This is a genomic window from Telluria mixta (assembly GCF_029223865.1).
Taxonomy (GTDB): domain Bacteria; phylum Pseudomonadota; class Gammaproteobacteria; order Burkholderiales; family Burkholderiaceae_D; genus Telluria; species Telluria mixta.
Genome location: NZ_CP119520.1, coordinates 6,515,628 through 6,627,141, shown reverse-complemented (window position 1 = coordinate 6,627,141; position 111,514 = coordinate 6,515,628). Strand labels below are relative to the sequence as shown.

Sequence of the window (111,514 nt, the reverse complement as noted above, 5' to 3'; positions counted from 1 at the left end):
ATTCCAGCCGTAGTTGAGACCGCCGGCGCCGGCGTCGCTGATATCGACTTCCTCGCGCTGCGCCTGGCCGACGTCGGCAATGTAGAGGAGGTTGCCGTCGAAACTGAACCGCCACGGGTTGCGCAGACCGAGTGCCCAGATCTCGTTGCGTCGCGAGCTCATGCCGTTGTACGGATTGGATGCCGGAATCTCGTAGCTTCTCGTCGCCGTCGCGTTACGCACGTCCAAGCGCAGCAGTTTGCCCAGCAAGGACAGCGGGTTCTGGGCGTTGCCGCGTGGATCGCCGGCACCACCGCCGTCGCCGGTGGACAAGTACAGCATGTCGTCCGGACCGAAGGCCAGCTGGCCGCCATAATGGTTGGTGAAGTCCGGATGTGGAATCTGCAAAACCGTCAGCTGCGAAGCAGGGTCCAGTACGTTCCTGTCGGACCCGACCGTGTAGCGTTCGAGCGTGATGACGTTGTCGCGCGCGACATAGACGATATACACCCGGCCATTGCTGGCGAACTGGGGATCGAACGCGATCGACAGCAAGCCACCTTCGCCCGCGGTACTCGTGCGGCTGCTGACGTCCAGGAACGGCGTGGCGCGCAATGCGCCGTTTTCCATGACCAGGACACGGCCCGTTCGATCGACGATGAATAGGCGTGTATCCCCCGGTGGTGCGCTCAGGTAGACGGCATTGTCGACCTGGGCGACCTCGGACAGCGCCAGGAGACCGCCAGCGGCAGGCGGCGGCTGCGGCACCGGTGCCACGGGCGTATTGACGACACCACCTGGGCCGCCGGCGCCGCTACCGCCACCCCCACCGCAGGAAGCCAGAAAACATAGGGCGATCAACACGCCGGCGCGTCGTCGAATGATCCGCATGCGACCTCCAAGTGTCGACAGCATGGTTGTACAGCCGCTCGTGCGTCTGAATGTCCGTACATAAGAGTGTACTGGAACCATGTTTTCGGCGTGTCACGATTGGCAGTAGCCTATCACGCGATTACATGTCTTGGCCTAGTGGATTGTGGGACGCCTATGATCGATGCCGGTCTGTTGCCAAGGGCCGGAACCAACCCGGAGCGGACATATTTAAATAGGCTTTTTGGCTGCGAAAGCTTGGTGCATCTGCCCACGCATTTGCAGGATCTTTGACGCGGCTGTGGCAAGGGCGTCATCCTCGATTACGAAGGCCATTAGTCGACCAGTCTCATCAAAAATTGCCGACGAGATGATTGCTGAGGGCAAGTCAGCGGTCTAGGGGAATGCCGTTCTTCGTTAATTCTTGAATAACATCTTCGTCTTTGATTTCGTTCTCCTGCTATGTCTGTTTTTGGCTGGCCGCCGCCGTTTAATGTACGGCAGTAACCGACCCGAAGCGGACCTCCGTGATTCTATAAACGAAGCGCATGGGCTCAGTTGGAAAACTTGCGGCGATCAAGCCTTGCACCAGCGACTTGTCGCCGAATCGTACGTGACCTTGCCGCTTCGTCGGAGAGCTTGTAACCGTTCATTGATCGTTGTATCTGCTGACCTCAGCGGGAAGAGGGAGCGACATACGCCGACGACGGGCGCGCCCGACGCAGTCCATGCGCCCAATGCGTAGACCCCTATTCAAGCGCACCCGTCAAGCACCAACGCAGACCGTTTTATTTGCGAGCAGCCGCCCACGTGAACCTCACCCCATCGCTCCCATCCGGCACCGGCCCCGGACTATCCGCACGCACCGCATGCGTCACCGGATCCATGCGCACGAAGCGGTTCGTCACGAGCGACATCAGCACCAGTTCCCCGGTCGGCGTCTCGATCCACTGGAAGCTCTCCGCCTTGCCGGGTTTCCCCTTGCGCAGGCCCACGCCGCCCTTGGCATCGACGCTGACCCAGGCCGCGCCGGACTGCAGCGCGACACGTCCGAGCCCCATGTCCTTCACCAGGTACGAAGCCATCTTGCGGCCGGACTTGAATTCCGCGAACTGGACCCGCTGCCCGACCGGAATCGCGCGCATCAGTCCGTGCGGATTCGGCTGGTAGACGTCGATGCTGTCGAAGTCCGCGTGCCCGCCCGTTTTGCCGGCCTGGTTGTAGTTGAAGAGGGCATAGCGCACGCCCTGGAAGGTCTTCAGCTGGAACACCATCGTGAACGGCTCGCCGATGGGCGCGAAGTCCTTGCCGTCGACGGACCACGAGAAGCGCGCCTGCTCGGTGAGGAAGTCGCAATCGGCGCGCAGCTGGATGCGCGTGGCGCCGGCCGGCAGCGGCACGCGCACGGTGCGGTCGCTGATCTGATCGTACAGTGCCACTTGCAGGCCGGTCGCCGTCTTTTCCACGCCCAGCGTCGCATACGGGAGGTTCAGCAGGGCGAGGCCGGCCACGTCGCCGGCCGCGAGGCCGGACGCATCCAGCGTCACCGTCGGCGACGAGCGCGGGCCGATGGCGCGCTGCGTCAGGCTGTTACGCGCCTGCCAGAACGATGTCGCGGGCAGCGCGTGCAGGCGCAGGAAGCCGGGGCGCTCCGTCAGCGACCACTGGCCGTCGACCGGCACGTGGTTCCACTGCCAGAGCGGCTGCAACGTCGTGGCCGAGAAATCGTCGCTGCGGGCGTACGGCACGGTGATCGGGGAGGGCGTCGCCGTCTTCGGCTTGACCCAAGTACGCGGATTGCGTCCCAGGTTGCCGGGCAGGCCGAAGTACGGCCAACCATCCTTCCAGGTGATCGGCGAAAGGCTGAGCAGGCGGCCGACCGAATTGAAGTCCATCATCGAGAAGCCCCACCATTCGCCCGCCGGCGTCAGCACGATGCCGCCCTGGTGCAGCGAGTTGGCGTTGCGGGCCGACGGGTCGGGCGGCTCGATCGCGGTCGGCGTCTTGTTGTCCTTCAGGCGGTAGCCCTTGGCCATGCCGAAGTCTTCATCCTTGCTGATGGCCTGGTTCACTTCGTACGGGCCGTCCACCTTGTCCGCGCGCGCGGCGGGCATGCGGAAGCCGCCCGCATAGTTGGCGGAGAGGATGTAGTACTTGCCCTGGATCTTGTAGATGTGCGCGCCTTCGCCCATGCCGGCGTCCTGCGCGAACAGGATTTTCTCGGTGCCGGGCACGATGTCCGTCAGGTCGTCCGTCAGCTGGGCGATGCGCATGCGCTGGTGGTCCCACACGACCCACGCCTTGCCGTCGTCGTCGAACAGCACGGACAGGTCGTGCAGGCTGCGCTTCATCTCGCGGTGCGTCCAGGGGCCGCGCGGATCGGTGGCGCTGAAGATCTGCGTGGCGCGGCCGTTCACGTTGGTGAAGATGTAGAACGTGCCGTTCCGGTAGCGCAGGCTCGGGGCCCAGATGCCCTGGCCGTAGATGCTCTTGCCGTCTTCCAGGCGGTACGCCGGACCGAAGTCCAGCTTGTCGACGGCATAGCTCAGGAATTCCCAGTTCACCAGGTCGCGCGAGCGCAGGACCGGCAGGCCGGGCATCGCGTGCATCGTCGTGCCGGTGAGGTAGAACCAGTCGCCCACGCGGATCATGTCCGGGTCCGAGAACTCGTCGTAGAACAGCGGGTTCGTGAACGTGCCGTTGCCGTTGTCCGCCGTCCAGGTGGCGGTCGACAGGCCGGTGGCGGGGCGCGGTTCTTCCTGCGCCTGTGCGCTCACGCAGGCGAGGGCGGCGCAGAGGGCGAGGACCGTCGCTTTGATGCGCGGCGGGCGGAGGTAGTGTGCGGTCATGTGGGATCCGGTGGATTCAGGGCATCCGGCAATGTAGGGCATGCATGGTAGCGCTGTCAAAACCGCATCGCCGTGCCGACGGCCGCCGGACACCGTCACACCGTCGACGCCAAGTCCTTGTTATTGCTGGCTTTTCATCGATCACCGATGGGTCATTCTGCAACTAACCGACATGCGCGATACCGAACCCGATATCGGTCTCCAGGAAAATATCATCGCTTTCCTGGCCGCTCCCGCACGGGTGGTCAGTGCTGGCCAGGGACGGGCGGCTGTTGCGCGACCGATTGCAGGGGCGCGGGTGGTGCCCCGGCCGTCATGCCCTCCGGCAGCGGCGCACGCACGGGCCGGCTGTGCATGTTGGTGGAGGAGAGCACGTTGTCCGTCGTGCCCGGCGCGGCGTCCCATACGGGGGCGGCGATCCCCTCGAACACGGTCTTCAGTTGCTGGCCCCAGCTGTTGCGCAGCAGCTGGAAATACTGGTTGTGTTCGTCGATGGTGACGAAACGCGTGACGGCCAGGCTGCCGTCCTCGTACACGAGCAGGTCGAGCGGCAGGCCGACGGAGATGTTCGAGCGCAGGGTCGAATCCATCGAGATCAGCGCGCACTTGGCCGCGTCGTCCAGCGACGTGCGCGGCGTGACGACGCGGTCGATGATCGGCTTGCCGTATTTCGCCTCGCCGATCTGGAAATAGGGATTCTCCTCGTGCGACTCGATGAAGTTGCCGGCCGAGTAGACGTAGAACAGGCGGCAGCGCTCGCCCCGGATCTGGCCGCCGAACACGATGCTGATGTTGAAGTCGACGCCGTGTTCGGCCAGCCGCGCCGACTCCTGCCGGTAGACCGCGCGGACCGCCTCGCCGACGATGCGCGCGGCCTCGTACATGTCCGGGACGGTCCAGATCGTGGCGCCGCTCTCGCTGACCCAGGCCGACACGGTCTGGCGCACGGCCTGCGAGATCGACAGGTTCCCCGCGGTCATCATGACCATCATCCGGTCGCCCGGGTTTTCGAACACGGAGAGCTTGCGGAAGGTGCCGACCTGGTCGACACCGGCGTTCGTGCGCGAATCGGCGAGGAACACGAGGCCGGCATCGAGGCGCATGCCCACACAGTAAGTCATCGGCGAAATCCGTTCTGGTCGAGGAAAGCGGTCATTCTACACGGGGACGATCTGCGCCTCGACCCGCATGACTTCGTCGCCGCCGCCGCGCCGCATGCCACGCACGGGGGCGGCCGATTCGTAGTCGCGGCCGATCGCGAGGCGGCAGTACCCGTCCGTCATGAGGCGGTTGTGCGTCACGTCGATACTGACCCAGCCCGTGAAGTCGGCATCCTCGGCCCAGGCGTCCACCCAGGCGTGGCTGGCCGCGTGGCCCGACGATCCCGGGTCGATGTAGCCGGACACGTAGCGCGCCGGTACCCCGTGCGCATGGCAGCAGGCGAGGAACACATGGGCATGGTCCTGGCAGACGCCGGCCCCCAGCAGCATCGCCTCGGCGGCGGCGGTGTCCACGTGGGTGGCACCAGTCTGGTACGCGACCGCACCGTGGATGTGCGCGGCCAGCCGCAGCAGGTCGGCCGTGGTCACCGGCGTCCCCCGGGCGGGCAGGCAGGCCGCCGCGACGTCGGCGAGCGCCGTCGTCGGCTGCGTCAGCCGGGTCGGGACCGTGAAGATCAGCGGCGGCAGGCTGTCGTGGGCCTGCAGGCGGCCGCCGGGCAGCGGCGCCGTCGCGACGATGCCTTCGACGAGGATGCGCACGGCGGTGTGCGGCGCGGTCAAGGTCAGCATGTGCGAGGCGTTGCCGTACGCGTCCACGTAGGCGGCGCAATGGCCGGGTGTCGCGATGTGCCAGGACAGCACCTGCTGTTGCGGCTCGGCGCGCGGCGTCAGGTGCAGCTGCTCGATGCTGTAGGCCTGCGGTTGCGAATAGCGGTACAGGGTTTCGTGGCGGATGGACAGGTGCATGTCAGGCTCCCAGGGGGACGAGGAAATCGCGGCTGATGCCGTTGCCGAGCGCGTAGATGTTTTCCATGAAGGCCCCCAGGGTCTCGTCGACGCCGGCGGCGAGCACGTCCTCGATGCGCGCGAATTGCAGCTCGGCGTGCATCTTCCCCGCCAGCCGCTCCGTGCCGGCGGAGACGTCGTTGCGCACGGCCTTGAGGTTCGCGACCACCTGCTCCATGCAGGCGAGCAGGGAGCGCGGCATGTCGGCGCGCAGCATCAGGAGCTCGGCCACGCGCGCCGGCGTGATCGAATCGCGGTAGACCTTGCGGTAGATTTCGAAACCCGCCACGGAGCGCAGCAGCGCCGCCCAGTAATAGAACTCGCGCTGCGTGAGCACGTCGTGCGTGGCGCCGGCACCGGCGCCGTGGTACTTCACGTCCAGCAGGCGCGCCGTGTTGTCGGCCCGCTCCAGGAACGTGCCGAGGCGGATGAACACGAGCGCTTCGTCGTCGAGCATCGTGCCGAGCGTGACGCCGCGCGCCAGGTGGCAGCGCAGCTTCACCCAGTCGAAGAATTCGCCGGGGTCGGCATCGAGGTTCGCACCGAGCCGGTCGCGCAGCTCGATCCATGTCGCGTTCTGCGTTTCCCACACTTCCGTCGTGAGCACGCCGCGCACGGCCCGGGCGTTCTCGCGCGCCGCCGTCAGGCACGCCACGATCGACGACGGGTTGGCCGGATCGCTCACCATGAAGGCCAGGACGTTCTTCGCGTCGAGCGTGCCGTAGGCGGCGTCGAACGCGCCCTGCAGCTCGGAGATGCCGAGGATGGCGCGCCACGCCTGTTCCGTGTCGACGGCGGACTGCGGCAGCATGGCGGTCTGCACGGCCACGTCGAGCATGCGCGCCGTGTTCTCGGCGCGCTCGGTGTAGCGCGCCATCCAGTACAAGTGGTCTGCGGTGCGGCTCAGCATCATTCCTCCAGTATCCAGGTGTCCTTGGTGCCGCCGCCCTGCGACGAGTTCACCACCAGCGATCCCTCGCGCAGCGCCACCCGGGTCAGGCCGCCCGGCACCATCGAGATGGTCTTGCCCGACAGGACGAACGGGCGCAGGTCGATGTGGCGCGGTGCGATGCCGCTTTCCACGTAGGTCGGGCACGCCGACAGGGCCAAGGTCGGCTGGGCGATGTAGCCGTCCGGGCGGGCGACGAGGCGGCGCCGGAAATCGTCGATCTCCTGCTTCGAGGCCGCGGGCCCGATCAGCATCCCGTAGCCGCCGGCGCCGTGGACTTCCTTGACGACCAGCCGGTCGAGGTGGTCCAGCGTGTAGGCGAGATCTTCCGGCCGCCGGCACTGCCAGGTCGGCACGTTGTGCAGCAGCGGTTCTTCCGACAGGTAGAAGCGGATCATGTCCGGCACGTACGGGTAGATGGACTTGTCGTCGGCGACGCCGGTGCCGATGGCGTTCGCCAGGGTGACGCGGCCGGCGCGGTACACGGAGAGGAGTCCCGGCACGCCCAGCGTGGAGTCGGCGCGGAAGGCCAGGGGATCGAGGTAATCGTCATCGAGGCGGCGGTAGATCACGTCCACCCGGCGCGGCCCGCGGATCGTGCGCATGTAGACGGCGTTGGCGTCCACGAACAGGTCCTTGCCCTCGACGAGCTCGACGCCCATCTGCTGCGCGAGGAAGGCGTGCTCGAAGTAGGCCGAGTTGTAGGTTCCCGGTGTCATGACGACGACGGTCGGGTCGAGCACCCCGGCCGGCGCGACGGAGCGCAGGTTCTCCAGCAGCATGTCGGGGTAGTGTTCGACGGGCGCGATGCGGTGGCGCGCGAACAGTTCCGGGAACAGGCGCATCATCATCTTGCGGTCTTCCAGCATGTACGACACGCCGGACGGCACGCGCAGGTTGTCTTCCAGGACGTAGAACTCGCCCTCGCCGGCGCGCACGATGTCGACGCCCGCGATGTGCGCATAGATGTCGGACGCGACGCTGATGCCCTGCATCTCCGGGCGGTACTGCGCGTTCTGGTAGATCTGCTGTGCCGGGATGATGCCGGCGCGGACGATGTCCTGGTCGTGGTAGATGTCGTGCACGAACATGTTCAGCGCCTTGATGCGCTGCGCGAGGCCCGCCTGCAGCTTCGCCCACTCGTGCGCCGGTATGATGCGCGGGATCGTGTCGAACGGGATCAGGCGCTCGGTGCCGGCGCCGTCGCCGTACACGGCGAACGTGATCCCGACGCGGCGGAACGTGAGGTCCGCCTCGGCGCGCTTGCGTTCGATCCGCTCGGGCGGCTGGTGCCTGAGCCAGTCGTCGAATGCGCGATAGTGTTCACGCACGGCACCCGCGCCGTCCGCCGTCATCTCGTTGAAAAAGTCTGTCATGGCCGCCTTCCGTGATGTCGACACAAAACTCGTATCAAGAAGCGTGCCAGCGGAATACGGCCCACGCTGCCCGATTCCGGTGCAGGCGGTCCAGCCTTGACATTGCCGGCCCGCACAGTAAGATCGCAGGATTCACCCAGCCGTACATACGATGACACCCGTCTACGCTTCGCCCCTCGTCCTGTTCGTCGCCTTCCCGGGCATGGGCCTGCTCGACCTCACCGGGCCGCAATCCGTATTCTGGTGCGCCGGCAAGCGGATGGCGGAGCGGGGCCTCGCGCCCTACGAGCGGCATACCGTCAGCGTGGACGGCGGTCTCGTGACGACGGCGGAAGGCGTCGCCCTCGACACGCTGCCGGCCGCGCAGTTCGCCGGACGCGCCATCGACACGATCCTCGTGCCCGGCGCGCCCGGGATTACCGCCGTGCTGGCGGACGTGGGCTCGACGGTCGACTGGGTCGCCGGCGCCGCGCCCCGCGCCCGCCGAGTCACGTCCGTGTGCACGGGCGCGTTCCTGCTGGCGCAGGCGGGCCTGCTGGACGGCCGCCGCGTGGCAACGCACTGGAACATGGCGGACGTGCTGGAACAACGGTTCCCGGCGCTGGACGTCGACCGCGAAGCGATCTTCGTACGCCAGGATCCCGTATGGACGTCGGCCGGCGTCACGGCCGGCATCGACCTCGCGCTGGCCCTCGTGGAAGCCGATTGCGGACGCGCGCTCGCGATGGACGTCGCGCGCGAACTGGTCGTGTTCATGAAGCGCGCCGGCGGCCAGGCGCAGCACAGCGAACTGCTGCGCGCGCAGACGCGCGACGACGCGGCATTCGACGCGCTGCACGGCTGGATCCTCGACAACCTGCACGACAGCGGCCTCACCGTGGAACGCCTGGCCGCACAGGCCCACATGAGCGCCCGCAACTTCGCCCGCGTGTACAAGGACAGGACGGGCAGCTCTCCAGGCAAGGCGCTGGAACAGTTCCGGATGGGCGCAGCCCGGCGCATGCTCGAACAGTCGGAAGCGAACCTCGCCCAGATCGCCCGCCAGTGCGGCTTCGGCGACGAGGACCGGATGTACAGCGCCTTCCGGCGCAACCTGGGCGAGACGCCGTCGGCCTACCGCAAGCGGCTGGCGGGGGCCTGAGCCTGCAGCCAGCTGCCGATGCGGATGGCGCCGAGGCGCGCCTGACCATGCGGCACCAGCGTGTCTTCCTTCAGCTCCGCGCCGAAATAGCGCGCGTGGACGTCGGCGCGCACCGTGCGCGTGTCGCCCTTGGCCGCGAGATAGTCGCGCACGAGGTCGGACAGGCGGAAGCGGTCCGGCCCCGCGATCTCGACGATGCCGTTCACTGGCGCACCGAGGACGACGTCCGCCATCGCCGCCGCCACGTCGTCCGAGGCGATGGGCTGGATGAATGCGGGCGACAGGGCGATCGTGTCGTCCTGGCCCGCCGACGCCGCGATCCCTCCCAGGAATTCGAAGAACTGCGTCGAATGCACGATGGTGTAGGGCAGGCCGGACGCGCGAATGAGCTCTTCCTGCGCGATCTTGGCGCGGAAGTAGCCGCTGTCCGCGAGACGCTGCGTGCCGACGACGGACAAGGCCACGTGGTGCTTCACGCCCGCCTTGCGTGCCGCGGAGAGGAGATTGCGGCCGGACGTCGTGAAGAACTCGAGGACGGCGTCGTCCGCGAACGACGGCGAATTCGCCACGTCCACGACGACGTCGCAGCCTTCCAGCGCCGCGTCCAGGCCTTCGCCCGTCAGCGTGTTCACGCCCGAGTTGGGGGATGCGGCCAGCGCTACATGGCCGCGTGCTTGCAGCAGGGTCACGAGCTTGCTGCCGATGAGGCCCGTGCCGCCGATGACTACGATCTTCATGAGTGTCTCCTTGTCAGGCGAGGTTCGCGCGGTCCAGGCCGAAGTCCTTGTCGTACGAACCGGGCACGGTTTTAAAAGCGACGTTGATGCGGTTCCACGCATTGATCGTCATGATCTCGTAGGTGAGATCCGTCAGTTCCTGCTCCGTGAGCTGGGTGCGCACGCGTTCGTAGATCTCGTCCGGCACGCCTTGCGGCGACAGCGTCGTCAGCGCTTCCGTCCACGCCAGCGCGGCCCGCTCGCGCGGCGCGAACAGGGTCGATTCGCGCCACGCGGCCAGGTGGTGCAGGCGCAGCGGGCGCTCGCCGTGGATGGTGGCCTGCTTCACGTGCATGTCGATGCAGAAGCCGCAGCCGTTGATCTGCGACGCGCGGATGGCGACGAGGTCGCGGACGCTTTCCTCGATGCTGCCGTCGTTGATCAGGGTGCCCAGTTCGACGAGCTTCTTGAAAAGGGCCGGGGCCTGCTTGAGGTAGTTGATACGCTGGGTCATCTCGTTCTCCTTGGTGGTTGTGGTACGAACCGAGTGTAGACAGTGCCCCGCGCGGCCGGTAGGCGGCTGGCCGGCCGCACGGTGGTGCCAGAAACGCACCAATGAGCGCACCAATGAGCGCACCGATCAGCGCGACAGGCGCACGCCGGCGACGACGAGCAGCAGCGCGGGACCGAGGCGCCACCAGCCGCCCGCGGCCACGGCGCCCGTGACGGCCAGCGCGAGCGTGGACAGCACGGGCGTGAGGTAGGACAGCGACCCGATCGTCGCCGCGCGGCCCGTGCGCATGGCGCGGTCCCACAGGACGAACGAGAGGCCGAGCGGCCCGATGCCGATGGCCGCCATGCCCGCAAGCTCGGTCGCGGACGGCCGGTATGGCGTTTCGAACAGCACGTGCGCGCCCAGCGCGAGGAGGCCGGCCCCTAGGCAGAAGCCGCCCGTTGCCCACGACGAATACGCGGGCAGGCGGGCCGGCACGAGCGAATACACGGCCCACGTGAACGCGGCGAGCACGGCGAGCGCGTAACCTGCGAAATGCGTGACGGTGAGCGCGGACGGCGCGATGACGAGCGCCCCGCCCGCGAAGGAAATGACGCACCCGGCCAGCTGGCGCGGCCGCAACGGCGCAACGCGCGGGGCCAGCACGACGATCAGCAGGGGCCACAGATAATTCAGCAGATTCGCCTCGGCGATGGGCGCGAGCCTGAACGCGGCCACGAGGCTCGCGTGGTACAGGAACAGGCTAGCGACGCCGAAGCCCAGGATGGCGGCCGGCACGCGCCACTCTCTCCACCGGTGCACGGACGCGAGGCCGCCGCAGCACAGCGCCACGCCCGTCAGCAGCAGCGGCGGCGCGTCGCCGGCCAGGCGCACGAGGGTCGCGAACAGGGCCCACAGCAGGATGGCGCCGAGCGCGCACGCCCAGGCGGTGCGGCTCATGACCGGCCTCCGCTCGCCAGGTCGGCATCGTCGAGTCCGAGGGCGCGGATGCGTTGCGAGATGTCGTCGACGAAGACGCGCACGCGCATCGGCATGTGGTGCCGGCTCAGGTAGCACAGGAAGTGACCACGGTCGTCCGGCGCGTATTCCGGCATGCAGGCGACGAGGCGGCCGGCGCGCAGGTGCTCGCGGATCTGGTAGCCGGCCATCTGCGCGATGCCGTCGCCGTCGAGGACAGCCTGCAGCACGAGGTCGGCGTCGTTGAAGCAGAGCCACCCTTGCGGCGTGTGCTTGCGCACGGCGCCGTCCACCTTGAACTCCCAGTCGAACAGCCGGCCGGACGCGAAGCGGAAGTTGACGCAGCTGTGTCCCGCCAGTTCGTCGGGCGTGCGCGGCAGGCCGTGCTTGTGCGCGTACGCGGGCGACGCGCACACGAGCATGCGCATGGGGATGAGCTTCTTGGCGACGATCTGGCTGTCTTCCATGCGGCCGTTGCGGAAGGCGACGTCGATCCGGTCGGACGTGAAGTCGGTAGGGCGGTCGTCGAGGATCAGGTCCAACGAGATGTCCGGATAGCGCGCATGAAAATCCTTCAGCAGCGGCGCGACGATCTTGCGCCCGAAGCCCACGGTGGACGAGATGCGCAGGTGGCCGCGCGGGATGCCCGTACGGAGTTCGCGTATCTCGTCGAGCGCCTGGAAGATGCGGTCGACGCCGGGCCGGCAGCCGTCGAAGAAGCGCTGGCCCTCGGCCGTGAGCGCCGTGCTGCGCGTCGTGCGCAGGAACAGCCGCGTGTCGAGCTGGGTCTCCAGTTTCAGCACGCTGCGGCTGACGGCGGAGCGGCCGATGCCGAGCCGCTCGGCCGCGCGGGCGAAGCTGCCTTCGTGGACGACGGCCATGAACGCGACCACCCCCGCATACGTCGTGGCGAAGCTGGAGGCCAGCGCGTCGTTGCAGTCGGGGCTGGGAAGAATGGAGGTGAGGCTGCGGGGCACGGCTGTCCTGTCGGTACGTAAGTACGTCGATGGTAGGCCTGCTGACTGTCATCGGCAATGACAAGAATCCCGGATTTCCTGCCAACGCCCAACGCGCCGATTGGTGTTTTTGCGGCACCGCCTTGCGTCCCTGCGGGCGCCTGTTGCGGGACGGGCGTCCTCTCTACACTGGCGTTTTCACGCACAATGAGGACCGATCATGTTCCGATTCATTCCCATCGCCCTGGCCGCCTGCGCCACGCTCGCCCACGCGGCCCCGCCCGAACCCGTCGTCAGGACGCTGATGAACCAGGCGCTGTCCGACGCGCCGGGCAAGGAAGTCATGATGCTCACCGTCGACTATGCCCCCGGCGCGGCCGACCCGGTGCACCGCCACGACGCGCACGGCTTCGTCTACGTGCTCGAAGGGAGTATCGTCATGGGCGTGGAGGGCGGCAAGGAAAAGACGCTGCACGCCGGCGAGACCTTTTATGAAGGGCCGCGCGACGTGCACACGGTCGGCCGTAACGCGAGCAGGACGAAGCCGGCGCGCTTCGTCGTGTTCCTGCTGAAGGACAAGGACAAGCCGGCGCTCATCCCCGTGGGGCAGCACTGACCGCGGCGAGCAGCTGCGCCATGTCGACGGGCTTCACGAGCCGCACGTCGAAGCCCGCGTCCAGCGCCTGGTCGCCGTCGTGTTCCTGGCCCCAGCCCGTCACGGCGACGAGCCGCACGGCCGCACCCCATGGCTGTTCGCGCACCCAGCGCGCGACCTCGTAGCCGTTCGCGCCCGGCATGCCGATGTCCAGCACCATGACGTCCGGCAGGTAGCGCTCCGCGAGGGCCATGGCGGCGAGGCCGTCGTACGCCGTGTGGATCGTGTGGCCCTCGGCCTCCAGCAGCAGCGCCAGCAGATTGGCCGCGTCGGCATTGTCGTCGGCGAGCAGTACGCGCAGCGTGCGGGTGCCGTCGTCCGGTGCCGTCGCGTCGCCTGGCGCGTCCGCACCGGATTGCGCGAGAAAGGGCAGTATCACGCGGATGCGCGTGCCCTGGCCCGCGCCCGCGCTCACCGCGCGTACGGTGCCGCCGTGCAGGCCGACGAGCGAGCGCACGACCGCGAGGCCGATGCCCAGGCCGGGCGTGCCGCCGTGGGCCTTCGTCTCGCCCTGGGAAAACATCTCGAACACGTCGTCCAGCCGGTGCGGCGCGATGCCGATGCCATTGTCGGCGACCTCGATGACGGCGTCCATGCCGTCGCGTTCCACGCGCACCTCGATGGCGCCCGGGGCCGGCGTGAACTTGGCGGCATTCACGAGCAGGTTGGCGACGACCTGCGTGAGGCGGACCTCGTCGCCGACGACGGTCACCGGTTCCGCCGGCAGCGACAGCCGCAGGTCGTGGCTCTTGCCCTCGAACGAGGATTGGGCGTTCTCGCACGCGAGTTCGACGATACGGCGCACGTCGAGCGGCACCCGTTCGAGCTCGATGCGGTTGTGGGCGATCCGGCTCAGGTCCAGCAGATCGTCCAGCATCTTCGCCATGTGGCCGATCTGGCGGTCGATCACGTCGGTGGCGCGGGCGCGGATGGCCGCATTGTCCGGCGCCTGGCGCAGCAGGGCGATCGAATAGCGCGCGGCGCCCAGCGGATTGCGCAGCTCGTGCGCGAGGATCGACAGGAATTCGTTCTTCTGGCGGTCCGCCTGTTCCAGCTGTTCGGTCTTGCGTTCCAGGTTCTGGCGCGTCTCGATGTCGGCCGTGACCTCGCGCGCCGTGCCGATCACCATGGACGGCTTGCCGTCCGCGCCGCGCTGCACGCGCGCGCTGGACGCAATCCAGCGCGTGGCACCATCGGCACCGCGGAAGCGGTATTGCATCCGGTAGTCGCCGGTCCCCGCGAACGCGGCCTTCCACGCCTCGATCACGCGGGGCCGGTCCTCGTCGTGGATGTCGGCGAGCCACGCGTCCACGGTCGCCGGCGCATGGCCCGGCGGCTGGCCCAGCATCGGCCCGAGATCGCCGGAGGCGACGATCGTGCGGTCGCGCGGATCGAACTGCCATGTCGCCATGCCGGCCGATTGCAGCGCGATCTCCAGGCGCGCCTGCGCCTGTTCGGCCCGCGCGCGCTGGGCCACGTTGTCGAGGCAGGCGCGCACCGCGTAGCCGATGCGCGGGTAGTGCTTGGGCGTCTTGGTGATGTAGTCGTCGAGGCCTTCCTTCATGGCCTCGACGGCGATCTCCTCGTTGCCGCTCGCCGTGAACATGATCACGGGACGGGATGGGAAGCGCCGCTTCAGTTCGCGCAGCACCGTGATCCCGTCCGTGAAGCGCAGGCGGTAGTCCGTGATGGCGATGTCGAAGCGGCCCTCGTCGAGTGCCGCGGCCAGGGTCTCCGGGCTGCCGGCTTCACTGATGGCGACGTCGGGAAAATGCCGCCTCAGCTCGCGCGCGACGAGTGCCCGGTCGTCCGGGCTGTCGTCGACGAGGAGGGCGGCGAAGCTCATGGCGTGTCCGGCGGCGCGGGCAGGTCGACCGCGAACGTGGCGCCGCTGCCGGGCGCCGACTCCACGGCCACGCGGCCCCCCATCCGTTCGACGCCTTTCTTGACGATCGCGAGGCCGATGCCCGTGCCCGGGTATTCCTCTTCGCTGTGCAGGCGTTCGAACACGTTGAAGATGCGCGCCTGGGCCGCCGGCGCGATGCCGATGCCGTCGTCGGCGACCGTGACGCGCACCATCGATCCGGCCACGCTTGCCGCGATGCGCACGACGGGCGCTTCGCCGGGCCGCACGAACTTGACGGCGTTCGACACGAGGTTCGTCAGCGCCTGCACGACCGTCTGGCGGTGCGCGCGCACGGTCAGGTCGTCCGGCACCTCGATGTGCAGCCGCGCCTTCGATTGCGTGATCTCGGCGTGCAGCGCGGCCGTCACTTCGTGCAGCGCTTCGTTGACGGCGACGTTTTCGGTGGCGATCTCCGTGCGCGACAGGCGCGCGAATTCCAGCAGGTCGGAGACCATCGTGTCGACCTTGTGCGCGACGGCTTCGATGCGGTCGATGTACAGGCCGGCCTTGTCGAGGTGGCCCTCGGCGAAATCCTGCTTGAGGACGTTGGCATAGCCCTGGATCGTGCGCAGCGGCTCGCGCATGTCGTGCGAGACCGAGAAGCCGAACGTCTCCAGCGCCTCGTTCGCTTCCTGCAGCTGGCGCGTGCGCGTGGCGATGCGCTGTTCCAGGTCGGCGTTCAGGCGCAGGTTTTCCAGTTCCGCACGGCGCAGCGACGTCACGTCGTCGACGATGCCGTCGACCGCGTCGTGTCCGTTCACGCGCACGCGCACGAGCTTGACCTTGAAGGCGCGGCCGCCCATGTCGAGATCGCCCGCGTCCAGCTGCAGGTCGGCCGCATCCAGCGTCGCCCTCAGTTCCGGGATGTGCCGGCGGACGTCCTCGATCAGCGGATGGTGCGCCGCCTTCGTGAATTCGCCGGACGCGAGGCCCAGCATGCTCCAGAATGCGCGGTTGCCTTCCACGATCTCGCCTTCGAGCGAGATACGGAAGACGCCGACCTGGATGTTTTCGAGCAGCGACGCGAGCCGCGTCTCACTGCGGATGGCGCGCGAGCGGATCTCGGTGCGGTCGAGGCAGGTGCGCACGGCCACCGGCAGGCGCGCGTAGTGGCGCGGACTCTTGATGACGTAGTCGTCCAGGCCGTGCTTCATGGCCTCCACGGCGATCTCCTGCGTGCCCGTCGCGGTGAACATGATGACGGACAGTTGCGGGTCGTGTGCCTTGATCAGCTTGAGCACGTCCAGGCCCGTTGTCCAGCGCATCTGGTAATCGGTGATGACGAGGTCGAACGGAAAGCCGGCCTCGGCCACCTGTTCGAAGCCGGCGCGGTCGCCCACTTCCGTCGACTGGCACCCTGGAAAATGGCGTTCGAGTTCGCGGCGGGCGAGCAGGCGATCGTCGGGATTGTCGTCGAGGAGGAGGAAGCGCAGGGACATGGCGAGGTCGGGGAGGAGACTTGACGTGGTGCAAGCATTCCTATTGTAGCCGTAATGACGGGCCGCGTCAGGCCACCGGCGGCGCATCGGCGGGCGCCGCGGCCGGCAGCGGCTGCGGACGCGGACGTTGCAGGCACAGCCGGAATACGGTGCCGGCCGAAGCCGGTTCGACGCGGATCGTGCCGCCCAGCCGTTCGACGCCCTTCTTGACGATCGCTAGGCCGATGCCGGTGCCCTGGTACTGCTCTTCGCCGTGCAGGCGCTCGAACACGTCGAACACGCGCTCGCGCTTGTCTTCCGGGATGCCGATGCCGTTGTCCGCGATGCGCACCCAGGCCGCGTCGGCGGTGAGGTCCGCATCGATGCGCACGTGCGGCGTCACGCCCGGCGCCACGAATTTGATCGCATTGCCGATGAGATTATCGAAGACCTGTACGAGGACCGCTTCGTTGCCGAGCACAGTGGGCAGCGGGGAGGCGGCGTCGACCCGGGCGCCGGCGGCCGCGATCTGCGTCTCCATGCCGCCCAGCGCGAGCTGCACGACGCGGTCCAGTTCGACGGGTTGCAGGCGCAGCTCCGCGCGCGACAGCTGGCTGTAGGCGAGCAGGTCCGTCACGAGCCGGTCCATGTGCTGGCTGACGGCGAGGATGCGGCGCACGAACCGTTCGCCCGTGGCGCTCAGCGTGGCCGCCTCGTCTTCCAGCAGCGCCGCCGCGTAGCCCTGTACGTTGCGCAGCGGCGCGCGCAGGTCGTGCGCGATCGTGTGGGCGAACGCGCGCAATTCGATGTTGGCCTCCGCCAACTGCTCCGTGCGGTCCTGGATACGCTGTTCGAGCAGCGTATTGGCGTCGCCGAGTTCGCGCTGGACGCGCTTCAGCTCCGTCACGTCCAGCATGCTCATCACGGCGCCGCGCACCTCGCCGTCGACGAGAAGGGGCTGACAGTTCAGCAGCCAGAACCGCATCCGCTCCGGTTGTGCGGGGCTGCTGCCGGCGATCGGGATGCCGGTGACCGGCTGCTTCTCGCGCAGCGCGGCCCGCAGCGCCGCAGCCAGCGCGTCGTCGTCGGCGCTCGAGCGCGCGATGCGGAACACGGTCGTCAGCAACTGATCGCGGGCTTCTCCCTCTTCGCAGCCGAGCAATTGTTCCGCCACTCTGTTCATGAACCGCACGCGGCCGAACACGTCGACGGCGATCACGGCCTCGCCGATGCTGCGCAGCGTGGCATCGAGGTTCGCCCGCTGGGCCGCGAGGAAGTCGGCATCGCGGCGCGCCATCGCCCGGACGAAGAACAGCAGGGCGACCGACAGCACCGACACCGCGACGGCGGCCGCGACCGTGCGCGCGCGGTCGGTGCCCGCGGCGGCGTCGCGCAGCATGAGCAGGCGCTCTTCCTCGGCCTGCAACGCGGCGATGCGCATCGCGATCGTCTGCCGCAACGCCCGCTCGTCCTCCCTGCTGGGATAGGCCAGGCCGCGCTCCATGCCGGTACGCAGGTTGCGCACGTAGTCGTCCAGCAGGCCCCGCAGGTCGGCCAGCGTGCGCTGCTGGGTGGCGTTGTCGCTGGTCAGTTGCTTCAGGGTGTTGAGTTCGCGGGGCAGGGCGGTCAGCCGCTCCTGGAAATCGGCATCGTCGCGGCGGCTGTATTCGAGCCGCAGCGATTTCTGCAGCGCATCGGCCTCGTTGATCAGGCTTTGCGTGCCCTGGACGTGCTGCAGCACTTCGTGCGTATGGCTGACCCGGCGCCACGATTCGGCCGTGCGCTGGATGCCGACGGCGAGCGTGGAAATGCCCGCGAGCAGCACGGCGATGCTGATGGCCGCTGCGATATTGACGTACCGATTTGTCCTTTGGATGAGCATTGTGTCGGCGCCGAACTTATTTTTTAACTATTCTACCCATGTGGGGTGGATTGCGGGCTCGGCGACGCGTGCGCCCTGTGATTCCGTGCCGCGATCCCCATCTGCCGGGCATGCGAACCCTGCTGCGCAGCCTCCTCATCGCCATCGTCCTGCTCGCCGCCGAGGGCATCCTGCGCCCATGGCTGGACGACGTCGCGTACGCCATCCGCCTCGGTGCGCTGCCCGCGCCGGCTGCGCTGCCGGTGCCCGTGGCGGGCGTGAAGCCGGCGCAGCTGGCCGATACGTGGGGCGGTGCGCGCAGCGGCGGGCGCAGGCACGAAGGCATCGACATCTTCGCGAAACGGGGCACGCCCGTGCGGTCGAGCACGGAGGGCATCGTGCTGCGCGTGGGCACCAACCGCCTGGGCGGGCAGGTCGTCTGGGTGCTGGGCCCAGGCGGCCAGCGGCACTACTATGCTCACCTGGACCGCTACGGCGACGTGCGCGCGGGCATGCGCGTGCGGGCAGGCGCCGTCCTCGGCTACGTCGGCAACACGGGCAATGCCGCGTCCACGCCGCCGCACCTGCATTACGGCATCTACACGGCGTCCGGCGCCATCAATCCGTATCCGCTGCTGAAGGCTGTATCGGCATAGTCCTACACGCGCACGGCTGCTCGATGACACGCGCCGCGCACGCACTACAATCACGTAAACAGTAGGTAAACCAGAGTTTCAAGCCATGGATACTGCAGTCGTCAACAGCATGCCCGTCCAGAACGTCGGCGAACAGCTGCGCCGGGACACCGTGTTGTGGCGCTATCTCGATGCGGCCAAGCTGTTCGACTTCTTCGAGAATTCCACGCTGTTCTTTTGCCGCGCCGACCATTTCAGCGACAAGTTCGAAGGGGCGTTCACGCCGTCGCTGCGCGCCCAGATCAGCGAGGCGCACGCGCGCGGCGAGATCGACTACGACTACGAACAGTTCAAGCGGCGCATGCGCGAATCCGTCTTCATCAATTGCTGGCACCGCAACCAGGACGACAGCGCGGCCATGTGGGCGTTGTACGGCAAGTCGGAATGCGCGGTGGCGCTGACGACGACGGTCGGACAACTCGCCGACATCGTCGAGGGAATCGCCGAGCACAGGATCTCGATCGCGCGCGTGGAATACGTGAAGCACTGGAGCGACCCGAAGCTGGACGTCTCGCCCGACTACACGCGCATCTTCGCCTACAAGACCAAGGCCTACGAATACGAGAAGGAGGTGCGGGTGATCATCGACCGCACCCGTGGGCCGGCGGGACCGGACCTGCGCCAGCCCGGCATCGTCGTGCCCATCGACGCGGACCGGCTGTTGCGCAGCATCGTCATCTCGCCGGACGCGCCGCCGTGGTTCGAGAACCTCGTGCGGCAGTCGGCGCGGCGCTATGGCATCCGCGTGCCCGTCCGGCGGTCGAAGCTGGCCACCGATCCGATCTGACTATTGACAGTCTGTCCAGCGATCTGTCGCATCTTCGCCCACTTTCGTCAATTTGCATTGCAATTCCCGGTTGGCGTATTTATTGTTGCCGTACGGATATTAAATGCTCTTGCAAGCAATGACGGAGAACATCATGGGTTTACAACGCCGCCTGGAGCATCTTCTGCTCTGGCATAAATTTGCGATTCTGAGCGTGGTCGGCATCATCGTCGCCGCCATCCCGGCCTCGCTCTACCTGAAAGAATCGGGCACGGCGCTCGCCGCCCTCGAGCTGGAGGCGCAGGCACGTACGCCGGTCGCCACGATCCTCCATACCATTCAGACCACCCAGCAGCACCGGGGACTGGCGGCGCTGGTGGTCGGCGGCGTCGCGGCATCGATCCCGAAGCGCGAAGAGAAGCAGCGCGAGGCGGATGCCAATTACGCGAAGATGTCGGCGCTCGTCGCCGGTCTCCATGACCCGCGCATCGACCAGGCGTGGGCCGAGGCGAAGCGCGATTGGGAAACGCTGCGGGAACGCGTGGCCGCAGGGACGATCACGGTGCCCCAAAGCTATGAGGCACACACGGCGCTGGTGCCCAAGCTGCTCGACGTCGAGGACCGGGTGGCCGACCACTATGGCCTGAACCTGGACCCGGACGTCGATTCCTACCAGCTGATCCAGGCCATCTATTACCAGTTGCCGTACCTGACCGAGGAACTCGGCAAGATGCGCGCGAAGGGCGCGGGCCTGCTGGCCACGGGACGTGCCAGCGCGGAAGACCGGCTCGCCCTGTCCGCGATCGTGGCGCGGGTCGGCGACCGGCTGCACCAGACGACGCGCCAGTTCGACAAGGCGGCGCGTGCCAATCCGGCCCTCGTCGCGCCGCTGGAAGGCCCGATGCGCGACATGCGCGAGCAGGCGCAGCAGACCATGCGCCTGGCCACGGAGCAGATCGTCAAGGCCGAGACACTCACGTATTCGGGGCCGGAGTATGTCCGGCTCACGACAGCTGCCATCGACGCGGAATATGCAGTGGCCGGCAAGGCCACGGTCCAGTTCAATGCGCTGCTCGATGCGAGGATCTCCGCCCTCCAGCGCACCCGGCTGGGCATGCTGACGGCCGTCGCCGGGCTGTTCGCGTTCGGCGGCCTGATGCTGTACGTGATCGCACGCTCGGTGACGCAGCCGTTGAACAACGCCGTCGAGATCGCGGAGCGGGTGGCGGCCGGCGACCTGACGGCGGCCATCGAGTCCGGCGGGCGCAACGAAACGGCGCGGCTGCTGGCATCGCTGGGACGCATGAACGACAACCTGCGCGGGATCGTGATCGAAGTGCGGGGCAGCATCCACACGATCGGCGAGGCGACCCGCGACATCGCGACAGGGAATGCGGACCTGTCGTCGCGCACCGAATCGCAGGCGTCGAGCCTGGAAGAGACGGCGGCGTCGATGGAACAGATCACGTCGACCGTCCGGCAGAACGCCGACAACGCGGCGCAGGCCAACCAGGTCGCGCGCCAGGCCTCGGACGTGGCCCGGAAGGGCGGCGCGGTCGTTACCGACGTGGTGGCGACGATGGAGGCGATCAACGACAGCGCCCGCAAGATCGTCGACATCATCGGCGTCATCGACGGCATCGCCTTCCAGACCAATATCCTCGCGCTGAATGCCGCCGTCGAGGCGGCGCGGGCGGGCGAGCAGGGACGCGGTTTCGCGGTCGTCGCGGGCGAGGTGCGCAACCTGGCCCAGCGCAGCGCGGCGGCGGCGAAGGAAATCAAGCAGCTGATCGGCGAAAGCGTGGAACGGGTCGAGGCGGGCAACCGTCTGGCGGTTCAGGCGGGAGCATCGATGGGCGACATCCTGGCCAGCGTGCAGCACGTGTCCGGGATCGTGTCGGAGATCGTCACGGCGTCGCGCGAGCAGGCGGCGGGCATCCACCAGGTCAATGACGCGATCGCGCATCTGGACGGGACCACGCAGGAGAATTCCGCGCTCGTCGAACAGGCCGCGGCGGCGGCCGCGAGTCTGGATGAGCAGGCACGCAATCTGGCGCGGACCGTGAGTGTGTTCAGGACCGGGGACGACCGGGTGCTCCGCCTGGCGGCATAAAAAAGGCTGTGTTCGCGCTAGTTATGTGAACTGAAACCCGTTGTAGAGGTCTCACGTATCGTCGAGTTAACTCATGAGGAGTGACGATGCGCAGCCTGACGTTCGACGAGTTGTTCGCCATGCTCTCGGCGGTCGCTTTGTCGGCAGGTGACCTGGCCCGGCTACGGGAATGGATCGCCAGCATCGCGCATCCGGCCGAGTGCATTGCCCTCATCGAGCAGGCGGCGGCAGGACGGCCGTGTCCGCACTGCGGATGCGCCCGCAAACACCGCTGCGGCCAGGCGAGCGGACTGCAGCGCTTCCGCTGCCTCCACTGCGGGCGCAGCCATAATGCATTGACGCGGACACCACTGGCAAGGTTGCGTAAGAAAGAGTGCTGGCTGCCCTATCTGCAATGCGTGCTCGAATCGCGCACGGTCCGCGATGCCGCCCAGGTCGTTCGCGTGCATCGCACCACCAGCTTCCGGTGGCGCCACCGGTTCGTGCCCGGCGCGATGCGCGACCGGCCAACGACGCTGTCGGCCATCGTCGAAGCAGACGAGACATATCGCCTGGAATCGCAGAAGGGTTCGCGCAGCCTGACGCGGCGGCCGAGGAAGCGCGGCGGTGTGGCGAAGCGGCGCGGCATCCATCGGGAGCACGACTGCCTGCTCGTCGCGCGGGACCGTAGTGGACAGACACTCGATTTCCATACGGGGCGGGGCCAGGTGACGGTGGAGCAATTACATCAATGCCTCAAGCCCGTGCTACCCACCGATGTGTTGTTGATCAGTGACGGCGCCGCGTCGTATTGCCGCTTCGCCGCACAGGCTGGCATCACGCATGAGGCCGTCAACGTGCAGGCGGGGGAACGGGCCCGCGGCGCGATCCATATCCAGAATGTAAATAGCTGGCACAGCCGCTTCAAAAGCTGGCTGGTGCGGTTCCGAGGCGTCGCCAGCCGCTACCTGATCAATTATTCGGGATGGCAGCGCTTATTGGATGCGCGTCGGCTGACGACGCCTGCCCACCTTTTATGCGCTGCGGTCCAGCTCGATCAGGTCGGCGGGTTATTGAATTAACGCGAACACAGCCATAAAAAAAGCCGGGCACGCAGCCCGGCTTGAAATGACGGCCTGGATCTCAGGCCGCGCGGTGAGAGACGTTTGCGTCATTGGCGGCCGGCGCGTGCTTGACGCTGTCGCTGCCGCCGCCCATGCCGTCGTCGTGGTGGAACGGCGCGAACCACGTGGCGAGGAACGATGGGATCGTGGCGATCATGACGGCGACGAAATAGCTGACGTAGCCCAGGTATTCCTGCAGCAGGCCGCTGATCGCGCCCGTGACCAGCATGCACAGGCCCATCAGCGCGGTGCCGAACGCGTAGTGCGTGGTCGTGTACTTGCCCGGCGCGAGCTGCTGCATCAGGTAGATCATGTAGCCCACGGAGCCGAAGCCGTAGAAGAATTTTTCGACGACGACGCCGGCCGTGATCGTCCACCTGCTGGTCGGCAGCGCCATCGCCATCGCCAGGAACGTCACGTTCGGAATGTTGACGGCGCAGCACAGCGTGAACAGCGTGCGTTTCAGGCCGCGCTTCGCGACGAACATGCCGCCCAGCAGGGAGCCGACGAGCACCGCGATCAGGCCGTACGTGCCGTAGATGATGCCCAGCTGCTCGTTCGACATGCCGAGGCCGCCTTTCGCGGCCGAATCGACCATGAAGAACGGGCCGATCTTTTCGAGCATGCCGATACTGACGCGGAACAGGAACGCGAAGGCGATCATGGTCCACACGTCGCGCTTCTGGAAGAACGTGACGAACGAATCCAGCAGGATCACGGCGGCGCCGCGCACGCTTGTCGGTGTGTTTTCCGCGCGCGCGCCGTCCGGCATCACGCGCGCATGCCAGGCGGCCATCACGATGATGATGGCGGCGACGATGAAGAAGATCACCCGCCAGGCGTCCATCCAGTCCGGGCCGAACACCTTCGGGTCGTGGTGGAACACGTCCGTGTGCAGCCGGCCGCTCAGGTAGACGAGGAAGCCGGAGGCGACGATCGGCCCGACGTTCCACGACAGGCTCTGCACGCCGCAGTACAGCGCCTGCGTGCGCGTGTCGAGCGAGGTAACGTACACGCCGTCGCTGGCGATGTCCTGCGTCGCGCCGATGAACGACATGAGGACGAACGACGCCAGCATCAGCCCCATCCAGTCGGGCAGGCCCATCGCCAGCCCGACGCCGGCGAAGCCCAGCGCGATGAGCACCTGCATCAGCAGGACGAAGAATTTCTTCGTCCGGTACATCTCGACGAATGGTGCGAACAGCGGCTTCACCGTGTAGGCGAGGCCCAGGATGCTCGAATACGCGGCGGCACGCGTATTGTCCATGCCGATGTTCTTGAACATGATGGCGGTGACGCTCGTCAGCATGACGTAGCCCATCGCCATCGTGAAGTACCCGGTGGGTACCCACAGCAGGGGGTGGCGGATGCGGTCAGGCGTGCGCATGATGGCCCGCCGTGACGGAATCGATCGGGGCGCGCTGCGCCGCGGCGCGGGCGTCGACGAGCTGCTGGTCCAGCATCGCGGCGGCGCCGGCCAGGGCGGGGTAGGGCGCATGGATCACGTACACCGGGATCTGCCGGCAGAAGTCGGTGAAGCGGCCTTTGTTCTCGAAGCGGGCGCGGAACGAGGACTTCGCGAAGAACTCGCCGAGGCGCGGCACGACGCCGCCGCCGATGTAGATGCCGCCGCGTGCGCACAGCGTCACGGCCACGTTCGCGGCCATCGTGCCCAGTGCGCCGCAGAAGACGTCCAGCACTTCCGCGCACAGCTTGTCGCCGGCCAGGCCGCGCTCGACCACCTGCGCCGGTTCGAGGGCATCACCCTGGACGCCGTCGATGGCGCACAACGCCTCGTGGATCGTCGCCAGGCCCGGACCCGAGATCAGGCGCTCGGCCGACACGTGGTCCCACTTCGTCCAGCAGTACGCGAGGATCGCCTGTTCGCGCGCATTCGACGGCGAGAACGCGACGTGGCCGCCTTCGCTGGGCAGCACCTTCCAGCGGCCGGCGTCGGGAATGACGCCGCCGACACCGAGGCCGGTACCGGCGCCCACGAGGCCGATCACGGCGTCCGGGCTCACGCGGGTGCCGCCGACCTGTTCGAGGTCCGCGTCCGCCAGGCTGGGCACCGACATCGACAGCGCGGCGAAGTCGTTCACGACGAGCAGCGTGTCGAGGCCGAGGTCGCGGCGCGCGGCGTCGATCGAGAACTGCCAGTGGTGGTTCGTCATCTTGATGAAATCGCCCTCGACCGGATTGGCGATCGCGATCACGGCATGACGCAGTTCGCGCGCGGCGCCGGGATGGCCGGCCAGGTAGGCGCGCACGGCATCCGTGAACGTGGCGTGGGCTGCGCAGGACAGCGTCGCGATTTCCTCGATGCGGCCGGGGCCGCGCTGCAGCGCGAAGCGGGCGTTCGTGCCGCCGATGTCGGCCAGCAGGCGGGCGCCGCCGAAAAGTACGTCATCCATGGTGTCCCTCATGTCTTCCTCGGTCTCCTGTTTTTCTCACCTCGACCCCCGGCGGGGTCAGGCTGCGCGCAATGCGGCGCGCTGTCCGGCGATGAAGTCGCGGTACCACAGGGCGCTGGCCTTCGGGGTGCGCTCCTGGGTCGCGTAGTCGACATACACGATGCCGAACCGCTTCGCATAGCCGGAATTCCATTCAAAATTGTCCATCAGGCTCCACAGGAAGTAGCCGCGCACGTCGACGCCCGCGTCCATCGCGGCCTTCAGGGCCTCGAGGTGGGTGCGGACGTATTCCACGCGCTGGGTGTCGTTGACCTGGCCGCCTTCGATGGTGTCGACCGCGGCCATGCCGTTTTCCGTAATGTACACCGGCGGCAGGTCCGGGTACTCCTGTTTCAGCTGCACGAGCAGGTCCGTCAGGCCCTGCGGGTAGATTTCCCAGCCCATGTCCGTGAAGCCCAGGCCGCCTTCCGGCTTCCTCGGCGGGACTTCGGCGCTCATCACTTCGCGGCGGTAGTAGTTCACGCCCAGGAAGTCGATCGGCTGGGCGATGATGTCGAAGTCGCCCGCGTGCACGTCAGGGGCGTTGGCGCCGTGCGCTTCCAGCGACAGGGCCGGGTAGCGGCGCTTGAAGATCGGGTCCATGAACCACGCGATCGAATTGGCCCATTCCAGTGCGGCCAGGCGGCGGTCGGCTTCCGTGTCCGTGGCCGGTTCCGCGGTCCACTGGTTCAGCACGATGCCGAGCTGGCACGACGGCTTCACGGCGCGCATCGACTGCATGGCGAGGCCGTGCGACAGCAGCAGGTGGTGCGAGACCTGGATCGCCTGTTTTTTATCGGCGACGCCGGGCGCGAACTGGCCGTTGCCGTAGCCGAGGTTCGCCGTGCACCACGGCTCGTTGTGCGTGGCGATGCTGGCCACGCGGTTGCCGAAGCGGCGCGCCACTTCGGCCGCGTAGTCGGCGAAGCGGTGGGCGGTGTCGCGCGACATCCAGCCGCCGTCGTCCTGCAGGCCCTGCGGCAGGTCCCAGTGGTACAGCGTGATGTGCGCGACGATGCCTTTTTCGTCCAGCGCGTCCAGCAGGCGCGTGTAGAAATCGAAGCCCGCTTCATTCCATGTGCCCTTGCCGGTCGGCTGCACGCGCGCCCACGCCATCGAGAAGCGGTAGGCGTTCACGCCCAGCGACGCCATCATCGCCACGTCGTCGCGGTAACGGTTGTAGTGGTCGCAGGCGACGTCGCCGTTGCTGCCGTCGATGATGTTGGCGGGATCGTGCGAGAACGTATCCCAGATCGAAGGGCCCTTGCCGTCGGCGTCAAAGGCGCCTTCGATCTGGAAGGCGCTGGTGGCGACGCCCCACGTGAAGTTGGAAGGAAAACGGATGGAGTCGGTCATGATGCGCGGTTGTAGTCGTTATGAAATGAACTTTTGAAATCGATTTCATCGTACATGCGCCATTGGCCGGGTGTCAATTACATTTTTTACTTGGAAGCATCAACGCCACATGTCAAAGCGGCATGTCTGGTGTATATTCACGAGCTTCGCGGCAACCGCCGTGTCAAGATGCAGGCCGAAACGCATGAAAAAGGATTCCAGCAGCTCGCCGATGGTCACGGTCCACGAGGTCGCCCGCGTGGCGGGCGTGTCCGCGGCGACGGTCTCGCGCTTCCTGAACGGCACCGCCAAGGTGTCGGAGGAAAAGCGCCAGGCCATCGAAAGCGTCATCGAAAAGCTCAATTACAAGCCGAACGTGCTGGCCCAGAACCTCAAGACGGGCAGCTCGCGCACCATCGGCGTCCTGACGCAGTCGCTCGTGTCGGGCTACTTCGCCGACGCGATGGCCGGCATCGACGAGGCCCTGCAGGGCACGGGCTACGCGCCGCTGATCGTGTCGGGCCACTGGCATGCGGACGAGGAGGCGGAGCGCATCGAGCTCCTGATCGCGCGCCGCGTGGACGGTCTGGTGATCCTGAGCGGTAAATTGAAGGATGCGCAGATCCTGAAACTGTCGCAGCGCGTGCCCATCGTCGCCTTCGGCCGCGACCTGAGCGCGCCGCGCGCGTACGGCTTCTGCCTCGACAATTACTGGGGCGCGTGCGAAGCGGTGGGCTACCTGATCGACCAGGGCCACCGCAACATCGCGTTCATCACCGGCCCGTCCGACCACCAGGATGCCTTGGCCCGCCTGGCCGGCTACCGCGATACCTTGGCCAAGCACGGCATCAAGGAACAGCAGCAACTGATCGTCGGCGGCGACTTCCAGGAATCGAGCGGCCTGCTGGCCGTCGAACGCCTGCTGGAATCCGGCCAGCGCTTTTCCGCGATCTTCTGCGCGAACGACCTGACCGCCTACGGCGCGCGCCTGGCGTTGTACCGGCGCGGCATCCGCGTGCCGGAAGACATCTCCGTCATCGGGTTCGACGACCTGCACAGCTCGATGTACACGACGCCGCCGCTGACCACCGTGCGCCAGCCGCTGTTCGACGTCGGCAAGTGCCTGGGCCGCGCGATCGTCAAGATGATCGGGCACGAGACGCTCGACATCGAGGTGCCGCAGCTGAACCTCGTCGTGCGCGAGTCCGTCAAGCGCGTCGACTGAACACCGGGGTCAGAGCCCGATTTTTGGCAATTTCCTAAATCGGGGCTCTGACCCCGGTTTGCGCTTTATTAAGCCGCGAAGCCGCCGTCTACTGCCAGATCCGACCCCGTCACGAAACTCGCCTCGGGGCTCGCCAGCCACGCCACCATCGATGCGACTTCTTCCGGCCGGCCGTGGCGCGGCAGGGCCATGAAGCCGTGCAGCGATTTGCCGAAGTCGGTGTCGGCCGGATTCATGTCCGTGTCGACGGGGCCCGGCAGCACGTTGTTCACGGTGATGCCGCGCGGGCCCAGGTCGCGCGCCAGACCTTTTACCAGACCCGTCAGGGCCGACTTGCTCATCGCGTAGACCGCGCCGCCGGCGAACGGCATGCGCAGCGCGTTCGTGCTGCCGATGTTGATGATGCGGCCACCGTCCGGCAGGTGGCGCGCGGCGGCCTGGGCGGCGGCGAACACGGCGCGTACGTTGACGGCGATCGTCTTGTCGAAATCGGCGATGGAGAATTCGGTCACGTGGCCGCCGAGGAAGACGCCCGCGTTGTTGACGACGATGTCCAGCCGGCCGAATTTGGCGGCGGCGGTGTCGATGGCTGCGGCCAGCGCCTGCGGATCGGCCACGTCGGCGCGCAGGGCGAGGGCGCGGCCGCCGGCGGCTTCGATGCGGCCGGCCAGTGCCTGCGCGGCGGCGTCCGACGACTGGTACGTGAAGGCGACGGCGGCGCCGTCGGCGGCGAGACGCTCCACGATGGCCGCGCCGATGCCGCGCGAACCGCCGGTGACGAAGGCGACTTTCTCTTTCAGATTCGTGTTTGCCATGATGCTCTCCATTCGGTTGGGGTGGTTGATGTGTGCAGTATCATTCCAACTCCCGGTTCAAACTAGCCGGTCAAAACGCACAAGACTTTCAACCATCAGTTAAAGGTGGGCCCATGGAGCATCTGGATTCCTTCATCTACAGCGCCGAGGACGGCGGCTTTTCCGCAGCCGCGCGCCGCTTGGGCATGACGCCGGCCGGTGTCAGCAAGAACGTGGCGCGGCTCGAGGCGAACCTGGGCGTGCGCCTGTTCCGGCGCAGCACGCGCAAGCTGAGCCTGACGGAAGAGGGCGAGCAATTGCTGCGCGAAGTGGCCGAGCCGTGGCACCGCATCCAGGACGCGATGGCCGTCGTGCGCCAGGGCGCCAACCACGCCGTCGGGCCGCTGAGGGTGGCGATGGCGCCGGCCGTCGGGCGCATGCATTTCGTGCCGATGCTGGCGGAGTTCCGCCGCCGCTATCCCGAGGTGCTGCCCGACCTGCACTTCGATAACCGGCAAGTCGACCTGATCGCGGAAGGGTTCGATGTCGCGATCGGCGGCGGTGTCGAGCTGCCGCAGGGCGTCGTCGCGCGCGAGCTGGCGCGGGTGCGCATCCTGCTCGCGGCGTCACCCGAGTACCTGGCCCGGCGCGGCACGCCCACGCACCCGGACGACCTGGCCGCGCACGACGGCATCGCGCGCCGCTCCATCCGCACGGGCCGGCTGCAGACGCTCACCCTGCGCGACGAAGCGGGCAAGGTGGCGCCGTACGATCCACGGCCCGTCGCGGTGCTGGACGATCCGGAAGCGATGGCGCATGCGGCCGCCGCCGGTCTCGGCGTCGCGCTGCTGCCCGCGCCGCACGCGGGGCCGCTGCTGGCGGACGGGCGCCTCGTACGCATCCTGCCGGACTGGTATGCGGAGACGGGGCCGCTGTTCCTCTACTATTCGAACCGGCGGCTGCTGCCCGCGAAGACGCGTGTGTTCGTTGATTTCGTCGTCGAGCGCTTCCGCGAACAGGGGCTGGCCGCGCACTTTGCCGGATGAGCTCTGTCACGGAACTGACATCTGTCCTTAATACAATGTACGATTGCCAATCACCAGCAACCCGACAGAAAGAACGACCGCATGAGACCGTCCTGGCTGAAGATTTCGCTCACCCTGATGACCTGTTCCGCGCTGTGGCTGCCCGCGTCGGCCCCTGCGGCGGGCGCCGGGACGCCGGCCGCGGACAAGCCGGCGGCATCCGGCCAGACCGCCGCGCAGGTAAAGCCGCCGAAGCTCGTCGTCGTGATGGTCATCGACGGCCTGCCGGCCGAGCAGGTGCAGCGCTACCGCGACCAGTTCGGCCCCGGCGGCCTGCGCCGGCTGCTGGAGCAGGGCGCGTCGTTCACGGATGCGCACCAGGCGCACGGGATCACGGTGACGGCCATCGGCCACTCGGCCGTGCTGACGGGCGCGTATCCGTACCGGCACGGCATCATTGGCAACAACTGGATCGATGAGAATGGTAAGCAGGTCTATTGCACCGAGGACACCAGTTACCACTATATCGATGAAGAGACGGACCCGCACGACGGCACGTCGCCCGCGAACCTGCGCGTGGACACGCTCGGCGACCAGCTGCGCTATGCCACCGGCAACCGCAGCAAGGTCGTGACCGTGTCCGGCAAGGACCGCGGCGCCATCCTGCTGGCGGGAAAGACGGGCACCGCCTACATGTACATGGACCAGACGGGCGACTTTGCCAGCAGCACCTATTACATGGACAAGCATCCGGCCTGGGTCGAGCGCTTCCGCGCCGCGAAGCCGCAGGACCGCTATTACGCCAAGTCGTGGAAGCCGCTGCTGGACGACAAGGCCTACGCGGACGACGCGCCGTACCCGGAAGCGACGACGGCCAACCCGAACCGTTTTCCGTTCACGTTCTACAGCGAGAGCGGCAAGCCGGCCGCCGACTACTATGGCCGCCTGAAAACGAGTCCGGCGGTGGACGAGCTGACCCTGGAATTCGCCGAAGCGGCCGTCGACGGCGAGCAGCTGGGCCGCAATCCGACGGGCGCGACGGACCTGCTGGGCGTCAGCCTGTCCGGCCACGATTACGTGAATCACGCGTATGGCCCCGAGAGCCGCATGTCGCATGACCACCTGCAGCAGGTCGACCGCAAGATCGCCGAGTTCTTCGCGTTCCTCGACAGGCGCGTGGGCCTGGACAACGTGCTCGTCGTGCTGACGGCCGACCACGGCTTCGCCAACACGGCCGAATTCGCGCGCACGCAGCATGCGGACGCGTTGCGCGTGAATCCGAAGACGCTGCTCGAGAACCTGAACGCCGCGCTGGCCGAACGCTTCGGCGGCGCGAAACTGGTCAAGACGTCGCTGCTGCCCGACATTCACCTGGACGACGACGCCATCGCGCGCCGCGGCCTGGCCCGTGCCGACGTGGAAAACGCCGCCGTGCACTACCTGCGGGCGCAGCCGGGCATCTCGGAGGTGTTCACGCGCACGCAGCTGGAGCAGGGCGTCGCGTCCAAATCCCGTCTGGGCACGTTGATGCAGCGGGCGTGGAACAGCCAGCTGTCCGGCGACCTGCTGGTCGTCACGACGCCGTACACGATCTTCGGCAGCGGCTCGTCCGGCGCGAGCCACGGGACGCCGTGGCAGTACGACACGTCCGTGCCCCTGCTGATCATGGGCAAACGCTGGATCCGGCCGGGCGAACAGGCCGGCTATGCGGAAGTCGTCGACATCGCCTCGACCCTGGCGCAGATCCTGCACGTGCGCCGTCCGGCGGGCGCGGAGGGGCGCGTGCTGAAGGAGGCGCTGCGTTGATGGCGCCGGCAGACGTGACGAACAGCGTAACGGGAGACGGTGGAGCGCCGGGGGCCGCTATACTGCCGTCAACGCCACTCAATGCGAGCCCATCCATGTACGCTGCAGTCGACCTCGGCTCCAACTCGTTCCGCCTGCACATCGGCGAGCCGATCGCGGGCCAGATCCACATCGTGCGCACCGCGCGCGACCCGATCCGTCTCGCGGCAGGCCTCGGCCCGGACAATGCCCTGTCCGAGGCAGCGGTCGAGACGGCGCTGCGCACCCTGCGCGACTTCAGCGGCATCCTGCGCCAGTTCCGGCTGGACGCGGTGCGCGTCGTCGCCACCAACACGATGCGCGTGGCCAGCAATGCCGAGGCCATATTGCCGCGCCTGGAAGAGGCGATCGGCTATCCGATCGAGATCATCTCCGGCGAGGAAGAGGGGCGCCTGATCTACATGGGCGTCGCGCGCGCGCTGGGCCGGCGCACGGAACGGCGGCTCGTGATCGACATCGGCGGCGGCTCGACGGAAGTTATCGCGGCGCATGGCGACGACATCGACATCGTCGAATCGTTCAGCATCGGCACGCATCCGCAGAGCGCCACGTATTTCCAGGGCGGCCACATCAGCGCGGACGCGTTCGAGACGGCCGTCAACGCGGCGCGCGCCCAGTTCGAGGACCTGGCCGACCAGTATCGCCAGCATGGCTGGGATGCCGTTTACGGCTCGTCCGGCACCATGCGCGCGATTAACGAGGTCATCGTGCGCAACCGGATCGGCGACGGCACGATGTCGCTGGCGAGCCTGCTCGCGCTGCGCGACAAGCTCATCGAACTCGGTCACGTCGACGCATTCGACCTGCCGGGCGTGAAGCGCGAGCGCGTGATCGTGATGACGGGCGGCCTGTCGATCCTGATCGGCGTGATGCAGGAGCTGGGGGTGCCCGCCATGACAGCGATTAATGCCGGCCTGCGCCTGGGGGTGCTGTCCGACCTGGAACTGCGCGCCAACCGCCACGACCGCCGCGACCTGGCCATCCAGGACTGCATGCGCCGCTTCGGCGTCGACGCGCAGCGCGCCGCGCGCACGGCATCCATCGCGAAGACCCTGTTCGACAAGCTGGCGCCGCAGGACGAAGCCGTCGTCCACCATCTGCTGCGCAGCGCCATGCTGCACGAGGTCGGGCAGGCCGTCTCGCACACGGGGGCGCACAAGCACGCGGCCTACATCGTCGAACACGCCGACCTGCCGGGTTTCACCGCGCGCGAGCAGCGGTTGATGAGCCTCATCGTGCTGGGCCAGAAGGGCAATCTGCGCAAGGTGCGGGAAGTGCTGGGCGTGCCCGACCTGGCCAAGGCCGTGCTGGCGCTGCGCCTCGCGGCCGTGTTCATGCACGCGCGCGTGGACGGCGACGTCGATGCCGTGCGCCTGCGCATGAAGGGCCGCATCGATATCGAGACGCCGCGCGGCTGGCTGCGCCAGCACCCGACGGTCGCGGCGTGGTTCGAGAAAGAGGCGGCCGCGTGGGGCGACGTCGGCGTGCCGTTCAACGTGACCACCTGATCCCGTCAGCCGTACAGGTCGTGCCGCACGCCGTGCTCGTAATGCGCGTCGAGCTGGGCGGCCGCCACGGCATCGGCGGTACGGCCCTGCGCCGCGGCGTTCAGCGCCTCGACCATCTGCCCCGGTGTGGGCAGTGTTGCCCGGTCGAGGTGGCGCTCGGGCCGCCACAAACCGGCACGGTTGACGGCTTTCCCGCAGTGAAACAGGACTTCGTCGATGGTGACGACGATGGCCGTCTTCGGCCGCTTGCCGCCTTCGGCAAAGCGCGCCAGCAGCGCGTCGTCCGTCGTGGCGCGGGCGCGGCCGTTGATGCGCATGAAGATCTCGAGGCCGGGAAAAAGAAACAGCATGCCGGCGCGCTCGTCGCGCTCCAGGTTGCGCAGCGATTCGATGCGGTTGTTGCCGGGCCAGTCGGCGAACGCGACGTGATGGTCGTCGAGCGCGTGCACGAAGCCGGGCGGGCCGCCGCGCGGCGATGCGTCCAGGCCGCGCTCACTGCCGGTGGCGAGGCAGAAGAACGTGGCAACGCGCAGGTAGTCGCGGTGGAAATCGATCAACCGGTCGAGCACGGCCTTCTGGATGCGTTCGGCCGGCGGGTCGTACAACGTGTCGAGGTCGGGACGGGACATGACGGACTCCTGGGTCGTGGATGATCGGGCCAGTGTAGGTCCGGCGGTGCGCCCGCCTGTACAATTCCGCAGCCAATCCATATCGATTCGACGCCATGGCCGACCTGACTCTCGATCCCGCCCTCACCAACCGGTCCGACGGCCCGGTCATCATCGTGGCGGCCGGCAGCCAGGAAACGGTGCGCAGCTCGGGCGCGCACAGCCACTGCCGCGGCCAGCTGTTCGGGTCGACGCGCGGGCTGATCACGATCGGGGTGGACGAGGGCGTGTGGGTCGTGCCGACGACGCACGCCATCTGGGTGCCGCCGCACCGCGTGCATTGGGCGCGCTCGCACGGGCCGTTCCAGGGCTTTGCCGTCTACGTGGCCGAACCCGATTGCGCAGTGCTCCCTGCCGCGCCGTGCAGCATCCGCATGTCGGGCCTGCTGCGCGAGGCGATGCTGCGCGCCGCGCGTTGGCCGGCGGGGCCGCTGGATGCGCGCGGCGAGCGGCTGGCCGGCGTCATCCTGGACGAGATCGCGACGTCGCCCGTCGACGCGCTGGGCCTGCCGCTGCCGCGCGACGCGCGCCTGCTGCGCATTGCCCGCGCGCTCGCCGACGACCCGGCCGACGACCGCACCCTCGAGGACTGGGCCCGCTGGGCCGCCATCGGCGCCCGTTCGCTGAGCCGGCATTTCGTGGCCGAGACGGGTTTTACCTTCACCGCGTGGCGCCAGCGTGCGCGGCTGTTGCGGGCGCTCGAAATGCTGGCGGACGACGTGCCCGTCACGCGCATCGCGCTCGACCTCGGCTACTCGACGCCGAGCACCTTCATCGACCTGTTCCGCCGCACATTCGGCGCGACGCCGGCCGCGTACCGGCAGCGCTTCGTGGCCGCCTGACTCTCCTTGCAATCTTCGTCGCGGAGGCGATACTGGAAGTCCGATCATCGACTTTTCAGGGAGAGGATCATGAACGAGCAAGCCAACATCAGCCTGCTCAAACAGGCGTACGACGCCTATGGCAGGGGCGACATCCAGAGCCTGCTTGGCATGGTTGCGCAGGACGTCGACTGGGAACTGCCCGAGATCGAGGGCGTCCCGTTCACCGGCAAACGGCATGGCGTGTCCCAGGTGGCCGAGTTCTTCCGTATCCTGGCCGAATGCCAGGAGCCGCGCGAATTCAAGCCGGACCGCTTCATCGCCCAGGATGACCAGGTGGTCGTGCTGGGGCACGGCACGTTCGCAGTCAAGGCCACCGGCGCCGAGTTCAGCGGCGACTGGTGCCACATCTTCCGGGTCGCCGGCGGCAAGATCGCCAGCTTCAAGGAATACGACGATACCCACCAGGCCGCGCAGGCCTATCGGCCGCGGGGCGCAGGCGCGGGTATGGGGGCGCCACAGCCTTCCGTTCATTGACGTTCTGCTATCATGAGGGGCATGAAAATTGTCCCTCTCGAAGGCCGCCACGTGCGGCTCGAACCGTTCGACGAGACGCTCCGCGAACCCGTGCGGCGCGCGCTCGATTGCGATCCCGACGCGTGGCGCCTGTTCGCGATCAACGGGCAGGGTGAGGGCTTCGACGGCTTTTGGGACAGTCTCAACGCCCAGGTGGCGCAGGGTGGCTGGATCGCCTACGCCGTTCGTAGCGTCGCGACCGGCGCCGTGGTCGGTACCACCAGCTTCCTGAACATCAAGCCCACACGCCAGACCGTGGAGATCGGCGGCACGTTCCTCCATCCGGACGCACGCTCCACGCTCGTCAACGCGGAAGCGAAATACCTGATGCTGGCGCATGCGTTCGGGAGCGGCATGCGCCGCGTGGAGCTGCTGACGGACGCGCGCAATCTGCGCAGCCAGGCCGCCATCGCGAAACTGGGCGCCGTGCGCGAGGGCGTGCTGCGGCGCGAAAGAGTCACGTGGACGGGCCAGGTGCGCGACAGCGTGCTGTTCGCGATCACCGACCTCGATTGGCCGGACGTGCGGGCGCGCCTGGAGCGGAGGCTCGGCGTCCATTCTCTCGAGAGCGCGTGAACGTCGTCGAAAATCGGCTGGAAAGGAACGTGCTGCGAACTAAGCGGCTTCCGGTGCAGGCGGGGCCCATGGCACAGCGATGCCGTTCAGTCGACTGAACGGCATTTGAGGTCGATCGACCACCAGTCGGGCATGGCCAGGCGCGCATTTTGCCAGGGGGGTGACGGTCGAGTATGTCGACAGGTCGCTTTCCTGTAAAAGTGCTGCATGTCAGCGCTGCGCGAAAAACGCCGACGGCGAACAGCCGAACGTCTTCCTGAACATGTGCGAAAAGGCCGACTGGCTCGTATAGCCCAGTTCGTCCGCCACGCGCGACAAGGGCATCCCGCGCGCGATCAGCGGCGCCGCGTGCGCGAGGCGCACCTGCTGGCGCCATTCGGTGAAACTCATCCCCAGTTCGCGCTCGAACAGGCGCGCCAGCGTGCGTTCCGATGCGCCGACCTGGCGCGCCCAGTCGGCCAGCGTGTGCGTGGCGCCGGGGTCGTCGAGCAGGCGTTCGCACAGGCTTTGCAGGCGCTTGTCGCGCGGCAGCGGCACGCGGATCGGCAGCGCGGGCGAGCGCGCCAGTTCGTCCAGCATCAGTTCGGACAAGAGCGTCGCGCGCGGCGACGGTTCCAGTTGCGGCAGTTGTTCCAGTGCGAGGATCAGTTCGCGCAGCAGGGTGGACACCTCCAGCACGCGGCACGCCTCGCCAGGGAAGGGCGAGCGCGCGGCGTGGATGCGCACCGGGCGCAGGCGCACCGGTTCGAGCACCGTCACTTCGTGCACGACGCCGGGCGCCGTCCAGATCGCGCGCGACGGCGGCACGATCCAGCTGCTGCCGGCGGCCGTCAGGCGGATCACGCCTTCGCGCGCATAGGTCAGCTGGCCGAAGGTGTGCGTGTGCGGCGCGACGTTGTCGGACGCCTCCAGGTCGCGCGCCGTCAAGGTGACGGGCCGCGCCGGCGTCGGGTCGAAGCAGTCCGGGAACGGCTGCGTATGGTGTACGACGGGGATGCTCACGGATGTCCGATTCTCGATAGAAGTTGTCCTGCTATCGTAAATCAGTCGTGGACGTTTTGCCTACACTGGCGTTTTCACCTGGAGTAGATATGTCACAAGACAGCACCCTGCGCGCCGACGCGCGCGTGATCGCCCTGGTGGGCCTGGCCCACGGCACGTCGCATTTCTATCACCTGATCCTGGCCGCGCTGTTCCCCTGGCTGAAGCCCGCCTTCGGCCTCAGTTATGCGGAACTGGGCCTGCTGCTGACGGCGTTCTTCGTCGTCTCGGGCATCGGCCAGGCGCTGGCCGGCTTCGTCGTCGACAAGGTCGGCGCCCGCAGCGTGCTGTTCTTCGGCATGGCGATGCTGGGCGTCTCCGCCCTCGTGCTGTCGGTGGCCGGCAGCTACGCGGCGCTGATGGTGGGCGCGCTGCTGGCCGGCGTCGGCAACAGCATTTTTCACCCCGCCGACTATACGCTGCTGAACCAGCGCGTCTCGCGCGCCAGGCTGGCGCACGGCTTCTCGGTGCACGGCATCAGCGGCAACATCGGCTGGGCCGCGGCGCCGTTGTTCATGACGACGGTGGCGGTGTTCTCGAGCTGGCGCATGGCGCTGGCATCCGCCGCGATCCTGCCGTTCGCCGTGCTGGCCATCCTGGTCCTGAATCGGGCGCGCCTAGCCCCGGAAGCGAAGCCGGCCTCCGCACCGGCCGCCGCGAGCGGAGAAGGGACGCTGTCGTTCCTGCGCCTGCGGGCCGTGTGGATGTGCTTCGGCTTCTTCTTCCTGACGGCGGTGTCGCTGGGCGGCATCCAGGCCTTTTCCTCGATCGGCCTGATGCAGCTGTACGGCATCTCGCGCGAACTGGCGACGGGTTCGTACACGGCGTACATGCTGGCGTCCGCGGGCGGCATGCTGCTGGGCGGGTTCGTCGGTGCCGGGCGGCAGGACTACGACCGCACGGTCGCCATCGCCTTCGCCGTGGCCGCCGCGCTGGCCCTGCTGCTGGGACTGGCCGTCGTGCCGGGCTGGCTCGCGTTGCCGCTGATGGCGCTCGTCGGCTTCTTCTCGGGCATCGCGGGACCGTCGCGCGACCTGATGATCCGCGCGGCCGCGCCGAAGAATGCGACGGGGCGGGTGTATGGTGTCGTCTATTCGGGGCTGGATTCCGGGCTGTCCGTCGGGCCTGCCATGTTCGGGCTCGTGATGGACGCGGGGCATCCGGGATGGCTGTTTGCGGGGATTGCGCTGTTCCAGGCGCTGGCGATCGTCACGGCGGTGGGCGTGGGGGGCGGAACGCGCAGTGCCCGGTTGCAGAATGCGTGAGGTGGAGATGGCGTTTTCAGCGCGGGCATTTTCTCCAGTGGGTGTCGTGCCCGTCAATTCCGACGTCGAGTCGGTCGACTATCGCGATGGCGCATTGGTCATCGTTCTTGCAGGTGCGATGGATCCGGACCGGACAGTGCATGGGCTGACGGTGACATTCAGGGACGTGACGGGTTTTCGCCTGCTCGACGAATTCGACCTGGCGCGTTACTGGTTGTCCGACGGTTTCCCGCGCGGCAGCTTTGTCATGGAGGTGACCGCCGGCGGCTGGTCGGCGGAAGAAGACGCGCTCCAGGGGCTGGAGAAAAACCGGCGCGAGTGGCTCGTCGCTTCCGGTAACGCATCCGTCAGCGTGTTTTGCGCGACGGCGCCGACGCTTGTCGGCACGATGCGGAAGTTTACGGCGGACTAGAGCATTGCCCGATTCTGCGAAATCGACCGGTTGAATTCGAGCCAACTATTGCCGAGCTCCGTGATCCTGTAGTCGTTACCGACACGCTGCAAGAACATGTTCGATTCCAGCCAGATCCGGATTTCCTCGCTCATCATGGGCGCATCCGGGCCGCATTGAATACTGTTGAGCGCACGCACGCAGGCAAAATGCTTGAGCGCCTGCCGGCCTTTCGCAGTGATCACAGGCTTGCCGTCGTCATCCAGCCGGATCAGGGCAAACCGTTGCAATTCGACGGGACACTCGGCGAGCGCCATCCTGTGCATGCCGGTATCCGCTTCGAAGCGAAGACGGTGCAGGATCGCCATCGCTGCCGCGTCGAGCGTGACAGGTCCGTCGTCGTCAGTTGTCGTTGCATGTGGCTCCGCGGGCGCAGACGGCGCTTCACGACGTCGCTGCGCGCGGCGTTCCTCGGGAATGGCCAGCACACGCTCGACCAACTCCTCGTCGAGGCCGTTGCGCAAGAGGAGATTTTTCGCTGCGGCGTTGCCGAAACTGCGCCGCATGGCGAACATGGTGCGCAGGATTTTTGCGGTGACGCCATCGGTACGTCGATCTCCCAAGCGCCGATCAGGATGAGTAACGAGAGCCATGGTAGCCAAAAGACGTTTCGATGATTAATAATAACAAAAAATCATCGAAATCGGCGGCTCAGGCTGTCACCGCAGCTTTCCGACGATATCCGGGCCCACCGCCAGCCTGACGAACGGCGCCGGATCCTCTTCGCCCTTGCTGGCAATCCAGAACACGCTGGCCTTGCGGATCTTCCAGTCCTGCGCCGTCCCCGAAAAGATCAGCGACGCGACCTGGCCGAGCAGCGGCTGGTGCCCGACCACGACGACCGTATGCCTGTTGTCCGGCCAGCCGGCCGCTTCCAGGATGCGTTCCGCCGACGAATCCGTGTTCAGCGCTTCCACGGTGATGAACTTGCGGCCCAGCGCCTGCGCTGTCTGCACGCAGCGCGCGGCCGGGCTGGACAGGATGCGGCAGTGCGACGGCAGCTGGCGGTCGAGCCACGCGCCCACGCGCGACGCATGGCGCGCGCCCTTGGCCGTCAGCTCGCGCAACTGGTCGCCCTCGCGGTCGGGGACGTGCGGCTCAGCCTCGGCGTGGCGCCACAGGATCAGTTCCATGGTCGTTTTCCTTGTTATGTGCATGGGCGGTGCTCTGCGCGCCCAGCGTGTCCATCAAAAACTGCTGCGCGCTGAAGGCCGCCTGGCTGCCGCGTGACTTGCGGCGCTTGTAGCGGCCGTCGCTGCCCAGTTCCCAGGCGTTGACGTTGTCCTTCAAATAGACCTGCAGGCCCTCGCGCAGTACACGTTTCTTGAGCGCCGGCGAGCGGATGGGGAACGCGACTTCGACCCGGCGGAACAGGTTGCGGTTCATCCAGTCCGCGCTGCCCAGGTAGATGTCGTTCTTGAGATTGTTGCGGAAGTAGTAGACGCGCGTGTGCTCGAGGAAGCGGCCGACGATCGAGCGCACCCGGATATTCTCGGACAGCCCCGCCACGCCGGGCCGCAGCGAGCACGCGCCGCGCACGATCAGGTCGATGCGCACGCCGTCGGCCGACGCCTCGTACAGCGCGCGGATGACGGATTCGTCGGTCAGCGAATTCATCTTCGCGATGATGCGCGCCGGCTTGCCTTCGCGCGCGATCGCCGCTTCCTGCCGGATCGCCTTGACGATTTCCTTCTGCAGCGTGAACGGCGCCAGCCACATCGCCGACAGCTGCGTGGGCCGCGTCATGCTCGTGAGGTGGATGAACACCTCGTTGACGTCGGCCGTGAGCTCGTCGTCCGACGTGAGCAGTCCGAAGTCCGTGTAGAAGCGCGCCGTCGTCGGGTTGTAGTTGCCGGTGCCGAGGTGGGCGTAGCGGCGCAGGCCGTCCGGCTCGCGGCGCAGCACGAGCGCCATCTTCGCGTGCGTCTTGAGGCCCACGACGCCGTACACGACCTGGGCGCCGGCTTCTTCCAGCCGCTCGGCCCAGTTGATGTTGGCCTCTTCGTCGAAGCGTGCCATCAGTTCGACGATGACGGTGACTTCCTTGCCGCGCAGCGCCGCGTTGATCAGGGCTTCCATCAGCTCGGAATTCGAGCCGGCGCGGTAGATCGTCTGCTTGATCGCGACGACGTTCGGATCGGCCGCGGCGCAGCGCACGAATTCGATCACGGGCTGGAACGACTGGTACGGATGGTGCAGCAGGATGTCCTGCTTGCGCAGTACGGAGAACGTGTCGTGCGCGTTCACGAGCTTGGCGGGGAAGCCGGGAGAATAGGGCGTGAACTTGAGGTCCGGCCGGGCGTTGCTGTTGGCGATTTCGAGCAGGCGGCCCATGTTGACGGGACCGTCCACGGTGAACAGGCGCGAGCGGTCGATCGAGAACTGGTCGAGCAGGAAGTCGGCGAGATGTTTGGGACAGCCGCGCGCCACTTCCAGCCGCACCGCGAAGCCGTAGTTGCGGCTATGGAGTTCGCTCTGCAGTGCCTGGCGCAGGTTTTTGACTTCTTCCTCGTCGACCCACAGGTCGCTGTTGCGGGTGACGCGGAACTGCGAGTACGACACCACTTCGCGGCCCGTGAACAGGTCGGCCATGTGGGCCTGGATCACGGACGTAAGCAGGCAGTACGACGCCCCCGGCTTGTCCGACAGTTCGTCCGGCAGGCGGATCAGCCGCGGCAGCACGCGCGGCGCCTTCATGATCGCGATGCCGGTGCCGCGCCCGAACGCATCCTTGCCGGCCAGTTCGACGATGAAGTTCAGGCTCTTGTTGATCACGCGCGGGAACGGGTGCGCCGGGTCGAGGCCGACGGGCGTGAGGAGCGGGCGCACTTCCTTGTCGAAGTACTGCTTGACCCACGCCTTCTGCGCCGCGTTGCGGTCGGAGCGGCGCAGCAGGTGGATGCCGTTTGCGGACAGCTGCGGCAGGATCTGGTCGTTCAGCAGCGCATACTGGCGCCCGATGATCTGGCGGCATTCGTCGGCGGCGCCGTCCAGGTCGGCCTGGCCGGGATCGGGCCCGCCGTGTGCCTGGTGCTGGGCGAGCAGGCTGGCGACGCGGACCTCGAAGAATTCGTCGAGGTTGCTGGAGACGATGGTCAGGAAGCGCAGGCGTTCGAGCAGCGGGACGGACGGATCTTCCGCCTGTTCGAGCACGCGGCGATTGAATTCGAGCAGCGAGAGTTCGCGGTTGAGGAACAGGTGTGGGCTATCGGGCGGAAGCGCGGCAAGTGCCTCGTCCGTTTTTAACTTCATATCCATTTTTCGGGAATATTTCACTCGTGACAACGGAGTGTAGAAGCCGATTATGACAACATTGTGACAGAGAACGCTCTGCAGCGGCGCCCCGTCACAATTGATAGCCCGTTATTGCGCGTCGAATGTAAAACCGGAGGGATAACGGTGATAGCCGTCGAAGTCGGATTTCCCGACCGGGACGCCGGCCTGGCGCGCGATCGCATACACCATCGCATAGTGAAAAAAGAAGTTGGGTACGGCGTACATCTGGTAATACTCCGGGCCGGGCAGCGCCAGCTCCGCGAACCCGGCCGTCGTGTGGACGTTCACCGTGTCCATGCCGGCGAAATCCGCATCGGGTATCGCCGCTAGGTACGCCATCGTCCGTTCGAGTTCCGCGTAGATGCCCGCGAACGTGTCTTCCTCGGTGCGGAACGAGACGATCTCGCGGCGCGCCAGCGGGCAGGTGGCGCGCAGGGTGAAGCCGATCGCGACCCGGGCCTGCTGCAGCAGCGGGAACATGTCCGGATGCAGCCGGTGTTCCGCGACGCCGCCGCCGTGCGCCTCGGCCAGCTTCAGGATGGCCTCCAGCCGGCGCAGGTAGTGCAGGAAGAGCCGGGTCGGCGTCACCGTCATACGACCGTCTCGCGCACGCGCCGCAGGTCGTCGCGCGGCGGCCGTCCGAACATGCGGCTGTACTCGCGCGTAAACTGCGACGGGCTTTCGTAGCCGACCTGGTAGGCGACGGCCGCCACGTCGCAGCTGGCGGCCGCGAGCCGGGCCCGCGCCTCGTGCAGGCGGATCTGCTTCTGGTATTGCAGGGGACTCAGCGACGTGAAGTCCTTGAAATGGCGGAACAGCGACGACGCACTCATGCCGCTCACGGCTTCCAGCTGCTGCGTCGAGACGGGTTCCGCGTAGTGCTGCTGCAGCCAGCGGATCGCGCGGCCGATGCGCGACGCGCGGCTGTCCGCCAGGCCCACCTCGCGCAGCATCGGGCCGTGCGGGCCGGAGAGCAGGCGCCACAGGATCTCCTTTTCCAGCAGCGGCCGCAGGATGCGGACGTCGTCCGGATGGTCGAGCAGGGTGACGAGGCGCCCGACGGCGTCCAGCAGCTGGTGCGAGGCCGCATGCACGGCCATCGGCGTGGCGTCCGGCAGCGCCTCGGCTTCCGCTTCGACGATCAGGCCCGCGATCTCGGCCGGGCGCAGGGTGAGTGCGATGCCGAGGTAGGGTTCGTCCTCGCTGGCATGGGTCACCTGGCCGGTCGAGGGCATCGTCAGCGAGACGATCACGCAGTCGCCGGGGCCGTATTCGTAGGTGCGCCCGCCGATGGTCGAGCGCTTGCGGCCCTGCAGGATCAGGGCGAACATCGGCTCTTCGATGCCGCTCATCGGCAGGGTCGGCGCCGTGACCGAACGCACCCGCAGCCCGGGCACGATGCAGTCCGGGCCCGTGCCGGCGTGGCGCATGGCGAGGTGGCGGAGGTCGTGGAGAGTCATCATGGTGTCGTTCGATCGTCAAGGAGGCGCATGTCATTACGCGACAATGATCGTAACATGTTCGACGCTACCAAGACACATATGTATATCTATGGCTGTCCGGCCGGAACCCGGCCCGCGAGGCGGCGCCACCACGGTGGCCGCGCCGGGCGCTCGTACGCCTGGTCGGCGGGCACGGTGAGCGCGACCACCGTGCCGCCGCCCGCACCGGGTCCGATGTCGAGGTGCGCGCCGATGGCCGCCGCACGTTCGCGCATGCCCGCGAGGCCCCAGTGGCCGGGACGGGCGGCCTCGCGGATGCCGCGGCCGTCGTCGCGCACCCGCAGTTCGAACGCGTGCTCGCCGTAGACCACCTCCAGCACGACCTCGTTCGCATGCGCGTGGCGGAACGCGTTCTGCAGCGCCTCGCGGGCGATGAAACACGTTTCCTGGGCGACGTCGCGGCACAGCGTGCGGCGCTGGCCCTCCACGCGCACGTCGAAGCGCACGCCGAACTGCTCGCCGAGAATATGGCCCAGCGGGACGACCGCGCCGACGAGGTCCTCGGCCGGCGCTGCCGCGCCGCGCAGCGCCGTCAGTTCGTCGCGGCCTTCGCGCAGGGCGTTTCTCGCCTGTTCGAGCGTGCGGTCGATGAGGGGCCGGTCGGGACAGTCCCGCGGCAGCCGGTCGCGCGCGTGCTCGAACAGCATCAGCAGGGCCTGCACGGATTGCATCAGCGTGTCGTGCAAGGTGCGCGCGATGCGTTCGCGTTCGCCCGCGCGCTCCTGCAGCAGGCGGCGCAGCTGCAAGGTCACCCGGCGCAGGCGCAGGCGGTACAGCAGCCAGGCGCCCAGCGCGAGGAGGGCGGCGCACAGCGCCTTGAACGGCGCGCCCTGCACGAACGTGGGCGCGATCGTGACGTCGAGCGCGGCGCCCGCCGGGTTTCACACGCCGTCCTCGTTGGCGGCGCTGACGATGAAGCGGTAGCTGCCCGGTCCCAGGCGCGTGTAATAGGCGGTGCGGCGCGGGCCGGCGTCGCGCCAGTCGTCGTCCACGCCTTCCAGGCGGTAGCGGAAGCGCACCCGTTCCGGCATCGTGAAGCTGGGTGCGGTGTACGCGATCTGCAGGTCTTGCGTGCCTGCCGGCAGGGTCAAGGGGCCCGTCGCATCGAGACTGCGTCCGCCGGCGGACACGCTTAGGACATGCACGGGCGGCGCCATCCCGTTGCGCGGCAGGCGCGCCGGATCGATCCACGCGGCGCCGTCGGTGCCGTGCAGCCACAGGCGGCCGTCGGGCGTCTCCAGCAGGCTCGATTGCCCCGAGCGGAACTGCGCGATGCCGGGGTAGCCGTCGGTCGCGTCGAACAAATCGTAGGTGGCGATGGTGCCGGCCGGCGCCTTCAGGAACGCGCGCCACTGCGCGGCCGGGATGCGGACGAGGCCGCGGCTGCCGTTCAGCCACAGGTCGCCGTCGGCGCGCAGCAGCATGCCCGTAATGCCGGCCAGCGCCTGCGGATCGGCGAGGCGGACCGGGACGAAGCGGCCGGCGGACAGCATCGACAAACCCTTGTCGCCGGCCACTAGTGTTACGCCGCCGGCATCGTAAACGCGGGCCACGACGCCGACGCCCAGGCCGTCCGCGCTGCCGTAGCGCCTCACCTGCCCCTCGCGCAGGCTCACCACGGTGCTGTCGCGGTAGCCGAACCACACCGTGCCGTCGGCACCGCGCGCCATGCAGATGGGTTCCGGGTCCGGAACGCCATACTCGTGCGCGGGATGCCAGCGGTCGCCGGTCCACCGGTACAGCTTGTCGTACGCGAACCCGGCCCACAGGCCGCGGCCGTCGTCCAGCATCGTGCGGACGCCCGCATCCATCGCGGCTTGCGGCACGCCATCCGGGAACGGGATGCGGGTACGGCCGCTGCCCTTGCGGCGTTCGATGTATCCCGCGCGCGACAGGAGCAGGGCGCCGTCGACCGCGGTGGCAAGTCCCTGCACGTCGCGCTCCGGCTGGTCCTCGGGGCCGGCCGCACCGTAGACCCACAGGCGCGGCTGGCGCGTGCTCTCGGCCCGGGCCCACAGGCGGCCGCCGTCGTCCACCGCGAGGGCCGCATACGAATACCCCGCCGGGAGACCCATCGACACGATGCGGTCGCGCCGGAAACGGTCGACGCCGCGCCGCGTGCCGAGCCAGACATTGCCTTCGCGGTCCTCGAACATCGTCATCGCATCGCCGCTGACCAGGCTCGCGGGCGCGTGTTCGCCAGGGTCGGTCCGCGGGTACCAGACGCCGGTACGCGCCAGCGCGTCCGGAGACATCCGGTAGAGTCCGATGCCGGCATGCCACAGGTTGCCGTCGCGGTCGAAGATGGCATCGAACGAGTACGACGTCGTCCACCAGTCGCGCGGCTTCGGCGGCGTGGCGAGGCGTTCCGGCAGGCGCGTCACGCGGTCCAGGTACCACAGCCAAAGGTGCCCGTCGCGGTCGGGCATGACGTTGAAATGCTGACCTGTCAGGCCGCTCGGCACGAAGCGGTCGACACCGGGATCGCGATAAAACAGCGCGTTCTCGGTATTCACCCACAACCGACCCGTCGGATCGCGGCGCAAGCCTTCCGACCTCCCGTCCAGTCCCCAGTCGGCACCGATCTTGTGCCAGCGGCTGCCGTCCAGCATGAACAGGCCCTTGCTCGTCGCGGCCCAGGTGCGCCCGCGCTCGTCCGCCACGATCGAATACACCGTGCCGGGCTCGTAGCCGTCGGCCTCCGAATAATGGCGCAGCCGGCCGTCGCGGACCACCGACATGCCCGCATAGCGGTACCCGATCCACAGCGACCCGTCGGGAAACGCGCGCACCGTCGCGATCACGTTGGACAGCAGGGGCTGCCCGCCCAGCGAGCGGATGTGCTCGAAGCGCACGCCGTCGAAGCGGTACAGGCCGGACGGCGTGGCGAACCACATGAAGCCGTCGCGGTCCTGCGTCATTTCCCACACGTCGCCCGGCATGCCGTCCTTGCTCGTCCAAGCGTCGTGGTGCAGCTGGGAGATCGAGAGCGTGGGGTCGAGCGCGTGCGCGCTGCCGGACAACAGGACGAGAGTGAAGGCGATGGCGGAGCGGAACATTCGTCGGATTGTAAAGCACGCGGCAACTGCGCGCCTATACGAACGGATACTGGCGATGCGCAGGGCGGGGGACTACCATGACTTCGTAGGTGCACCACCGCTTATCCACCAATCCCTCTCAGAGGATCATCCCATGAGCAATCCAAAACTCGAAGTGCTGACGCCGCAGAACAGCCAGATCATCTTCATCGATCACCAGCCGCAGATGGCATTCGGCGTGCAGTCCATCGACCGCCAGGTCCTGAAGAACAACACCGTCGGCCTCGCCAAGGCCGCCCGCACGTTCAACATCCCGACGACCATCACCACCGTCGAGACGCAAGGCTTCTCGGGCTACACCTACCCGGAACTGCTGGACGTGTTCCCGAACCAGCCCATCCTCGAGCGCACCTCGATGAACTCGTGGGACGACCAGAAAGTGCGCGACGCGCTGGCTGCCAACGGCCGCAAGAAGATCGTCGTCGCCGGCCTGTGGACGGAAGTCTGCAACACCACCTTCGCCCTGTGCGCGATGCTGGAAGGCGGCTACGAGATCTACATGGTCGCGGACGCCTCGGGCGGCACGACCAAGGAAGCTCACGACTACGCCATGCAGCGCATGATCCAGGCCGGCGTCGTGCCGGTGACCTGGCAGCAGGTGCTGCTGGAGTGGCAGCGGGACTGGGCGCACAAGGACACCTATGACGCCGTGACCGGCATCGCCAAGGAGCACTCGGGCGCGTACGGCATGGGCATCGACTACGCGTACACGATGGTGCACAAGGCACCGCAGCGCGGCACCACCAGCCACGAAACGCTGGCGCCGGTACCAGCACGCTGATTTTTTGCGTGCGCCGGCCAACCCGGCATGCGCATCCGCGGCCCCGCGCCTATCCGGTCCGGGGCCGCTCCCGCCATTCATCCACAGGGGGATGTATGAAGTTCTACCTGGTTTCCTTGGCAGTCGGCCTGCTGGTCGGCTGCATCTACGCATTGCTGCAGGTCCGTTCTCCGGCGCCGCCCGCGATCGCGCTGATCGGCCTGTTCGGCATGCTCGTGGGCGAGCAGGCCGTGCCCATCGCCAAGCGCCTGATCTCCGGCGAGCCCGTCACCATTTCCTGGTTTCGCAGCGAGTGCGTGAGCAGCATCAGCGGCGTGACGCCGCCGCCCGCACCGACGACGGACAACAAGGCCGGCCATGATCGCGCAGCCTGACGGCAGCCAGACCGTGCTGGTGGTCGACGACGACGACACCGTCCGCACCGGCATGCTCGGCCTGCTGCGCGCGGCCGGCTACGCGGCCGAAGGCTTCTGCAGCGCGGCCGCCGCGCTCGATGGCTGCGACCCCGTGCGCGCCCATTGCGCCGTGCTCGACATCCACATCGGCATACCGGACGGCTTCGCGCTGCGCGAAAGCCTGCGCGCGCTGGCGCCGAGCCTGCCCGTCATCTTCATTACGGGCGACGACGATCCGGCGCTCGTCCAGCGCGCGGGCAGCGTCGGCGCGCTGACGCTGCTGCTCAAGCCGGTCGACGCCGACTGCCTGCTGGCGCTGATCGATTCGATCCCGGTGCCGCCGGACGCCATCCAGTGATGGCCGCGCCTCCGCACAACCCGGTATTTTCCGCTATGCTTGCGTCTGCAACAGACGAGGAGGCAGGCATGGGCGAGCGGATGGTGATGGTGGTGGACGACGATGCGAACGTGCGTTCCGGCCTCGAACACCTGCTCGAGGCGGAGGGGTACGACGTGCGCGCGTTCGCCGACGCCGCCGACTTCCTCGTGCAGCCGGCACCGCCCGTGCCGGCCTGCCTGATCCTCGACATGCAGATGCCGCAGCTGGACGGCATGAGCGTGCTGCAGCACATGGCAGAGCGCCACCTGGCGCTCCCCGTCATCTTCCTGACCGGCCACGGCACGATCCCGCTGTCCGTGGCCGCGATGAAGGCCGGCGCCAACGAATTCCTCACCAAGCCCGTCGATCCGGACGCGCTGCTGGCCGCCGTCGACGAGGCGCTGGCCAGCGATGCGAGCCGCATCGCGCAGCGCAGCGAAGTCGACGAACTGGCGCGCCGCCACGCTCAGCTCACGCCGCGCGAGCGCGAGGTGTTCGGGCTCGCCATCGGCGGGTTGTTGAACAAGCAGATCGCGGACGAGATGGGCATCAGCGAGATCATGGCCAAGGTCCACAAGCGCAACCTGATGCAGAAGATGCAGACGCGCACGCTGGCCGAACTGGTGCGCATGGCCGAGAAGCTCGGCATCGAGAGCGTGCGCAGCCGTTGAGGCTACCGGGTCACGGGGACCGCGACGATTTTGCCGTCCGGGTCGAGCTCGAACGTCACCCGGGCATCCTTGAAGAACAGCTTCCAGAAGATCGATTTCTTCACATAGTCCACGGTGCCATAACCGTCGGGCGCTTCGACATCCTTGATGCCGTATTTTTCCATGACGCCGACCGTGGCGGTCCACCATTCCGTATCGTAGTGGACGGGCTGGGACCCGAGCAGGACGAGCGCGCCGTCGAACGCGATCTCCTTGAAATACGCGGTCTCCAGCTCGCGCTGTTCGGCGACCGACCAGTAGCGCCTGAGGTTCGCAACGGCGAACTTCGCGTAGGGATCGGCGTCGGGCGGCATCGCTTGCGCGGCCTGCCTGCGCAACTCGTCGATGATTTCGGTGAATTCCCATGCCTGCGTGCCGCCATGCCACATCACGAGGCTGTCCCGCGCGATGATCTTTTTCCTGCCGGCGGTGAACACATAATTCGCGCAGGCGGAAGCGCAGTAGAACGTGACCCGGACGTCGGCGTTCTTCTGCCGCACCCACCTGCCCAGCTTGATGCCGGCGCCGAGGATGCCGCCGGGCGAGAAAATGGACAGCAGCGTGACCGGTTTGTCGTCGTTCAGCCGGATGAACTCGTCGACCGATTTCATCGTCAACGGGCCAGCGAAACGGACCTCGTCGGCGAACGCCGGCGCCGCCGCGAGGTACGAGACGACGGCGCAGATCGCGATGCGCCGGAACGGAATCAACATGTGCTGGCCTGTCGTGGATATCGATAACATATCCGATTCTACCGAACGTGGCAGGGCAGAGGCTCACACATTGTCACGTGATCCGGCGCGCGGCCGGATCACGTTCACACATCAACCCTTGATGAAGGCGAGGATGTCGGCGTTGATGACGTCCGCGTGCGTGGTCGGCATCCCGTGCGGGAAGCCTTTATAGGTCTTCAGCGTGCCGTTCGGGAGCAGCTTGGCGGACAGCACGCCGGAGTCGGCGTACGGCACGATCTGGTCGTCGTCGCCGTGCTGGACCAGGACGGGCAGGGTGATCTTCTTGAGGTCCGCCGTGAAGTCGGTCTGCGAGAACGCGACCACGCCATCATAATGGGCCTTGGCGCCGCCCATCATGCCCTGGCGCCACCAGTTCTGGATGATGCCTTCCTGCGGCTTCACGCCCGGACGGTTGAAGCCGTAGAACGGGCCGGACGGCAGGTCGCGGTAGAACTGCGCGCGGTTCGTCGCCACCTGCTGCTGGATGCCGTCGAACACGTCCTTCGGCAGGCCGCCCGGGTTGGCGGCGGTCTTGACCATGATCGGCGGCACGGCCGCGATCAGCACGGCTTTCGATGCGCGCGACTGGCCGTGGCGCGCCAGGTAGCGCACGACTTCGCCGCCGCCCGTCGAGTGGCCGACGTGGATCGCGCCTTTCAGGTCCAGGTGCTGGACGACGGCCGCGAGGTCGTCGGCGTAGTGGTCCATGTCGTGGCCGGAGCCGACCTGCGTGGAACGGCCGTGGCCGCGGCGGTCGTGCGCGATCACGCGGAAACCGCGCTGCACGAAGTACATCATCTGCGAATCCCAGTCGTCCGAGCTCAGCGGCCAGCCGTGCGAGAACACGATCGGCGTGCCGCTGCCCCAGTCCTTGTAGAAGATGTCGACGCCGTCCTTCGTGCGCACGAAGCTCGACGTCATGCGGGCGGCGCCGCCTTTCGGTTCCGTCGCGGCCTGGGCCGATCCGGCGACAGCCATCATGGCCAGGGGCAGCGCGGCGGCGCCGCCCAGCATGCTGCGGCGCTTGGCGTTCATATCGTTCATATCGTTCATATCGTTTTCCCTTCTCGTTTGGATGTTGTTGTGATGAACCGATGTTCAGGTACTACGATGCCCGATGCGAGCGGTAAAAACCACTCGCCGGAATGTAGGGATCACGCGGCTGCAGGTGCCGCTTCGAGGGCCGGCCAGTCCAGCAGCACGAGCCACGCGAGCAGCGCGAGCGCGGGCAGGAAGCACCAGAACCCGACCGCCATCCACGCCATGCCGCCCGCGATGCAGCCGAGCGCGAACGCGAGCACGGGCCAGAAGAACTTCACGAAGCGCGCCTTGACGGCCGGTGTGGCGCGGCCCGTGGCCAGGTCCGTCATGTCGATCAGCAGTTCCGTCACGTTGCCGGTCATGACCGTGGTCGGCGCGATGCGGCCCAGCTGCAGCTTGCCGACGGCGTTCTGCACGCCCATCGCGGCCGTGCCCAGCATGCCGGTCACGAGGACGAGCGGCGCTTCGGGACCGGCCAGCGGTGACGCGGCGAGGCCCGCGATCGTGAACAGCGCCAGCAGTACGAACTGCATGCCCAGCAGCGGACGGGCCGGATTGTGGCCGAGGCGCGCGCAGCGCACGTCCATCAGGCGCGCCACGACGACGCCGGCCGCGAACGCGGGAATCGCGAGGAATTTCAGCGGCAGCACGCCGGCGTGCGACGGCCGTGCGAGCTCGCTGCCGATGAGGACGAAGTTGCCCGTCACGTGCGCCGTGAACAGGCCGAACAGGCCGACGAATGCCGACGTGTCGATGTAGCCGGCCAGCAGGCCGAGGCCGACGCCGAGCGTCAGGTCGCCGGGTTTCATGGATAGATGCATACGGGCCTCCTCAGAACGCAAAGCAGCTGCAGCCGAACGCGCCCCAGAACGCGCTGAAATCCGACACCGGCACGTCCGACTTGCGGGCGCGGTCGTGCGCATGCGCGTGCACGGAACAGGCGCCGCGGCACTGGTGGGGCAGTTTCGCGGCAACCGCTTGCTGGGCGGGGCGGTAATGGCCCGGCACCTTCGCGACGGGCGACCACTCGGGCAGCACGGGAATGGCCGGCGGAGCCAGCTTGTCGAACGGACCCTGGCCGTACACGATGCGCCCGCCCACGACGGTCAGCACGGATTCGATGGCCTTGATGGCTTCCTCGTCCACGCGGAAGTAGTCGGCGGACAGCACCGCGAGGTCGGCCAGCATGCCTGCCTGGATGCGGCCTTTCTGACCCTGCTCGCTGGAGAACCAGGCGCTGCCCGCGGTCCACAATTCGAGCGCCGTGTGGCGGTCGAGACGCGAGCCGGCATCGTACAGGCGCAGGCCGCCGACGGTGCGGCCGGAGACGAGCCAGTACAACGCCGTCCACGGGTTGTAGCTCGCCACGCGGGTCGCGTCCGTGCCGGCGCCGACGGGCACGCCCGCATCCAGCATGCGCTTGATCGGCGGCGTCGATTCGGCCGCCTTGGCGCCGTAGCGGTCGACGAAGTATTCGCCCTGGAAGGCCATGCGGTGCTGGATCGCGATGCCGCCGCCCAGCGCTTTGACGCGCTCGATGTTGCGCGGGGTGATGGTCTCGGCGTGGTCGAACATCCAGCGCAGGCCATTGAACGGGATCTCGCGGTCGACCTTCTCGAACACGTCCAGCATGCGCGAGATGGATTCGTCGTACGTCGCGTGCAGGCGGAACGGCCAGCGGCTCGACACGAGGTGGCGCACGACCTGTTCCAGTTCCGCTTCCATGCCGGCCGGCAGGTCCGGGCGCGGTTCCAGGAAGTCTTCGAAGTCGGCGGCGGAAAACACGAGCATCTCGCCCGCGCCGTTGTGGCGGTACCAGTCGCTGCCCTGGCCCGGCGTCACCATCTCCGTCCACTTCTTGAAATCGTCGAGCTCCTTGCCCTTGTTCTGCGTGAACAGGTTGTAGGCGATGCGGATGGTCAGCTGGTCTTGCGCGGCCAATTGTTCGACGACCTGGTAATCCTCGGGATAATTCTGGAAACCGCCGCCCGCGTCGATGGCGCTCGTGAGACCGAGGCGGTTCAGTTCGCGCATGAAGTGGCGCGTCGAATTGATCTGCTGTTCGAGCGGCAGCTTCGGACCCTTGGCCAGCGTGGCGTACAGGATCATCGCGTTGGGGCGCGCGATCAGCATGCCGGTCGGGTTGCCGGCGGCGTCGCGCACGATCTCTCCGCCCGGCGGGTTCGGCGTCGTCTTGTCGTAGCCGACGGCGCGCAGCGCGGCGCGGTTGAGCAGGGCGCGGTCGTACAGGTGCAGCACGAACACGGGCGTGTCGGGTGCGGCCGCGTTGAGTTCCTCGAGGGTCGGCATGCGCTGTTCCGCGAACTGGAATTCGTTCCAGCCGCCGACCACGCGTACCCATTGCGGGTTCGGGGTGCGGTCAGCCTGCTCCTTCAGCATGCGCAGCGCATCGGCCAGCGACGGCACGCCTTCCCAGCGCAGTTCGAGGTTGTAATTCAGGCCGCCGCGGATCAGGTGCAGGTGCGAGTCGTTCAGGCCCGGGATGACGGTGTGGCCGTCCAGGTCGATCACGCGGGTCGCGTCGCCGCGGTGGCGCATGACGTCGGCGGCGGCCCCGACGGCGACGAAGCGGCCGTCGGCGATGGCGACCGCGTCCGCCTGCGGGTTGGTGCGGTCCAGTGTGTGGAAGCGGCCGTTGGTGAGGATCAGGTCGGCGATGGCAGGTGGTTTCATGGTTTCCTCCAGAATGTAAATATATTACTGCGCGCGGCTGTACTGCAGCGGCGACTGGCCCGTGCTGCGGCGGAAGCTGCGGCAGAAATGGCTCTGGTCGGCGAAATGCAACAGCATGGCGATCTCGCACACGCTGTGGCGGCGGTCCAGCAGCAGCCGGCGCGCGTGCTCGAGACGCCGGCGCATCAGGTAGCGCATGGGCGGGTCGCCCGTCGTGGCGCGGAACAGGCGCGAAAAATAGTGGCGCGACAGCCCGGCGTGACCGGCGAGGTCCGCCAGCGTGAGCGGCTCGGTCAGGTGGTCGTCGATGTAGCGGCAGACGCGCGCCACGTTGGCGGCGGGCGGGGTGTCATGCATGGTTGCGGCTTTCGGTGGAAGGCGTGATGCCGGCCGCGCTGCGCACGGGCAGCACGACCCGGAACAGCGCACCGTGCGGCTCGGCGGCTGTGCATTCGATGCGGCCGCCATGCGCTTCGACGATGGCGCGACTGATCGACAGGCCGACGCCGGTGCCGTGCGGCTTGGTCGAATACAGGGCGTCGAAGATGCGTTCGCGGTCGGCGGCGGCGATGCCGGGGCCGTTGTCGCGCACGCGCAGCTCGACGAGCGCAGGGCCGGCCGGCACGGATTCCAGCACGATGCGGCGCGGCCGGTCGCTGACGCCGGCCAGGGCCTCGATCGCGTTGAGCAGCAGGTTGATGAGCACCTGCTGGATCTGGGCGCGGCTTGCGTGGATCTGGCGTTCCGGCAGCAGCAGACGGGTTTCCAGATGCACGTTCTGGCGCACCATCAGCGCGCGCAGCAGTTGCGCCACTTCGCCGACCGCCGTGTCGAGTGCGAACATGCTGGCCGCTTCGCCCTCGCGCCGCGCCAGGCCGCGCACGCTGCGCACGATGTCGCCCGCCTGTCTGCCGCATGCGCTGATCTGTTCCAGCGCTTCCAGCGCACGCGTCGTGTCGGGCTGGCCGCGGCGCAGCCAGCGTCGGGCGGCGGCCGCGTGCAGCAGGATCGCGGCCAGCGGCTGGTTGACCTCGTGCGCGATCGTGATGCCGAGTTCTCCGACCGTGCCCGCGCGGGCGGCGCGCGTCTGCTGGTCGTGGTCGGGCGTGGCGGGCGTGGCGTCCCAAGCCTGCATCAGGTCGCGTACGCGGCCGTGGGCGCCCCAGTCGCGCCAGGTGTCCAGCGCGAGCTTGCGGTAGCCCGGCAGCGCGCCGGCGAGGCCGCCGCGGGCGCACAGGCCGGCGGCGCCTTCCCAGGCCAGCGCGGCGATCCACGCCTGGCCGACCGTCTGCGCCTGGGCGGCCGCACGTTCGTAGGCGGTCAGCGCCCGGCCCGCACCGGCCGCATCCTGTTCAGCCGCTTGCGCGAGCAGCGCCATCGCGCCGGCCACGTCGGGCGCGCGCCGGGCCCACGCCTGCAGCGCGCGGCGGTGCGCGCGCAGGGCGGCCGTGGTACCGGGTACATGCTCCACGCGCGCCAGCGTCAATGCGCCGAACAGGTGGTAAGTCAGCAGCTCGCACGGCGGCGTGACCGGCGTGACGAGCTGGCGGGCGGCGGCCAGTGCCGCGCGGGCCGCGCCCGTTTCGCCACGCAGCCACGCCGCCTGCAGGCAGCCGAGCCAGCACCCGAACTGCATGGCATCCGCGGGCACCGCCGGCACGTACGGCGTGCGCGGGCCGTCGGCCAGTGCGCGGTACAGCGCGAGGCGGCTGTCCAGCTGGCTGGTGGCGACGGAAACGTTGCCAAACGGGACCGACTGACGGACGGCGTCGGCATAATGCAGCAGTTCGGCCAACGGCGCGCCGCACAGCAGGCGCACGCCTGTCCACAGGACGGCGTTGCGGGCCACGGTATCGGGACGGCCGGCCTCCAGGCGGCAGGCTTCGGCCTGCAGCAGCGCCGCTTCGCGCAGCGGTGCGCAGCGCGAGAGCACGAGGGTGGCGTGGGCGCGCAGCACGGCGCCGGCGACGGCGCGCGCATCGTCATGGCGGGCGCGGACGGCGCAGGCTTCGGCCAGCCGCATGGCGCGGCGGCCGCCGTGAAAGCGTTCGAGGGCGACGGCCGCCAGCAGGACGGCGGCCAGCAGCGTCGCATCGCACGGGCCGTCCAGCAGGGCGCGGCGGATTTCCGCTTCGATCAGCGCGCCGGGCAGGCGGCCGGCGTTGAACGCATCCTGCAGCGCGTCTGCCAGCGCGGGGTGGGCGGTCAGCAGGGGGACGTCGGTCAGCGTGGGCATGCCGGCGTCGCACAGCAGGTGCCACGCGCGCCGGCAGGCGTCGATCTGGGGCTCGGACGCCGCAGCGCCGGCGTCGGGCGGGGCACAAGCAGGGTCGGTAGGTACGGTCGTTCGATTCATCTGCGCGCTCAAGAATGCCGCCGGCGGGAGTTGGGCCGGGGCGGAACCAGTATCGCGGCCTTGTAGGACAATCCCCTCATACGAAAGGATGATCGATGCGGGTATTGACGCAGAGGGGTGCATGGCGTGGGTAAGCATCGCGGTCTCAGGCGGGGAAGGGCCGCCCGAGCAGCGGCAGGTCGTGGCGGCGCGCGCCGGTGGCGTCGGCCAGCGCGTTCGCGAGCGCGGCCGCCATCGGGCCCTGCGCGGCCTCCGCCACACCCAAAAAGGGTAGACCGGGCTGGTCCAGCAGGTCGACGTCGATGCGTTCCGGAACGCCGGAAAAGCGCAGGATCGGATACGTGCTCCAGTCCATGCTGGCGATGCCGTCCGGGCCGTAGCGCAACTGCTCGTGCAGGGTCCAGCTGGCCGCCTGGATGATGCCGCCTTCCAGCTGGTTGCGCGCGCCGTCCGGATTCACGACCTGGCCGCAGTCGGCTGCGCAGGCCACGCGGACGATGCGCACGGTGTTCTTGTCCTTGTCGACGGCCAGTTCCAGCGCGATCGCTACGTAGGCCATGATGTTCTTGTACTGGCCGAAGCCGAAACCGTAGCCGTGCCCCGGCGCCGGTTTCGTCTTGCCCCAGCCGAAGCGCGCGGCCGCCTTCTCGATCACGGCGCGGGCGCGCGGTTCCTCGGCCAGATGGTCGAGGCGCAGGCGCACCGGGTCGACGCCGGCCAGCTTCGCCAGCTGGTCCATCGTCCCCTCGATCGTCGTGATGTTGATGTGCGCCCCGAGCGAGCGCATCGCGGAGCTGCGCAGCGGCGTCACGGGGAGAAAATGGTTCACGACGCGCGCGTTCGGGATGGCGTACAGCGGCAGCGCGTTGCGGTCGCCGCCGCCTTCCGGCATCGGCATCGGCTGTGATGGCGACGGCGCGATCGGTTTGGAAAGCAGCCATGCGGGGACCAGCTTCCCGGCATTGCCGGGGCGTTCGTTGTGCGACCCGCTCCACAGTGCGTAGTCCCAGTGCGAGATGCGGCCCTGGCCGTCGAGCGCGGCGCGCACGGTCGTCACCATCGCGGGTGCGTACGGCTCCCACAGGTTTTCCTGGTCGCGCATCAGCTGCACGCGCACGGGTACGCCGGGTACGGCGCGGGCCAGCAGCGCAGCGTCCGCCGCCACGTCGTCGGCGCCGTTCTGGCCGTAGCAGCCGGACCCCTCCGTGTGGATGCAGCGGACCTTATCGAGCGGCATGCCGGTCAGCTCCGCCAGCGCGGCGCGCAGCGGGTACACGCCCTGCGTGTGCGTCCAGACCGTCAGCATGTCCCCGTCCAGCCGGGCGACGGCGCACGACGGCCCGATCGAGCCGTGCATCACGTACTGCTTCGTGTAGCGGGCAGACACGCCCGGGCCGGCGGCCGGCTGGTCGACGTGGCCGCGGTCGAGGATCTTGATGTGCTGCGCCGGCAGCTGCTGCAGGGTCGCGTGGATGGCGTCCGCTTGCGGCATTGGCGTGCCGCCTTGCCATTGAGCGTTCGCCGCCAGCGCATTCATCGCCAGGATCGCGCGCCATTCGTCGTCCGCCAGCACGGCCAGGTAGTCGCCGTCGCGCACCACCCGGCGCACGCCGGGCAGGCGTCGGACGGCGTCGAGATCCGCGCGCACGAGCTTCGCACCGGGACGCGGCGGCCGCACGACGCGGGCGTGCAGCATGCCGGGCAGGCGCATGTCCTGCACGTAGGCCGCGCCGCCCGTGACTTTCGCCGGGATGTCGAAGCGGGCCAGTGGCTTGCCGATCAGGCGGTAGCGCGCGGGCGGGCGCAGCGGCGACGTCTCGCTGGCCGCGCGGTGCAGGCCCGCGGCATCCAGACCGCGCAGCGCCTCGCCGTAATGCATGCTGCGGCCATCCGGGGCGACCGCGCGGCCCGCGCGCAGCGTGACCGTCTCCGGCCCCACCCGCCACTGCGCCGCCGCGCCCTGGCGCAGCAATGCCGCCACCTGGCTTGACGCATGCAGCAGCGCGCTGCCGCTGTCGGCCATGGTGTGGCTGCCGGCCGTGAAACCTTCGTTGGGCGTGCGCGCCGTATCGCCCTGCACGAACTCGATGTCGCCCGGCTGCAGTTCCAGTTGTTCGAGTGCGACCTGCGCGAGCGCCGTGCGCACGCCGGTGCCCAGTTCAACCTTGCCGCTGAAGACCGTGACCTTGCCGTCCGGCGCCACGCGGATCCACGCGTCCAGGAACGGCGTGCGTTGCAGGCTGCCCGCGAGTTTCGGATTGGCGACCGGCGGCACGCCCATGCCATTGAATTCGGCGCGCGCGGCGCGCGGCAGCAGCGCGAACGCGAGGACGAGGGCGCCCCCTTCGAGGAAGGCGCGGCGGCCGTGATTCACGCCGCTCATGCCGGTTCTCCGGCCGCGGCGCGGATGGCCGCGAGGATGCGGTGGTGCGTGCCGCAGCGGCACAGATTCGGTTCCATGTGGCGGCGGATCTGCTCGTCGGTCGGATGCGGCACCTTGTCCAGCAGGGCCTGCGCACGCACGATCATCCCGGCGATGCAATAGCCGCACTGTGCGGCCTGGTGCTCGATGAACGCGGCCTGCAGCTTGCCCGGCTTCGCGGCGCTGCCCAGGCCCTCCACGGTGCGCACCTTGCGTCCGGCGCAGGCGGCCAGCGGGGTCACGCAGGAAAACACGGGCTTGCCGTCCAGCTGGACGGTACAGGCGCCGCACTGGCCCATGCCGCAGCCGAACTTGGCGCCGTTCAGGTGCAATTCATTGCGCAGCACGTACAGCAGCGGGGTGGCGGGATCCGCGTGCAGGTCGTGTGCGCGGCCGTTGACTTCGACTTTCGTCATGGTTGCATCTCCTTGCGCAGCTTGCGGCTGGCGGCGGCCACGTCGGGCCAGGCGGGACGGCCGGCGCCGGTCCGCACCCACGCGGCCAGTTCGGCGACCTGGGCGTCGGACAGTACGTCGGCGAACGGCGGCATGTAGGCGGCCGCCGCGCCGCCGGGCGCAGGGCGTTCCCACGGGATCCCGTGCAGCACGGTCTGGATGAAATTGGCAGGGTCGTCGCCCAGCACGGCGCTGCTGCGGGCGAGGCCCGGGCGGCCGCCGAGCCGCATCATCGGCGCGGCCGGCGCGTGGCAACCCACGCAGGCGGCCGCGAACAGGGCGGCGCCGGACGTTGTGGTCTGTGCGGCGACGGAGACGGCCGTAGCGGCCGCGGGCTGCTGGATCGTCATCAGATAAGATGCCATCGCTTCGACGTCCGCGCGCGGCACGCCGGCCAGCCGTTCCGTCACGGGCCGCATCGGGCCCTTCGCGGCGCCGTGCGCGAGCGACAGGCCGCCTTGCAGGTAGTCCGCCAGTTCGTCGCGCGTCCATGGCGCGCTGCCTTGCGCGAGGCGCGTGAGGGCGGGCGCGTGCCAGCCGTCGACGGTGCCGCCCTGGAACGCCGGACTGCGCTCGCCGCCCAGCAGGTTCATGCCGCTGTGGCAGGACGCGCAGTGGCCCAGCGTGTCGACGAGATAGCGGCCCCGCTCGACCTGGCCCGTGCCGGGCGTGGCGCCATCGCCTGGACGCAGGTACAGCGCGTTCCAGAACGCGAGCAGCGGACGGAAATTCAGCGGGAACACGAGGTCGTTGGCCGGCTGTTTCACTTTCACCGGCGGGCGCGACATCAGGTAGGCGTAGGCCAGTTCGATGTCCTCGTCGGACATGCGCGTGTAGTGGATGTAGGGGAAGGCGGGATAGAGCAGGTGGCCGTCGCGCGCCGCGCCTTCGCGCAGCGCGCGCTTGAACGCGGCGCTCGTCCAGCGGCCGATGCCCGTATCGGGGTCGGGCGTGATGTTGGTGCTGTAGATGATGCCGAACGGCGTCTTCAGGCCCAGGCCGCCGGCATACGCGGGACCGTCCGGCGCGGTATGGCAGACCATGCAGTCGCCCAGCGCCACGATACGGGCGCCGGCCGCGAGGACGGCGGCCGAGGGCGGGGACGGCGGCCCGGCCGCCGGCGCGAGCGCGGCCGGGCGGGTCCAGGCATACAGGCCGCCGAATGCGATGACCACGAAGGCCGTGCCGGCGGCGGCGAGGGTGCGAAGTCTCATCGAGGGTTCCTGGATGTTGTTGCGGCAATTGTCGATTCCGGCCGTCCCCATCGTCTAGTTATACAAAGGGATACGGACCGGCGCTCACTGTAGCGCCGGACGGCCAGGTCGATTGATGCTTTTGGCGCAAGAGTGTCTTGCGCGGCAGGCGCCGACGCGCGCGCCGCCGACGCGGTATGCTTGGCGTTCGCAGGAGATAGCCATGACCGATGCTGCTTTCAACCGTGCCTGGGACCGCGTGCTCGGCGCGGACCATCTCACGCTGGGCCTGATGACGCCTCTCGCACGCGCGCCCGGCGAACCTGCCGACATCGCGCGCGAGACGGCGCTGGCCGCGCGCGCGGACGCACTCGGCATCGCCGCGCTGTGGACGCGCGACGTGCCGCTGATCGTCCCGCAGGGCAGCACGCGCGAGGCCGCGGTACTGGACGACCCGTTCATCTGGCTCACGGTGCTGGCCGGTGTGACGGCGTCCGCGGCACTGGGCACCGCGGCCGCCGTGCTGCCGCTGCGGCATCCGCTGCACGTGGCCAAGGCCGCGTGGTCGCTTGACCGGTTGAGCGGCGGCCGTTTCATCCTCGGCCTCGGCTCGGGCGACCGGCCGGAGGAACTGGCGCCGTTCGGCGTGGACACGGCGCCGGACCTCCTGTTCCGCGAGCGGTGGCAGACGCTGGCAGCCGCGCTGTCCACCGATGCGGAGGCACGCGACGCACTGCTCGCGTCGACGGGTGGCTACGCGCCTACGCCGGCGCCCGGCGCACGTATCCCGCTGCTGGCGGTGGGCACCGCGCGCCAGTCGCTGCAATGGATCGCCGCACACGCGGACGGCTGGGCCACATACCACCGCGAGGAAGCGCGCCAGCAGGGCCGCATCGCGCTGTGGCAGCGGGCACTGGAGGAACGGGCCGGTGGCGTATCGAAACCGTTCGTGCAGTCGCTGCAACTGGAATTGCTGGCCGACCCGGACGCGCCCGCGCAAGCGCTGGAACTGGGGCTGCGTGCCGGCCGCCATGCGCTGCTGGGCTACTTCGAGCGCATGGCGGCGCTGGGCGTGGCGCACATGCTCGTCAACCTGCAGGGACCGCGGCCGATCGGCGAGCAGATCGAGGAACTGGGACGCGAGATCGTGCCGCGCCTGCCTACGCTGGCGGTTCACTGACGTGGTCGCCGAGATCCTGCGCCGCGAGATGCTCGGCCAGCAGGTCGACGAAGGCCCGGATCTTCGTCGAGTTGCGCCGGCTCGCGGGATACAGCGCGTACAGCCCGACGTCCATCGGGCCCGGATTGACGCGGTAGCCGGGCAGCACCTGCACGAGCGTGCCGGCGCGCAGGTCGCGCTGCACGAGCCAGCGCGCCAGCATGGCGATGCCGAGGCCACCCAGCGCGGCCTGGCGCAATACTTCCGAATTGTTGGCGTGAACGACGCCGCGCACCTCGACGTCCTCCGCATCCGCGTCCAGGTCGTCCGCCTGCAGGCGCCACGTGCGGCGGCCCGCGCCGAACGCGAACTGCAGGCAGTCGTGGGCCGCGAGCGCGATGGGCGTGTCCGGTGCGCCGTGCGCGGCCAGGTACGCCGGGCTGGCGCACAGCACGCGGTCGTGCGCGGCGAGCTTGCGTGCGACGAGGTTCGACTGCGGATCGAGGCTGCCGATGCGGATCGCGACGTCGATCGCTTCGTCGACGAGATTGGCGGGCGCGTCGTCCAGGCGCAGGTCGAGGATCAGGCGCGGGTGGCGCGCGCGCAGCGCGGGCAGGATGGGTGCCACGTACAGGGTGCTGAAGGTAACGGGCGCCGCCACGCGCAGCACGCCGGCCGCGCCGTCCGCCGCCGCTTCGTCGGCCGCGTCGAGGCGCTCCAGGATGCGCAGGGCTTCCTCGTAGTAGGTGCGCCCCGCGTCCGTCAGTGTGACGCTGCGCGTGGAGCGGTTGAGCAGCACGGCGCCGAGGCGGCCTTCGAGGGCGTCGACGAGGCGCGCGACGGACGACGTGACGAGTCCGAGCCGGCGCGCGGCGGGCGAAAAGCCGCCGGTGGCGGCGACGGTGCAAAAGGCTTTCAGTTCGGCGAAGCGGTCCATCCTATCCTCGGCGTGTGTGTTTTACGGTACTCATACCAAAGGATACTGTCCCGTGCGCGAATATGCGCCTACCATGATTTCACGATCGATGTGGCCGGCTTGGGGAGGCGATGATGCGTTATTACCTGACGTTCGTGATGCTGGGCCTCCTGATGGGGGGCCTGTGTCTTTTGCTGGAAGTGCATACGGCGGAGTCGGCCGTCGCGATGACGGGCCTGTTCGGCGCCAGCGACGCGCCGGCCCCCGTGGAGGGCGCGGCGCTGCCGGCGTAAGGTGGATCTATGACCCGATCAGGAACGCAGGAACGCCAGCAGGTCGGCGTTCAGGCGGTCCTTGTGGGTGAAGGCCAGGCCGTGCGGGCCGCCTTCGTAGACGACCAGGCGGCCCTGCGGCAGGATCTCGACGGCGCGGCGCGCGGTGGTGTCGATCGGGACGATCTGGTCGTCGCTGCCGTGGATGACGAGGGTCGGGATCGTCATCTTCTTGAGGTCTTCCGTGAAGTCCGTTTCCGAGAACTGCTTGATGCACTCATAAGCGGCGCGCACGCTGCACTGCATGCCCTGCAGCCAGAACGTGTCGCGCGCGCCCTGCGAATCCTTGGCGCCTTCGCGGTTGAAGCCGTAGAACGGGATGCTCAGGTCCTTGAAGAACTGGGCGCGGTCGGCCTGGACGCCTGCGCGGATGCCGTCGAACACGGACATCGGCACGCCGTTCGGGTTCGCGTCCGAGATCGCCATCTGCGGCGTCACGGCGCCCACCAGCACGGCGCGCTTGACGCGGCCGGTACCGTGGCGGCCGATGTAGCGCGCGACTTCGCCGCCGCCGGTCGAGTGGCCGACGTGCGTCACGTCCGTCAGGTCCAGCGCTTCGACCAGCTGCGCCAGATCGTCCGCGTAGTCGTTCATGTGGTTGCCGTGCCAGGGCTTGCTCGACAGGCCGTGGCCTCGGCGGTCGTGGGCGATGACGCGGTAGCCGTGGTTCGCGAGGAACATCATCTGGTCTTCCCAGGCGTCGCCCTGCAGCGGCCAGCCGTGGCTGAACACGACGGCGGGACCGTGGCCCCAGTCCGTGAAGTGGATGATGGTCCCGTCGCGGGTCGTGATGGTGTTGGCGGTGCGGGTGATGGTCATGGCGTGTCCCTTCAGGTAGGTGGCTGGAAGCCGGAAGGGACAGCGCGTGCCGCCGCAATCCGGACCCGGACATTGTCGGGAGCCCGGGGCGGGCGGTCTAGTCATACGAACGTATAGGTTCCGCTTACCCGGCGGTATCGGGTGTTGCCCTCTCGACCGGGCAGTTGAGGGCAAGCATGCGTTCCACCGGCGACGACGTGCGCATGCGCTCGCGCCACCACTTCAGCGCGGCGCCTTCCTCGCCCGTGCGCCAGGCCATGTACAGGGTCTCGTCGGGCTTCGGTTCCTCGACCTCCTTCTCGACGAGGCGGCCGGCCGCGATGTCGGCCCGCGCCCAGGCCTCGGGCAGGAAGCCGAAGCCGATGCCCGCCAGCTGGAATTCGTACTTGGTCTGCATGTCGGGCACGGTCAACGTGTCCTGGCCGAACAGCAGGCCCACCGTGCGCGCCTGCAGCAGGCGGACAGAGTCGGCGACGGACACCGCGCGGTGCGCCGTCAGCTCCGCCTTGCCCAGCCGGTGCCGGATCTTCGCCAGCGGATGCGAGGGCGCGACGACGAACACGAACGACATCGTCCCGAGCGGTTCGGCCGTGTAGCCGCCGCCGGACGGCCCTTCGCCGGCCGCGCCCACGAGCAGGTCGACGCGGCGGTCGAGCAGGCTTTCCCACGTGCCGGACAAGGCTTCGCGCACGATGCGCAGGCGGGTCTGGTCCGCCACTTCATAAAACGCGCGGATATCGTCCCGCAGGCCGAGCGGGGCAAGGGCGGAGTCCATGCCGATGGCGAATTCCGTCTCCCAGCCGGACGCCACGCGGCGTACGCGGCTCTCCAGGTCGCCCGCGGCCTTGAGCAGGTAGCGGCCTTCCGTCAGCAGCTCTTCGCCTGCCGGCGTGAGGACGACACGCGGGCCGAAGCGTTCGAACAGCTGCACGCCCAGGTCGTCTTCCAGCTTGGAGACGGTGTACGAGATCGTCGACGGCACGCGAAACAGTTCCTTCGCGGCGGCCGAGAAGCTGCCGCGGCGGGCGATGGTGTCGACGGTAAGGAGGGCGTCCAGGCTGAGTCTGAGCATGTGCGAGAGTCCGAGAGCGGGGAGCGCATCGTATCAGGCGCGCGCCCACTTCGACAACGTCCTTCCGATACGGGCGCGGAACGCCTGCACCTGATCCGGCGCGAGCGACTCGGCCCGGTACAGCGACAGCATCCCGAACCGGCACTGCGGCGCGCACGTCCCCAGCAGCGCCGTCTTCAGCACGCGTTTTACCGGCTGGCGCAGGATGAAGCGGTCGACCCACCACGGCGAGCCGAGGGAAGTGATTGCCACGGCGTGCCGCAGCTTGTCCAGGCGCGGCCTGATCGGCCCCAGGTCGCTGGCATGGTCGTACGCGACGCCCGGCGCCCACACGCGGTCGAACCAGCCTTTCAGCATTGCCGGGAAACCGAACCACCAGGTCGGGAACACGAGCACGAGCGCCTCGGCGGCTTGCAGGCGTTGGATGTGCGTTTCCGTGGCGGCTGGATCGAACGCCGGGCCGTAATAGCTCGCGCGTTCCGTGGGAGTCAACGCGGGCGCGAAGCCGGCGCCGTACAGGTCTTCGACGACCACGTCGTGGCCGTGGGCGGTCAAGGTGGAGATGGCGTGCTGCGCGAGCGCGCGGCACAGGCTGTCATGGACGGGGTGGGCGATCACGACGAGACACTTCATGCGCGGTCCCCCAGCCCGAGATCGTCCGCCATCTGCTTCCTCAGCATGAATTTCTGGATCTTCCCCGTCACCGTCATCGGAAAACCATCGACGAACCGGATGTAGCGCGGAATCTTGTAGTGCGCGATCTGCCCCTGGCAAAAGGCGCGGATCTCGTCCGCGTCCGCGTGTTCGCCCGGCCGCAGCACGATGCACGCGCACAGCTCCTCGCCATATTTCGGGTCGGGCACGCCCACGCACTGCACGTCCAGCACCTTCGGGTGGCGGTATAAGAACTCTTCCACTTCGCGCGGGTAGATGTTTTCGCCGCCGCGGATCACCATGTCCTTGGCGCGGCCCACGATGCGGCAATAACCGTCCGCGTCCAGCGTCGCGAGGTCGCCCGTGTGCATCCAGCCGGCAGGGTCGATCGCCTCGCGCGTGCGTTCGTCGTCGCCCCAGTAGCCGAGCATGACGGAGTACCCTCGCGTGAGCAGCTCGCCCGTTTCGCCGCGCGGGACGACCTTGCCGTCCGTGTCGACGATCTTGACTTCCAGGTGCGGGTGGATCCGCCCGACCGTGCCGACGCGGCACGCGAGCGGGTCGTCGACGGACGTCTGGAAGCTGACGGGCGACGTCTCCGTCATGCCGTAGGCGATCGTGATCTCGTCCATGTGCATCTGCCGCATCACGCGCTGCATGACTTCCATCGGGCAGGGCGACCCGGCCATGATCCCCGTGCGGAGACTCCCCAGGTCGAAGGACGCGAACTCCGGATGGTCCAGCATCGCGATGAACATCGTCGGTACCCCGTGCAGCGCCGTGCAGCGCTCGGCCTGCACGGTGGCCAGCACCGCGCCCGCATCGAAGCCTTCGCCCGGATAGACCATCGCCGCGCCGTGCGTCATGCAGGCGAGGTTCCCCAGCACCATGCCGAAGCAGTGGTACAGCGGGACGGGGATGCACAGGCGGTCGCGCTCCGTCAGCGCCATCGCCTCGCCGATGAAGAAGCCGTTGTTCAGGATATTGTGGTGCGTGAGCGTGGCGCCTTTCGGCGCGCCCGTCGTGCCGGACGTGAACTGGATGTTGACCGGGTCGTCGAACTGCAAGGTGCGCGCCACCTCGTGCAGGCGCGTCATGTCGGCCGGTCCCGCGCATTGCGCCACCGTGTCGAAGTCCAGCATGCCCGGTGTCGACTCCTGCCCGAGGCGGATCACGTGGCGCAGCTCGGGCAGCCTTGCGCTGCGCAGCTCCCCGGGGGCGGCGCCGTCCAGTTCCGGCACGAGGTCGCGCAGCATGCCGAGGTAGTCGCTCGATTTGAAACCCGGTGCGAGGATCAACGCGCGGCAGCCGACCTTGGCCAGCGCGTATTCCAGCTCGGCGCGGCGGTAGGCAGGGTTGATGTTGACCATGACGAGGCCCGCCTTGGCGGTGGCGAACTGCGTGAGCACCCATTCCGCGCGGTTCTGCGACCAGATGCCGATGCGGTCGCCGGGGTGCAGGCCCAGGCCCAGCAGGCCGGCCGCGAGCCGGTCGGCCCGTTCGCGCAACTGGCGCCAGCTCCAGCGTACGCACTGGTGCGGTATGACGAGCGCGTCACGGTCGCCGTAGCGCTCGGCGATGCGGTCCAGGTGGGCGCCGATCGTGTCGCCGATGAGGGGGAGCGAATGCGCTCCGTGGACGTAGCTGGCTTGCATGTGTGTCTCCCGGGTTATCCCTTTCGACACAGTGTAGCGCCCGAGCGGGGTGGGGGACTATCGAAAAAATCGATCATAGACCATAAAACAACTCGTTTTTCTTCTTGCCCCGCAGCGACCATAATGCTTTCCATGGAAACGCGCTTACGACAGCAAGCCGGTAACACGGCAGAGTCCGGAAAGCGCAGCGTGTTCGAACGGATCGAACACCCGACTTGACAATCACAAGGAGAACATCATGCTGAAAGTACGTAAAAGCTCGGACCGCGGTGTCGCCAGTTTCGGTTGGCTGCGCTCGCAGCACACCTTCTCGTTCGGTCATTACTACGACCCGGCGCACATGAACGTCGGCCCGCTGCGGGTGATCAACGAAGACCGCGTGGCCCCGGGCCGCGGCTTCGACCCGCACAGCCACAAGAACATGGAGATCATCTCCTACGTGCTGGACGGCGCGCTGGAGCACAAGGACAGCATGGGCAACGGTTCCGTCCTGCGCTACGGCGACGTGCAGCGCATGAGCGCCGGCACGGGCGTCACGCACAGCGAGTACAACCACTCGGCGACGGAACCCGTGCACTTCCTGCAGATCTGGGTGATCCCGGCCGAAACGGACGGCGCACCGGGCTACGAAGAAAAGCACTTCGATACGGACAGCAAGCGCGGCACGCTGCGCCTGATCGCCTCGAACGACGGCCGCGACGGCTCTGTCTCGCTGCGCCAGGACGCCGCGATCTACGCGACGATCCTCGACGGTGACGAGCGCGTCGACCATGCGCTGCTGCCGGGCCGCCAGGCCTACGTGCAAGTGGCGCGCGGCAGCCTGACCGTGAACGGCTGCGCCCTCGAAGCGGGCGACGCCGTCCAGATCAGCGAAGAGGCCGTCGTGGCGCTGTCGGATGCGAAGGATGCGGAAGTGCTGCTGTTCGACCTGCCGGTCTGAACCTGTTTAACGATGAACGAGTCAAACGCAACGATATTCAAGGAGCACATCATGGAAACCACTAAACTCTATCCCGTCGGCCGCGCCCTGGTGGGCGTCCTGTTCCTGGCATCGGGCATCAACAAGATCATCGGCTTCGGCTACGTGGCCGGGTGGATGAACAGCCTGGGCATCCCGGCGGCCGGGTTGCTGCTGGCAGGCGCGATCCTGCTCGAGGTCGGCGGCGGCCTGGCGCTGGTCACCGGGATCCAGGCGAAGTATGCGGCACTGGCGCTCGCGCTGTTCACGGTGCCCGTCACCTTGATCTTCCACGGCTTCTGGCATGCGGACGCGGCTGAGTTCCAGAATCAGCTGAACCACTTCCTGAAAAACGTGGCGGTCTTCGGCGGCTTGCTGGCCCTGTTCGACTTCGAACGCCAGCGCGCGACGAGCGCCGCACGAGTGAACGTCCTGCGCAGCCGCGCTGCCTGAGACGGGTACAATCAGTCCGCGACCTGGCGCACACGGGTGGCGGACATCCACGCAAACGAAAGAGACGAGGAGAACGAGCCATGGAAGTGACGACGCATCGCGGCACCGGGCCGCTGCAGCAGGTGATCGAGATCGGCAAGCACCGCTTCCTGACGGACGTGAAGCCGGAATTCGGCGGCGAGGACAGCGGTCCGGAACCCCACGACATCCTGGCCGCCGCGCTGGCGGCCTGCACGACGCTCACCGTGAGCCTGTATGCCAAGCGCAAGGGCTATCCGCTGGATGAGGTGAAAGTCTCGATCAAACATGGCCAGGAAGGCGCGGCCTATGGCCTGCACCGCACCATCGAATACATCGGCGCGCTGGACGACGAGACCAAGGCCCGGCTGACCGACATCGCCAACAAATGCCCGGTGCACAAGACGCTGTCGGGCACCATCCAGATCACCACGGAGGCTATCTAGCATGGACGCGTTCGAACACGAGAGCCTGGAAACCATCGTCGTCCCCCGCACGCACGACCTGGGCGGCGGCTTCGAAGTGCGGCGCGCGCTGCCACACAAGGACCGGCGTATGGTGGGCCCGTTCGTCTTCCTCGACCAGATGGGACCGCACGTGTTCCACGCGGGCGAAGGCATCGACGTGCGGCCGCATCCGCACATCGGCCTGGCCACCGTCACGTACCTGCTGGATGGCCAGATCCGCCACCGCGACAGCCTCGGCACCGTGCAGGACATCAAGCCGGGCGAAGTGAACTGGATGACGGCCGGGAAGGGCATCGTCCACTCCGAGCGCACCGGCCCGGACGTGCGCGCCGCCGGCTCCAACCTGTTCGGCCTGCAGTGCTGGGTGGCGCTGCCGAAGGAGAAAGAAGAGTGCGATCCCGCCTTCGCGCACATCGGTTCGCAGGAGCTGCCGATCCTCGACGGCGACGGCGCGACCGCCCGCATCATCGCCGGCAGCTATTTCGGCAAGCGCTCGCCGGTGCCCGTGCAATCGCCGCTGTTCTACGTCGACCTGGCGCTGCAGCCTGGCGCGCGCCTGACCTTGCCGGCCGAGTATCCGGAACAGGCGCTGTACATGGTCGACGGCACGCTCGACCTGGGCCGCGACGGCCGCTTCGAACAGGGCCAGCTCCTCGTGCTGAAACCGGGGGCGACGGTCACCCTGGCGGCGACCGAGAACAGGGGCGCCCGCGTGATGCTGCTGGGCGGCGAGCCGATGGATGGCCCGCGCTACCTGACGTGGAATTTCGTGTCGTCCTCGTCCGACCGCATCGAGCAGGCGAAGGAAGACTGGAAAGCGCAGCGCTTTCCGCAAGTCCCGGGCGAGACGGAATTCATTCCGCTGCCTGATTTGCCGGGCCGGCCCGTCCGCTATCCCTGAGCTTCCGCGCTGCGTGGCGGCGGCACCGCATGGCGCCGCTCGTCCGGGCGTGTGAGCACACGCATCGCAATCTCGAACGGCACGCCCAGCGACGCCAGTGCGCGCGCGGGCGAGCGGTTCTGTTCCTGGGCCTCGTGGATCGTTGATTCGATCATGAGGGCGGTCTTGTAGTCGCTTCGTCGTTCCATCGTTCGATGCTAACACGAAGGTCGCCATCCCGGTCGTAAGACAGTGGCGCCGAACATTATCGTCCGCTAACCTGCGCCCGTTCGCAATCGAAGAAAGACATCATGAATACGACATGTTCCACTGCGCTGCGCGCCGCCCTGGCCGCAGCGGGATTCCTCACGGCCGGCGCCGCGTTCGCCCAGGCCGACCTGATCCTCACGAACGGCAAGATCGCCACGATGGCGAAACAAGGCGAGTTCGTGCAGGCCATCGCCGTCAAGGACGGCAAGGTGCTCGCCACCGGCAGCAACGCCAGGGTGCTGAAACTGAAGCGCGCGAACACGCAGGTGATCGATGCGCACGGCCGCACCGTGATCCCGGGCCTGAACGACTCGCACCTGCACGTGATCCGCGAAGGCCTGAACTACAACATGGAGCTGCGCTGGGACGGCGTGACTTCCTTGAGCCGCGCGCTGGAGATGCTGAAGGAGCAGGCCGCGCGCACGCCGGACGGCCAGTGGGTGAAGGTCGTGGGCGGCTGGAACGAATGGCAGTTCGAGGAAAAGCGCCTGCCCACGCTGGAAGAAATCAATGCGGCCGTGCCGGACAAGCCCGTGTTCATCCTGTACCTGTACGGCCTCGGCTTCCTCAACAAGAAGGGGATCGAAACGCTGGGCTACGACCGCAACACCAGATACAAGGACGGCGAGGTCGAACTGGATGCGAACGGCCAGCCGACCGGCAAGCTGATCGCCAAGCCGAACGCGCTGATCCTGTACTCGACCCTCGCGAAGACGAACAAGCTGGGGCACGACGACCAGGTCAACTCCACATTGCAGTTCTACCGCGAACTGAACCGCCTGGGCGTGACGAGCGCCATCGATGCGGGCGGCGGTTTCCAGAACTATCCGGACGACTACGGCGTATCGCTGGAATTGGCAAAGCAGGGCAAGCTGACGGTACGCACCGCGTATTACCTGTTCGCGCAAAAGGCGGGCAAGGAACTGGACGACTTCCAGCGCTGGCTGACGATGACGCATCCGAAGCAGAACGACCACATGCTGTACCCGAACGGCTTCTCGGCCGAAGGCGCCGGCGAGAACCTCGTCGCCAGCGCGGCCGACTTCGAGAACTTTTTGGAGCCCCGCCCGGACCTGCCGGCATCGATGGAGAGCGACCTGGAACCCGTCGTGTCGCTGCTCGTGAAGAACCGCTGGCCGTTCCGCCTGCACGCGACATATGGCGAGAGCATCGCGCGCGACCTCGACGTGATCGAAAAGGTCAATGCGCAGACGCCGCTGAAGGGCCTGCGCTTCATCATCGACCACGGCGAGACCGTGACGGACGCCGACCTCGCGCGCATCAAGAAGCTGGGCGGCGGCATCGCCGTGCAGGACCGCATGCACTTCCAGGGCGAGTCGTACTGGAAGCGCTACGGCGAGCAGACGCGCCAGATGCCGCCGATCCGCAAGATGCTCGCGCAGGGCATTCCCGTCGGCCTGGGCACGGACGGCACGCGCGTCTCCAGCTACAACCCGTGGCCGTCGGTGTACTGGGCCGTCACGGGCAAGACGGCCGGCGGCCTGCAGATCTGGCAGGACGGCGACCGCCTGTCGCGCTACGAGGCGCTGAAGCTGATCACGACGGGTTCCGCGTGGATGAGCGGCGAGGAGAAGGTCAAGGGCACGTTGAAGAAAGGGCAGTACGCCGACTTCGTCGTGCTGCCGCAGGATTACTTCGGCATGGATGCCGAGGGCATCAAGCGGCTGGAAAGCGTGCTCACCGTCGTCAACGGCCAGGTCGTGTACGGCGCGGGCGACTATGCGCCGCTGGCACCGAAAGCGCTGCCGGTGTCGCCGGCGTGGAGTCCCGTCGCCGCGTACGGGGGCTACCAGAACCGCTAAACTTCGCCCGCCAGCGCGGCGCGCGCCGCTTCGACCGTCTCCGCCAGGAAGTCGGCGACGGCGCGCACGCGGCTCGATGCGGCGAGATCTGCATGCATCACGAGCCAGACGCCGTCGCTGAACACGTCGCCGGGCGCCAGCACGCGTTCCAGGTCGGGATCGTCGACGAGGAAGTCCGGGATGATGGCAAGGCCGAGCCCCGCGCGCGCGGCCGCGATCTGCGCGCGCAGGGTCGACGCGGCCAGCACCACGTGCGCATCCGGCGCCCGCTTCGCGAGCCATTGCGAGGCCGGCAGGTGCGCATGTGCCTCGTCCCACGTGATCATGGCACGGCCTGCGAGCGGATCGTCGGCGGGCGCGGGATGCCGCGCGAGATAGTCGCGGTGCCCGTACATGCCGTACGACATCGCCCCGAGCCGGCGCGCCTTCAGGTTGCCGTGGCTGGGGCGCACGAGACGCAGCGCGAGGTCGGCATCGCGCCGGCCCAGTTCCACGGCGGCCGTCGTCGTCACGATCTCCAGGCGCAGCTGCGGATGGCGCGCGACGAAGCGGGGCAGGGCGGGGATCACGAGATCCGATGCGAGATTGTCCGACGTGGCCAGGCGGACCATGCCCGACACGCCGGGACTCAGGCCGGACGCGCCTCGTTCGAACGCCAGCATGTTGTCCTCGACGGCCTCCGCGCGCCCGAGCAGCTCCCGGCCTTCGTCGGTCAGGTGGTAGCCCGTCTGGTGGCGCGCGAACAGGCGCGTGGACAAACGTGCTTCCAGTTCGGCGATGCGCCGGCTGACGGTCGACTGGCTCACACGCAGCACGTCGGAAGCGCGCGTCAGGCTGCCCCCGCGCGCCACTTCGAGAAAGTACTTAAGATCGTTCCAGTCCAATGTGTCTTCCATTTTTGGAAAATGATCCGCCGATTATTGGTGTTTTCTTTGCAAGGCGCAACGGCTACATTGTCTCCAGGCCGCGACCCGCGGCGTTTTTCAAAAAAGGATGAAGAACATGCTGACGACTCGACAACTGGGATCCCAAGGACTGCAAGTCTCCGCCATCGGCCTGGGCTGCATGGGGATGAGCCACGCCTACGGCACGCCGGACGACGCGGAGTCGATCGCGACGATCCACCGCGCCATCGACCTGGGCTGCACCTTCTTCGACACGGCGGAAGTCTACGGCCCGTTCACGAACGAGGAATTGCTGGGCCGCGCGCTGGAAGGCCGGCGCAACGAAGTCCAGATCGCGACCAAGTTCGGCTTCGTCATCGGCAAGGGCCATTTTGCCGGCGCCGACAGCCGGCCGGAACACATCCGCGAGGTCGTCGAGGCATCGCTGAAACGTCTGCGCACGGACCGCATCGACCTGCTGTACCAGCACCGCGTCGACCCGAACGTGCCGATCGAGGACGTGGCGGGCACGGTCAAGGATCTGATCCGCGAAGGCAAGGTGCTGCACTTCGGCCTGTCGGAAGCGGGCGTTGCGACGATCCGGCGCGCGCACGCCGTGCAGCCCGTGTCGGCGCTGCAGAGCGAGTACTCGATCTGGGAACGCAACCTCGACGCCGACGTGCTGCCCGTGCTGCGCGAACTGGGCATCGGCCTCGTGCCGTTCAGCCCCCTCGGTCGCGGCTTCCTGACCGGCACGGCGAAGCGCGCCGAGGACTATCCGGCCGACGACTTCCGCGCCCAGAACGATCCGCGCCTGCAGGGCGAGAACTTCGACCGCAACCTCGCCATCGCCGACCTGGTAAAAGAGATCGCGGCGCGGCATGGCGCGCTGCCGGGGCAGGTGGCACTGGCGTGGCTGCTGGCGCAGGGGAACGACATCGTGCCGATTCCGGGCACCAAGCGCCGCACGTACCTCGAACAGAATCTGGCTGCGGCTGACGTAAAGCTGGATGAGGACGACCTGCGCCGCCTCGACGGGGCGCTGACGCAGATCGGCGTGGCGGGGGCGCGTTATAACGAGAAGGCGATGGCAATGGTGGATCGCTGATGGGGCGCGTTATCGGACCTTGATCGGGGCCGTGATCGCATGGCCATGCGAGTCGAAGAAGCTGCCGCCGGCGAACCCTTCGCGGGAACGCTCGACACATTCCCTCGCGGCGGCAGCCGACATCGCACTCGCGTCCGCGGCGGCGATCTCGACACGCCACCAGCGGCCGGAGCGAGGATAGTGCGGCTCGTCGATGAAATACTTGAGCCAGATGGCGCCGCACGACTTACAGGTCGCGAGCGAAACCTCGGCCCCGCGGCTGTCTTCGCCAAGTTCCACGCTATCGTAGTCGACGAACCGGAACGGCGGATGCCTGCAACAGCATGCGTGCCCCTGTCCTGCCGGCGCATCCATGTACTTCAAGCCTTCCCCATCGCGTAGCGCAGGTTCTCGACCGGTACCCCGGCGCGTTGGCTTGCGTAGATGACCTTGGCGACGCCCGCGTAGTATTCGGCCTCCACCGGTTCGATCACGAGCGCGACGTTCGGATTGTTCTGCAAGGCCGATCTGAGCGCGTCGACCAGTTCGGTATTACCGGTCAGCAGGCGTCCATCGATGCAAATCGTCTCGTTGTCGGCGACGCGCACCCGCAGTTGATCATCCATGGCGCTCGTCCCGATTCGGGCCATCCGTCGGCTCCAGCCGGCAGTTGTCGAGCGACGGATTGACGGCATCGACCGGCCCATACCACTGGTAGACGCCGACGAAGCCGCCGGTGCGGAGGATCCAGACTTTCTTCGTGCCGCGATCCATGACGATGGTGTGGCGGAAGCCGTCGGCCACGTTGCTCGCGTCCGGGATGCGCACGCGGACGAATGGTCCGCCGTGTGCCGTGTCGGGTGCCGTGGATTCCGGAATCGCCGTGCTGAAACCCGAGAACGAGACGCCGTAGCGCGTCATCAGCGACTCGGACAGCGGGCAGGCGAACGCTTGCGCCGACAATAGGCTCATCAGGGTGGCCAACATCATGTGTTTCATCGCGGTATCTATTCAGTGCGTTTGTCTTCGCCCCAACGGGGGAGCAGGCCAACGATATCAGTTCGGCCCCGCCAGAGGTACGCACATTGTCACGGAGCGGTAACAGGAAAATAGCGGAGGTATCCCGCGATGTCGGAGCCGCCATCGGCGGGCCTGTCGCAGGGATGGTTGCGCCCTTCGTTGACGGGCACCTCGGGGAAATCGAATGGACTGACCCCGTCCAGGCAGGCGGCATTCACGCCATATTCGTCTGGATTGGAGCGGCGCTGGTGATGCGTGTAGATCCCGCACTTCGAGCAAAAATAATGCTTCGCCTGCATGGTGTTGAATTGATAAAGCGTGAGCCATTCCTCGCCCGAGGTGATCTCGAGGTCCCCGAGGGCGGCCGTCACGGCAACCGCGCCGCGCATGCTGCAATAGGAACAGTTGCAGCGCCGCGCGGCACCGAGTCCTCCAGTCAACCGGACCTGGAATCGCACTGCCCCGCAATGGCATGAGCCTCGAAACTGCGTCTGACCGCTGTTCATAAAATCTCCTTTCACTGCGCTGTATTCGGCACGGCATCAAGTCTACAATGAACGGCACCGTCACCGGAGGGCCTGTCCATGCACGCCTGCGTCAAACGATGTGCGTTGTTCGCCTGTTCGTTGCTGGTCGCCTGCGCCGCGCACACGCGCGGTCCTGCCCTGGACGACTATGTTACGCAAGGCATGGCACGTACGCATGCACAAGGCCTTGCCGTTGCCGTCATCGACAACGGCAAGGTCACGAGGATCGGCACGTGGGGCGTGCGGAACGCCAAGGGCGACCCATTGACGCCCGATACGGTGATGTATGGCGCCTCGCTGACAAAAGCCGTATTCGCCTACACGGTGATGCAACTGGTGGAAGTGGGCAAGCTGGATCTCGACACGTCGATCGCCGCCTACTTGCCCAGGCCATTGCCCGACTATACCGGCGAAGCCAGGAAATACGCGGCATGGGAGGGGCTCGCGGGCGACGAACGCTGGCGCAAGCTCACGCCGCGTATCCTGCTGACGCATAGCGCCGGCTTTTCCAATTTCGGTTTCCTCGAGCCGGACGGCAAGCTGAGATTCCACTTCGATCCCGGCACGCGCTATGCGTATTCGGGCGACGGCATGATCCTCCTGCAATTCGTGATCGAGCGAGGGCTTGGCCTTGACCTGGGCCACGAAATGCAGAGACGCGTGTTCGATCGTCTTGGCATGAAGAACACGAGCATGACGTGGCGACCGGACTTTGCCGCCAACCTGGCCGATGGTTGGCAGGAAGATGGCACCGTCGAGCCGCATGACGAACGCAGCAAGACAAGGGCGGCCGGCTCGATGGACACGACGATCACCGATTTCGCCCGGTTTGCGGCCGCCTATGTCAGCGGAGAAGGCTTGATGCCGGCGTCGCGGCGGGAGCTGACCCGGGCCCAGCTGCCAATCGAAACCGCGTCACAGTTCCCGTCGCTACAGCCGCTTGCCGCGCCGGACAAGCGTCACCGGAACCTGGCTGCGGGGCTTGGCGTCGTGACTTTTATCGGCCCGCGAGGTGCCGGTTTTCAAAAGGGCGGCCACAACGATTCGACCGGCAATACCTGGGTGTGTCTCGAAGAGCGCAAGCGCTGCATCGTCATTCTTTCGAACGACGTTCGTGCCGAGGCATTGTTTCCCGGGATCGTAAAAATCGTACTTGGCGACACCGGCATGCCGTGGAGCTGGGAATATGGTGCCGTGAGCTGGGCGAGGCCGTAGTGAAAGATTTTTTGCGATCAGCCCCGATCGACACGCACGAGATGGTCGTAGGCGCCGAAGTCGGGCCACACCGCATCATTCGATGTGGGATCGAATGCCGACGTCGCGGTGTCGACACGATGAGGCTTGAAAAATTCACGCCGGATGTGCACCGTGCCGCCTGGATCGAAAAGGTACGTGACGCCACAGGCGACCTGGTCGGTGTCGGTCTCGAACTCTCGATGAATGGCCATTGTAAGAAACAGTCTTCCTGCCTCGATTTCCTTGAACGCATAGGTCAGTGACTCGCGTAACAGGCTATCGAGAAAACCTACCGCGATCACTTTGTCGGCGACATGCACGAAACAGTCAGGCTGTTCCGCGTTGCCGACCAGTGCCGTGTAAGGAAGTCGGTTCCGGTGCGCAGCCTCGGCTTTCTCTTCAGACCAAAGCTCGGTCGGCTTTTTCTTCGCACGAAACCAGCTTTTGCAGTAATGGATGGGCCGGGTCACAGAGCGATTCTCGTTTCGAGGAATGCTAGGTACTTGGGATCATCTTCCATGAAGATATTGATCGCACCACCCATATACGCCCGCGTCAACTTTCGGCCTGGCATCGTCCAGCCTGCCTGCCGCCGCCAGCGCATCGCCTTCCTTGCACAGTTCGGCGATCCGCTCATGCACCGTGGCGGTCCGCTTCTTCCAGAAAGATACCGACCCACGCGTCCAGCACACCCCAGAAATCGACCGGCTCGGGATTCTCGGGATCCTCGTGCCACCAGATGACGCCCGTGGCTTCGCCGTTGCCTACGCAATTCAGGCACAGATAATCGCCGGCGCCGTTGTGAAACACCGCCACGGTTCGGGAGATATCGATGGGCAACCGACGCGCGGTGTCATCGTCGATGTCGAACTTGTCGTCGGACAGGAATGCCCAATCCTCGACCGGCAACGGCCCCATCGAATTCGCCGGCAGGAAGGTCCAGCCATCGTGCAACTGCGTATAAAAATCGCGGAATTTGGCGGGCACCCAGTCCCATATCGGGCGCAGGCGCTCCGGGACTTCCGTGATCGGGGCGCGCCCGCGATAAAAGTTCAGGTCATTGCCGCCGACCGTGTAGAGATACAGCAGCGACAACGTGTCGTCCTGTTCGCGCAATACGTACAGGCGCTTCAGCATCGTCCGCAGGAAATCCTGGACGCTGGGCCACTCCGCGGCAAAGTCGCTCCATTCCGTGAGCAGCGCCAGCCTGCGACCGTGTTCCTGCTCGTCGATAAAGCGCAGCCATTGCACGGGCACAGCCGGATCCGCTTCCGCTTCGGCCGGCGTGGCCATCAATGCGGCCGGCTGCACGAACTTCTGCAATTCATTCAGTACCGCGTTCTTGTCGAATTCTGTCGTCATCGCTTCGTCTTGTTAGTGATTGCCCGTGCACGCTAGCCGCCGCCCAGGAGATTATAAATCTGCTGTTGCAACTCCGCCGCCATGTCGACCTCTTTCTGCATCATCTCCTGCCGGAATGCCGGGTCGACGGCAATGCCGCCCTTCTTGTATTCGGTCCATTCGGCGAACGATTTCGCCCCTTTCGATGTATTCGCCGTTTCGCTCAGGCCGATGAAGTTGCGGGGATTGTTCAGCACCGCAAGCTGATCTTCCTGCGACAGCCGGGCGAATCCTTCCATTTCCGTGATCTGCTTCATCGACACGATGTGATCGGCGTGCAGCGGTTTCGTGACCGTCAGGCCGGGCAGGGCACGATCGGGCATCGGCAACGTCACGCCTTCGTTGACCTGTTTCTGGATCGCGGAACTCGGCGTCTTGGAACGCAGGCGCGCGTACGTCGATGCCGAGACGCGGGGCGGCGGTTCTACCGGCGGCGTGGCCGGAGGCTCGGCGGTCGTCGCAGGCGGGCGCAGCGAGACGCGGACGTTCCCGCCGTTCATGCCCAGCGTACCCGGTTCGACCGACACCTGGACCCGCTGCGCAAACTCCCACGCCCCCGGCGCCGCCTTCGCACCCAGGTAGCCACCGAGGAAGCTCCCCGCGATCGCCGACCATTTCTGCCCGTCGCTGCCTTCGCCGAAGACCTTGCCGCCGACCCAGCCGCCGCCGATCCCGCCGGCGAACGCGCCCACCAGGCCGCCCACCGCGACCACGGGCCCGGCGAGGACGATCGCGGAGCCCACGCCGACGACCAGCAGCGACGCATGCACCCAGCCGGGCACGAGGTTTTCCGGGTTGATCGTGTCGGTCTGCGCCGTGCCGCCGCCGATGTAGACGTTGCCCGATCCTTTCGTGATGACAGCGCTGCAGCCGGTCTTGTCGTCCACGCGCGCCGCAGGCATGCCGTTGATGTAGACCTGGCCGCTGCCCGTCGCGATCGGTATCGGTCCGGGGTGCTTCGAGCACAGGACCTTGTCGACGTGCGCACGTGCAGCAGCGATGCCGTTGACGAACACATTGGACGAGCCGGTCGCCGCAATGGCGCCCGTAACCTCCTTGCCGGCGAAGCTCATCGTGCTCATCGCCTCGCCCAGGCCCGCGCCCATCGCGGCGCCCGCGCCGACGACGGCCACCGCCGCGAGGCCGCCTGTGCCAACGATCGCTACGCCGGCCACCGCGATGGCCGCGCCGATGAGCAGGCCTTTCAAGAGCCAGCTCATGGTCGGGCTGTGCCCGATCGGATCTCCGAGCCGTGCCGCTGCCGGCATCTAGCGCTCCGCGCCCCGGTCTTGCGCGACCCGGTCTTGCGCGACGCGATCGAGATGCGCGCGCACCTCCGTCAGGCTGTAGAACGGCACGGAGGACGAACTGGCCTGGATGTACTGGGCCAGGTGCAGCCGCTCCGCCAGTGCCGGCCCCGGTGGTTCCGGCGTGCGTTGCAGCGTGACCGTGCCCGATGGCCGCAGCAGCGACAGCCCGGCGTTCGTACGCGAGACGTTCGCCTGCAGGCGCGTGCCGTCGGCGTCATAGAATTCCCAGTGGTCCTGGTTGACGTCGCGGGCCGACAGCCTGTTGCCCGCCTCGTGCCTGTCCGCGAACACGTGCAAGGTCTTGCGCGGCTCGGACAGGGCGAAGATCGTCGGCAGGTCAGGGGAGGTCGCCGCGGGCGGCGCGTCCTGAGCCTGCGGCAGCGGGCGGCGCAGCCTGATGCTGTCGACGATCGCGTCGAACGCGGCATTCCACTCGTCGCTGAACTCGCGCATGCACGTCGCCGCCATCAGCATGGCCTCGATCGTGCCCGGCTTGCTGCCCTGGACCAGCGTGATGATCTGGCGCTGGTGCATATAACCCGCTTCGTTGCGCCAGCTGTAGGCCAGTTCCAGCGCCGGCGCGCCGTCCACGAGGCGTTCCGTCATCGCCTTCAACTGGAACCGGGGTAGTGCGCGCGTCAGTTCCTTCGTCAGGCGCTCGCCGAACTGGTCCAGTTGCTCCTCGGGCTTGACGTCCGCGTGCGAGACGACGACGTTGAACTCGCTGGGACCGTCGTCGCGCAAGGTGAACATGTGCATCGTCTTGTCCTTCAACTGCGTGGGCAGTTCGAAGGTGGCGTGATTGGCGTGGTACATGGCGCGCTCGCTCATTGGCTCGTTTATTTGTTCAGGTCGATCCGGCTGCCCATCACGGCGACGTTCACGCCCTGGATCAGGATCGTGCCGTCGGCCTGCAACACGATCTTGCTGCTGCCCACTTCCAGCGTGATGTCGGTGTTGGCCTTCAGGTGGATGTGCTCCGTCTGCGACGTCAGCTCGATGTTCTGCTTCGCCGTCTGGTGCAGGTGGGCGTTCTGCGCGACCAGCTCGATGTTCGTCTTCGCCGTCGCGTGGATGTAGTCGTCCTCGGCGGTCAGCTCGATATTGGTTTTCGCCGTGTCGTGGATGTGGCCCGTCTGCGCCGTCGTGACGATGTACTGCTTGACCGTGTTGGTCTGGTAGCCCGTGCTGACCGTGTTGGTTTGGTGCGGTCCGTTGACGACCGTCGCCTGCGTGTTCTGGACGGTCGTGACCATATCCTTCTGCGAGTGGATATTGATCAGTTCCTTGCCCTTGCTGTCATGGATCACCATCTCGCAGAAGCCGCCGCCGCCGGGCGTCGAGCGGCTTTTGAACCCCATCATGTGGGCGCCGTCCGGCAGGCCGTACGGGACCGGCTGGTCGGCATTGAACAGGCGTCCCGTGCAGACGGGGCGGTCCGGGTCGCCCTCAAGGTAGTCGATGATGACTTCCTGGCCGATGCGCGGCACGGAAATCGTGCCCCAGCCGCGCCCGGCCCACGGCTGCGAGACGCGGATCCAGCACGAACTGCGTTCGTCGCGGCGGCCGTAGCGGTCCCAGTGGAACTGCACCTTGATGCGGCCGTACTGGTCCGTGTGGATCTCCGTGCCCTTGGGCCCGACGACCGTCGCCGTCTGCGGTCCGGGCATGCGCGGCGGCGGATGCGCGCGGCGCGGGCGATAGGGGATCTTGCGGCGGATGGCGGTGAACGTGTTGCGATAGACATCGCTCTGCCCGCGCTCGAAATAATTGTTGCGGGCGCTGACCTGCACCGACAGCACGAGGAAGTCGTTGTCGCCCTCGGTGGCCGGATCGAACCAGTGGTGATCCAGCAGCTTGAACGTGTGTCCGGCGACGAGGCCGCGGCAGTCGGACGCGCCCGTGAAGACCTTGGCCTGCCACTCCAGCACCTCCAGGCGCTGGCGCGCTTCGCGCTGGCCGTCGTCCTTGTCCCGGTACGAGAAGGCCGGGTTGCCGTCATAGATTTCCATGGTCGGCATGTCGCCCTGCTGCGTGACGGTGGGCAGCTCCACGTACTGCATCGCGTTGGGCGCCTTGAAGTCGAACGTGTTCAGGGCGACCTTCGTCGGCTGCAGGTTGCGTTCGGCCGCGAAGGCCGTCACGCTGTCGCGGTCGTGCCAGCGGTTGCCGCCGTTGAATTCGACCTCGGCGTGGTCCTTCTGCGGCGGGCAGAACGCGCCCGAGCGCGAATCGTCGCTGATCACCATCACGTGGCCGTTCGGCTTGTGGTCGAAGTAGTAGAACAGCCCGTACTTTTCCATCAGCCGGCAGACGAAGTGTTCGTCCGTCTCGTCGTACTGCACGATGTAGTTTTCGGGCCGGTAGGTCTGGCTGACGCGGAATTCGTAGGTGGCCAGGCCGTTGTAGTCGCCCTTGAAGATCGTGTCGAGCACCTCGAGCACACTCTGGTCCTGGAAGATGCGCGAGTTGACACGCTGCTTCAGGTAGCTGAGCCAGGGCACGATCTGCGCGTGATAGAACGCGAAGCCGCCGTCCGAATGGCTGAAGCCGAACGAATGCACGTAGCCGTTGACGAAGTGTTCGCTGCCGTCCGCCAGCTGCACGCCGACGCTGACGTTCTTGCCCATCAGGTCTTTCAAATCGATGGCGGCATTTTCCGAGATCAGGCTCAGGTTGAACACGAACTGGTCGGACACGGCCGACGAGCCGCTCAGCGACTCGATCAGCAGCGCTTTCTCGCCCTGCAAAGGCGAATAGAAGCGCAGCAGGCGCTTGCCGTCGTTGAACTTCGCCAGCATCGAGGCCACGGCAGATACGACGTCGTCCTGCCCGGCGGGATCGATATTCGGCGGCACGTACTGGGGCTCGTTGCCGGCGAAATCGCTGACGGCCTGTCCTGCCAGGGGGTGTTCTTCGAGGGCGAGATGTTCGGCGGCTGCGGCCTGTGCCTGCGCCGCGGGCTGTGCCGCGCCTTGTCCTGCGCCTTGAGCCGAATGATCGGCCAGCGCGCCGGCATGCTGTGCCAGCGAATGCGCCTGCGACGCGACCTGGAGCGCCTGCGCCAGCTGCGGGCTCGCGTGCCCGGCAAGCCCGGCCACACCGGACGCGAGGGCCGCGGTGCCCGAACCGGCCTTCAGGCGTGCCGCGGTGTCGAGGGCGGTGCCGGCCACGCCGAGCGCCTTGATCCCGTTATCGAGCGAATCTGATGGCATATCGCAGCTCCTGCATCGAATGTGTCCTCCGCACGGGGGATTGTTAGATTTGTGTTAAATCATGTATATACTATCAGAAATTTACTGTTCGTTAAATCGGCCATTGGCGCCGTTCACAATTCGTTTCTCTCAAGCATAATGTCTGACTTTTCCAGCAACTGGACCGATCTGACGCGCGCACTCGACACCATGCAGCGCCGTTACGCCCAGGCCGGTGCGCAGGCCCGGCTCGACGTCGAACGGCGCGTGCAGCGCTGGTCGCACCAGGCCAGCGCCACGCTCGGCCGCATCGCCGACGCCGGTGCGGACGTAGGTGGCGTGCGCAACGCGCTGGCCGTCAAACAGGCGCTCGATGCGTCCCGGCCCCGCTTCGTGGAACTGCTCAAGCAGCAGTTCGCCGGCCTGAACTTCGCGATGATCGTCGACGTGCTGGTCGAGGTGATGAAACAGATGGCGCTGTACCTGGGCGGCGGCGCCGTGCTCGGTGCGGCGGCGGGCGGCGCGCTGGGCTCCCTGGCCTTCGGCGTGGGTGCGATCCCGGGCGCGGCGGTGGGTGCGCAGGCCGGGGTTGCGATCGGCGGCGAGATCCTCGTCTGGATGGGGCTCGGGATGCTGGTCATGGACATGAGCAGCACCGTACCGGACCTGTGCCGCCATGCCGCCCACGGTTTCGCGACCGCCTGGCACGCCGGTGACCTGCCGGCCGACGCCACCGCCCGGCGCACGACGATGCTGCGTGAGGCGACTGAATCGTTCGCGCAAGGGCAGATGCTGCTCGTGAAGGCGATCCTGACGGCGCTCGTGCTGTACCTGTCGCGCGGCCAGGTGCAAAGTTCGCTCCTGGTGCGCAACCTGTCGAACAGCAAGCTGGGTCCGAAGTTCGCGGAATGGGTCGGCCAGAACCGCGACAAGCTGATGGCGCACCCGAACCTGCAGCCCAGGATCGCGTCGGCACAGGGACAGGCCGAAGCGGGCAAGGGCGCAGCGGCCAAAGCGGCGGCGGAGACGCCCAAGCCGGTCGAGAAACCTTCAGTGATCAAGCGCGGCGAGGCCGAGCACCAGCCGCCATGCACGCTCGTCGGCCAGCCCGTCGATCCGATCCGGGGCAGCAAGGTGCTGCTCGGCGAGCTGGATCTCGACTTCGCCTTGCCCGCGCCATTGCCGGTCGTATGGCAGCGCACCTACAGCTCCGCGCTGCACCGCGTCGGCTGGCTGGGGCAGGGCTGGGCGCTGCCCATCAGCGACAGCCTGCAGCTCAGCGCCGACGAAGTCGTCGTGCTGGATGCGTTCGACCGCGGCATCACGTTCTCGCTGCCGCGGGTCGGTGACGCGATCTACTCGCCGTCCGAACAGATCACGCTGGCGCGCACGGGCGAAACCACGTTCGAACTCGTCGACAACAACGGCCTGCGCACGCAGTTCGCCGTCCTGTACGACGACGGCATCGCCCGGCTGACGGGCTGGCAGGACGCCAACGACAACCATATCCGCATCGCGTACGACGCGCGCCGCCTGCCCGCGCGCATCGACGACAGCGCGGGCCACGGCCTGGCCCTCGAGTTCGGACGCGTTGCCGGGGGCATGCGCCTGCTGGACGTGACCCTGATGCCGGCCGAGCCGGGAGGCGGTGCCGTCACGCTGGTGCGCTACGAGTACGACGACGCCGGGGACCTGCGGCGCGTGCGCAATCGCGTGGGCGACGTGGTCCGCGAGTTCGCCTACCGTCATCACGTCATGGTGGAGCATGGCCAGCCGGACGGCCTCGTGTCGCGCTATGAATACGACGTCGAGGCGCCGGACGGCAAGGTGCTGCGCAACTGGACCAACACGGGCCAGTGGTGGACCTTCCGCTATCTCGACAAGGAAACGGTCGTCGCCGACCAGCTGGACCGCACGCAGCACTACCGGTTCGACGCGCGCGGGCGCCTGGTCGCGCAGGTGGATGCGGCGGGCGGCGTGACGACGCGCCGTCTCGACGAGAATGGCAACCTGCTCGCACTGACCGATCCGGCCGGCCGCACGGTGCGCTACCGCTACGACGAGCGCAGCCGCATCGTCCGCGTGGAACGGGGCGGGCGGGGCACGGGCATCGTCTACGACGCGCGCTTCGACAAGCCGGCCCTCATCACCGACGCCCTCGGCGCGACGACCGTGCTGCGCTACGACGCGAACGGCAACCTGACCAGCGTGACGAACGCGCTGGGCCAGCGCACCGCGTATCAGTACGACGACCGCGGGCTGCCGGTCAAAGTCGTCGACGCGCGCGGCGGCATCAAGCAGCTCGCCTACAACCGTGCGGGCCAGTTGATCCGCTACACAGACTGCTCGGGTAGCATGAGCAGCTTCGACTACGACGACGAGGGCCGCCTCGCGCGCGCCGTGGACCCCAACGGCAACGCGAGCACCTACGCCTATGACGCGCTGGGCCGCCTGCAGGCCGTGACGCATGCCGACGGCACCACCGAGCGTTACGAATACGACGGCCTGGGTCGCCTCGTCGCCCACGTCGATGCAGCGGGCCACCGCACCGCGTACGAACTCGATCGCGACGGCAGGCCGCTGAAACGCATCGACGCGCGCGGCGGCGTGCTGGCATATCGCTACGACGCGGCCCGCCGCATCGCTGAACTGATCAACGAAAATGGCGACGTGCACCGCTTCGTCTACGATGCGCTGGACCGGCTGGCGGAAGAAACCAGCTTCGATGCGCGCGTGACGCGCTACCGCTACGACGACAGTGGCCTCATCGTCGGCAAGGACGAACTGGGCTGCGCGCCGCGCACGGAGTTCACGCCGATCGCGACGACGTATGTGCGCGATGCGTTGGGCCAGTTGACGGAAAAGGTGATTTCACGCGTGACGGGTGCGGCGCAGGCGCAGCAGATGCGGCTGCGCTTCGCGTACGACGCGCTTGGGCGCATGACGCAGGCGATCAATGCGGATGCGACGGTCAGCATGTCGTATGACGCGATCGGGCAGCTGATTGCGGAGCAGACCGACGCATCGGGTACGTCCGTCATGCTGCGTCACGCTTACGACGATCTGGGCAACCGCGTGCAGACGACCTTGCCGGATGGCCGCGTCCTGAACAACCTGTACTACGGCTCGGGTCACCTGCACCAGGTCAACCTGGACGGTGAGGTCATCACCGACATCGAGCGCGACCAGGCGCACCGGATGATCGCCCGCACGCAGGGGGCGCTCGTCAGCCAGTTCCGGTACGACCCGGTGGGGCGGCTGCTGTCGCAGACGGCGGGCGAGGGCGCGTCGACCGTCATCGCGCGCAAGTATGAGTACGACGAGGTCGGCAACCTTGTGTCGATCGACGACCGGCGCAACGGTGTCACGCGCTACAGCTACGATCCGATCGGGCGCATCCTGTCGGCCGTGCAGCCGCAGTTGAGCGAGCGCTTCGCGTTCGACCCCGCGCACAATCTGCTCGATACGGCCGTTGTGCCGGTCGGCCGCGTCGAGGGCAACCGCATCCGGGTGTACGAGGACAAGCGCTATGACTACGATGCGCATGGCAACGTCGTCGAGAAGCTGGTCGGCAAGCATACGCGGATGCGCTTCGAGTGGAATCCGGCGCATCAGCTGGTGCGCAGCGTGGTGTCGCGCGGGACGAACGATACCGCGCAGACCGTCAACTATTCTTACGATCCGTTCGGGCGGCGGATTGCGAAGCGGGATGGGTTCGGCGTGACCCGCTTTGTCTGGGATGGCAACCGGTTGTTGTGCGAGCAGCGTGGTAGCCACTCGCGGACGTACGTGTACGGCGAGGATGCGTTCGTGCCGCTGGCGCGGGTGGATGCCGTCGCAGATGTGAATAGCGCGGCACGGGCCGAGGTGCGGCATTTGCATACGGACCACCTGGGGACGCCACGGGAAATGACCGATGCGGATGGGCGGGTCGTGTGGGCGGCGCGGTATCGGGCCTGGGGGAATGTGCTTGAGGTAGTGCAGGAAGAGATCTCATTGGCCGATGAGATCGGAGAGGCGCAGCCTGTTCGGTTCCAGGGGCAGTATTACGATAACGAGACCGGGTTGCATTACAACCGGTTCCGTTATTATGATCCAGATATTGGGCGGTTTGTTTCGATTGATCCGATTGGACTAATTGGAGGAATAAATACCTATCAATACGCGCCAAATCCTGTCGGGCGGATTGATCCATTGGGCCTGGCTAGCTACGACCCAGGTGTATATGATGCTCACTTTGAAGCACGACTGCCGGAAGATATGTATCGTCTGACGGACGCAGAGCATTTCAGTGAGGGAAATCGACAGCTTCATTACGCGATCAAAAATGACCCGGCGCTTGCGGCGGCGCTCGAGGCAAGGTATCCCGGAATTTCCGAATACGTTGCTCCCACAAGGCTTGGGACCTTCAGGGGAAGGGCTTTTGCCGGAACGACGTGGCACCACCACGGCCAAGTAGGTGGACTTTTGCAGCTGGTTGACAGGGCGGATCATGGGTCGCGTCACCTTGACTATCACGCAAACGGTGTTGGTGGTCGGAATACATGGGGTGGCGGAACACGTTGTCGTTAATTTTAGAGGTGTGATGAAAACCTTTCATTCAATTCAGGAATTGCTTGGTGAGCTCGACGAACTTAATTGGGACTCAGCTCTTTTTATTAATCAAAATTCATGGGCGGCTGATCCCCTGCATGCAGAGATTCTTGTTCTGGAGGGAGATGATGAGCTCGAGGATGTTGTTCCGGGAACGCATTTGCCAAAGATTGCGAAAAATAAGGATATGAGGCAGCTGTTTGATATGGAGACCTTTCGAGATATAGTTAATTTTGAGCGAAAGAGGAATTCAGGAGCATCTATTTCAGACATCATCTTTGCGATTGGTTTTTATCGCGAAAAAGATGATTTCTACGACCCGCAGGGATAACGGATGGGTGAGGCATACGAACGGAATTAGTGAGCGCTCGGCTGGTTTATCGCTGCGCCGTGTTGCCGCAGTTTCACGGATTCGGATTGAGCATGACGTCATGCATTCGTTGGCGGATTAACGAGCGATCTTGTTGACTTAAAATCGGGTTTTAAAAAATTAGCGCCATCGACCTCGCGAAACTGATCACTCCGCCAAGCGGTCCAAACGAAGCCCCTCAGCAACATGAGTGGCCGCAGATTGAAGCTCAGCTTGGAAATTCCCTTCCTGCGGATTATAAAGATTTCGTTAGTCTTTACGGTACTGGAAAAATCGATAATTTTTTGTGGATTTTTAATCCTTCGTCGCGAAATGAGAATGTCGATCTTGCGATGCAATTCCGCACTCAGTTAAGTGCGTTATCCGAACTTCAGGCATGCGGAGAGGTTTTGCCTTATAAATTGTTTCCCGAACCTGATGGGATTTTCCCTTTTGCGATAACAGACAATGGCGATGTCTTGTATTGGAAAACATCTGGATCACCCGACACGTGGACGGTGCTCGTTAATGAGGCGCGCTCGCCGGACTGGGAGGAATTTGATATGGGGATGGCAGAGTTTTTGTCCAAAGTTTTAAGTCGACAGATACACCCCAGTGCGTTTCCGAATGTTTTTCCCAGCAGCGCACCTGCCTTCGTTCGCGGGCATTAAAAGTTCGCAATATGCGTCTTTTTTTGGGGGGCTGACTTTCGAAATTTGCTGTTATTTTGAAGCGGCGTCAGAAGGAATTAATTACACGCAGTGGCTGCTTCGCGTCCGTACCGCTCTTGAGCACCGGCACTGAGCAGTCCCAAACAACCGCGCACGATCTCGGCTGAACTGCGAAAGCACCGTGCTAACTATGATCCGGATAAAAATCATAATTCCTGTTTCTGATTACGAGAAGGTCAATCGATATTACAAGGATGTGCTCGAATTCGAACTGCAGGACGACTTGTTTTTTTTGCCTAACGGCGCGCGCGATGTTGCGCTGAAGCTGCTGATAGTCGACGCGGCTTCACGAGAAACGAGCTCGCATCGTCGGCATTTTCCGATTTTTAGCTTCGTGATTCATAGTAATTTTTTATCATACTGCGACAATCTGATGTCACGCGGCGCGGTCTTCGAATCTGTGATATCGCACCCGGGCGGCTACTACGCGCGGCTATCAGATCCAGAAGGAAATCAGTTTGAAATTGAATGTGAAAATTTTGATGAGATAAATGGAGCGCCCGACCCTTCTAATTGGCCCGTTTACAAACGTTATTGAGAGGCAGATGTCGATGATGTACTGGACGCGCACCGCGTCTCATCCTGCACTCAGTGCGCCGCCCCCACCGTCTCCCTCAACCTGCCCGCATCCCTGGCCGGCGGCACCCCGAACAACCGCGCATAATCCCGGCTGAATTGCGACGGACTCTCATACCCCACCCGATCCCCCGCGCTGGCCGCATCCATCCCCTCGGCCACCATCAGCCGCCTGGCCTCCTGCATGCGCAGTTGGGTGCGAAATTCCACAGGACTCATCGCCGTCACCGCCTTGAAGTGCGCGTGAAAGGTCGACTGGCTCATGCGCGCCACGTCGGCCAACTCGTCGATGCGGCAGTCGCGCGCGTAGTGCGCGCGCAGCCAGACGATGGCGCGGGCGATCTGGTTTTGCCGGCTGTCGCCGCGCGCCATGCGGGGCACGATGCGGTTGACGACCTGGTGCGCGCCGGGAAGGTGCTGTACCTCGGCATCTGCAATACGCCCGCGTGGCGAGTCGCGCAGTTGCAGACGATCGCCGACCTGCGCGGCTGGTCGCCGCTCGTGTCGCTGCAGATCGAGTACAGCCTCGTCGAACGGAGCGTCGAACATGAGCTGATGCCGATGGCGCGTGCGCTGGGGCTCGGCGTGATGCCGTGGTCGCCGCTGGGCGGCGGACTCCTGAGCGGCAAATACGGCGCGTCCGACCTCGCCACGAACGACGCCGCCGGCGTGGCCGCGACGCGCAAGGGCGTGATCGCATCGACGGGCTTGTTGAACGAGGCGTCGCTGCGGATCGCCGAAGAAGTGAAAGCGGTGGCCAGCGAGACCGGCGTCAGCGCGGCGCAGGTGGCGCTCGCGTGGACCTTGCTGCATCCGGCCGTGACGGCGCCCGTCATCGGGGCCCGCACACTCGCGCAGGCGCAGGACAATCTGGGCGCATTGGACGTCAGGCTCGATGCGGCGCACGTGGCGCGCCTGGATGCGGTCAGCCGGCCGGCGCCGATCTTCCCGCAGCGCTTCGTCGAACGGCCGCTCGTGCAGCAGCTCGTGTTCGGCGGCGCGGCCGTGGAAAAACGCGACCGTTGACCGCGCTCAGGCCTCGGGTGCGGCCGGTTGCAGGGCGGCGCGGACAGCCGCGAGGATGGCATCGGACGCGGTACGGTCCGACACGGCGCGCGCGAGCGTCAGGGCGCCGACCATCGCGGCGAGAGCGATGATGCCCTGGTCTCCGGCGGCGGGCACGAGGCGGCAGTCGGCCAGCAGTGCCGTCACGCGCGCCACCATGGCGTCGGCCGTCGCACTGGGCTGGCCGCGCAAGCCGAGTTCCGCGGCCAGCGTGGGCAGCGGGCAGCCTTCGCCCGGTTCGTCGCGGTGTTCGGCGGACAGGTAGTGGTCGATGACGGCGCGCGGCGACGGTTTGGCCGGCACACCGTCCGCGGACGGCTGCCAGCGTTCCAGCGTCTGCTGGACGGCGGCTTCCAGCGAAGCCTGCACGAGGGCGTCCTTGGATTCGAAATGGGCGTAGAAACCGCCGTGGGTCAGGCCGAGCGCCTTCATCAGCGGCACGAGGCCGGTGCCTTCGATGCCGTCCTTGCGGAAGCGGCGCGACGCTTCGCCGATGATGCGCTGACGCGTTTCGGCCTTATGGTTACTCGAGTAACGCATGCTTATGGGAGTTGGTCTGCAATGATCGGATGCGGGTCCGTGCGGCCGAGAGCGACGGACCCGTTGAGCGACGGATGCGCCTCATGAATTTAGGCAACGCTCCGTGTCACCATTGTAAGCGCTCGCGAGGGATCCCGCAATTCCGGCCATGGAATTGTGCACCAATGTTGCGCACCGACGTACATACGTCCGGCGTCCGCAAATCTAGCGATACAAGAATAATAACGTATTAGCTATTTGGCAAGCGCCGCATCAGGCGCGGCCGGCGCGTGTGGCGCAGCCCCGTGCTTGCGCAGGTATTCGGCGCAAGCGTCGGCGTCGAGCGGCTTGCTGAAGTAATCGCCCTGGATCTGGTCGCAGCCCGCGCTGCGCAGCGCGACCATCTGCTCCTCCGTCTCCACGCCCTCCGCGATGACGTCCAGGCGCAGCGTGTGCGCCATCGCGATGATCGCCTTCACCATCGCCAGCGATTCCGCGCTCTGGTGGACGTCGAGGACGAACGAGCGGTCGACCTTCAGCTTGTCGACAGGCAGGCGCTTGAGGTAGCTGAGGCTCGAATAGCCGGTGCCGAAATCGTCGATGCTGAGCGTGGTGCCCAGTTCGCGCAGCTGCCGCATCAGGTCCGCCGTGCGGACCGGGTCGTCCATCGAGATGCTTTCCGTGAGCTCCAGTTCCAGCAGGCGCGGGGGCAGGCCGGACTCGCGCAGGACGTTGCCGACGAGCGCCACGACGTCCGTGCCCAGGAACTGCTTGCCGGACAGGTTGACGGCCACCGGCGCGTCGGGCACGCCGGCGTCGCTCCACGCGCGGCGTTGGGCCACGGCCGTGCGCAGGATCCACTCGCCGATCGGCACGACGAGGCCGGAGTCCTCGGCGATCGGGATGAATTCGGCCGGCGAAATGCTGCCGTGCTCCGGATGCTTCCAGCGCACGAGCACTTCCATCCCGGCGACGCCGCCGCTGTGCAGGTCCGTCTTCGGTTGATAATTCAAATACAGTTCGCCGCGCTCGATCGCATGGCGCAACTGGTTTTCCAGCGTGAGCTTGCGCTGCAAGGCCTGGTTCAGCTCTTCCGAATAGCGCTGGATCTGGGCGCCGCCCAGCGCCTTGGCGCGGCGCACCGCCATCGTCGCGTTGTTCAGCAGGAGGTCGCCGTCCGTGCCGTCTTCCGGGAAGATCGCGTAGCCGATGCTGCACGTGAGCGGGATGGCGCCGCCCGGCGTTTTGAATTCGCGCGTGGTGGCCTGCAGCAGCTGGCGCAGGCGGTCGCGCGCGACGCTGTCGTCGCCGAGGCCGGGCAGCAGCACGACGAATTCGTCGCTCCCCGCACGCGCCAGCATGTCGCCCGGGCGCAGCAGGTTCTGCAGACTCCACGTGATGGCAACGAGCGCCTTGTCGCCCTCGTGATGGCCCAGCAGCTCGTTGAGGCGCTTGAACTTGTCGATGTTGATCGTCGCGACCAGCGTGTGCAGGCCGTCGTTCTTCCATGTGTCCAGGTTCTGGCCGATGGTGCGCACGAGTACCTGGCGGTTCGCGAGGCCGGTCAGCACGTCGTGCGTGAGCAGGAATTCGACCTGGCCCGCGGCCGCCGCGAGGTCCGGGTTCGCGTTGTCGACGTAGACGTGCGAGTGCAGCGATTGCGCCGCGGTCGCCAGCTGGCGGAAGTGGATCAGCTGTTCCGTCATGCGCGCGAGGTCGCGCAGGATGTCGAGTTCTTCCTCGCCGAGCGTGCGCGGCACGCGATCCAGCACACACAGGGTCCCCAGCGGCATGCGGTCGATGGAGTACAGCTGCACGCCCGCGTAAAAGCGCACGTGCGGCGGATTGACCACCATCGGGTTGTCCGCGAAGCGCGCGTCCTTCGTCGCGTCGGGGACGATCAGCGGTTCATGATCGAGGATCGCGTGGCCGCAGAACGAGATCTCGCGGCGCGTGCCCGTCATGTCGATGCCGCAGCGCGACTTGAACCATTGGTCTTCCTCGGCGACGAGCGAGACCAGGGCGATCGGCATCTTCAGCAGGCGGCTCGCCATGCGCGTGATGCGGTCGAACGCGTCCTCGGGGGCGCTGTGGAGGAGGCGGGTGGCGTGCAGCGCCGTCAACCGGCGCGCTTCGTCGAGCGGTATGGATGGGGTCTGCATGTCGTGTCTTGAGGAGCTTCGTTAAGACACATTCTGCCACGAGCGGCAAAGCAGAGGCACGAGCTTGGTGCGGCGTTGTTCTCAGGAATCTTCGGGCTGGCGGAACGCACCGAAATGCTGGCGGTAGTCGCGCGCGCTGACGCCCAGGTGGCGCAGGAACGCCGCGCGCATCCGCGCCGCCGTGCCGAAGCCGCAGCGGTGCGCCACCGTCTTGAGCGGCTGGTCGGAGCGCTCGAGCAGGGCCCGCGCCGCGTCCACGCGCGCCCGTTCCACGAATCCGGCCGGCGTGACCCCGGCCGCGCGCGCGAACTGGCGGGCGAAGTGGCGTTCGCTCTGGGCCGCCACCCGTGCCAGGTCGGCCACGGCAAGCGGCGCGTGCAAATGGGCGAGCACGTAGTCCTGCACGGACCGCAGCACGGTGTCGTCGCCCACGTACGGCGTCAGATAAGGACTGAACTGGGACTGTCCGCCGCTGCGTTGGGTGAACACGACAAGGCGCTTGGCCACGTTCAGCGAGACGTCCGCGCCATGGTCTTCGTAGACGAGGTGCAGTGCCAGGTCGATGCCCGCCGTGACCCCGGCCGACGTGTAGACGGGACCGTCGCGCACGAAGATGCGGTCGGGCTGGACGGCCACCTGCGGAAAGCGCGCGCCCAGCAGCGCGACGTCGTTCCAGTGCGTGGTGGCGCGGCGGCCGTCCAGCAGGCCCGCGTGCGCGAGCAGGAACGCGCCGTTGCAGATCGACGCGATACGCGCGCAGCGCGTGGCCATCGTGCGCAGCCAGGCCGCGAGTGCGCCGTCGGCCGGTGCGCGCGGCAGCCCGGGGCCGCCGGGGACCAGCAGCAGGTCCGGTGCGTCCCCGTCCTCGTCGTAGCGCGCATGCGGCTGCAGCAGCATCCCGTTCGAGCACGCCACGGGGCCGGGCACGGTGCCCAGCACGCGCATCCGGTAGTGGTCGCGCGGCGCGAGGAAGCGGTTGGCTTCCGCGAACACGTCGAGCGGACCCGTGACGTCGAGCGATTGCACGCCGGGGAAGGCGAGGATGGCGATGGCGGGCAAGCGCGGGCTCCTGCAAGGAATACGGATGCCGTCACTATAGCCCCGCGCGCGCGCCGCCGGGAGACCGTGGCGGGAAATGCGCGCAACGTGGCCGGAATTCGATGCAGGCGGCCGGCCAGGATGCGCCGCCGGCGGCAAGAATGGCGTCATCCCAACCACACCGAAAGGACGACCCATGGACAACACCGCGGAACGCGTGGGCCCCGCATTCTCCGTCGACGGCATGCTGCGCGCACGTTCTGAAACCCGCAAGGCGATCGCCGCCATCGCGGCACGCATCCGGCCCGGCATGGTGGAAGAAGACGCCGTCGCCATGGCGCGCGACGTCATCGCCACGCGGGGCCACACCCTCAGCTGGCATCCGGTGCGCGTGCGCTTCGGCGCCAACACGATCCTGCCGATGAAGCGCGCGTCGACGCCCGGCATCGTGCTGGGCGAGCACGACATCTTCTTCATCGACATCGCGCCGCGCGTGGAGCACTGGGAAGGCGATGGCGGCGCCACGTTCACGGTCGGCGACGCGCCGGATTACGCGCGCTGTGCCGCCGATGCCGAGCGCCTGTTCCATGAGGTGCGTCAGGCGTGGAAGACGCAGGACTGGACCGGCAGGAAGCTGTACGAGTTCGCGGAGCAGCGTGCACGCGACATGGGCTGGGACCTCGACCCGGACCTGCCGGGCCACCGCGTCTCCGACTTCCCGCACGCGGCCCTGCATACGGGCGCACTGGCCGATTACGACCATGCGCCGTCAGGCATGCGCTGGATCCTCGAGATCCATCTGCTCGATCCGCAGCGCCGCTTCGGCGCGTTTTTCGAGGACATGCTGCTGGACGATGGGGACTACGCCTGACGGAAGCACTGCACGAGGAAGTCCGCGAACACGCGCACGCGGGCGGACAGCTGGCGCGCGTGCGGGTACATCACGGAGACGGGGATGGTCGGCGGCGGCACGTCCGCCAGCACCTCGACGAGCCGCCCGTCCGCCAGCTGTTCGGCGATGCGGTAGCGCGGCACCTGCACGAGACCGAGACCGGCCAGGGCCGCCGCCGTGTAGGCTTCCGTGCCCGTGACGGCGACGACGCCGGGCGGCGTCGCCAGCTTCAGGCCCGCGTCCGTCATGAATTCCAGCGGATACGGGCGGCCCGTCGCTGTCGACACGTAGTGCACCGCCTGGTGCCGTACGAGGTCGGCCAGCGCAGCGGGCATGCCGAAGCGTTCGACGTAGGCGGGACTCGCCACCGTCACCTGTTCGAGGTCGGCCGCGCGCCGTGCGACCATCGACGAATCGTGCAGCTGGCCCGCGCGCAGCACGCAGTCGACGCCTTCGCGCACGAGATCGACGAGGCGGTCGTCCTCGCCCACGTGCAGCTGGATGCGCGGGTAGCGCGCGAGGAAGGCCGACAGCGCCGGAAAGACGAAGTACCGCGCCAAGGTCGGCTGCAGGTTGACGCGCAACAGGCCCGCGGGCTCGCTGCCGCGGAACGCGTCTTCCGCCTCGTCGAGGTCAGCCAGCAGGCGCACGCACCGTTCGTAGTACGCGGCGCCGTCCTGCGTGGGCGCGACAGCGCGCGTCGTCCGTTCCAGCAGCCGCGTGCCGAGGCGGTTTTCCAGCCGCTTGATCGCGTTGGTGGCGGTGGCGCGCGGGATCAGGAGGTCTTCGGCGGCCTGCGTGAAGCTGCGGCGCTCCACGATGCGCACGAAAATCTGCATTTCCTGAAACCGGTCCATCTGCGTCGACATGCGCCACCTCCCTCCGCGATTATACGGTTGGCGCGGTTGGCACGAGCAGGTCGGCGATGCCGATGCGACGCGCGAAGTCCACGCGCACGGCCTCCGATACCTCCAGCACTTCGCGCGCGCCGTCGCCGACGAAGTCGACCACCGTGCGGAACGGCCGCCGGCCGTGCGGCAGGGCGACGATGCGCACCAGTTCGTCGGCCACGGCCTGCGGGTCGGCCTCCGGCGGCGTCAACGCGTCGAGGCGTTCGCCCACCTGGTCCAGCACCCCGTCGTAGCGGGCATACGCGGCGGCGCGTTCGGTGTCCGCCGGCTTGCCGGCGCTGGGGAAGTGCTCCGTGCCGCGGGTGAACGCGCCGGGGACCATGATCGCCGTCTCGATGCCGAAGCGCGCCACCTCGTACGACAGCGACACCGCGAGCGAATCCATCGCCGCCTTGGCCGCCCCGTACGGACCGAGGAAAGGCGGGAAGCCGCCCTTCGTCGTCGTGCTGGAGATCCACAGCAGCAGCCCGGATTCCTGGGCGCGCAGCTGGGGCAGGGCGGCGCGCAGCACGCGCTGGGCGCCGAGGAAGTTCGTGTCCAGCACCTTGGCCACTTCTTCGGCCGTGAAGGCTTCCGTCGGGCCGACGACGAGGTGGCCGGCATTCTGCACGACGACGTCCAGCCGGCCCTGTTCCGCGACGACCGCCGCGACGGCGGCATCGCACGACGCTTGCGACAGCACGTCCAGTTCGAGCGGCCGCAGGTCGGCGCCGTGCTGCCGCGCCCAGTCGCGCGCCTCGGCGGCGCGGGCCGCGTTGCGTCCTTCGATGTCGCGCATCGTCGCGTAGACCGTGTGGCCGGCGAGGGCCAGTGCCTGTGCCGAGAGTTTGCCGATGCCGCTGCCGGCGCCCGTGATGAGGATGATTGACTTGCTCATTTCGGTCTCCATGTCGTTCTCCTCAGGCCATGCCGCCGTTGGCGCGCAGGACCTGGCCGTTGACCCAGCCGCCGTCCGGACCGGCCAGGAAGGCCACGACGCGGGCGATGTCCTCGGGCTGGCCCAGGCGCTCCAGCGGCGCCGATTTGGCGATCTGCTGGACCAGCTCATCCGATTTCCCGTTCAGGAACAGCTCCGTCGCGACGGGGCCCGGCGCCACGGCGTTGCAGGTGATGCCGCGGCCGCGCAGCTCTTTCGCGAACACGCGGGTCAGCGCTTCCACGGCACCCTTCGTTGCGACGTACACGCCATAGGTCGGCGGCGCCATGTGCAGCACGCTCGTCGAGAAGTTGACGATGCGGCCGCCGTCGTTCAGGCGCGTCGCCGCCTCGCGCATCGTGTTGAACGTGCCCGTGACGTTGATGGCCATCGTGCGCTCGAACTGTTCGTCGGTGGTCTCGGCGATCGTCACGTACGGCAGGATGCCGGCATTGTTGACGAGGATGTCCACGCGGCCGAGCTTCTCTTCGATCGCCGCGAACATCGCTTTCACGTCGCCGGCCCTGGCGACGTCGGCGCGCACGGCGATGGCACGCCCGCCTGCCGCTTCGATGGCCGCGACGGTGGCGTTGGCGGCCGCTTCGTTGCCGGCATAGTTGACGGCGACGGCGAACCCGTCGGCGGCGAGGCGTTTGGCGACGGCGGCGCCGATGCCGCGCGAGGCCCCGGTGACCAGGGCGACGCGAGTGGTGTGTTGGGCCTGGGTGTTCATCGTGATCTCCTTCGGTGGTTGACAGTGAGGTCATGATGATTGATTTCGATCCGAAGATAATCCAGTGAATAATGGCTTCAGAATTCTGTTTCGAACAACAATGTCGTTTGCTTATCGCCGATATAACTGGACGACGCATAACTGCTATTCCAACAATAAATTTTTCAACGATGCTGCAGCGCAGTAAATTGGATTCGTAGCAGCGGTTCTTTCGAAACCAACCACCTGGAGCTGATCATGATCGATAAACGTCACGTTGTTGCAATCGCTTCCGTCCTCTCGCTGACCGCGTTGGGTGCCCACGCCGCCGAACCGGCCGCGCGCCTGAAATCCGCCACCTGCAGCGCTCCCGCCTATACGGCAGACCTGAAAGACGAATACCTCCAGGGCACCGTGCGCCTGGCCGTGCTGGTGGACGCGGACGGCTCGGTCAAGCAGGCCAAGGTCGTGGAGTCCAGCGGCCACCGCGCGCTGGACAGGGCGTCGCTGCGCGCCAGCTATTCGTGCAAGTTCGGCGCGGCCGGCAAGGACGGCGGCGAGCCGGGCTGGTCCACCGTGCAATACAAGTGGATCAACGATTGACCGCAGCAGGGCCGCCGGCGTGCGTAGCCGGCGGCTCAAACGTCGTTCGAAAATATCGATAATAGGAAGGCAATTTTCTCGTTTTTTTAATGCCGGGCGGCCGCGCATAATGTCTCCATCGCAGCGAACAACGAAGAGCAAGTCTTCGAAATGTTCGATGCAATATCGAACCCAACCCGATAACACTGGAGAACATCATGAGCAACGCCAAACTGGAAGTCCTGACCCCGCATAACTCGCAACTGATCATCATCGACCATCAGCCGCAGATGGCGTTCGGCGTGCAGTCGATCGACCGCCAGACCCTGAAGAACAACGTGGTCGGCCTGGCCAAGGCGGCCAAGGCCTTCGATATCCCGACCGTGATCACCACCGTCGAAAGCGATTCGTTCTCCGGCAAGACCTATCCGGAAATCCTGGATGTCTTCCCGGGCAAGGCCATCCTCGAACGCACGTCGATGAATTCCTGGGACGACCAGAAGGTGCGCGACGCACTTGCCGCCAACGGCCGCAAGAAGATCATCGTCGCCGGCCTGTGGACGGAAGTGTGCAACACGACCTTCGCGCTGTCCGCGATGCTGGAAGGCGACTACGAAATCTACATGGTGGCCGATGCATCGGGCGGCACGTCGAAGGATGCGCACGACTTCGCGATGCAGCGCATGGTGCAGGCCGGCGTGGTGCCCGTGACCTGGCAGCAGGTACTGCTCGAATGGCAGCGCGACTGGGCGCACCGCGACACCTACGATGCCGTGATGAAGATCGTCACCGAACACTCGGGCGCGTACGGCATGGGCGTCGACTACGCCTACACGATGGTGCACAAGGCTCCGGCGCGCAACCAGGGCGAGAACCCGGTACTGGCCCCGGTTGCGGCACCCGTACGCTGAGCCGGCACCTGCCTTCGCCGACTCGTCCAGCTGGGACGACGCGGGTCCAGTAAAGCGCGGGATCGTCAGCGGCGCGTCGCCAGCGCCACGACTGCGGCGCCGGCGGCGAGCACCAGTGCATCCTCGACGAGGCCGCTGCGGGTCTGGCCGACCTTCGCCATGGCGCGCTTGCGGGCCGCGAGCGTCAGATAGGCGAGCGGCACCGCCGTCGCGACCGCGGCGACCGCGCCTTCCCGTTCCCGTCCATGCGGCGCCAGCGCAGAGCCGGCAATCCCCGCGCTCAGCGTGCGTGCCAGCAGACCCAGGAAGACGGTCCGGTCGGGCGCCGTCTTCATCTTGTCGCCCAGCAGCTCCCCGGCACCCATCGCCAGCGCGCCGAACTTGAACAGCGGACGGTCCAGCAGGACGAGCTTGCCGGGCGTGCCGCGGTGCGCGAGGCGGGCCGTCGCGAGGGCGGCCATCGGCGTCATCGACCGCGCGCTGGCCACGGCGCCGATCAGGATGGAGGAAAGCAGGTTGCGGATTGCCATGGTCGTCTCTCCGGAAACGGTCGGGATGGCCAGTCTAACCAGGGTTCAGCCCGGTCCGGCGCACGCCAGCGGTCGGTAAGCTAACTTGCCTTGGCGTAACGTCCGTGGCAGACTGGTCCGCCAAATGTCGCCGAGGTTCCCATGACTATCCGTTCGTCGCTGGCCGCGCTTGCCTGCCTCGGTCTGTTCTTCACGCACGCCGCGCGGGCGGACACGGACATCGCCGGGCAAAAACATGAGCGCTGTGAAGATGCCGGCCTGATGATCGAGATCTCCGCCTGCATGCATCTCGAGCTGGCGGAATCGGATGCGCGCCTCGACCTGGTGTACACGCTGCTCAGGAACGCCCTGGCCAGGCCGGACGGACTCGCACGCGCCCAGCGGGCATGGCACGCGTATCGCGATGCGCAATGCACGTTCGAGAACGAAGGACTCGAAGGCGGCTCGGCGCAGCCGTTTTCAACGGACCTCTGCCGCACGCGACTTGCCGAGCGCCGCATCGCCGAGCTCGAGGAGGTCATGCCCTGCAACGGCTGCGTCGAATTCAAGTCCGAATACTACGGCATCGGCAAGGGATTTGTACTGCCACGCCGTTCGCCGGGCAAGCCTGCGCGACGCTGATTCAGCCCGGCCCGGCACACGCCAGCCGCACGCACTCCGCCAGCTGCTCGGCATCGACCGGCTTGGCCAGGAAACATGCCGCCCCGCCGCGCAGCGCGCGCATGCGTACGTGGTCGTCCGCGAACGCGGTCATCAGGATGACGGGTGGGGCCGAGGCAATGGCCCGTATCCGTTCCAGTAAGATCAAACCGTCGATGCCGGGCATCTGCACGTCGCTGACGACGCAGTCGATGTCATCGAGGCCGTGGGTCAGCAGTTGCTGCGCGCCGCCGAACAGGCTGACGCGGTAGCCGCAGGCGCGCAGCAGGCCGCGCAGGCTCGTGCCCACGTCGGGGTCGTCGTCGACGAGTGCGACGTGGGGGACTGGCAGCAGGGTATCCATGCCGTGCAGCATACCGTCCCGCCCCATGCGCACGGAATCATACCTAGGTATGAGTGGCATCCTGGCCTTGTGTGATATCAAGGGCCTCGGCCATCCGCACGAGGTCGGCGAACGTTTTGGCTTCCATCTTGCGCATCGCGTTGCCGCGGTGGATCTTGACGGTGATTTCGCTCGTGCCCACCTCGCCCGCGATCTGCTTGTTCATCAGGCCGCGCACGGCGAGCGCCATGACCTGTTTTTCGCGCGGCGTGAGCAACGCGTAGCGGTTTGCCAGCGCCTCGTGCGCGTGGCGCTTCGCGCGGCGCTCGCGGTCGCGCGCGAGGGCCTGGTGGACGGCGTCCAGCAGGTCCTGCTCGCGGAACGGCTTCGCCAGGAAGTCGACGGCGCCGCCCTTCATCGCGCGCACGGTCATCGGGATGTCGCCGAAGCCGGTCATGAACACGACGGGGAGCGACACGCCGTCGCGGTTCAGCTGGTCCTGCAGATCGAGGCCGCTGGCGCCCTGCAGGCGCACGTCCAGCAGCAGGCAGCTGCACACGTCCGGCCGGCGCGCGCGGGCGAAGTCGGCCACGCTGCCGTAGACGGCGACGTCCATGCCGACGGAGCGCAGCAGCCGCGAGAGGCTCTCGCGCACATCGGCGTCGTCGTCGACGACGTACACGAGTTCAGGGGAGGGCGTCGGACTGCTGTTCATGGATGGGGGCTTCCTGGTGGATGGGGAGTTCGACACTGAACGTCGAGCCGGGCGGCGTGCTGCGCGCGGCGATGCGGCCGCCGTGGCGCGCGACGATCGAACGGCAGATCGGCAGGCCGAGGCCCATGCCGTCGGCCTTGGTCGAAAAGAACGGTTCGAACAGGCGGGCGCCGTCGGCGTCGGCGATGCCAGGGCCGCTGTCGCGCACGCTCACGCGGGCCATGCCGTCGTCCTGGCGGGTGCGCAGTTCCAAGGCGTTGTTCGGCAGGCCGTCCATCGCCTGCAGGGCGTTCATCACCAGGTTGATCAGGACCTGCTGCAGCTCGATGCGGTCGCCCATGACGGGCGGCAGGCCGGGCGCCAGCTCGACGCGCAGCGCCAGCGGGCGCCGGTCCAGCTCGCGCTGCAGCAGTTCGACCGTGTCCTGCACGAGCGCATTCAGGTCCAGCGCCACGTGTTCCGGTTCGGTGCGGCGGGCGAGGGCCCTGATGCGGCGGATGACCTGGCCGGCCCGTTCGCTGGCCTGCACGATGCCGTCCAGCGCGGCGAGCGCCTCGCCGATGTCGGGCTGCGCGCGGCCCAGCCAGCGCCGTCCGGCCTGGGCGTTGGCGACGATGGCCGTCAGCGGCTGGTTGACTTCGTGCGCGACGGAGGCGGCGAGCTCGCCCAGCATGCTGACGCGGGCCGCGTGCGCCAGCTGGACGTGCGACGCGTGCAGCTGCTGCTCGGCTTCCACGCGCGCCGTGACGTCCGTGACGGCGCCCAGGTATTCGCAGCGGCCGTCGGCGTCGTACGAGGCCTCGGCTAGCACGTGCACGTGGCGGACGGTGCCGTCCGGGAGCAGCAGACGGTGCGCGACGTCGATGTGGCCTTCGCAGGCCAGCGTGCGGCGCAGGGCGGCCATGACGAGCGGGCGGTCTTCCGGCAGGGTGTGGGCGAGCACGCGGTCCATGTCGGGCGCTTCGCCGCCCGGATAGCCGAAGATGCGCGCGGCTTCTTCCGACCACACCATCGCGCCGTCCGGGACGCGGATGCCGAAGCTGCCCGTGCGCGTGAGCCGCTGGGCGCCGGCGAGGAAGGCCTGGCTGCGGCGCAAGGCCTGTTCGCGCTGGCGCAGCCGGTCGGTGGCCTGCCGGCGCTGGATGACGAGCCAGGTGGTGATGGCGATGGCGGCGATGCTGACGAGTGCGCGCCCGGCCGACGACGGCACCACCCGTAGGCCATGCGCGACGACGTAGGCGCCCATGGTCAGCAGCACGCAGGCCGCGCCCAGCGCGAGCGTGTACCGGCGCGGCCACACGGGCGATGCGAGCAGCAGCACGACGACGTACATCACGGCGATGGCGGTGTCGAGCCGGGTGAAGGCGTCGGCCGCGAAGATCGCGGCGGTGAGCAGCAGCAGGATGGCGGATTGCACGGGGTGGGTGCGGCGTCGGGGCATTGTAAAGACTCCAGTTCAGCCGCGAGCTTACAACGGCGCGCGCCCGCGGCCAACTGGCAGAATGGATGGTCTCAAGCGGGGACGGCTTCTCCTTCGGTCATGTCCGCCAGTTCGGCGAGCGCCATCGGCCGGGCGAACAGGTACCCCTGGAAGCCGCCGCAGCCGAGCGACCGCAGCTCGTCCCACTGCGCTTCTTCCTCGACGCCCTCGGCCACGACGTGCAGGCCCAGGTTGCCGGCTAGGTGCACGATGGCCTGGACGATGCTGGCCGCGTGCGGCACGCGCAGCATGTCGCGCACGAACGACTGGTCGATCTTGAGCTGGTCCAGCGGCAGCCGCTGCAGATAGCTCAGCGACGAATAACCGGTGCCGAAATCGTCGAGCGAGAAGCCGATGCCCTGCGCCTTCAGCGCCGTCATGCGCGCGATGGTGTCCTCGACGTCGGCCAGCAGCACGCTTTCCGTCAGCTCGAGCTTGAGGCGGCGCGGGTCGGCCCCGCTGTGCGCGAGGATCTCGAGCAGGCGCGGCACGAAGTCCTCCTGGCGGAACTGGCGCGCGCTGACGTTGACGGCGATGGTGAAGTGCTGCGTGGCGGGCTCGATCGCCCAGCGCGCGAGCTGGCGGCACGCTTCCTGCAGCACCCAGTCGCCGATGCCGACGATCAGCCCGGACTTCTCGGCCTGGGCGATGAACGCGCCGGGACCGGTAAGGCCCTGTTTCGGATGGTGCCAGCGGATCAGCGCCTCGACGCCGACCATGAGGCCCATCGCATTGACGACCGGCTGGTAGTACAGCTCGAACTCGCGCCGCGCCAGCGCGAAGCGCAGGTCGGTCTCCAGGCTCGTGCTGGCGTCGACGGCAGCCTGCATGCTGGGGTCGAAGAAGCGGAACGTGGCGCCGCCGGCCGACTTGGCCTCGTACATGGCCATGTCGGCCTGGCGCAGCAGGTCGTGCACGACGTGGTTGGCGTTGCCGAACAGGGAGACGCCGATGCTGGGCGTGCTGCGCAGCTCGTGGCCGTCCAGCGTGTAGGCGAAGGACAGCGTGCCCAGGATCTTGCTGGCCACCAACTCGGCGTGGGCCGTGGCGTCCACAGCGGAGGTGCCCAGATCCTCCAGCAGCAGCACGAACTCGTCGCCGCCCAGCCGCGCCACGGTGTCCGCGTCGCGCGTGACCTGCTGCAGCCGGAACGCGACCATTTCCAGCAGGCGGTCGCCCATGTCGTGGCCGCGCGTGTCGTTCAGGGTCTTGAAGTTGTCCAGGTCGACGAACAGCACGGCGCCGAAGCCGCCGTTGCGCTCGCACTTGGCGACGGCATGGCCCAGGCGGTCCATCAGCAGGCGGCGGTTCGGCAGGTTCGTCAGCCCGTCGTAGAACGCGAGGTGGGCGATGTCGGCTTCGGCCTGCTTGCGCGCGCTGATGTCGGTGCGCGTGCCGACCATGCGCACGGGCTTGCCGTCGGTGCCGCGCTCGACCACCTTGCCGCGCGACTGCACCCACACCCAGTGCCCATTGCGGTGGCGCATGCGGAACTCGGCCTCGAAGGCGGGGACGGCGCCCTGCAGGTGCTGGTCGAGCGCGTGGCGCAGCAGTTCGCGGTCTTCCGGGTGGACGGGTGCGTAGATGTCGCCGTCCTCGCTCTGGCGGTGTTGCTCGTCGCGGGTCCAGCCGAGGATGGCGCAGGCGCGGCCGTCCACCGTGCGCCGGCCGGACGGGAGGTGCCAGTCCCACAGGCCCAGGCTCGCGCCGTTCAGCGCGAGCTCCACGCGCTCGGCGGCGGCGGCCCGCTCGGCTTCGGCGTTGCGCGCCAGGCGTTCCAGCGCGGCGCGGCGGCGCTGGGCCAACAGCAGGGCGGCCGCGCAGGCGGACCAGAACAGGGTCCAGGCCGTGACGGACACCAGCGCGAGCCGGTGCCAGCCGGCGTTGATGCGGCCGGCGTCGCGCGCGAGGGCGACAACGAGGCCGCGGTCCATGCCCAGGTTTTCCACCCGCATGCTGCGCTGGACGACGAGGCGGTCGACGCCGTCGAGGCCCGTGCCGCGCCGGACCGACACCCGTTCGCCGCTGGCGCGGTGCGCGGCCAGCATCGTGTCGGGGTGCAGGGCGCCTGCGCGCATCACTTCCGGATCGGGCGGGACGTAGAGCAGGCGGTGGCCGTCCAGGTCGGTGATCGTGATCGTCATATCCGGCGCGTACAGCGCGGAGCGCATCACCGCCTCGAAGTATTCCGGATTCAGGATCGCGGTGACGGCGCCGTGGCCGCACCCGTCTCCCGCGTCGAGCGACATCGCCACCTTGAGGTTGAACTGGTTGGGCTGCAGCTCGTATGGATCGGACAGGTACAACGTGCGGCCGTCGCACATGTGCGGCACCTGGCCGAGGAAGCGCTTGTCGTCGAGGCGGCGGTCGCCCAGGTCGTCGTCGGAGATCTCGATATGGCCGTTGGGACCGACGGCCAGCAGCGCGCGCACGCCCGGCATGGCGCGCTTCAGGGATTGCAGCAGCGTGCGGCGGCAGGCCAGGTCGCAACCGCTGTTCGGCGCCAGCGCGGCGCGCGCGCCGTCGAGTGCCCAGCGGATGCCCTCGAGCTGGCGGTGCAGCGTCTGGTCGATGACGACGGCCTGCGCGCGCATGCGGTCGGCGTCTTCGGACAGCGCCTCGCCGCGCTCGGTCCAGACCATCCAGACCAGGACGAGGCCGGACGAGACGAGGCCCGCGGCCAGGATCAGCCACTCGGTGAGGCGGCGGCGCGCGGCCGTCAAGCGGAGCAGGCGATGCAGCGGCATGATGGACTCCTTGTCGAAATGCCAGCATCGTAGGCCGCGTGCGCGGGGCGCGCCATCAGACCTCGGTATGGGCTCTCATACGTTCGTATAGGTGCGCACGATTGGCTGCGGGCCGTCCTTGGGTTAACATTTATTTCACCCGCCCCAGGAGATCCCATGAAAGCAATCGTCACCGGCCACACGAGGGGCCTCGGCGCCGCGCTCGCCGCCAACCTGCTGGCGCGGGGCGTACCCGTCCTCGGCCTGGCGCGCACCCGTTCGTCCGAGCTGGCGGACGCTTATCCCGACTTGTTCGAAGAAATTGAACTCGACCTGGCCGACAGCGTGGCGCTGTCGCGCTGGCTCGCGGACGGCATGCTGGGGGATTACCTGGACGGCACCGGCGCCGTCCTGCTGCTGAATAATGCAGGCATGGTGAGCCCGGTCGGCCCGCTCGACGCGCAGGATCCTCAAGCCGTGCTGCGCGCCGTGCAGTTGAACGTGGCGGCGCCGATGGCGCTCGCCGCCGCCGTGGTCCGCGCCAGCGACGGGGCGCAACGGCGCATTCTGCACATTTCCAGCGGCGCCGGCCGCAACGCCTACCCGGGCTGGAGCGTCTACTGCGCCACCAAGGCGGCCCTCGACCAGCATGCGCGCGCCGTCGCCCTCGACTGCGAGCGCGGGGTGCGCATCTGCAGCCTGGCGCCCGGCGTCATCGACACGAACATGCAGGCCGAGATCCGCGCCACGCCGGAAGACCGCTTCCCCATGCGCAAGCGCTTCGTCGACCTGAAGGAAACGGGCGCACTCGTCGAGCCGGACGAATGCGCCGAACGGCTGGTCGACTACCTCCTTGGCGCCGGTTTCGGGGCCGAAGTCATCGCCGACCTGCGGACTCTTTCTTAAGCGGCGGGCGCGCGCGGGATCTGCAGCCCCTCGATGACGGCGGGCCGGGCGCGGAACGCTTCCAGCACGCGGCCCACTTCGGGGAAGCGGTCGAAGCCGACGATCTCGGCGGCATCGTAGAAGCCGACCAGGTTGTTCACCCATGGGAAGGTCGCCACGTCGGCGATCGTGTATTCGTCGCCCATGATCCAGTCGCGGCCCTTCAGGTGGCCGTCCAGCACGCCCAGCAGGCGCTTCGCTTCGTGCACGTAGCGGTCGCGCGGACGCTTGTCCTCGTACTCGCGGCCGGCGAATTTATGGAAGAAACCCAGCTGGCCGAACATCGGGCCGATGCCGCCCATCTGGAACATCAGCCACTGGATCGTCTGGTAGCGGCCTGCCGGATCGGCCGGGATCAGCTTGCCCGTCTTCTCGGCGAGGTACAGCAGGATCGCACCCGACTCGAACAGCGGCAGCGGCTTGCCGCCCGGGCCGTTCGGGTCGATGATCGCGGGGATCTTGTTGTTCGGGTTCAGCGACATGAATTCCGGCGTCGTCTGCTCGTTCTTGTCGAACGCGACGCGGTGCACCTCGTAGGGCAGGCCGATCTCTTCCAGCATGATCGCCACCTTGACGCCGTTCGGCGTGGGCAGCGAATACAGCTGCAGGCGGTCGGGGTGCTGCGCGGGCCATTTCTGCGTGATGAGGAACTGGTTCAGGTCGGTCACGGCGATCTCCTTCGGGTTGATTGCATTGATTGTACTCAAGATACGGTTTTCCGCCGGGTGGGAGCATACATCTTGGTCTTGGGCAACGATTGGAAGCCATGGACGAGCTGCTGCGTTATTACGAGGAAGAGCTGGGATTGTTCGGCCAGTTCGCGCGCGAATTCCGCGCCCGCTATCCCAAGCCCGCCAGCGACCTGCACGTGGCGGGCGAGACGTGGGACGATCCCGGCGTCGCCCGGCTGATCCAGTCCGTCGCGCTGCTGTCCGCCCGCATCAACAAGCGCCTCGACGACGACTACCCCAAGTTCACCGAAGCGCTGCTCGACAGCCTGTATCCGCATTTCCTGCGGCCGCTGCCGTCGTATTCCATCGTCCAGGTAGGACAGCGCGGGCCGGCCGAAGTGCCGGACACCCCGTCCGTGCTCGCGCGCGGCACGATGCTGCGCTCGAGTGCCGGCACGGATACGCCTTGCCTGTTCCGCACCGTCTACGACGTGCTGCTGGCACCGCTCAGCGTCGCCGGACTTGCCTTCGTGCCGCTGCTCGACGTCCCGCGTACGTTGCGAGCGCCGCGCGGGGCAGGCTGCGGCATCAGCCTGACGATAGCGGCGACCCGCGGCGCTTTTGATCGCCTGCCGCCCGTGCTGCGGCTGTTCGCCGACGGCGAGGCGTCGACGCGCGCGGCACTGGTCGACGCGCTGTTCCTGCGCTGCGCCGCAGCCTGGGTGCAGCCGGAAGGCGACCAGGGCTGGTTGCCGTTGCCGCGCGTGCCGCTGCGCCTGGCCGGCCTCGCGGATGGCGACGCCATGCTGTCGTATCCGGCCCGCTCGCATCCGGCCCCGCGCCTGCTGACCGAGTACTTCTGTTATCCGGAAAAATTCAACTTCATCGATGTCGACCTGGGCGCGCTTGCCGGCCTGCTGCCGCCGCGCTGCCGGCGTTTTACGGTGCACCTCGCGTTGTCCGGCATCGCCCCCGATTCCGATACGGCCCGCCTGCTGGCCGGCATCGACGCGCGCAACCTGCTGCCCGGCTGCACCCCCGTCATCAATCTGTTTCCGAAAGCCGGCGTGCCCGTGCAGCTTGCGTATACAAGCGCCGACTACCCGCTGCTGGCCGACGGCGCGCACGCGGCCGCGTACGAGATCCACAGCGTGGATGCCGTCCGCCTCGTGCGCGAAGGGGTGGGCACCGTCACGCGTTTCGACCCCCTCTACGCGCCGGGCGGCGAGGGGAGGGCAGGCGGCGAAGCGTCGCACCGCGCGCACTACTGGATCGCGCGGCGCGATTATGCGACGGCGGCTGTCAGCCCCGGCCACGAGATGCGCATCGCCCTCGTCGACGCCGACTTCCGCCCGCTGGACGCCGCCGGCGCCACTCTGTCCACGGAACTGACGTGCAGTAACCGCGACGTGCCGTCACGCCTGCCGTACGGCCAGCCGCAGGGCGACTTGCGCAGCGACGAGCTGTCCGCACTGGCGCCCATCCGCATGCTGAGGAAACCGACGCCCGGCTGGCGCTTCGGCGGCACGCGCGGGGCGCACTGGCGCCTGATCGCCCACCTGGCGCTGAACCACGCGGGCCTGACGATGACCGGTCTCGCCGATTTTCAGAAGATGCTGGCGCTGTACGACCTGCCGCGCTCGCCCGTGGCGCAGCGCCAGATCGCGGGCATCGTGGGGCTCGAACACGGCACGGTGCGCGCGTGGGTGGGCGCGACGCCGGTCGCGAGCCTGATGCCGGGCATCGGCATCCGCCTCACCGTCGACGAGGAAGCGTTCGCCGGCACGGGCCTGTATCCATTCGTGCAGGTGCTCGACCAGTACTTCGCCCTGAACGGCCATCTGAACTGTTTTACACGCCTGCAGGTCGTGTCGCAGCAGACCGGCCGGGAGATTCTCGCCTGCGCCCCCAAGGGTTGGGAAATGAGCAGCGGCGGCGGATGGACCTGATCGCCCGCCTGCTGGCCGAGCCCCAGCGCTTCGACTTCGTCCAGGCCGTGCGCCTGCTGTTGCTGGCGCTGGGCGAGCGCGGCATCCCCGAAAGCCGGGCGCTGGCCCGCCACCTGCGCTTTGCGAACAGCCTCGCGCTCGGGTTCCCGCCCAGCCAGGTCGAGGCCGCGGCGCTTGACGCCGACGGCTACCGCCTGACGCCGAGTTTCATGGGCTTGCTGGGCGCGCACGGGGCGCTGCCGCTGCACGTGACGGAGCGCCTGCTCGCGCTGCCGCAGGACGAGCAGGACGCGCAGGCGGCCCGCGCCTTCCTCGACATGTTCAGCACCCGCATGCTCGCCCTGTGGTACCGCGCGTGGCAGAAATACCGGGTCGAGCACCTCGTGGCCGGTCCGCGCGACGGCTACCTGCCGCTGCTGCTGGCACTGGCCGGCGTGCCGGCCGGCGGCGTCTTTGCGTGCGCTGGCGTGCCGGATACCGCGCTGGCCGCGTTTGCCGGCCTGCTGCGCCGGCGGCCCGTGTCGGCGGCCGTGCTGGGCCGGGTGCTGTCCAGCCATTTCGGCGTGGCCGTGCGCGTGCAGGAGGGCATCGGCAACTGGGACCCGCTGGACCCGGGCGAGCAGACCGTCATCGGCACCAACGCGCTGCTGGGCCGCCGCGCGCTGCTGGGGGAACGCAGCTGGCGCCCGGACCTGCGCGTGCGCGTGCGCATCGGCCCCCTCGACCGCGCCCGCTACGACCATTTCCTGCCCGGCGCCGCGGGTGCCCGCGCGCTGCGCACCCTGCTGCAACTCTTTGCCGTGCCGACCCTCGCGTACGACATCGTGCTCGTGCTGCGCCAGGCCGACCTGCGACCGGTGCAGCTGGACGCTTCCGGCCGCCGGCTCGGCCTGGACAGCTACCTGCTGTCCGCACCCGCCGCGGCCGACCGGGCCGACCTCTGTTACGAACTGCGCCCGCTCGATCCGCTGCCTCCCTTACAATCCGCTTGACCTTCCCATTGTGGGAAGGCATATCCTGTGCTGGTAATGACAGGAGGATACCCATGGCGATCGATATCGACATCAGCGGAATGACGTGCGCATCCTGCGTGGCGCGCGTCGAAAAGGCGATCAAGGCCGTGCCGGGCGTGCGCGACGCGAGCGTCAACCTGGCCACGGAACGCGCGGCCGTGCAGGGCGAGGGGCTCGACCTGCAGGCCATCCTGGCCGCCGTCGAGCAGGCCGGTTATGCGGCGAGGCCGACCGGAACGGCGAAGGCGGAGACGGCGCCGGGCCTGCCCACGTGGTGGCCCGTCGCGCTGGCCGCGCTGCTCAGCCTTCCACTCATCGGGCCGATGCTGCTGGCGCCGTTCGGCATCGACTGGATGCTGCCCGGCTGGCTGCAACTGTTGCTGGCGACGCCCGTCCAGTTCTGGCTCGGCGCGCGCTTTTACCGCGCGGGCTGGAAGGCGCTGCGGGCGGGCGCGGGCAACATGGACCTGCTCGTGGCCATCGGCACGTCGGCGGCGTACTTCCTGTCGGTCTGGCAGTTGCTGAATGCGGGCGGCCACGGCCACCTTTATTTCGAATCGGCCGCCGTCGTCATCACGCTCGTGCTGCTCGGTAAATGGCTGGAAGGCCGGGCGAAGCACCAGACCGTCGCGGCGATCCGCGCGCTGGAAGCGCTGCGCCCGTCCGAAGCGATCGTCCGCCGCGACGGCCGGGATACCGTCATCGCACTCGACGCCCTGCGCGCCGGCGACCTGATGGTCGTGCGGCCGGGCGAACGCGTGCCGGCCGACGGCAAGGTCGTGGAAGGCGCGAGCCACCTCGACGAAGCGCTGCTGACGGGCGAAAGCCTGCCCGTGGCGAAGGGCGCAGGCGACCGCGTGACGGGCGGCGCCGTCAATGGCGAAGGCCTGCTGCTCGTCGAGGCGACCGCGGTCGGTGCGGACAGCATGCTGGCCCGGATCATCCGCATGGTCGAGGATGCGCAGGCGGCGAAAGCGCCGATCCAGCGCCTCGTCGACAAGGTCAGTGCCGTGTTCGTGCCCGTCGTGCTGCTGATATCGCTCATCACCCTGCTGGCCTGGGGCCTGGCCACGGGCGACTGGCAGCAGGCCTTGCTGAACGCCGTCGCGGTGCAGGTGATCGCGTGCCCGTGCGCGCTGGGTCTCGCCACGCCGACGGGCATCATGGTCGGCACGGGCGCGGCGGCACGGCACGGGATCCTCATCAAGGACGCGGAAGCGCTGGAGACGGCGCACGCCCTCAAGATGGTCGTGTTCGACAAGACGGGCACGTTGACGGAAGGCCGTCCCCGCGTCGTGGCGCTGGAGGGCAACGACACGAGCCGGCTGCTGGCGCTGGCCGCGGCCGTGCAGCAGGGCAGTGCGCACCCGCTGGCGCGGGCCGTGACGGAACTCGCGGCGGCGCAGGACGTGACCGCACCCGCCGCGACGGAAGCGGCGGCATTGCCGGGCCGCGGCGTGCGTGCCCGCGTGGAGGGCGCGACCGTCTGGCTCGGCAACCGCAGGCTGCTCGACGACATCGGCGCCGGTTCCCCGGCTGCCGCATTGGTGGCCGCGGCCGAACGCCACGAAGCGGACGGGCGCACCGTCTCTTGGCTGGCCCGTGAACACGACGGCGGCATCGCAGTCGAGGGCGTGCTCGCGTTCGGCGACCGTCTGAAAGCGACGAGCCGCGCCGCCATCGCCCGCCTGCGCGACCTGGGCGTGGACAGCATGATGCTGAGCGGCGACAACGAAGGCAGCGCCCGCGCCGTTGCGCAGACGCTCGGCCTGACGCGCTGGGTCGCGCAGGTGCAGCCCCAGGACAAGGCGGACGTCGTGCGCGGCCTGATGACGGAAGGCCGTAAAGTCGGCATGGTCGGCGACGGCATCAACGACGCGCCGGCGCTGGCCGCGGCCCACGTCGGCATCGCCATGGCCGGCGGCACGGACGTCGCGCTGCACACGGCCGGCGTGACGCTGATGCGCGGCGACCCGCTGCTCGTGGCGGACGCCATCGACATCTCGGACCGCACGTGGCGCAAGATCCGCCAGAACCTCGTGTGGGCCTTCGTCTACAACGTCGTCGGCATTCCGGTCGCCGCGCTCGGCCTGCTGAATCCCGTGCTGGCCGGTGCCGCGATGGCGCTGAGTTCCGTCAGCGTCGTCACCAATGCGCTGCTGCTGCGGCGCTGGCAGCCGGCGCCGCGGCCCGCACCCGATACCATCTCAACCCAACCCCAAGGAGCACACACGATGTATGAATTGACCGTCGAAGACATGAGCTGCGGCCACTGCGTGGGCCGCGTCACGAAGTCCGTGCAGGCCCTCGACAAGGATGCGAAGGTCGAAGTCGACCTGCCGACCAAGAAGGTGAAAATCGACAGCACGGCGGACCTCGACAAGATCGCCGAGGCGATCGCGGCGGCCGGCTATCCGGTCACTGCGAAAAGCGCTTGACGACACCCACGTACACGCGCCGGGCGACGAAGTGGTCGAATCCGGCCTGGTGGAACGTGGGCGTGTCGATGCGATACGCGCGCCGGCTGCCGTCGAAGATGTCGTTGGCGTTGACCGTCAGGCTCAATGTCTTGCTCAGCGCATGCTTCCACGTCAGGTTCACGCTGCTCGTCGGCCCGTAGCGGCCCTGCGGCGTGATGCCGGCCGACTGGGCGTGCGCGTCGAGCGACATGTCGCCGTATCCGACCCTGACGTTGACATAGCCCGCGACGGCCTCCTGGTCGAGCACCACGCGGTAGATGCCGCCGTCCGCACCGAGCTGCAGCGGTCCGCCGGGCTTCCAGTCCAGCGAGCCCGTGATGCCGGCCGCGCGGGCCTCGCCGCCATTCCGTTTCGACGTCACCAGCACGTCGTGTTCGAAGCTGCGTGCGTCGACCACGGTATCGCGGCCCGTGCGGTAGAAGGCGCCGGCGCTGCCGGTCAGGTGCGGCGTCTCCCTGTTCACGCCGACCTCCCATGACCCG

The 111,514-nt window shown here is 67.5% G+C and carries 106 protein-coding genes (2 of these 106 only partly in view); 41 read left to right on the top strand and 65 right to left on the bottom strand.

Features of this window, described 5'->3' with window-relative positions:
* The 6 genes from P0M04_RS29235 to P0M04_RS29210 all read right to left on the bottom strand — a co-directional run.
* Window positions 1-870 carry the 5' portion of a PQQ-dependent sugar dehydrogenase gene (locus P0M04_RS29235; protein WP_259452842.1) on the bottom strand. Its footprint begins 363 nt before the window's first position, so 870 of the gene's 1,233 nt are visible here — the first part of the coding sequence; its start codon is at window positions 868-870; the stop codon falls past the left edge of the window.
* Between the two features lie 767 nt (window positions 871-1,637).
* Entirely contained in the window at window positions 1,638-3,698 is a 2,061-nt protein-coding gene (locus P0M04_RS29230; protein ID WP_259452841.1) for a glycoside hydrolase family 43 protein, read from the bottom strand.
* Between the two features lie 245 nt (window positions 3,699-3,943).
* Window positions 3,944-4,819, bottom strand: coding sequence for a proteasome-type protease (locus tag P0M04_RS29225; RefSeq protein ID WP_259452840.1), 876 nt, complete (start codon window positions 4,817-4,819; stop codon window positions 3,944-3,946).
* Between the two features lie 36 nt (window positions 4,820-4,855).
* Window positions 4,856-5,665 carry a transglutaminase family protein gene (locus P0M04_RS29220; protein WP_259452839.1) on the bottom strand — a complete coding sequence of 270 codons (810 nt, stop codon included), beginning with the start codon at window positions 5,663-5,665 and terminating at the stop codon, window positions 4,856-4,858.
* A gap of 1 nt (window position 5,666) precedes the next feature.
* Window positions 5,667-6,614, bottom strand: coding sequence for an alpha-E domain-containing protein (locus P0M04_RS29215; protein ID WP_259452874.1), 948 nt, complete (start codon window positions 6,612-6,614; stop codon window positions 5,667-5,669).
* On the bottom strand, window positions 6,614-8,029 hold the full coding sequence (locus P0M04_RS29210; protein ID WP_259452838.1) for a circularly permuted type 2 ATP-grasp protein: 1,416 nt from the start codon (window positions 8,027-8,029) through the stop codon (window positions 6,614-6,616). The genes P0M04_RS29215 and P0M04_RS29210 overlap by 1 nt, the downstream gene beginning before the upstream one ends.
* Window positions 8,030-8,180: 151 nt before the next feature.
* Between P0M04_RS29210 and P0M04_RS29205 the strand changes: the two genes are divergently transcribed.
* Window positions 8,181-9,170, top strand: coding sequence for a GlxA family transcriptional regulator (locus P0M04_RS29205; protein ID WP_259452837.1), 990 nt, complete (start codon window positions 8,181-8,183; stop codon window positions 9,168-9,170).
* On the opposite strand, the gene P0M04_RS29200 is transcribed toward P0M04_RS29205, so the two are convergent.
* The 4 genes from P0M04_RS29200 to P0M04_RS29185 form a co-directional block, all read right to left on the bottom strand.
* Window positions 9,143-9,907, bottom strand: a complete 765-nt coding sequence (locus P0M04_RS29200) for an SDR family oxidoreductase (RefSeq protein WP_259452836.1) — start codon at window positions 9,905-9,907, stop codon at window positions 9,143-9,145. The two genes, P0M04_RS29205 and P0M04_RS29200, sit on opposite strands and share 28 nt — an antisense overlap.
* 13 nt (window positions 9,908-9,920) lie before the next feature.
* On the bottom strand, window positions 9,921-10,400 hold the full coding sequence (locus P0M04_RS29195; RefSeq protein WP_259452835.1) for a carboxymuconolactone decarboxylase family protein: 480 nt from the start codon (window positions 10,398-10,400) through the stop codon (window positions 9,921-9,923).
* A 126-nt stretch (window positions 10,401-10,526) separates the two neighbouring features.
* Complete coding sequence (locus P0M04_RS29190) at window positions 10,527-11,339, bottom strand: DMT family transporter (protein WP_259452834.1); 813 nt, start codon at window positions 11,337-11,339, stop codon at window positions 10,527-10,529.
* Window positions 11,336-12,334 carry a LysR family transcriptional regulator gene (locus P0M04_RS29185; RefSeq protein ID WP_259452833.1) on the bottom strand — a complete coding sequence of 333 codons (999 nt, stop codon included), beginning with the start codon at window positions 12,332-12,334 and terminating at the stop codon, window positions 11,336-11,338. The genes P0M04_RS29190 and P0M04_RS29185 overlap by 4 nt, the downstream gene beginning before the upstream one ends.
* 199 nt (window positions 12,335-12,533) lie before the next feature.
* Between P0M04_RS29185 and P0M04_RS29180 the strand changes: the two genes are divergently transcribed.
* Entirely contained in the window at window positions 12,534-12,929 is a 396-nt protein-coding gene (locus P0M04_RS29180) for a cupin domain-containing protein (RefSeq protein WP_259452832.1), read from the top strand.
* On the opposite strand, the gene P0M04_RS29175 is transcribed toward P0M04_RS29180, so the two are convergent.
* The 3 genes from P0M04_RS29175 to P0M04_RS29165 all read right to left on the bottom strand — a co-directional run bounded on the left by P0M04_RS29175 (window position 12,907) and on the right by P0M04_RS29165 (window position 18,174).
* A complete protein-coding gene (locus tag P0M04_RS29175; RefSeq protein WP_259452831.1) occupies window positions 12,907-14,814 on the bottom strand; it encodes a hybrid sensor histidine kinase/response regulator in 1,908 nt (635 codons plus the stop codon). The two genes, P0M04_RS29180 and P0M04_RS29175, sit on opposite strands and share 23 nt — an antisense overlap.
* Entirely contained in the window at window positions 14,811-16,313 is a 1,503-nt protein-coding gene (locus P0M04_RS29170; protein WP_259452830.1) for a sensor histidine kinase, read from the bottom strand. The genes P0M04_RS29175 and P0M04_RS29170 overlap by 4 nt, the downstream gene beginning before the upstream one ends.
* A 67-nt stretch (window positions 16,314-16,380) precedes the next feature.
* Window positions 16,381-18,174, bottom strand: coding sequence for a sensor histidine kinase (locus tag P0M04_RS29165; protein ID WP_259452829.1), 1,794 nt, complete (start codon window positions 18,172-18,174; stop codon window positions 16,381-16,383).
* 110 nt (window positions 18,175-18,284) lie between these two features.
* Here P0M04_RS29165 and P0M04_RS29160 point away from each other — a divergent pair, with 110 nt between their 5' ends.
* From P0M04_RS29160 to P0M04_RS29145, 4 genes are all read left to right on the top strand, one after another.
* Window positions 18,285-18,809 (top strand): M23 family metallopeptidase, encoded by a 525-nt coding sequence (locus P0M04_RS29160; RefSeq protein WP_259452828.1) that lies wholly within the window; start codon window positions 18,285-18,287, stop codon window positions 18,807-18,809.
* Window positions 18,810-18,894: 85 nt separating this feature from the next.
* On the top strand, window positions 18,895-19,635 hold the full coding sequence (locus P0M04_RS29155) for a hypothetical protein (RefSeq protein WP_259452827.1): 741 nt from the start codon (window positions 18,895-18,897) through the stop codon (window positions 19,633-19,635).
* A 133-nt stretch (window positions 19,636-19,768) separates the two neighbouring features.
* A complete protein-coding gene (locus tag P0M04_RS29150) occupies window positions 19,769-21,727 on the top strand; it encodes a methyl-accepting chemotaxis protein (protein ID WP_281042142.1) in 1,959 nt (652 codons plus the stop codon).
* 86 nt (window positions 21,728-21,813) lie between these two features.
* The gene (locus P0M04_RS29145; RefSeq protein WP_281042141.1) at window positions 21,814-22,788 is read left to right on the top strand and encodes an IS1595 family transposase; all 975 of its coding nucleotides are present in this window, start codon (window positions 21,814-21,816) and stop codon (window positions 22,786-22,788) included.
* Window positions 22,789-22,849: 61 nt separating this feature from the next.
* Here P0M04_RS29145 and P0M04_RS29140 read toward each other — a convergent pair whose 3' ends face one another.
* From P0M04_RS29140 to P0M04_RS29130, 3 genes are read right to left on the bottom strand one after another with little or no spacing between them, the layout of a single operon-like run.
* Window positions 22,850-24,217 (bottom strand): MFS transporter, encoded by a 1,368-nt coding sequence (locus tag P0M04_RS29140; RefSeq protein WP_259450865.1) that lies wholly within the window; start codon window positions 24,215-24,217, stop codon window positions 22,850-22,852.
* Window positions 24,204-25,244: a glucokinase gene (locus P0M04_RS29135; protein WP_259450866.1), complete on the bottom strand. Its 1,041-nt coding sequence runs from the start codon at window positions 25,242-25,244 to the stop codon at window positions 24,204-24,206. Before P0M04_RS29135 ends, P0M04_RS29140 begins: the two co-directional genes overlap by 14 nt.
* 57 nt (window positions 25,245-25,301) lie before the next feature.
* Window positions 25,302-26,639 carry a GH1 family beta-glucosidase gene (locus tag P0M04_RS29130; protein ID WP_259450867.1) on the bottom strand — a complete coding sequence of 446 codons (1,338 nt, stop codon included), beginning with the start codon at window positions 26,637-26,639 and terminating at the stop codon, window positions 25,302-25,304.
* 184 nt (window positions 26,640-26,823) lie between these two features.
* Between P0M04_RS29130 and P0M04_RS29125 the strand changes: the two genes are divergently transcribed.
* Window positions 26,824-27,843, top strand: a complete 1,020-nt coding sequence (locus P0M04_RS29125) for a LacI family DNA-binding transcriptional regulator (protein ID WP_176936327.1) — start codon at window positions 26,824-26,826, stop codon at window positions 27,841-27,843.
* A gap of 68 nt (window positions 27,844-27,911) precedes the next feature.
* Here P0M04_RS29125 and P0M04_RS29120 read toward each other — a convergent pair whose 3' ends face one another.
* The gene (locus P0M04_RS29120) at window positions 27,912-28,658 is read right to left on the bottom strand and encodes an SDR family oxidoreductase (protein ID WP_259450868.1); all 747 of its coding nucleotides are present in this window, start codon (window positions 28,656-28,658) and stop codon (window positions 27,912-27,914) included.
* Window positions 28,659-28,771: 113 nt separating this feature from the next.
* Here P0M04_RS29120 and P0M04_RS29115 point away from each other — a divergent pair, with 113 nt between their 5' ends.
* The 3 genes from P0M04_RS29115 (at window position 28,772) to P0M04_RS29105 (ending at window position 33,015) form a co-directional block, all read left to right on the top strand.
* Window positions 28,772-29,683: a LysR family transcriptional regulator gene (locus tag P0M04_RS29115; protein WP_259450869.1), complete on the top strand. Its 912-nt coding sequence runs from the start codon at window positions 28,772-28,774 to the stop codon at window positions 29,681-29,683.
* An 81-nt stretch (window positions 29,684-29,764) separates the two neighbouring features.
* On the top strand, window positions 29,765-31,468 hold the full coding sequence (locus P0M04_RS29110) for an alkaline phosphatase family protein (RefSeq protein WP_259450870.1): 1,704 nt from the start codon (window positions 29,765-29,767) through the stop codon (window positions 31,466-31,468).
* A 95-nt stretch (window positions 31,469-31,563) separates the two neighbouring features.
* Complete coding sequence (locus tag P0M04_RS29105) at window positions 31,564-33,015, top strand: Ppx/GppA phosphatase family protein (protein WP_259450871.1); 1,452 nt, start codon at window positions 31,564-31,566, stop codon at window positions 33,013-33,015.
* A 5-nt stretch (window positions 33,016-33,020) separates the two neighbouring features.
* Here P0M04_RS29105 and P0M04_RS29100 read toward each other — a convergent pair whose 3' ends face one another.
* Complete coding sequence (locus P0M04_RS29100) at window positions 33,021-33,644, bottom strand: MSMEG_1061 family FMN-dependent PPOX-type flavoprotein (RefSeq protein WP_259450872.1); 624 nt, start codon at window positions 33,642-33,644, stop codon at window positions 33,021-33,023.
* Window positions 33,645-33,739: 95 nt separating this feature from the next.
* Between P0M04_RS29100 and P0M04_RS29095 the strand changes: the two genes are divergently transcribed.
* From P0M04_RS29095 to P0M04_RS29085, 3 genes are all read left to right on the top strand, one after another.
* Window positions 33,740-34,525: an AraC family transcriptional regulator gene (locus P0M04_RS29095; RefSeq protein ID WP_259450873.1), complete on the top strand. Its 786-nt coding sequence runs from the start codon at window positions 33,740-33,742 to the stop codon at window positions 34,523-34,525.
* A gap of 69 nt (window positions 34,526-34,594) precedes the next feature.
* Window positions 34,595-35,041, top strand: coding sequence for a nuclear transport factor 2 family protein (locus P0M04_RS29090; RefSeq protein ID WP_259450874.1), 447 nt, complete (start codon window positions 34,595-34,597; stop codon window positions 35,039-35,041).
* A gap of 21 nt (window positions 35,042-35,062) precedes the next feature.
* The gene (locus tag P0M04_RS29085) at window positions 35,063-35,656 is read left to right on the top strand and encodes a GNAT family N-acetyltransferase (RefSeq protein ID WP_259450875.1); all 594 of its coding nucleotides are present in this window, start codon (window positions 35,063-35,065) and stop codon (window positions 35,654-35,656) included.
* A 210-nt stretch (window positions 35,657-35,866) separates the two neighbouring features.
* On the opposite strand, the gene P0M04_RS29080 is transcribed toward P0M04_RS29085, so the two are convergent.
* Window positions 35,867-36,658: an AraC family transcriptional regulator gene (locus tag P0M04_RS29080; protein ID WP_259450876.1), complete on the bottom strand. Its 792-nt coding sequence runs from the start codon at window positions 36,656-36,658 to the stop codon at window positions 35,867-35,869.
* An 89-nt stretch (window positions 36,659-36,747) separates the two neighbouring features.
* On the opposite strand from P0M04_RS29080, the gene P0M04_RS29075 reads away from it, so the two are divergent.
* Together P0M04_RS29075 and P0M04_RS29070 are read left to right on the top strand one after the other, a co-directional pair.
* Window positions 36,748-37,962 carry an MFS transporter gene (locus P0M04_RS29075; protein WP_259450877.1) on the top strand — a complete coding sequence of 405 codons (1,215 nt, stop codon included), beginning with the start codon at window positions 36,748-36,750 and terminating at the stop codon, window positions 37,960-37,962.
* On the top strand, window positions 37,955-38,374 hold the full coding sequence (locus tag P0M04_RS29070) for a hypothetical protein (protein ID WP_259450878.1): 420 nt from the start codon (window positions 37,955-37,957) through the stop codon (window positions 38,372-38,374). The genes P0M04_RS29075 and P0M04_RS29070 overlap by 8 nt, the downstream gene beginning before the upstream one ends.
* Here the strand turns inward: P0M04_RS29070 and P0M04_RS29065 are convergent.
* From P0M04_RS29065 to P0M04_RS29035, 7 genes are all read right to left on the bottom strand, one after another.
* Complete coding sequence (locus P0M04_RS29065; RefSeq protein WP_259450879.1) at window positions 38,371-39,006, bottom strand: hypothetical protein; 636 nt, start codon at window positions 39,004-39,006, stop codon at window positions 38,371-38,373. The genes P0M04_RS29070 and P0M04_RS29065 overlap by 4 nt on opposite strands.
* 66 nt (window positions 39,007-39,072) lie before the next feature.
* Window positions 39,073-39,546, bottom strand: a complete 474-nt coding sequence (locus P0M04_RS29060) for a SixA phosphatase family protein (protein WP_259450880.1) — start codon at window positions 39,544-39,546, stop codon at window positions 39,073-39,075.
* Window positions 39,512-41,671: a polyphosphate kinase 1 gene (gene ppk1 / locus P0M04_RS29055; RefSeq protein WP_259450881.1), complete on the bottom strand. Its 2,160-nt coding sequence runs from the start codon at window positions 41,669-41,671 to the stop codon at window positions 39,512-39,514. The genes P0M04_RS29060 and ppk1 overlap by 35 nt, the downstream gene beginning before the upstream one ends.
* 105 nt (window positions 41,672-41,776) lie before the next feature.
* Entirely contained in the window at window positions 41,777-42,283 is a 507-nt protein-coding gene (locus P0M04_RS29050; RefSeq protein ID WP_259450882.1) for a DUF1993 domain-containing protein, read from the bottom strand.
* On the bottom strand, window positions 42,280-43,152 hold the full coding sequence (locus P0M04_RS29045; protein ID WP_259450883.1) for an AraC family transcriptional regulator: 873 nt from the start codon (window positions 43,150-43,152) through the stop codon (window positions 42,280-42,282). The genes P0M04_RS29050 and P0M04_RS29045 overlap by 4 nt, the downstream gene beginning before the upstream one ends.
* Window positions 43,153-43,238: 86 nt before the next feature.
* The gene (locus P0M04_RS29040; protein ID WP_259450884.1) at window positions 43,239-44,027 is read right to left on the bottom strand and encodes a sensor histidine kinase; all 789 of its coding nucleotides are present in this window, start codon (window positions 44,025-44,027) and stop codon (window positions 43,239-43,241) included.
* Window positions 44,028-44,072: 45 nt separating this feature from the next.
* Window positions 44,073-46,250, bottom strand: coding sequence for a ligand-binding sensor domain-containing protein (locus tag P0M04_RS29035; RefSeq protein WP_259450885.1), 2,178 nt, complete (start codon window positions 46,248-46,250; stop codon window positions 44,073-44,075).
* A 133-nt stretch (window positions 46,251-46,383) separates the two neighbouring features.
* On the opposite strand from P0M04_RS29035, the gene P0M04_RS29030 reads away from it, so the two are divergent.
* From P0M04_RS29030 to P0M04_RS29015, 4 genes are all read left to right on the top strand, one after another.
* Window positions 46,384-47,070, top strand: coding sequence for a hydrolase (locus tag P0M04_RS29030; RefSeq protein WP_036235836.1), 687 nt, complete (start codon window positions 46,384-46,386; stop codon window positions 47,068-47,070).
* Window positions 47,071-47,165: 95 nt separating this feature from the next.
* A complete protein-coding gene (locus tag P0M04_RS29025) occupies window positions 47,166-47,444 on the top strand; it encodes a XapX domain-containing protein (protein ID WP_259450886.1) in 279 nt (92 codons plus the stop codon).
* Window positions 47,428-47,823 (top strand): response regulator, encoded by a 396-nt coding sequence (locus P0M04_RS29020; protein ID WP_259450887.1) that lies wholly within the window; start codon window positions 47,428-47,430, stop codon window positions 47,821-47,823. The genes P0M04_RS29025 and P0M04_RS29020 overlap by 17 nt, the downstream gene beginning before the upstream one ends.
* 68 nt (window positions 47,824-47,891) lie before the next feature.
* The gene (locus tag P0M04_RS29015) at window positions 47,892-48,515 is read left to right on the top strand and encodes a response regulator transcription factor (protein WP_259450888.1); all 624 of its coding nucleotides are present in this window, start codon (window positions 47,892-47,894) and stop codon (window positions 48,513-48,515) included.
* A 2-nt stretch (window positions 48,516-48,517) separates the two neighbouring features.
* Here P0M04_RS29015 and P0M04_RS29010 read toward each other — a convergent pair whose 3' ends face one another.
* From P0M04_RS29010 to P0M04_RS28970, 9 genes are all read right to left on the bottom strand, one after another.
* The gene (locus tag P0M04_RS29010) at window positions 48,518-49,267 is read right to left on the bottom strand and encodes a hypothetical protein (protein WP_259450889.1); all 750 of its coding nucleotides are present in this window, start codon (window positions 49,265-49,267) and stop codon (window positions 48,518-48,520) included.
* Window positions 49,268-49,378: 111 nt separating this feature from the next.
* Window positions 49,379-50,209: an alpha/beta fold hydrolase gene (locus tag P0M04_RS29005; RefSeq protein ID WP_259451214.1), complete on the bottom strand. Its 831-nt coding sequence runs from the start codon at window positions 50,207-50,209 to the stop codon at window positions 49,379-49,381.
* A 233-nt stretch (window positions 50,210-50,442) separates the two neighbouring features.
* Window positions 50,443-51,150, bottom strand: a complete 708-nt coding sequence (locus P0M04_RS29000) for a YoaK family protein (protein WP_259450890.1) — start codon at window positions 51,148-51,150, stop codon at window positions 50,443-50,445.
* A gap of 10 nt (window positions 51,151-51,160) precedes the next feature.
* Window positions 51,161-53,023, bottom strand: coding sequence for an amidohydrolase (locus P0M04_RS28995; protein WP_259450891.1), 1,863 nt, complete (start codon window positions 53,021-53,023; stop codon window positions 51,161-51,163).
* Window positions 53,024-53,047: 24 nt separating this feature from the next.
* Window positions 53,048-53,380: a helix-turn-helix domain-containing protein gene (locus P0M04_RS28990; RefSeq protein ID WP_259450892.1), complete on the bottom strand. Its 333-nt coding sequence runs from the start codon at window positions 53,378-53,380 to the stop codon at window positions 53,048-53,050.
* A complete protein-coding gene (locus P0M04_RS28985) occupies window positions 53,373-55,379 on the bottom strand; it encodes a sensor histidine kinase (protein ID WP_259450893.1) in 2,007 nt (668 codons plus the stop codon). Before P0M04_RS28985 ends, P0M04_RS28990 begins: the two co-directional genes overlap by 8 nt.
* Window positions 55,380-55,524: 145 nt before the next feature.
* Complete coding sequence (locus tag P0M04_RS28980) at window positions 55,525-57,762, bottom strand: xanthine dehydrogenase family protein molybdopterin-binding subunit (protein ID WP_259450894.1); 2,238 nt, start codon at window positions 57,760-57,762, stop codon at window positions 55,525-55,527.
* Window positions 57,759-58,217, bottom strand: a complete 459-nt coding sequence (locus tag P0M04_RS28975; protein ID WP_259450895.1) for a (2Fe-2S)-binding protein — start codon at window positions 58,215-58,217, stop codon at window positions 57,759-57,761. The genes P0M04_RS28980 and P0M04_RS28975 overlap by 4 nt, the downstream gene beginning before the upstream one ends.
* Entirely contained in the window at window positions 58,214-59,470 is a 1,257-nt protein-coding gene (locus tag P0M04_RS28970) for a c-type cytochrome (protein WP_259450896.1), read from the bottom strand. The genes P0M04_RS28975 and P0M04_RS28970 overlap by 4 nt, the downstream gene beginning before the upstream one ends.
* Window positions 59,471-59,672: 202 nt before the next feature.
* On the opposite strand from P0M04_RS28970, the gene P0M04_RS28965 reads away from it, so the two are divergent.
* A complete protein-coding gene (locus P0M04_RS28965) occupies window positions 59,673-60,629 on the top strand; it encodes a TIGR03571 family LLM class oxidoreductase (RefSeq protein ID WP_259450897.1) in 957 nt (318 codons plus the stop codon).
* Here P0M04_RS28965 and P0M04_RS28960 read toward each other — a convergent pair.
* A complete protein-coding gene (locus tag P0M04_RS28960) occupies window positions 60,610-61,545 on the bottom strand; it encodes a LysR family transcriptional regulator (protein ID WP_259450898.1) in 936 nt (311 codons plus the stop codon). The genes P0M04_RS28965 and P0M04_RS28960 overlap by 20 nt on opposite strands.
* Before the next feature lie 110 nt (window positions 61,546-61,655).
* Between P0M04_RS28960 and P0M04_RS28955 the strand changes: the two genes are divergently transcribed.
* Complete coding sequence (locus P0M04_RS28955; RefSeq protein WP_259450899.1) at window positions 61,656-61,817, top strand: hypothetical protein; 162 nt, start codon at window positions 61,656-61,658, stop codon at window positions 61,815-61,817.
* A gap of 18 nt (window positions 61,818-61,835) precedes the next feature.
* Here the strand turns inward: P0M04_RS28955 and P0M04_RS28950 are convergent, their stop codons facing one another.
* The 4 genes from P0M04_RS28950 to P0M04_RS28935 all read right to left on the bottom strand — a co-directional run bounded on the left by P0M04_RS28950 (window position 61,836) and on the right by P0M04_RS28935 (window position 66,056).
* Window positions 61,836-62,675: an alpha/beta fold hydrolase gene (locus P0M04_RS28950; protein ID WP_259450900.1), complete on the bottom strand. Its 840-nt coding sequence runs from the start codon at window positions 62,673-62,675 to the stop codon at window positions 61,836-61,838.
* 124 nt (window positions 62,676-62,799) lie between these two features.
* Window positions 62,800-63,747 (bottom strand): LysR substrate-binding domain-containing protein, encoded by a 948-nt coding sequence (locus P0M04_RS28945; RefSeq protein ID WP_259450901.1) that lies wholly within the window; start codon window positions 63,745-63,747, stop codon window positions 62,800-62,802.
* A 33-nt stretch (window positions 63,748-63,780) separates the two neighbouring features.
* A complete protein-coding gene (locus P0M04_RS28940; RefSeq protein WP_259450902.1) occupies window positions 63,781-64,380 on the bottom strand; it encodes an NAD(P)H-dependent oxidoreductase in 600 nt (199 codons plus the stop codon).
* Window positions 64,377-66,056 (bottom strand): AMP-binding protein, encoded by a 1,680-nt coding sequence (locus P0M04_RS28935; RefSeq protein ID WP_259450903.1) that lies wholly within the window; start codon window positions 66,054-66,056, stop codon window positions 64,377-64,379. The genes P0M04_RS28940 and P0M04_RS28935 overlap by 4 nt, the downstream gene beginning before the upstream one ends.
* A gap of 238 nt (window positions 66,057-66,294) precedes the next feature.
* Between P0M04_RS28935 and P0M04_RS28930 the strand changes: the two genes are divergently transcribed.
* From P0M04_RS28930 to P0M04_RS28915, 4 genes are all read left to right on the top strand, one after another.
* Window positions 66,295-66,996 (top strand): pirin family protein, encoded by a 702-nt coding sequence (locus tag P0M04_RS28930; protein WP_259450904.1) that lies wholly within the window; start codon window positions 66,295-66,297, stop codon window positions 66,994-66,996.
* A 51-nt stretch (window positions 66,997-67,047) separates the two neighbouring features.
* Entirely contained in the window at window positions 67,048-67,467 is a 420-nt protein-coding gene (locus P0M04_RS28925) for a DoxX family protein (RefSeq protein ID WP_259450905.1), read from the top strand.
* Between the two features lie 80 nt (window positions 67,468-67,547).
* On the top strand, window positions 67,548-67,931 hold the full coding sequence (locus P0M04_RS28920; protein WP_259450906.1) for an OsmC family protein: 384 nt from the start codon (window positions 67,548-67,550) through the stop codon (window positions 67,929-67,931).
* A 1-nt stretch (window position 67,932) separates the two neighbouring features.
* Complete coding sequence (locus P0M04_RS28915; protein WP_259450907.1) at window positions 67,933-68,853, top strand: pirin family protein; 921 nt, start codon at window positions 67,933-67,935, stop codon at window positions 68,851-68,853.
* Here P0M04_RS28915 and P0M04_RS28910 read toward each other — a convergent pair.
* Window positions 68,844-69,041 carry a hypothetical protein gene (locus tag P0M04_RS28910; RefSeq protein ID WP_259450908.1) on the bottom strand — a complete coding sequence of 66 codons (198 nt, stop codon included), beginning with the start codon at window positions 69,039-69,041 and terminating at the stop codon, window positions 68,844-68,846. The two genes, P0M04_RS28915 and P0M04_RS28910, sit on opposite strands and share 10 nt — an antisense overlap.
* A gap of 102 nt (window positions 69,042-69,143) precedes the next feature.
* Between P0M04_RS28910 and P0M04_RS28905 the strand changes: the two genes are divergently transcribed.
* Window positions 69,144-70,925: an amidohydrolase gene (locus P0M04_RS28905; protein WP_259450909.1), complete on the top strand. Its 1,782-nt coding sequence runs from the start codon at window positions 69,144-69,146 to the stop codon at window positions 70,923-70,925.
* On the opposite strand, the gene P0M04_RS28900 is transcribed toward P0M04_RS28905, so the two are convergent.
* Complete coding sequence (locus P0M04_RS28900; RefSeq protein WP_259450910.1) at window positions 70,922-71,821, bottom strand: LysR family transcriptional regulator; 900 nt, start codon at window positions 71,819-71,821, stop codon at window positions 70,922-70,924. The genes P0M04_RS28905 and P0M04_RS28900 overlap by 4 nt on opposite strands.
* A 106-nt stretch (window positions 71,822-71,927) precedes the next feature.
* Here P0M04_RS28900 and P0M04_RS28895 point away from each other — a divergent pair, with 106 nt between their 5' ends.
* Window positions 71,928-72,917 (top strand): aldo/keto reductase, encoded by a 990-nt coding sequence (locus tag P0M04_RS28895; protein WP_259450911.1) that lies wholly within the window; start codon window positions 71,928-71,930, stop codon window positions 72,915-72,917.
* 9 nt (window positions 72,918-72,926) lie between these two features.
* On the opposite strand, the gene P0M04_RS28890 is transcribed toward P0M04_RS28895, so the two are convergent.
* From P0M04_RS28890 to P0M04_RS28875, 4 genes are all read right to left on the bottom strand, one after another.
* On the bottom strand, window positions 72,927-73,280 hold the full coding sequence (locus P0M04_RS28890) for a hypothetical protein (protein WP_259450912.1): 354 nt from the start codon (window positions 73,278-73,280) through the stop codon (window positions 72,927-72,929).
* Window positions 73,277-73,522 carry a hypothetical protein gene (locus P0M04_RS28885; protein ID WP_259450913.1) on the bottom strand — a complete coding sequence of 82 codons (246 nt, stop codon included), beginning with the start codon at window positions 73,520-73,522 and terminating at the stop codon, window positions 73,277-73,279. The genes P0M04_RS28890 and P0M04_RS28885 overlap by 4 nt, the downstream gene beginning before the upstream one ends.
* Complete coding sequence (locus P0M04_RS28880) at window positions 73,515-73,886, bottom strand: hypothetical protein (RefSeq protein ID WP_259450914.1); 372 nt, start codon at window positions 73,884-73,886, stop codon at window positions 73,515-73,517. The genes P0M04_RS28885 and P0M04_RS28880 overlap by 8 nt, the downstream gene beginning before the upstream one ends.
* Before the next feature lie 98 nt (window positions 73,887-73,984).
* Window positions 73,985-74,422 (bottom strand): GFA family protein, encoded by a 438-nt coding sequence (locus P0M04_RS28875; RefSeq protein ID WP_259450915.1) that lies wholly within the window; start codon window positions 74,420-74,422, stop codon window positions 73,985-73,987.
* Between the two features lie 78 nt (window positions 74,423-74,500).
* On the opposite strand from P0M04_RS28875, the gene P0M04_RS28870 reads away from it, so the two are divergent.
* Entirely contained in the window at window positions 74,501-75,658 is a 1,158-nt protein-coding gene (locus P0M04_RS28870) for a serine hydrolase domain-containing protein (RefSeq protein ID WP_259450916.1), read from the top strand.
* A gap of 17 nt (window positions 75,659-75,675) precedes the next feature.
* On the opposite strand, the gene P0M04_RS28865 is transcribed toward P0M04_RS28870, so the two are convergent.
* The 5 genes from P0M04_RS28865 to P0M04_RS28845 all read right to left on the bottom strand — a co-directional run bounded on the left by P0M04_RS28865 (window position 75,676) and on the right by P0M04_RS28845 (window position 81,605).
* Window positions 75,676-76,149, bottom strand: coding sequence for a hypothetical protein (locus P0M04_RS28865; RefSeq protein ID WP_259450917.1), 474 nt, complete (start codon window positions 76,147-76,149; stop codon window positions 75,676-75,678).
* A gap of 163 nt (window positions 76,150-76,312) precedes the next feature.
* Entirely contained in the window at window positions 76,313-77,041 is a 729-nt protein-coding gene (locus P0M04_RS28860; RefSeq protein ID WP_259450918.1) for an SMI1/KNR4 family protein, read from the bottom strand.
* 32 nt (window positions 77,042-77,073) lie between these two features.
* On the bottom strand, window positions 77,074-78,348 hold the full coding sequence (locus P0M04_RS28855; protein ID WP_259450919.1) for a PAAR domain-containing protein: 1,275 nt from the start codon (window positions 78,346-78,348) through the stop codon (window positions 77,074-77,076).
* Complete coding sequence (locus P0M04_RS28850) at window positions 78,349-79,221, bottom strand: DcrB-related protein (protein WP_259450920.1); 873 nt, start codon at window positions 79,219-79,221, stop codon at window positions 78,349-78,351.
* An 8-nt stretch (window positions 79,222-79,229) separates the two neighbouring features.
* Window positions 79,230-81,605: a type VI secretion system Vgr family protein gene (locus P0M04_RS28845; RefSeq protein ID WP_259450921.1), complete on the bottom strand. Its 2,376-nt coding sequence runs from the start codon at window positions 81,603-81,605 to the stop codon at window positions 79,230-79,232.
* 138 nt (window positions 81,606-81,743) lie between these two features.
* Here P0M04_RS28845 and P0M04_RS28840 point away from each other — a divergent pair, with 138 nt between their 5' ends.
* The 4 genes from P0M04_RS28840 to P0M04_RS28825 all read left to right on the top strand — a co-directional run bounded on the left by P0M04_RS28840 (window position 81,744) and on the right by P0M04_RS28825 (window position 87,795).
* Window positions 81,744-86,156 (top strand): DUF6861 domain-containing protein, encoded by a 4,413-nt coding sequence (locus tag P0M04_RS28840; RefSeq protein WP_259450922.1) that lies wholly within the window; start codon window positions 81,744-81,746, stop codon window positions 86,154-86,156.
* A 13-nt stretch (window positions 86,157-86,169) separates the two neighbouring features.
* Window positions 86,170-86,508: a DUF7716 domain-containing protein gene (locus P0M04_RS28835; protein ID WP_259450923.1), complete on the top strand. Its 339-nt coding sequence runs from the start codon at window positions 86,170-86,172 to the stop codon at window positions 86,506-86,508.
* 158 nt (window positions 86,509-86,666) lie between these two features.
* On the top strand, window positions 86,667-87,197 hold the full coding sequence (locus P0M04_RS28830) for an SMI1/KNR4 family protein (protein ID WP_307734429.1): 531 nt from the start codon (window positions 86,667-86,669) through the stop codon (window positions 87,195-87,197).
* A gap of 190 nt (window positions 87,198-87,387) precedes the next feature.
* Window positions 87,388-87,795: a VOC family protein gene (locus P0M04_RS28825; RefSeq protein WP_371877358.1), complete on the top strand. Its 408-nt coding sequence runs from the start codon at window positions 87,388-87,390 to the stop codon at window positions 87,793-87,795.
* A gap of 50 nt (window positions 87,796-87,845) precedes the next feature.
* On the opposite strand, the gene P0M04_RS28820 is transcribed toward P0M04_RS28825, so the two are convergent.
* Window positions 87,846-88,205: a helix-turn-helix domain-containing protein gene (locus P0M04_RS28820; protein WP_259450925.1), complete on the bottom strand. Its 360-nt coding sequence runs from the start codon at window positions 88,203-88,205 to the stop codon at window positions 87,846-87,848.
* Between P0M04_RS28820 and P0M04_RS28815 the strand changes: the two genes are divergently transcribed.
* The gene (locus tag P0M04_RS28815) at window positions 88,182-88,859 is read left to right on the top strand and encodes an aldo/keto reductase (RefSeq protein ID WP_259450926.1); all 678 of its coding nucleotides are present in this window, start codon (window positions 88,182-88,184) and stop codon (window positions 88,857-88,859) included. The two genes, P0M04_RS28820 and P0M04_RS28815, sit on opposite strands and share 24 nt — an antisense overlap.
* A gap of 6 nt (window positions 88,860-88,865) precedes the next feature.
* Here P0M04_RS28815 and P0M04_RS28810 read toward each other — a convergent pair whose 3' ends face one another.
* The 3 genes from P0M04_RS28810 to P0M04_RS28800 all read right to left on the bottom strand — a co-directional run bounded on the left by P0M04_RS28810 (window position 88,866) and on the right by P0M04_RS28800 (window position 92,638).
* Window positions 88,866-89,438, bottom strand: a complete 573-nt coding sequence (locus tag P0M04_RS28810; protein ID WP_259450927.1) for a TetR/AcrR family transcriptional regulator — start codon at window positions 89,436-89,438, stop codon at window positions 88,866-88,868.
* A 233-nt stretch (window positions 89,439-89,671) separates the two neighbouring features.
* Entirely contained in the window at window positions 89,672-91,579 is a 1,908-nt protein-coding gene (locus P0M04_RS28805) for a putative bifunctional diguanylate cyclase/phosphodiesterase (protein ID WP_259450928.1), read from the bottom strand.
* 81 nt (window positions 91,580-91,660) lie between these two features.
* Window positions 91,661-92,638: a GlxA family transcriptional regulator gene (locus P0M04_RS28800; protein ID WP_259450929.1), complete on the bottom strand. Its 978-nt coding sequence runs from the start codon at window positions 92,636-92,638 to the stop codon at window positions 91,661-91,663.
* A 175-nt stretch (window positions 92,639-92,813) separates the two neighbouring features.
* Here P0M04_RS28800 and P0M04_RS28795 point away from each other — a divergent pair, with 175 nt between their 5' ends.
* Window positions 92,814-93,488 (top strand): M24 family metallopeptidase, encoded by a 675-nt coding sequence (locus P0M04_RS28795; RefSeq protein WP_259450930.1) that lies wholly within the window; start codon window positions 92,814-92,816, stop codon window positions 93,486-93,488.
* Here the strand turns inward: P0M04_RS28795 and P0M04_RS28790 are convergent.
* From P0M04_RS28790 to P0M04_RS28780, 3 genes are read right to left on the bottom strand one after another with little or no spacing between them, the layout of a single operon-like run.
* Window positions 93,479-94,366 (bottom strand): LysR family transcriptional regulator, encoded by an 888-nt coding sequence (locus P0M04_RS28790; protein WP_259451216.1) that lies wholly within the window; start codon window positions 94,364-94,366, stop codon window positions 93,479-93,481. The genes P0M04_RS28795 and P0M04_RS28790 overlap by 10 nt on opposite strands.
* Window positions 94,367-94,397: 31 nt before the next feature.
* Entirely contained in the window at window positions 94,398-95,297 is a 900-nt protein-coding gene (locus P0M04_RS28785; protein WP_259450931.1) for an SDR family NAD(P)-dependent oxidoreductase, read from the bottom strand.
* 22 nt (window positions 95,298-95,319) lie between these two features.
* On the bottom strand, window positions 95,320-96,069 hold the full coding sequence (locus P0M04_RS28780) for an SDR family oxidoreductase (RefSeq protein ID WP_259450932.1): 750 nt from the start codon (window positions 96,067-96,069) through the stop codon (window positions 95,320-95,322).
* 237 nt (window positions 96,070-96,306) lie between these two features.
* Here P0M04_RS28780 and P0M04_RS28775 point away from each other — a divergent pair, with 237 nt between their 5' ends.
* Entirely contained in the window at window positions 96,307-96,651 is a 345-nt protein-coding gene (locus tag P0M04_RS28775) for an energy transducer TonB (protein ID WP_259450933.1), read from the top strand.
* Between the two features lie 197 nt (window positions 96,652-96,848).
* The gene (locus P0M04_RS28770; RefSeq protein WP_259450934.1) at window positions 96,849-97,541 is read left to right on the top strand and encodes a hydrolase; all 693 of its coding nucleotides are present in this window, start codon (window positions 96,849-96,851) and stop codon (window positions 97,539-97,541) included.
* Window positions 97,542-97,606: 65 nt separating this feature from the next.
* Here P0M04_RS28770 and P0M04_RS28765 read toward each other — a convergent pair whose 3' ends face one another.
* On the bottom strand, window positions 97,607-98,071 hold the full coding sequence (locus P0M04_RS28765) for a hypothetical protein (protein ID WP_259450935.1): 465 nt from the start codon (window positions 98,069-98,071) through the stop codon (window positions 97,607-97,609).
* A 141-nt stretch (window positions 98,072-98,212) separates the two neighbouring features.
* On the opposite strand from P0M04_RS28765, the gene P0M04_RS28760 reads away from it, so the two are divergent.
* A complete protein-coding gene (locus tag P0M04_RS28760; RefSeq protein WP_259450936.1) occupies window positions 98,213-98,692 on the top strand; it encodes a lysozyme inhibitor LprI family protein in 480 nt (159 codons plus the stop codon).
* Window position 98,693: 1 nt separating this feature from the next.
* On the opposite strand, the gene P0M04_RS28755 is transcribed toward P0M04_RS28760, so the two are convergent.
* The 4 genes from P0M04_RS28755 to P0M04_RS28740 form a co-directional block, all read right to left on the bottom strand.
* Window positions 98,694-99,074, bottom strand: a complete 381-nt coding sequence (locus tag P0M04_RS28755; RefSeq protein WP_259450937.1) for a response regulator transcription factor — start codon at window positions 99,072-99,074, stop codon at window positions 98,694-98,696.
* 43 nt (window positions 99,075-99,117) lie between these two features.
* Window positions 99,118-99,768 (bottom strand): response regulator transcription factor, encoded by a 651-nt coding sequence (locus tag P0M04_RS28750; RefSeq protein ID WP_259450938.1) that lies wholly within the window; start codon window positions 99,766-99,768, stop codon window positions 99,118-99,120.
* Complete coding sequence (locus P0M04_RS28745) at window positions 99,740-101,209, bottom strand: sensor histidine kinase (RefSeq protein ID WP_259450939.1); 1,470 nt, start codon at window positions 101,207-101,209, stop codon at window positions 99,740-99,742. The genes P0M04_RS28750 and P0M04_RS28745 overlap by 29 nt, the downstream gene beginning before the upstream one ends.
* A 71-nt stretch (window positions 101,210-101,280) precedes the next feature.
* A complete protein-coding gene (locus P0M04_RS28740; protein WP_259450940.1) occupies window positions 101,281-103,995 on the bottom strand; it encodes a putative bifunctional diguanylate cyclase/phosphodiesterase in 2,715 nt (904 codons plus the stop codon).
* Window positions 103,996-104,151: 156 nt separating this feature from the next.
* Here P0M04_RS28740 and P0M04_RS28735 point away from each other — a divergent pair, with 156 nt between their 5' ends.
* Window positions 104,152-104,880, top strand: coding sequence for an SDR family oxidoreductase (locus P0M04_RS28735; protein ID WP_259450941.1), 729 nt, complete (start codon window positions 104,152-104,154; stop codon window positions 104,878-104,880).
* Here the strand turns inward: P0M04_RS28735 and P0M04_RS28730 are convergent.
* Window positions 104,877-105,587, bottom strand: coding sequence for a glutathione S-transferase N-terminal domain-containing protein (locus P0M04_RS28730; protein WP_259451217.1), 711 nt, complete (start codon window positions 105,585-105,587; stop codon window positions 104,877-104,879). The genes P0M04_RS28735 and P0M04_RS28730 overlap by 4 nt on opposite strands.
* A 98-nt stretch (window positions 105,588-105,685) precedes the next feature.
* Here P0M04_RS28730 and tssF point away from each other — a divergent pair, with 98 nt between their 5' ends.
* The 3 genes from tssF to P0M04_RS28715 are packed head-to-tail and all read left to right on the top strand — an operon-like array spanning window position 105,686 to window position 110,990.
* On the top strand, window positions 105,686-107,539 hold the full coding sequence (gene tssF, locus P0M04_RS28725; protein ID WP_259450942.1) for a type VI secretion system baseplate subunit TssF: 1,854 nt from the start codon (window positions 105,686-105,688) through the stop codon (window positions 107,537-107,539).
* Window positions 107,530-108,531, top strand: coding sequence for a type VI secretion system baseplate subunit TssG (tssG, locus tag P0M04_RS28720; protein ID WP_259450943.1), 1,002 nt, complete (start codon window positions 107,530-107,532; stop codon window positions 108,529-108,531). The genes tssF and tssG overlap by 10 nt, the downstream gene beginning before the upstream one ends.
* Window positions 108,532-108,584: 53 nt before the next feature.
* On the top strand, window positions 108,585-110,990 hold the full coding sequence (locus P0M04_RS28715; RefSeq protein ID WP_259450944.1) for a heavy metal translocating P-type ATPase: 2,406 nt from the start codon (window positions 108,585-108,587) through the stop codon (window positions 110,988-110,990).
* Here the strand turns inward: P0M04_RS28715 and P0M04_RS28710 are convergent.
* A protein-coding gene (locus tag P0M04_RS28710; protein WP_259450945.1) for a TonB-dependent receptor crosses the window boundary here: on the bottom strand, window positions 110,971-111,514 show its end. It continues 1,439 nt past the right edge of the window; the window shows 544 of its 1,983 coding nt (coding positions 1,440-1,983); its start codon lies beyond the right edge, outside the window; it ends in the stop codon at window positions 110,971-110,973. The genes P0M04_RS28715 and P0M04_RS28710 overlap by 20 nt on opposite strands.

What these genes read in the sequence shown, in the direction of transcription:
- P0M04_RS29230 (WP_259452841.1), bottom strand. Translation starts at nt 3,698, where the DNA reads ATGACCGCACACTACCTCCGCCCGCCGCGCATCAAAGCGACGGTCCTC.
- P0M04_RS29225 (WP_259452840.1), bottom strand. Translation starts at nt 4,819, where the DNA reads ATGACTTACTGTGTGGGCATGCGCCTCGATGCCGGCCTCGTGTTCCTC.
- P0M04_RS29220 (WP_259452839.1), bottom strand. Translation starts at nt 5,665, where the DNA reads ATGCACCTGTCCATCCGCCACGAAACCCTGTACCGCTATTCGCAACCG.
- P0M04_RS29215 (WP_259452874.1), bottom strand. Translation starts at nt 6,614, where the DNA reads ATGCTGAGCCGCACCGCAGACCACTTGTACTGGATGGCGCGCTACACC.
- P0M04_RS29210 (WP_259452838.1), bottom strand. Translation starts at nt 8,029, where the DNA reads ATGACAGACTTTTTCAACGAGATGACGGCGGACGGCGCGGGTGCCGTG.
- P0M04_RS29205 (WP_259452837.1), top strand. Translation starts at nt 8,181, where the DNA reads ATGACACCCGTCTACGCTTCGCCCCTCGTCCTGTTCGTCGCCTTCCCG.
- P0M04_RS29200 (WP_259452836.1), bottom strand. Translation starts at nt 9,907, where the DNA reads ATGAAGATCGTAGTCATCGGCGGCACGGGCCTCATCGGCAGCAAGCTC.
- P0M04_RS29195 (WP_259452835.1), bottom strand. Translation starts at nt 10,400, where the DNA reads ATGACCCAGCGTATCAACTACCTCAAGCAGGCCCCGGCCCTTTTCAAG.
- P0M04_RS29190 (WP_259452834.1), bottom strand. Translation starts at nt 11,339, where the DNA reads ATGAGCCGCACCGCCTGGGCGTGCGCGCTCGGCGCCATCCTGCTGTGG.
- P0M04_RS29180 (WP_259452832.1), top strand. Translation starts at nt 12,534, where the DNA reads ATGTTCCGATTCATTCCCATCGCCCTGGCCGCCTGCGCCACGCTCGCC.
- P0M04_RS29175 (WP_259452831.1), bottom strand. Translation starts at nt 14,814, where the DNA reads ATGAGCTTCGCCGCCCTCCTCGTCGACGACAGCCCGGACGACCGGGCA.
- P0M04_RS29170 (WP_259452830.1), bottom strand. Translation starts at nt 16,313, where the DNA reads ATGTCCCTGCGCTTCCTCCTCCTCGACGACAATCCCGACGATCGCCTG.
- P0M04_RS29165 (WP_259452829.1), bottom strand. Translation starts at nt 18,174, where the DNA reads ATGCTCATCCAAAGGACAAATCGGTACGTCAATATCGCAGCGGCCATC.
- P0M04_RS29160 (WP_259452828.1), top strand. Translation starts at nt 18,285, where the DNA reads ATGCGAACCCTGCTGCGCAGCCTCCTCATCGCCATCGTCCTGCTCGCC.
- P0M04_RS29155 (WP_259452827.1), top strand. Translation starts at nt 18,895, where the DNA reads ATGGATACTGCAGTCGTCAACAGCATGCCCGTCCAGAACGTCGGCGAA.
- P0M04_RS29150 (WP_281042142.1), top strand. Translation starts at nt 19,769, where the DNA reads ATGGGTTTACAACGCCGCCTGGAGCATCTTCTGCTCTGGCATAAATTT.
- P0M04_RS29145 (WP_281042141.1), top strand. Translation starts at nt 21,814, where the DNA reads ATGCGCAGCCTGACGTTCGACGAGTTGTTCGCCATGCTCTCGGCGGTC.
- P0M04_RS29140 (WP_259450865.1), bottom strand. Translation starts at nt 24,217, where the DNA reads ATGCGCACGCCTGACCGCATCCGCCACCCCCTGCTGTGGGTACCCACC.
- P0M04_RS29135 (WP_259450866.1), bottom strand. Translation starts at nt 25,244, where the DNA reads ATGGATGACGTACTTTTCGGCGGCGCCCGCCTGCTGGCCGACATCGGC.
- P0M04_RS29130 (WP_259450867.1), bottom strand. Translation starts at nt 26,639, where the DNA reads ATGACCGACTCCATCCGTTTTCCTTCCAACTTCACGTGGGGCGTCGCC.
- P0M04_RS29125 (WP_176936327.1), top strand. Translation starts at nt 26,824, where the DNA reads ATGAAAAAGGATTCCAGCAGCTCGCCGATGGTCACGGTCCACGAGGTC.
- P0M04_RS29120 (WP_259450868.1), bottom strand. Translation starts at nt 28,658, where the DNA reads ATGGCAAACACGAATCTGAAAGAGAAAGTCGCCTTCGTCACCGGCGGT.
- P0M04_RS29115 (WP_259450869.1), top strand. Translation starts at nt 28,772, where the DNA reads ATGGAGCATCTGGATTCCTTCATCTACAGCGCCGAGGACGGCGGCTTT.
- P0M04_RS29110 (WP_259450870.1), top strand. Translation starts at nt 29,765, where the DNA reads ATGAGACCGTCCTGGCTGAAGATTTCGCTCACCCTGATGACCTGTTCC.
- P0M04_RS29105 (WP_259450871.1), top strand. Translation starts at nt 31,564, where the DNA reads ATGTACGCTGCAGTCGACCTCGGCTCCAACTCGTTCCGCCTGCACATC.
- P0M04_RS29100 (WP_259450872.1), bottom strand. Translation starts at nt 33,644, where the DNA reads ATGTCCCGTCCCGACCTCGACACGTTGTACGACCCGCCGGCCGAACGC.
- P0M04_RS29095 (WP_259450873.1), top strand. Translation starts at nt 33,740, where the DNA reads ATGGCCGACCTGACTCTCGATCCCGCCCTCACCAACCGGTCCGACGGC.
- P0M04_RS29090 (WP_259450874.1), top strand. Translation starts at nt 34,595, where the DNA reads ATGAACGAGCAAGCCAACATCAGCCTGCTCAAACAGGCGTACGACGCC.
- P0M04_RS29085 (WP_259450875.1), top strand. Translation starts at nt 35,063, where the DNA reads ATGAAAATTGTCCCTCTCGAAGGCCGCCACGTGCGGCTCGAACCGTTC.
- P0M04_RS29075 (WP_259450877.1), top strand. Translation starts at nt 36,748, where the DNA reads ATGTCACAAGACAGCACCCTGCGCGCCGACGCGCGCGTGATCGCCCTG.
- P0M04_RS29070 (WP_259450878.1), top strand. Translation starts at nt 37,955, where the DNA reads ATGCGTGAGGTGGAGATGGCGTTTTCAGCGCGGGCATTTTCTCCAGTG.
- P0M04_RS29065 (WP_259450879.1), bottom strand. Translation starts at nt 39,006, where the DNA reads ATGGCTCTCGTTACTCATCCTGATCGGCGCTTGGGAGATCGACGTACC.
- P0M04_RS29060 (WP_259450880.1), bottom strand. Translation starts at nt 39,546, where the DNA reads ATGGAACTGATCCTGTGGCGCCACGCCGAGGCTGAGCCGCACGTCCCC.
- ppk1 (WP_259450881.1), bottom strand. Translation starts at nt 41,671, where the DNA reads ATGGATATGAAGTTAAAAACGGACGAGGCACTTGCCGCGCTTCCGCCC.
- P0M04_RS29050 (WP_259450882.1), bottom strand. Translation starts at nt 42,283, where the DNA reads ATGACGGTGACGCCGACCCGGCTCTTCCTGCACTACCTGCGCCGGCTG.
- P0M04_RS29045 (WP_259450883.1), bottom strand. Translation starts at nt 43,152, where the DNA reads ATGATGACTCTCCACGACCTCCGCCACCTCGCCATGCGCCACGCCGGC.
- P0M04_RS29035 (WP_259450885.1), bottom strand. Translation starts at nt 46,250, where the DNA reads ATGTTCCGCTCCGCCATCGCCTTCACTCTCGTCCTGTTGTCCGGCAGC.
- P0M04_RS29030 (WP_036235836.1), top strand. Translation starts at nt 46,384, where the DNA reads ATGAGCAATCCAAAACTCGAAGTGCTGACGCCGCAGAACAGCCAGATC.
- P0M04_RS29025 (WP_259450886.1), top strand. Translation starts at nt 47,166, where the DNA reads ATGAAGTTCTACCTGGTTTCCTTGGCAGTCGGCCTGCTGGTCGGCTGC.
- P0M04_RS29020 (WP_259450887.1), top strand. Translation starts at nt 47,428, where the DNA reads ATGATCGCGCAGCCTGACGGCAGCCAGACCGTGCTGGTGGTCGACGAC.
- P0M04_RS29015 (WP_259450888.1), top strand. Translation starts at nt 47,892, where the DNA reads ATGGGCGAGCGGATGGTGATGGTGGTGGACGACGATGCGAACGTGCGT.
- P0M04_RS29010 (WP_259450889.1), bottom strand. Translation starts at nt 49,267, where the DNA reads ATGTTGATTCCGTTCCGGCGCATCGCGATCTGCGCCGTCGTCTCGTAC.
- P0M04_RS29005 (WP_259451214.1), bottom strand. Translation starts at nt 50,209, where the DNA reads ATGACGTCGAGCTTCGTGCGCACGAAGGACGGCGTCGACATCTTCTAC.
- P0M04_RS29000 (WP_259450890.1), bottom strand. Translation starts at nt 51,150, where the DNA reads ATGCATCTATCCATGAAACCCGGCGACCTGACGCTCGGCGTCGGCCTC.
- P0M04_RS28995 (WP_259450891.1), bottom strand. Translation starts at nt 53,023, where the DNA reads ATGAAACCACCTGCCATCGCCGACCTGATCCTCACCAACGGCCGCTTC.
- P0M04_RS28990 (WP_259450892.1), bottom strand. Translation starts at nt 53,380, where the DNA reads ATGCATGACACCCCGCCCGCCGCCAACGTGGCGCGCGTCTGCCGCTAC.
- P0M04_RS28985 (WP_259450893.1), bottom strand. Translation starts at nt 55,379, where the DNA reads ATGAATCGAACGACCGTACCTACCGACCCTGCTTGTGCCCCGCCCGAC.
- P0M04_RS28980 (WP_259450894.1), bottom strand. Translation starts at nt 57,762, where the DNA reads ATGAGCGGCGTGAATCACGGCCGCCGCGCCTTCCTCGAAGGGGGCGCC.
- P0M04_RS28975 (WP_259450895.1), bottom strand. Translation starts at nt 58,217, where the DNA reads ATGACGAAAGTCGAAGTCAACGGCCGCGCACACGACCTGCACGCGGAT.
- P0M04_RS28970 (WP_259450896.1), bottom strand. Translation starts at nt 59,470, where the DNA reads ATGAGACTTCGCACCCTCGCCGCCGCCGGCACGGCCTTCGTGGTCATC.
- P0M04_RS28965 (WP_259450897.1), top strand. Translation starts at nt 59,673, where the DNA reads ATGACCGATGCTGCTTTCAACCGTGCCTGGGACCGCGTGCTCGGCGCG.
- P0M04_RS28960 (WP_259450898.1), bottom strand. Translation starts at nt 61,545, where the DNA reads ATGGACCGCTTCGCCGAACTGAAAGCCTTTTGCACCGTCGCCGCCACC.
- P0M04_RS28955 (WP_259450899.1), top strand. Translation starts at nt 61,656, where the DNA reads ATGATGCGTTATTACCTGACGTTCGTGATGCTGGGCCTCCTGATGGGG.
- P0M04_RS28950 (WP_259450900.1), bottom strand. Translation starts at nt 62,675, where the DNA reads ATGACCATCACCCGCACCGCCAACACCATCACGACCCGCGACGGGACC.
- P0M04_RS28945 (WP_259450901.1), bottom strand. Translation starts at nt 63,747, where the DNA reads ATGCTCAGACTCAGCCTGGACGCCCTCCTTACCGTCGACACCATCGCC.
- P0M04_RS28940 (WP_259450902.1), bottom strand. Translation starts at nt 64,380, where the DNA reads ATGAAGTGTCTCGTCGTGATCGCCCACCCCGTCCATGACAGCCTGTGC.
- P0M04_RS28935 (WP_259450903.1), bottom strand. Translation starts at nt 66,056, where the DNA reads ATGCAAGCCAGCTACGTCCACGGAGCGCATTCGCTCCCCCTCATCGGC.
- P0M04_RS28930 (WP_259450904.1), top strand. Translation starts at nt 66,295, where the DNA reads ATGCTGAAAGTACGTAAAAGCTCGGACCGCGGTGTCGCCAGTTTCGGT.
- P0M04_RS28925 (WP_259450905.1), top strand. Translation starts at nt 67,048, where the DNA reads ATGGAAACCACTAAACTCTATCCCGTCGGCCGCGCCCTGGTGGGCGTC.
- P0M04_RS28920 (WP_259450906.1), top strand. Translation starts at nt 67,548, where the DNA reads ATGGAAGTGACGACGCATCGCGGCACCGGGCCGCTGCAGCAGGTGATC.
- P0M04_RS28915 (WP_259450907.1), top strand. Translation starts at nt 67,933, where the DNA reads ATGGACGCGTTCGAACACGAGAGCCTGGAAACCATCGTCGTCCCCCGC.
- P0M04_RS28910 (WP_259450908.1), bottom strand. Translation starts at nt 69,041, where the DNA reads ATGGAACGACGAAGCGACTACAAGACCGCCCTCATGATCGAATCAACG.
- P0M04_RS28905 (WP_259450909.1), top strand. Translation starts at nt 69,144, where the DNA reads ATGAATACGACATGTTCCACTGCGCTGCGCGCCGCCCTGGCCGCAGCG.
- P0M04_RS28900 (WP_259450910.1), bottom strand. Translation starts at nt 71,821, where the DNA reads ATGGAAGACACATTGGACTGGAACGATCTTAAGTACTTTCTCGAAGTG.
- P0M04_RS28895 (WP_259450911.1), top strand. Translation starts at nt 71,928, where the DNA reads ATGCTGACGACTCGACAACTGGGATCCCAAGGACTGCAAGTCTCCGCC.
- P0M04_RS28885 (WP_259450913.1), bottom strand. Translation starts at nt 73,522, where the DNA reads ATGGATGATCAACTGCGGGTGCGCGTCGCCGACAACGAGACGATTTGC.
- P0M04_RS28880 (WP_259450914.1), bottom strand. Translation starts at nt 73,886, where the DNA reads ATGATGTTGGCCACCCTGATGAGCCTATTGTCGGCGCAAGCGTTCGCC.
- P0M04_RS28875 (WP_259450915.1), bottom strand. Translation starts at nt 74,422, where the DNA reads ATGAACAGCGGTCAGACGCAGTTTCGAGGCTCATGCCATTGCGGGGCA.
- P0M04_RS28870 (WP_259450916.1), top strand. Translation starts at nt 74,501, where the DNA reads ATGCACGCCTGCGTCAAACGATGTGCGTTGTTCGCCTGTTCGTTGCTG.
- P0M04_RS28860 (WP_259450918.1), bottom strand. Translation starts at nt 77,041, where the DNA reads ATGACGACAGAATTCGACAAGAACGCGGTACTGAATGAATTGCAGAAG.
- P0M04_RS28855 (WP_259450919.1), bottom strand. Translation starts at nt 78,348, where the DNA reads ATGCCGGCAGCGGCACGGCTCGGAGATCCGATCGGGCACAGCCCGACC.
- P0M04_RS28850 (WP_259450920.1), bottom strand. Translation starts at nt 79,221, where the DNA reads ATGAGCGAGCGCGCCATGTACCACGCCAATCACGCCACCTTCGAACTG.
- P0M04_RS28845 (WP_259450921.1), bottom strand. Translation starts at nt 81,605, where the DNA reads ATGCCATCAGATTCGCTCGATAACGGGATCAAGGCGCTCGGCGTGGCC.
- P0M04_RS28840 (WP_259450922.1), top strand. Translation starts at nt 81,744, where the DNA reads ATGTCTGACTTTTCCAGCAACTGGACCGATCTGACGCGCGCACTCGAC.
- P0M04_RS28835 (WP_259450923.1), top strand. Translation starts at nt 86,170, where the DNA reads ATGAAAACCTTTCATTCAATTCAGGAATTGCTTGGTGAGCTCGACGAA.
- P0M04_RS28825 (WP_371877358.1), top strand. Translation starts at nt 87,388, where the DNA reads ATGATCCGGATAAAAATCATAATTCCTGTTTCTGATTACGAGAAGGTC.
- P0M04_RS28820 (WP_259450925.1), bottom strand. Translation starts at nt 88,205, where the DNA reads ATGGCGCGCGGCGACAGCCGGCAAAACCAGATCGCCCGCGCCATCGTC.
- P0M04_RS28810 (WP_259450927.1), bottom strand. Translation starts at nt 89,438, where the DNA reads ATGCGTTACTCGAGTAACCATAAGGCCGAAACGCGTCAGCGCATCATC.
- P0M04_RS28805 (WP_259450928.1), bottom strand. Translation starts at nt 91,579, where the DNA reads ATGCAGACCCCATCCATACCGCTCGACGAAGCGCGCCGGTTGACGGCG.
- P0M04_RS28795 (WP_259450930.1), top strand. Translation starts at nt 92,814, where the DNA reads ATGGACAACACCGCGGAACGCGTGGGCCCCGCATTCTCCGTCGACGGC.
- P0M04_RS28790 (WP_259451216.1), bottom strand. Translation starts at nt 94,366, where the DNA reads ATGGACCGGTTTCAGGAAATGCAGATTTTCGTGCGCATCGTGGAGCGC.
- P0M04_RS28785 (WP_259450931.1), bottom strand. Translation starts at nt 95,297, where the DNA reads ATGAGCAAGTCAATCATCCTCATCACGGGCGCCGGCAGCGGCATCGGC.
- P0M04_RS28780 (WP_259450932.1), bottom strand. Translation starts at nt 96,069, where the DNA reads ATGAACACCCAGGCCCAACACACCACTCGCGTCGCCCTGGTCACCGGG.
- P0M04_RS28775 (WP_259450933.1), top strand. Translation starts at nt 96,307, where the DNA reads ATGATCGATAAACGTCACGTTGTTGCAATCGCTTCCGTCCTCTCGCTG.
- P0M04_RS28770 (WP_259450934.1), top strand. Translation starts at nt 96,849, where the DNA reads ATGAGCAACGCCAAACTGGAAGTCCTGACCCCGCATAACTCGCAACTG.
- P0M04_RS28765 (WP_259450935.1), bottom strand. Translation starts at nt 98,071, where the DNA reads ATGGCAATCCGCAACCTGCTTTCCTCCATCCTGATCGGCGCCGTGGCC.
- P0M04_RS28760 (WP_259450936.1), top strand. Translation starts at nt 98,213, where the DNA reads ATGACTATCCGTTCGTCGCTGGCCGCGCTTGCCTGCCTCGGTCTGTTC.
- P0M04_RS28755 (WP_259450937.1), bottom strand. Translation starts at nt 99,074, where the DNA reads ATGGATACCCTGCTGCCAGTCCCCCACGTCGCACTCGTCGACGACGAC.
- P0M04_RS28750 (WP_259450938.1), bottom strand. Translation starts at nt 99,768, where the DNA reads ATGAACAGCAGTCCGACGCCCTCCCCTGAACTCGTGTACGTCGTCGAC.
- P0M04_RS28745 (WP_259450939.1), bottom strand. Translation starts at nt 101,209, where the DNA reads ATGCCCCGACGCCGCACCCACCCCGTGCAATCCGCCATCCTGCTGCTG.
- P0M04_RS28740 (WP_259450940.1), bottom strand. Translation starts at nt 103,995, where the DNA reads ATGCCGCTGCATCGCCTGCTCCGCTTGACGGCCGCGCGCCGCCGCCTC.
- P0M04_RS28735 (WP_259450941.1), top strand. Translation starts at nt 104,152, where the DNA reads ATGAAAGCAATCGTCACCGGCCACACGAGGGGCCTCGGCGCCGCGCTC.
- tssF (WP_259450942.1), top strand. Translation starts at nt 105,686, where the DNA reads ATGGACGAGCTGCTGCGTTATTACGAGGAAGAGCTGGGATTGTTCGGC.
- tssG (WP_259450943.1), top strand. Translation starts at nt 107,530, where the DNA reads ATGGACCTGATCGCCCGCCTGCTGGCCGAGCCCCAGCGCTTCGACTTC.
- P0M04_RS28715 (WP_259450944.1), top strand. Translation starts at nt 108,585, where the DNA reads ATGGCGATCGATATCGACATCAGCGGAATGACGTGCGCATCCTGCGTG.